General features: G+C 66.2%; 82 protein-coding genes. 34 read left to right on the top strand and 48 right to left on the bottom strand.

Annotated features, from left to right (window positions below; translation table 11 throughout):
• Window positions 1-98 precede the first annotated feature (98 nt).
• The 3 genes from ACQR2C_RS30140 to ACQR2C_RS30130 all read right to left on the bottom strand — a co-directional run bounded on the left by ACQR2C_RS30140 (window position 99) and on the right by ACQR2C_RS30130 (window position 3,062).
• Window positions 99-869, bottom strand: a complete 771-nt coding sequence (locus ACQR2C_RS30140) for a hypothetical protein (protein WP_434882743.1) — start codon at window positions 867-869, stop codon at window positions 99-101.
• Between the two features lie 68 nt (window positions 870-937).
• Window positions 938-1,732, bottom strand: a complete 795-nt coding sequence (locus ACQR2C_RS30135) for an enoyl-CoA hydratase (RefSeq protein WP_434882742.1) — start codon at window positions 1,730-1,732, stop codon at window positions 938-940.
• 145 nt (window positions 1,733-1,877) lie between these two features.
• Window positions 1,878-3,062, bottom strand: coding sequence for an ABC transporter substrate-binding protein (locus ACQR2C_RS30130; protein ID WP_316182943.1), 1,185 nt, complete (start codon window positions 3,060-3,062; stop codon window positions 1,878-1,880).
• A 307-nt stretch (window positions 3,063-3,369) separates the two neighbouring features.
• Here ACQR2C_RS30130 and ACQR2C_RS30125 point away from each other — a divergent pair, with 307 nt between their 5' ends.
• Both ACQR2C_RS30125 and ACQR2C_RS30120 read left to right on the top strand, forming a co-directional pair.
• A complete protein-coding gene (locus ACQR2C_RS30125) occupies window positions 3,370-4,062 on the top strand; it encodes a thermonuclease family protein (RefSeq protein ID WP_434882745.1) in 693 nt (230 codons plus the stop codon).
• Window positions 4,063-4,110: 48 nt separating this feature from the next.
• Window positions 4,111-5,577, top strand: coding sequence for a M48 family metalloprotease (locus ACQR2C_RS30120; protein ID WP_315800914.1), 1,467 nt, complete (start codon window positions 4,111-4,113; stop codon window positions 5,575-5,577).
• Window positions 5,578-5,670: 93 nt separating this feature from the next.
• Here the strand turns inward: ACQR2C_RS30120 and ACQR2C_RS30115 are convergent, their stop codons facing one another.
• Together ACQR2C_RS30115 and ACQR2C_RS30110 are read right to left on the bottom strand one after the other, a co-directional pair.
• Window positions 5,671-6,456, bottom strand: a complete 786-nt coding sequence (locus ACQR2C_RS30115) for an N-acyl homoserine lactonase family protein (RefSeq protein ID WP_434882744.1) — start codon at window positions 6,454-6,456, stop codon at window positions 5,671-5,673.
• Between the two features lie 34 nt (window positions 6,457-6,490).
• Window positions 6,491-7,246 (bottom strand): SDR family NAD(P)-dependent oxidoreductase, encoded by a 756-nt coding sequence (locus ACQR2C_RS30110; protein WP_434882741.1) that lies wholly within the window; start codon window positions 7,244-7,246, stop codon window positions 6,491-6,493.
• A 134-nt stretch (window positions 7,247-7,380) separates the two neighbouring features.
• On the opposite strand from ACQR2C_RS30110, the gene ACQR2C_RS30105 reads away from it, so the two are divergent.
• Window positions 7,381-8,271 (top strand): AraC family transcriptional regulator N-terminal domain-containing protein, encoded by an 891-nt coding sequence (locus ACQR2C_RS30105; protein WP_434882740.1) that lies wholly within the window; start codon window positions 7,381-7,383, stop codon window positions 8,269-8,271.
• Between the two features lie 130 nt (window positions 8,272-8,401).
• On the opposite strand, the gene ACQR2C_RS30100 is transcribed toward ACQR2C_RS30105, so the two are convergent.
• The 5 genes from ACQR2C_RS30100 to ACQR2C_RS30080 form a co-directional block, all read right to left on the bottom strand.
• On the bottom strand, window positions 8,402-9,232 hold the full coding sequence (locus ACQR2C_RS30100) for a CarD family transcriptional regulator (RefSeq protein ID WP_315800572.1): 831 nt from the start codon (window positions 9,230-9,232) through the stop codon (window positions 8,402-8,404).
• Between the two features lie 499 nt (window positions 9,233-9,731).
• Window positions 9,732-10,070: a ferredoxin FdxA gene (gene fdxA, locus ACQR2C_RS30095; protein WP_035660174.1), complete on the bottom strand. Its 339-nt coding sequence runs from the start codon at window positions 10,068-10,070 to the stop codon at window positions 9,732-9,734.
• Window positions 10,071-10,183: 113 nt separating this feature from the next.
• On the bottom strand, window positions 10,184-10,441 hold the full coding sequence (locus tag ACQR2C_RS30090; protein WP_315800916.1) for an RNA-binding S4 domain-containing protein: 258 nt from the start codon (window positions 10,439-10,441) through the stop codon (window positions 10,184-10,186).
• Between the two features lie 73 nt (window positions 10,442-10,514).
• The gene (locus ACQR2C_RS30085) at window positions 10,515-14,072 is read right to left on the bottom strand and encodes a helicase-related protein (protein WP_434873422.1); all 3,558 of its coding nucleotides are present in this window, start codon (window positions 14,070-14,072) and stop codon (window positions 10,515-10,517) included.
• Between the two features lie 538 nt (window positions 14,073-14,610).
• Window positions 14,611-15,387 carry a DUF3108 domain-containing protein gene (locus tag ACQR2C_RS30080; RefSeq protein WP_315800917.1) on the bottom strand — a complete coding sequence of 259 codons (777 nt, stop codon included), beginning with the start codon at window positions 15,385-15,387 and terminating at the stop codon, window positions 14,611-14,613.
• 608 nt (window positions 15,388-15,995) lie between these two features.
• Here ACQR2C_RS30080 and rpmB point away from each other — a divergent pair.
• Both rpmB and ACQR2C_RS30070 read left to right on the top strand, forming a co-directional pair.
• Window positions 15,996-16,304 carry a 50S ribosomal protein L28 gene (gene rpmB, locus ACQR2C_RS30075; protein WP_172114511.1) on the top strand — a complete coding sequence of 103 codons (309 nt, stop codon included), beginning with the start codon at window positions 15,996-15,998 and terminating at the stop codon, window positions 16,302-16,304.
• Between the two features lie 342 nt (window positions 16,305-16,646).
• On the top strand, window positions 16,647-17,909 hold the full coding sequence (locus ACQR2C_RS30070) for a T6SS phospholipase effector Tle1-like catalytic domain-containing protein (protein WP_315800574.1): 1,263 nt from the start codon (window positions 16,647-16,649) through the stop codon (window positions 17,907-17,909).
• A 60-nt stretch (window positions 17,910-17,969) separates the two neighbouring features.
• Here the strand turns inward: ACQR2C_RS30070 and ACQR2C_RS30065 are convergent, their stop codons facing one another.
• From ACQR2C_RS30065 to ACQR2C_RS30055, 3 genes are all read right to left on the bottom strand, one after another.
• Complete coding sequence (locus tag ACQR2C_RS30065) at window positions 17,970-18,218, bottom strand: hypothetical protein (protein ID WP_315800575.1); 249 nt, start codon at window positions 18,216-18,218, stop codon at window positions 17,970-17,972.
• 152 nt (window positions 18,219-18,370) lie between these two features.
• Window positions 18,371-18,607, bottom strand: coding sequence for a transcriptional regulator (locus ACQR2C_RS30060; protein ID WP_315800576.1), 237 nt, complete (start codon window positions 18,605-18,607; stop codon window positions 18,371-18,373).
• 136 nt (window positions 18,608-18,743) lie between these two features.
• Complete coding sequence (locus ACQR2C_RS30055) at window positions 18,744-18,950, bottom strand: cold-shock protein (protein ID WP_315715242.1); 207 nt, start codon at window positions 18,948-18,950, stop codon at window positions 18,744-18,746.
• Window positions 18,951-19,408: 458 nt separating this feature from the next.
• Here ACQR2C_RS30055 and rpsU point away from each other — a divergent pair, with 458 nt between their 5' ends.
• Window positions 19,409-19,732, top strand: a complete 324-nt coding sequence (gene rpsU, locus ACQR2C_RS30050; RefSeq protein ID WP_315800918.1) for a 30S ribosomal protein S21 — start codon at window positions 19,409-19,411, stop codon at window positions 19,730-19,732.
• A 47-nt stretch (window positions 19,733-19,779) separates the two neighbouring features.
• Here rpsU and ACQR2C_RS30045 read toward each other — a convergent pair whose 3' ends face one another.
• From ACQR2C_RS30045 to cobS, 11 genes are all read right to left on the bottom strand, one after another.
• Entirely contained in the window at window positions 19,780-19,968 is a 189-nt protein-coding gene (locus tag ACQR2C_RS30045) for a hypothetical protein (protein ID WP_434882739.1), read from the bottom strand.
• A gap of 266 nt (window positions 19,969-20,234) precedes the next feature.
• The gene (locus tag ACQR2C_RS30040) at window positions 20,235-21,845 is read right to left on the bottom strand and encodes an ABC transporter ATP-binding protein (protein WP_434882738.1); all 1,611 of its coding nucleotides are present in this window, start codon (window positions 21,843-21,845) and stop codon (window positions 20,235-20,237) included.
• A gap of 131 nt (window positions 21,846-21,976) precedes the next feature.
• Window positions 21,977-22,816, bottom strand: coding sequence for an ABC transporter permease (locus ACQR2C_RS30035; RefSeq protein WP_434882737.1), 840 nt, complete (start codon window positions 22,814-22,816; stop codon window positions 21,977-21,979).
• Complete coding sequence (locus ACQR2C_RS30030; RefSeq protein ID WP_315800580.1) at window positions 22,813-23,784, bottom strand: ABC transporter permease; 972 nt, start codon at window positions 23,782-23,784, stop codon at window positions 22,813-22,815. The genes ACQR2C_RS30035 and ACQR2C_RS30030 overlap by 4 nt, the downstream gene beginning before the upstream one ends.
• An 80-nt stretch (window positions 23,785-23,864) precedes the next feature.
• On the bottom strand, window positions 23,865-25,412 hold the full coding sequence (locus ACQR2C_RS30025; protein WP_315800581.1) for an ABC transporter substrate-binding protein: 1,548 nt from the start codon (window positions 25,410-25,412) through the stop codon (window positions 23,865-23,867).
• Window positions 25,413-25,723: 311 nt separating this feature from the next.
• Entirely contained in the window at window positions 25,724-26,149 is a 426-nt protein-coding gene (locus ACQR2C_RS30020; protein ID WP_315800582.1) for a hypothetical protein, read from the bottom strand.
• 196 nt (window positions 26,150-26,345) lie between these two features.
• Window positions 26,346-27,446, bottom strand: a complete 1,101-nt coding sequence (locus tag ACQR2C_RS30015; protein ID WP_316182913.1) for an LLM class flavin-dependent oxidoreductase — start codon at window positions 27,444-27,446, stop codon at window positions 26,346-26,348.
• Window positions 27,447-27,663: 217 nt separating this feature from the next.
• A complete protein-coding gene (locus tag ACQR2C_RS30010) occupies window positions 27,664-28,776 on the bottom strand; it encodes an NADH:flavin oxidoreductase/NADH oxidase (RefSeq protein WP_434882736.1) in 1,113 nt (370 codons plus the stop codon).
• Between the two features lie 103 nt (window positions 28,777-28,879).
• Window positions 28,880-29,956 (bottom strand): esterase-like activity of phytase family protein, encoded by a 1,077-nt coding sequence (locus ACQR2C_RS30005; protein WP_434882735.1) that lies wholly within the window; start codon window positions 29,954-29,956, stop codon window positions 28,880-28,882.
• A 64-nt stretch (window positions 29,957-30,020) separates the two neighbouring features.
• Window positions 30,021-31,922, bottom strand: coding sequence for a cobaltochelatase subunit CobT (gene cobT, locus ACQR2C_RS30000; RefSeq protein ID WP_315800586.1), 1,902 nt, complete (start codon window positions 31,920-31,922; stop codon window positions 30,021-30,023).
• A gap of 144 nt (window positions 31,923-32,066) precedes the next feature.
• Complete coding sequence (cobS, locus tag ACQR2C_RS29995) at window positions 32,067-33,065, bottom strand: cobaltochelatase subunit CobS (protein ID WP_315800587.1); 999 nt, start codon at window positions 33,063-33,065, stop codon at window positions 32,067-32,069.
• A 296-nt stretch (window positions 33,066-33,361) separates the two neighbouring features.
• Between cobS and ACQR2C_RS29990 the strand changes: the two genes are divergently transcribed.
• Window positions 33,362-34,018, top strand: a complete 657-nt coding sequence (locus ACQR2C_RS29990) for a DedA family protein (protein ID WP_315800588.1) — start codon at window positions 33,362-33,364, stop codon at window positions 34,016-34,018.
• 4 nt (window positions 34,019-34,022) lie between these two features.
• On the opposite strand, the gene ACQR2C_RS29985 is transcribed toward ACQR2C_RS29990, so the two are convergent.
• Complete coding sequence (locus ACQR2C_RS29985; RefSeq protein ID WP_434882734.1) at window positions 34,023-35,246, bottom strand: citrate/2-methylcitrate synthase; 1,224 nt, start codon at window positions 35,244-35,246, stop codon at window positions 34,023-34,025.
• A gap of 81 nt (window positions 35,247-35,327) precedes the next feature.
• On the opposite strand from ACQR2C_RS29985, the gene ACQR2C_RS29980 reads away from it, so the two are divergent.
• The gene (locus tag ACQR2C_RS29980; protein WP_434882733.1) at window positions 35,328-36,416 is read left to right on the top strand and encodes a citrate synthase/methylcitrate synthase; all 1,089 of its coding nucleotides are present in this window, start codon (window positions 35,328-35,330) and stop codon (window positions 36,414-36,416) included.
• Window positions 36,417-36,459: 43 nt separating this feature from the next.
• Here ACQR2C_RS29980 and ACQR2C_RS29975 read toward each other — a convergent pair whose 3' ends face one another.
• Entirely contained in the window at window positions 36,460-37,104 is a 645-nt protein-coding gene (locus ACQR2C_RS29975; RefSeq protein WP_315800591.1) for a J domain-containing protein, read from the bottom strand.
• 110 nt (window positions 37,105-37,214) lie between these two features.
• Between ACQR2C_RS29975 and ACQR2C_RS29970 the strand changes: the two genes are divergently transcribed.
• Window positions 37,215-37,484, top strand: a complete 270-nt coding sequence (locus ACQR2C_RS29970; protein ID WP_315800592.1) for a BolA family protein — start codon at window positions 37,215-37,217, stop codon at window positions 37,482-37,484.
• Window positions 37,485-37,552: 68 nt separating this feature from the next.
• Here ACQR2C_RS29970 and ACQR2C_RS29965 read toward each other — a convergent pair whose 3' ends face one another.
• The 3 genes from ACQR2C_RS29965 to ACQR2C_RS29955 all read right to left on the bottom strand — a co-directional run bounded on the left by ACQR2C_RS29965 (window position 37,553) and on the right by ACQR2C_RS29955 (window position 40,742).
• Window positions 37,553-38,857: an HlyC/CorC family transporter gene (locus tag ACQR2C_RS29965; RefSeq protein ID WP_315800593.1), complete on the bottom strand. Its 1,305-nt coding sequence runs from the start codon at window positions 38,855-38,857 to the stop codon at window positions 37,553-37,555.
• A gap of 74 nt (window positions 38,858-38,931) precedes the next feature.
• Entirely contained in the window at window positions 38,932-40,080 is a 1,149-nt protein-coding gene (gene aroB, locus ACQR2C_RS29960) for a 3-dehydroquinate synthase (protein WP_434882732.1), read from the bottom strand.
• A complete protein-coding gene (locus ACQR2C_RS29955) occupies window positions 40,077-40,742 on the bottom strand; it encodes a shikimate kinase (protein ID WP_315800595.1) in 666 nt (221 codons plus the stop codon). The genes aroB and ACQR2C_RS29955 overlap by 4 nt, the downstream gene beginning before the upstream one ends.
• Window positions 40,743-41,081: 339 nt before the next feature.
• On the opposite strand from ACQR2C_RS29955, the gene ACQR2C_RS29950 reads away from it, so the two are divergent.
• The 8 genes from ACQR2C_RS29950 (at window position 41,082) to ACQR2C_RS29915 (ending at window position 49,316) form a co-directional block, all read left to right on the top strand.
• The gene (locus ACQR2C_RS29950) at window positions 41,082-41,228 is read left to right on the top strand and encodes a histidine kinase (RefSeq protein WP_315800919.1); all 147 of its coding nucleotides are present in this window, start codon (window positions 41,082-41,084) and stop codon (window positions 41,226-41,228) included.
• Between the two features lie 171 nt (window positions 41,229-41,399).
• Window positions 41,400-42,356: a site-specific tyrosine recombinase XerD gene (gene xerD / locus ACQR2C_RS29945; protein WP_315800596.1), complete on the top strand. Its 957-nt coding sequence runs from the start codon at window positions 41,400-41,402 to the stop codon at window positions 42,354-42,356.
• A gap of 219 nt (window positions 42,357-42,575) precedes the next feature.
• Complete coding sequence (locus tag ACQR2C_RS29940; protein ID WP_315800597.1) at window positions 42,576-43,538, top strand: acetyl-CoA carboxylase carboxyltransferase subunit alpha; 963 nt, start codon at window positions 42,576-42,578, stop codon at window positions 43,536-43,538.
• A gap of 294 nt (window positions 43,539-43,832) precedes the next feature.
• Complete coding sequence (locus ACQR2C_RS29935; protein WP_316182907.1) at window positions 43,833-45,302, top strand: L,D-transpeptidase family protein; 1,470 nt, start codon at window positions 43,833-43,835, stop codon at window positions 45,300-45,302.
• Between the two features lie 819 nt (window positions 45,303-46,121).
• Window positions 46,122-46,586, top strand: coding sequence for an Rrf2 family transcriptional regulator (locus ACQR2C_RS29930; RefSeq protein WP_316182906.1), 465 nt, complete (start codon window positions 46,122-46,124; stop codon window positions 46,584-46,586).
• Window positions 46,576-47,283: a class I SAM-dependent methyltransferase gene (locus tag ACQR2C_RS29925; RefSeq protein WP_434882731.1), complete on the top strand. Its 708-nt coding sequence runs from the start codon at window positions 46,576-46,578 to the stop codon at window positions 47,281-47,283. The genes ACQR2C_RS29930 and ACQR2C_RS29925 overlap by 11 nt, the downstream gene beginning before the upstream one ends.
• On the top strand, window positions 47,261-47,803 hold the full coding sequence (locus ACQR2C_RS29920) for a hypothetical protein (RefSeq protein ID WP_434840287.1): 543 nt from the start codon (window positions 47,261-47,263) through the stop codon (window positions 47,801-47,803). Before ACQR2C_RS29925 ends, ACQR2C_RS29920 begins: the two co-directional genes overlap by 23 nt.
• A gap of 187 nt (window positions 47,804-47,990) precedes the next feature.
• Complete coding sequence (locus ACQR2C_RS29915) at window positions 47,991-49,316, top strand: hypothetical protein (RefSeq protein WP_434840286.1); 1,326 nt, start codon at window positions 47,991-47,993, stop codon at window positions 49,314-49,316.
• Between the two features lie 44 nt (window positions 49,317-49,360).
• On the opposite strand, the gene ACQR2C_RS29910 is transcribed toward ACQR2C_RS29915, so the two are convergent.
• Window positions 49,361-50,254 carry a hypothetical protein gene (locus ACQR2C_RS29910; protein ID WP_434882730.1) on the bottom strand — a complete coding sequence of 298 codons (894 nt, stop codon included), beginning with the start codon at window positions 50,252-50,254 and terminating at the stop codon, window positions 49,361-49,363.
• Window positions 50,255-50,492: 238 nt separating this feature from the next.
• Here ACQR2C_RS29910 and ACQR2C_RS29905 point away from each other — a divergent pair, with 238 nt between their 5' ends.
• Complete coding sequence (locus ACQR2C_RS29905; RefSeq protein WP_434882729.1) at window positions 50,493-52,892, top strand: membrane-bound PQQ-dependent dehydrogenase, glucose/quinate/shikimate family; 2,400 nt, start codon at window positions 50,493-50,495, stop codon at window positions 52,890-52,892.
• Between the two features lie 244 nt (window positions 52,893-53,136).
• Window positions 53,137-55,200, top strand: coding sequence for a putative bifunctional diguanylate cyclase/phosphodiesterase (locus ACQR2C_RS29900; protein WP_315800604.1), 2,064 nt, complete (start codon window positions 53,137-53,139; stop codon window positions 55,198-55,200).
• Window positions 55,201-55,213: 13 nt separating this feature from the next.
• Here ACQR2C_RS29900 and ACQR2C_RS29895 read toward each other — a convergent pair whose 3' ends face one another.
• On the bottom strand, window positions 55,214-56,395 hold the full coding sequence (locus tag ACQR2C_RS29895) for a substrate-binding domain-containing protein (protein WP_434882728.1): 1,182 nt from the start codon (window positions 56,393-56,395) through the stop codon (window positions 55,214-55,216).
• A gap of 185 nt (window positions 56,396-56,580) precedes the next feature.
• Between ACQR2C_RS29895 and ACQR2C_RS29890 the strand changes: the two genes are divergently transcribed.
• Both ACQR2C_RS29890 and ACQR2C_RS29885 read left to right on the top strand, forming a co-directional pair.
• Complete coding sequence (locus tag ACQR2C_RS29890) at window positions 56,581-57,024, top strand: MarR family winged helix-turn-helix transcriptional regulator (RefSeq protein WP_315735215.1); 444 nt, start codon at window positions 56,581-56,583, stop codon at window positions 57,022-57,024.
• 313 nt (window positions 57,025-57,337) lie between these two features.
• Window positions 57,338-59,245 carry an acyl-CoA synthetase gene (locus ACQR2C_RS29885; protein WP_434882727.1) on the top strand — a complete coding sequence of 636 codons (1,908 nt, stop codon included), beginning with the start codon at window positions 57,338-57,340 and terminating at the stop codon, window positions 59,243-59,245.
• A gap of 170 nt (window positions 59,246-59,415) precedes the next feature.
• Here ACQR2C_RS29885 and ACQR2C_RS29880 read toward each other — a convergent pair whose 3' ends face one another.
• Complete coding sequence (locus ACQR2C_RS29880) at window positions 59,416-60,447, bottom strand: glycerophosphodiester phosphodiesterase (RefSeq protein WP_434882726.1); 1,032 nt, start codon at window positions 60,445-60,447, stop codon at window positions 59,416-59,418.
• Window positions 60,448-60,666: 219 nt separating this feature from the next.
• On the opposite strand from ACQR2C_RS29880, the gene ACQR2C_RS29875 reads away from it, so the two are divergent.
• Both ACQR2C_RS29875 and ACQR2C_RS29870 read left to right on the top strand, forming a co-directional pair.
• Window positions 60,667-61,965, top strand: coding sequence for a flavin-dependent oxidoreductase (locus ACQR2C_RS29875; protein ID WP_434882725.1), 1,299 nt, complete (start codon window positions 60,667-60,669; stop codon window positions 61,963-61,965).
• A gap of 72 nt (window positions 61,966-62,037) precedes the next feature.
• Complete coding sequence (locus tag ACQR2C_RS29870) at window positions 62,038-63,159, top strand: glycoside hydrolase family 3 N-terminal domain-containing protein (RefSeq protein WP_434882724.1); 1,122 nt, start codon at window positions 62,038-62,040, stop codon at window positions 63,157-63,159.
• A gap of 277 nt (window positions 63,160-63,436) precedes the next feature.
• On the opposite strand, the gene secA is transcribed toward ACQR2C_RS29870, so the two are convergent.
• The gene (secA, locus tag ACQR2C_RS29865; RefSeq protein ID WP_434846549.1) at window positions 63,437-66,289 is read right to left on the bottom strand and encodes a preprotein translocase subunit SecA; all 2,853 of its coding nucleotides are present in this window, start codon (window positions 66,287-66,289) and stop codon (window positions 63,437-63,439) included.
• 392 nt (window positions 66,290-66,681) lie between these two features.
• On the opposite strand from secA, the gene ACQR2C_RS29860 reads away from it, so the two are divergent.
• Together ACQR2C_RS29860 and argJ are read left to right on the top strand one after the other, a co-directional pair.
• Window positions 66,682-67,599 carry a peptidylprolyl isomerase gene (locus tag ACQR2C_RS29860; protein ID WP_434882723.1) on the top strand — a complete coding sequence of 306 codons (918 nt, stop codon included), beginning with the start codon at window positions 66,682-66,684 and terminating at the stop codon, window positions 67,597-67,599.
• Between the two features lie 252 nt (window positions 67,600-67,851).
• The gene (argJ, locus tag ACQR2C_RS29855; RefSeq protein ID WP_434882722.1) at window positions 67,852-69,093 is read left to right on the top strand and encodes a bifunctional glutamate N-acetyltransferase/amino-acid acetyltransferase ArgJ; all 1,242 of its coding nucleotides are present in this window, start codon (window positions 67,852-67,854) and stop codon (window positions 69,091-69,093) included.
• 61 nt (window positions 69,094-69,154) lie between these two features.
• On the opposite strand, the gene ACQR2C_RS29850 is transcribed toward argJ, so the two are convergent.
• Complete coding sequence (locus ACQR2C_RS29850; protein WP_434882721.1) at window positions 69,155-70,483, bottom strand: TadE/TadG family type IV pilus assembly protein; 1,329 nt, start codon at window positions 70,481-70,483, stop codon at window positions 69,155-69,157.
• 180 nt (window positions 70,484-70,663) lie between these two features.
• Here ACQR2C_RS29850 and ACQR2C_RS29845 point away from each other — a divergent pair, with 180 nt between their 5' ends.
• Window positions 70,664-71,074 (top strand): (deoxy)nucleoside triphosphate pyrophosphohydrolase, encoded by a 411-nt coding sequence (locus tag ACQR2C_RS29845; RefSeq protein WP_315800615.1) that lies wholly within the window; start codon window positions 70,664-70,666, stop codon window positions 71,072-71,074.
• Window positions 71,075-71,191: 117 nt separating this feature from the next.
• Here ACQR2C_RS29845 and ACQR2C_RS29840 read toward each other — a convergent pair whose 3' ends face one another.
• Window positions 71,192-72,049 carry a methyltransferase domain-containing protein gene (locus tag ACQR2C_RS29840; RefSeq protein WP_316182891.1) on the bottom strand — a complete coding sequence of 286 codons (858 nt, stop codon included), beginning with the start codon at window positions 72,047-72,049 and terminating at the stop codon, window positions 71,192-71,194.
• Window positions 72,050-72,127: 78 nt separating this feature from the next.
• On the opposite strand from ACQR2C_RS29840, the gene ACQR2C_RS29835 reads away from it, so the two are divergent.
• From ACQR2C_RS29835 to ACQR2C_RS29815, 5 genes are all read left to right on the top strand, one after another.
• Window positions 72,128-72,931 carry a ComF family protein gene (locus tag ACQR2C_RS29835; RefSeq protein WP_434882720.1) on the top strand — a complete coding sequence of 268 codons (804 nt, stop codon included), beginning with the start codon at window positions 72,128-72,130 and terminating at the stop codon, window positions 72,929-72,931.
• A 29-nt stretch (window positions 72,932-72,960) separates the two neighbouring features.
• Window positions 72,961-73,236 (top strand): glutaredoxin 3, encoded by a 276-nt coding sequence (gene grxC, locus ACQR2C_RS29830; protein WP_315800618.1) that lies wholly within the window; start codon window positions 72,961-72,963, stop codon window positions 73,234-73,236.
• Entirely contained in the window at window positions 73,233-74,111 is an 879-nt protein-coding gene (locus ACQR2C_RS29825; protein WP_434882719.1) for a carbon-nitrogen hydrolase family protein, read from the top strand. The genes grxC and ACQR2C_RS29825 overlap by 4 nt, the downstream gene beginning before the upstream one ends.
• Window positions 74,108-74,596, top strand: a complete 489-nt coding sequence (locus ACQR2C_RS29820) for a DUF1178 family protein (RefSeq protein WP_316182887.1) — start codon at window positions 74,108-74,110, stop codon at window positions 74,594-74,596. The genes ACQR2C_RS29825 and ACQR2C_RS29820 overlap by 4 nt, the downstream gene beginning before the upstream one ends.
• A gap of 139 nt (window positions 74,597-74,735) precedes the next feature.
• Window positions 74,736-75,173 (top strand): EamA family transporter, encoded by a 438-nt coding sequence (locus ACQR2C_RS29815; RefSeq protein ID WP_316216851.1) that lies wholly within the window; start codon window positions 74,736-74,738, stop codon window positions 75,171-75,173.
• On the opposite strand, the gene ACQR2C_RS29810 is transcribed toward ACQR2C_RS29815, so the two are convergent.
• The 6 genes from ACQR2C_RS29810 to ACQR2C_RS29785 all read right to left on the bottom strand — a co-directional run bounded on the left by ACQR2C_RS29810 (window position 75,174) and on the right by ACQR2C_RS29785 (window position 81,603).
• Complete coding sequence (locus ACQR2C_RS29810; protein ID WP_315800622.1) at window positions 75,174-76,073, bottom strand: EamA family transporter; 900 nt, start codon at window positions 76,071-76,073, stop codon at window positions 75,174-75,176.
• A gap of 201 nt (window positions 76,074-76,274) precedes the next feature.
• A complete protein-coding gene (locus ACQR2C_RS29805; RefSeq protein ID WP_434882718.1) occupies window positions 76,275-76,994 on the bottom strand; it encodes a ribonuclease activity regulator RraA in 720 nt (239 codons plus the stop codon).
• Window positions 76,995-77,202: 208 nt separating this feature from the next.
• On the bottom strand, window positions 77,203-78,939 hold the full coding sequence (araD, locus tag ACQR2C_RS29800) for an L-arabinonate dehydratase (protein WP_434882717.1): 1,737 nt from the start codon (window positions 78,937-78,939) through the stop codon (window positions 77,203-77,205).
• The gene (locus ACQR2C_RS29795) at window positions 78,936-79,796 is read right to left on the bottom strand and encodes an ABC transporter permease (protein ID WP_315800625.1); all 861 of its coding nucleotides are present in this window, start codon (window positions 79,794-79,796) and stop codon (window positions 78,936-78,938) included. The genes araD and ACQR2C_RS29795 overlap by 4 nt, the downstream gene beginning before the upstream one ends.
• 11 nt (window positions 79,797-79,807) lie before the next feature.
• Complete coding sequence (locus ACQR2C_RS29790; protein WP_315800626.1) at window positions 79,808-80,572, bottom strand: ABC transporter ATP-binding protein; 765 nt, start codon at window positions 80,570-80,572, stop codon at window positions 79,808-79,810.
• Entirely contained in the window at window positions 80,572-81,603 is a 1,032-nt protein-coding gene (locus ACQR2C_RS29785; protein WP_434882716.1) for an ABC transporter substrate-binding protein, read from the bottom strand. Before ACQR2C_RS29785 ends, ACQR2C_RS29790 begins: the two co-directional genes overlap by 1 nt.
• Before the next feature lie 124 nt (window positions 81,604-81,727).
• Here ACQR2C_RS29785 and ACQR2C_RS29780 point away from each other — a divergent pair, with 124 nt between their 5' ends.
• From ACQR2C_RS29780 to ACQR2C_RS29770, 3 genes are all read left to right on the top strand, one after another.
• Window positions 81,728-82,438 carry a GntR family transcriptional regulator gene (locus tag ACQR2C_RS29780; protein ID WP_434882715.1) on the top strand — a complete coding sequence of 237 codons (711 nt, stop codon included), beginning with the start codon at window positions 81,728-81,730 and terminating at the stop codon, window positions 82,436-82,438.
• 321 nt (window positions 82,439-82,759) lie between these two features.
• Window positions 82,760-83,194 carry a response regulator gene (locus tag ACQR2C_RS29775; protein WP_434882714.1) on the top strand — a complete coding sequence of 145 codons (435 nt, stop codon included), beginning with the start codon at window positions 82,760-82,762 and terminating at the stop codon, window positions 83,192-83,194.
• Window positions 83,175-86,786: a PAS domain S-box protein gene (locus tag ACQR2C_RS29770; protein WP_434882713.1), complete on the top strand. Its 3,612-nt coding sequence runs from the start codon at window positions 83,175-83,177 to the stop codon at window positions 86,784-86,786. The genes ACQR2C_RS29775 and ACQR2C_RS29770 overlap by 20 nt, the downstream gene beginning before the upstream one ends.
• A gap of 99 nt (window positions 86,787-86,885) precedes the next feature.
• Here the strand turns inward: ACQR2C_RS29770 and ACQR2C_RS29765 are convergent, their stop codons facing one another.
• From ACQR2C_RS29765 to ACQR2C_RS29735, 7 genes are all read right to left on the bottom strand, one after another.
• The gene (locus ACQR2C_RS29765) at window positions 86,886-87,521 is read right to left on the bottom strand and encodes a response regulator transcription factor (RefSeq protein ID WP_315717165.1); all 636 of its coding nucleotides are present in this window, start codon (window positions 87,519-87,521) and stop codon (window positions 86,886-86,888) included.
• A 461-nt stretch (window positions 87,522-87,982) separates the two neighbouring features.
• A complete protein-coding gene (locus ACQR2C_RS29760; RefSeq protein ID WP_315800631.1) occupies window positions 87,983-88,492 on the bottom strand; it encodes a response regulator in 510 nt (169 codons plus the stop codon).
• A gap of 196 nt (window positions 88,493-88,688) precedes the next feature.
• Window positions 88,689-89,012 carry a PilZ domain-containing protein gene (locus ACQR2C_RS29755; RefSeq protein ID WP_315800632.1) on the bottom strand — a complete coding sequence of 108 codons (324 nt, stop codon included), beginning with the start codon at window positions 89,010-89,012 and terminating at the stop codon, window positions 88,689-88,691.
• 34 nt (window positions 89,013-89,046) lie between these two features.
• A complete protein-coding gene (locus ACQR2C_RS29750) occupies window positions 89,047-89,916 on the bottom strand; it encodes a CheR family methyltransferase (protein WP_315800633.1) in 870 nt (289 codons plus the stop codon).
• 29 nt (window positions 89,917-89,945) lie between these two features.
• Complete coding sequence (locus ACQR2C_RS29745) at window positions 89,946-90,335, bottom strand: response regulator (RefSeq protein WP_434882712.1); 390 nt, start codon at window positions 90,333-90,335, stop codon at window positions 89,946-89,948.
• A 30-nt stretch (window positions 90,336-90,365) separates the two neighbouring features.
• Window positions 90,366-90,839, bottom strand: coding sequence for a chemotaxis protein CheW (locus ACQR2C_RS29740; protein ID WP_315800634.1), 474 nt, complete (start codon window positions 90,837-90,839; stop codon window positions 90,366-90,368).
• Between the two features lie 26 nt (window positions 90,840-90,865).
• On the bottom strand, window positions 90,866-92,503 hold a 1,638-nt coding region (locus ACQR2C_RS29735), incomplete at its 5' end, for a hybrid sensor histidine kinase/response regulator (protein ID WP_434881228.1).

Here is a 92,503-nt window from a genome sequence, read left to right as displayed (position 1 = left end):
TTGGCGATGCTCAAGACCGCAGAAGAATCCACGCCATGCACCATGTCCAGTCTGTCTGAACCGGACAGCCGTGGGCTCGTCCCGGCCATGACGATCGACTAGTTGGCGACCGCCCCCTGCAACGCGAAGGCAACGCCGCCAATTGTGAAACAGCCGCCTGAAACTGCATAGCCACGGGCGCGCGCAGCGTCGGCCACACGCGCAGCATCGGCGACGCGGAACGTCAGGCCGCTCATGAGCTCGCGCTCGCCGGGTTCGACACGAATACCGGCGTTCGGCAATTTCAACTGCTGAACACCATCTCGGGCAGACGGCACCACATCGAGAATGCGCCCCCAATGCATGGCGAGCGCGGCCGGCTCGGGGCTCTGCAGCACCACCTCGGTCATCGCCGTCGTCACGTCGCTGCGGATCGCGCGCGTCCAATCCGGCCCAGCGGGCGGATAGGCGCCGAGCACATCGTCACTGCCCGCGGTGTGATTGAGCTCGATGAAGGCGGCGCGGCAGTCGCGGGGATGTAGTTGCACGCCGTGATAGGGCGGATGATCGATCACGTTGGCGGTGCGCACGCCCATCGCATTGGCTCGGGACGCGCGGCCATCGGGATCATCGCAGGCGAAGATCGCCATGTAGCCGCCGCGGCCGCCGGTCTTGTCGAGGAAGCGTCCGGCCGCGGTGTCCTCGCGGGTCGGCGCGATCACCTCGAGCAGGATCGGCCCGACCGGCAGCAGCGCATTCTCCAGCCCGTATTTGCCGACATGCGGGTCGCGATAGCAGATCTCCAGGCCCATGATCGCAGCGATGTCCGAGACGACGGGCTCGAGGCTGCGTGCGACGAGACAGATCTGGCGCAGGTGGAGGTAAGGCATGCAGTCCTCCTCGAGGCTTTACCTGTTCACACAGGCCAGCGGCTTCAGCAGCGTCATTGCGAGCGACGCTACCGCCCCTGGAACAGCGGCGCGCGCTTCTCGACGAAGGCTTTCGCCGCCTCCCTGTGGTCCTCGGTGTCGCTGCAGCGCGAGTGATGCATCGCCTCGGCGTCGAAGCAGGCCTCGAGCGTCATCGTCTCGGCATTGTTGATGTTGCGCTTGATGTAGCCGAGCGTCACGCTCGGCCCCTGCGCCAGCGACATCGCCAGCGCGCGCGTGGCGGCTTCGACCTCGGCGTCGGGCACGACCTTGGTGACCATGCCCAGGGCGAGCGCCTCCTGCGCCGTCAGGACCGGCGAGGTCAGATACAGTTCCCGCGCCTTGGCGCTGCCGAGCAGTTGCGTGAGGAAGTAGGTGCCGCCGAAATCGCCCGACAGCCCGACCTTGGCGAAGGCCGTCGTGATCTTGGCCGACTCGCCGGCCACCCGCAGATCGCAGGCCAGCGCGATCGACAGGCCGGCGCCGGCGGCGGCGCCGTCGATCTGCGCCACCACCGGTTTCTGCATCTGGTGCAGCAGCCGCGACACCTCCATGCGCTCGCGCAGGGTCGTCACCTTGGTCTCGAACGAGGGCGCGGTCTTGGCTTCGGCCATCGCCTTGACGTCGCCGCCGACGCAGAACGTGCCGCCGGCGCCCTTCAGCAGCACGGCGCGTACCTCCGGATCATCGGCGGCGCGATGCGCCGCCTCGACCAGGCCCTTGGTCATGTCGCTGTTCAGCGCGTTGCGCCGCTCCGGCCGGTTCATCGTGATCGTGAGCAGGCCGGCCTCGACGTGCTGCAGGACGGTGGTGTTGGTGGTCATGGTAGCCGCTCCGCTGTTGCTCGTGATGGTCTCGTCATTCCGGGGCGACGCGCGAGCGTCGAACCCGGAATCCAGAGCTGATTGTCTCACATCGAGATTCCGGGTTCGCGCTCACGCGCGCCCCGGAATGACGGCCGTTCGGCCGTTACTTCTTCACCAGCGGGCAGCGCGACGCCTCGAGCGGCTGGAATGCCTCGTTGCCCGACACGGTCGCGAGCAGCTTGTAGTCGTCGGACTTGGCCTTCGACTCCGACGGCTTCTTGACCTCGAACAGGTACATGTCGTGCACCATGCGGCCGTCCTCGCGGATGCGGCCTCCCTTGGCGAACATGTCGTTGATCGGCGTCGCCTTCATCAGCTTCATCACGGCGTCCGCGTCGGTCGTACCCGCAGCCTTCACCGCCTTCAGATAGTGCGTCACCGAGGAGTAGACGCCGGCCTGGGCCGAGGTCGGCACGCGCTTGGTACGCTCCATGAAGCGCTTGGTGAAGGCGCGGGTGTCGTCGTTGAGATCCCAGTAGAACGCTTCCGCGACCAGCAGCCCCTGCGCCGTCTCCAGTCCGACGCTGTCGATGTCGGAGACGAAGGCGAGCAGCGGCGACAGCTTCTGTCCGCCCTTGGTGAGGCCGAATTCGGCCGCCTGCTTGATCGCGTTGATGGTGTCGCCGCCGGCATTGGCGAGCCCGATCACCTTGGCCTTGGAGGCCTGCGCCTGCAGCAGGAAGGAGGAGAAGTCCGAGGTGTTGAGCGGATGACGCACGCTGCCGAGCACCTTGCCGCCCGACTTCACCACCACGGCGGTGGTGTCCTTTTCCAGATCCTGGCCGAACGCGTAGTCGGCGGTCAGGAAGAACCAGCTGTCGAGGCCGGACTTCACCGCCGCCAGGCCGGTGACGTTGGCCTGCGCGAAGGTGTCGAACACGTAGTGCACGGTGTAGGGGCCGCAGGCCTCGTTGGAGAGCCTGACAGAGCCTGGACCGTTGAAGATGATGATCTTGTTGCGCGCCTTGGCGATCTCGCCGGCGGCCAGCGCGGTGGCGGAGGCGGCGACATCCCAGATCATCTCGACGCCCTGGTTGTCGAGCATGTCGCGGGCGATGTTGGCGGCGAGATCGGCCTTGTTGAGATGGTCGGCGGCGATCACCTCGATCTTGCGCCCGAGCACCTCGCCGCCGAAATCCTCCACCGCCATCTTCGCCGCGGCCTCGCTGCCCGGACCGGTGATGTCGGCGTAGAGGCTCGACATGTCGAGAATGCCGCCGATCTTCAGCGGCGGCTTGCTCTGCGCATGCGCCACGCCTGCGGACAGTGTCAGCGCCGACGCCAGCATGAACAACGACGCCGCCGCGCCGCGGATGGTTCTGCTCATCGATATCCTCCCTGCCGGGCACGTCGCTACATGGCGACGGCCTCTTTGATAGTTCTCATCATGGCGCACGCATGCGCATGCGGCAAGCGCTCAGCACGCTCAGCAACGGCGTCGCCGGTCGCCGCTTTCCGCTCAGTGGAATGGAAATTTCGTGCGATGATGCAGCATGGCGAGAGTGCGCGGAATGCAGAGCGGACGAAGGCTGGTTGCGCTCGGTGCGAGCGTGGCGGTCATCGCGATGATGTCGGCAAGTCACGCCACACCGTGCATGCTCGCGGAGCTCGGCGAAGGCCACGTCAGCGAGATCATCGATGCACGCGGCTTCCGTCTCGATGACGGTCGCGAGGTCAGGCTCGCCGGCATCGAGGTGCCGCCGGAGGAGCAGCGCGCGACGTCGGTGGATGCGCTGGGCGCGCTGCTGCGCGGCCGCGACGTCGTGCTCCGCGGTGAGGACGATACCCCCGACCGCTACGGCCGGCAGCGCGCCTTCGTCTTCGTGGCCGGCGCGGACCAGCCGGTGCAGAGCGAGCTGCTGCGGCAGGGCGCCGTGCTGCGCGGGATCGACCTGCCCGACCGGGATTGCGCCCTCAGCCTGGGCGCGGCGGAAGCCGAGGCCCGCAGCGCCGGGCGCGGTCTCTGGAAGATTGCGACCGTCATAAAAAACACGGAAAGTCCAGACGATATTTTGTCTCGCGTAGGGCTATTTACGGTTGTCGAAGGGAAGGTGTTGTCCGTACGACAGACGGGGACAACAACTTATCTGAACTTCGCTCGTAACTGGACACGGGGCTTCGCGGTGACTATTCCAAAGCGTATGATGGCGGTATTGGAAGGTGCCGGCATCGACGTCAAATCACTTGCGAATCGGCAGGTTCGCGTGCGCGGTTGGATTGAAGCGCATGCGGGTCCGAGACTGGAACTGACGCAGACCGCCCAGATCGAGATTTTAAGCGGGAATTGACCGCTGAGGTACATGAGTAGCGACGTGAACCTGTCTGTTCGAAAGCGCATGACGGTGATGAACTGCGGTTCGCGGATCGCACCGGCGCTGCTGTGCCTGGGGCTGGCGCTGGCCGGTTGCAGCGACATGGGCAAGTTGCAGCAGGCGACGGCGCCGTTGCCGACGCCGCGGCCGAAGCCGGCGATGGTGCAGACGACGCCGGCGAGCGATCGCGAGCACGAGCGCATTCTTGCAACCTATGGCGGCGCCTATGAGGATCCTCAGCTCGAGGGCCTGATCTCCAAGATCGTCGACCGGCTGGTGGCTGTGTCCGATCGCCCCGACCAGGGCTACAAGGTCACGATCCTGAACTCCGGTGCGGTCAATGCTTTCGCGCTGCCGACCGGCCAGCTCTACGTGACGCGCGGGCTGATTGCGCTCGCCAACGACACCTCCGAATTGTCCTCGGTGCTCAGCCACGAGATGGCGCATGTGCTGGCGCGCCATGCTGCGATCCGCGAGGACCAGGCGCGGCAGGCCGCGGTCGTGACCCGCGTCGTCTCCGACATGGGCAACGATCCGGACCTGACGGCGCTGGCGCTCGCCAAGACCAAGCTGACGATGGCGAGCTTCTCGCGCACCCAGGAGTTCGAGGCCGACGGCATCGGCGTCGGCATCTCCGCCAAGGCCAAGTTCGATCCCTACGGCGCGGCGCGCTTCCTGACCTCGATGGAGCGCAACGCAGAGTTGAAGGCCGGCAAGGTCGCGATCGACCCGCGCGCGCAGGACTTCCTGTCGTCGCATCCGGCGACGCCGGAGCGGGTGCAGAACGCCGCCGCCATCGCCAAGCAATACGTCTCCCCCGAGGCCAGGGAGCATGACCGCGAGACCTACTTGGCTGCAGTCGACAACATCGTCTATGGCGAGGACCCGAGCGAGGGCTTCGTGCGCGGACGGCGCTTCTTGCATCCGAAGCTCGGCTTCACCTTCCAGGCGCCGGAGAACTTCACGCTCGACAACACCGCGCAGGCGGTGATCGGCGTCCGCGAGGGCGGCGCCCAGGCGATGCGCTTCGACGTGGTGCGCGTGCCGGCCCAGCAGACGCTCGGCGACTATCTGAATTCCGGCTGGATGGAGAACGTCGACAAGTCGGCGACCGAGGAGCTGACGATCAACGGCTTCCCGGCGGCCTCCACGACGGCGAGCGGCGATCCCTGGCAGTTCAAGGTCTATGCGCTGCGCGTCGGCAGCGACGTCTACCGCTTCATCTTCGCCTCGCGGCAGAAGACCACCGAGAGCGAGCGCAATGCGCGGGAGACGGTGAACTCGTTCCGCCGGCTCAGCCTGGAGGAGATCCAGTCGGCGCGGCCGCTGCGCATCAAGGTGATCACCGTGCAGCCCGGCGACACGGTCGAATCGCTGGCGCACCGCATGACCGGCGTCGACCGCCCGGTCGAGCGCTTCCGCGTGCTGAACGGCCTCGACGCCCGCGCCCAGGTCAAGGTCCGCGACCGCGTCAAGATCGTGGTGGAGTGAGCGCGATTTCCCCCTGAGCAAACCCTCAGGGCTGCCGCTCGCTCGAGCAGCTCGGCTGATCGGTCGAGGGGCGGACGGACGAGTGAACGCCCCCTAGTCGAAATACGCCGGCGCGTGCGCAAGCCCCGCCGACTGCGCCGTATCATGGTTGAGCCACAGCTGCGCGCGCTCTGCATCGACGATGGCGGCGATCCGCTCCATTGATGTCAGGGTCGCCTCGGCGCTTGCATTCATCGTCGGCACGCAGCGATGCGCCATGTTGTAGCGGTCATGCGCGGCGTCGCCCGATAGCAGGACCGCCCCGGAGCCGGCGAGCCGCACCAGCAGCGAGCAGTGGCCCGGCGTATGGCCAGGCGTTGAGATGACGCGCACCGAACCGTCACCGAACAGATCGACATCCCCGTCCATCAATTCGAGGCGGGCTTGCCGGAGGCAATCGTAGAGCAATGGCGCGTAGCCGAAGGTGCTGAAGTCCTTGCCGAACATCGCCGCGTGCTCCCGCCGCTGGATGTACCAGCGCGCATCGCGGAACAGCCTGGCATTGCCGATGTGATCGAAATGGGCATGGGACAGCAGCACCATCGCGACATCGGCCGGCGCGAGGCCGATTTCGGCTAGCTGAGCAGTGAGAGGCTTAGTGACCAGGCCTCTGATGCCGTGGGCGATGATCCGGCCTTCCGGCGCATCGGCCAGCCTCTGGTCGATCCCGGTGTCCCACAGGATCCATTCGCCCCGTCGCTGCAGCAGATAGGCATGGCAGCTCAGCGTCACCGGCTCGCCCTGCCATTTGCCCGGCGTGTAGACGGACCGATCCGGCGCGATCGCCTTGCCGGCATCGAGCACGTACAGACGATCGATCGTTCCCAACTGTCCAGTCATGGCGCTCACGGCAATTTCCTGCTTGCGGGCTCGATCAGATCGCCTGGCCGCCGGAGACTTCGATTCGCTGCGCATTGATCCAGCGGTTGTCCTCGGACAGCAGGCTCGCGATCATCGGGCCGATATCGTCGGGCACGCCGACGCGGCCGAGCGCAGTCATGCTGGCGAACACCCTCTTGATCTCGGGATTGTCGCGCACCGCACCGCCGCCGAAGTCGGTTTCGATCGCCCCTGGCGCCACGGTGTTCACCGCGATGCCGCGGCTGCCCAGCTCCTTCGCCAGATAGAGGGAGAGAACCTCCACTGCACCTTTCGCGGCCGCATAGGCCGCATAACCTGGAAACGAGACCCGCGTCAGGCCGGACGACAGATTGACGATGCGGCCGCCATCGGCGAGTAGCGGCAGCAGCGCCTGGGTCAGGAAATAGACGCCCTTGAAGTGAACATCGACCAGTCGGTCGAACTGCGCCTCCGTTGTGTCGGCGATCAACGCATGGTCGCCATGGCCGGCGTTGTTAACGAGGTGGTCGAACGTGTCGCGCTGCCAAGTCCGGCGCAGCGCTCCGCGCAGCGTCTGCGCAAACGGCGCAAAGGCGGCGACATCACCGGTGTCGAGCTGGAAGGCCAGCGCCTTGCGGCCCATCGCCTCGATCTCTTCGACGACGGCCGCCGCGTCCTCGGCCCGGTTCTGATAGGTGAGGATGAGGTCACTGCCGCGTTGGGCAATATGACGTGCCGCGCTACGGCCGAGCCCGCGGCTGGCGCCGGTCACGAGTGCGATCCTGGTCATGATTTTTCTCCGGTCGGGTTTGACTGGTCGGATATTGGACACCGACCACCGGCGGAGTTGCCGGAACCGCGCCGTTCCTTGCCTGATCCTCCAAATCGGGTGTGTGGAGAGTGAGAGCGGGCTAAGTTGCGGACATGACCAGCCTGCTCAATGCCGTCGGCCGCTATGCGGCTGTCCACGCCGATACAGCCGGGATTGCCAGGACCCCGATCCCCGGACTCACGACGGTGCGCGCGACCGCACCGAGCGAGCTCGTCTACGCCATCTCGCGGCCGCTGGTGTGCCAGGTTGTGCAGGGCAGCAAGCAGGTCACGATGGGGCTGCAGGGACTGACGTTTTCCGCAGGTGATTCGCTGATCATCACCGCCGACGTGCCGACCGTCAGCCAGATCACGCGCGCGAGCCGCGCGGCGCCCTATCTGTCGCTGGTGCTGGAGCTCGATTCGGCGCTGATCGCGGAGCTGATCCTGCAGATGGACGGCACGACGGCGACGGACGGTCTTGCCGTCCGGGTCGAGCCGACCGACGCGGAAGTGACGGACGCGGCGCTACGCCTGATGCGCTTGCTCGATCGTCCTGCCGGATTGCAGGTGCTGCAGGCTCAACTCTTGCGCGAGATGCATTATTGGCTGCTCGCCGGCCGGCACGGCGCGGCGATCCGCCGGCTCGGCGGCCCCGACAGCCACGCCCAGCGCATCGCCCGTGCGGTAGCCCTGTTGCGCGCCGAGTTCACCCACACCCTGCCGGTCGAGCGGCTCGCGGCTGTCGCGGGTATGAGCCTGTCCGCCTTCCACCAGCACTTCCGCAGACACACCTCCCTGTCGCCGCTGCAATTCCACAAGCAGCTTCGGCTGATCGAGGCGCGCCGGCTGATGTTGGCCGAAGGCATCAGCGCGAGCAGTGCAGCGTTCGCCGTGGGTTACGAAAGCGTGCCGCAGTTCACGCGCGAATATCGTCGCCTGTTCGGCCGTCCGCCGGTGCAAGACATCAAGGCGGCACAGGCCAAAGTCGAAGCTGTCGCGTGAGCTGCGTGCGGGTGCCGTGCCGGGGACTTGCCGGTCTCGACAGCGTCCCCTTTGAGCCAGGCAAACAAAAAGCCCGACCTTGCGGCCGGGCTTTCGTAAGCAACTAATTCGAAAACGCTTGAACGGTCGATCAGGCGGCCTCGTCGGCCACGGCGGTATCGTCGCCGTCGATGTCATCACCCTCGCCTTCCGCATCGCCCTCGGCGACCGCGTCGGCCTCGGTCTTGGCGCCGCGGCGCGGGCTCTTGGCGAGCTGCGTCTCGATCTCCTTGACGGCCTCGGTCTCGGTCGAGTGCTGCACGACCGCGATCTCGCGCGACAGCCGGTCGAGCGCCGCTTCATAGAGCTGGCGTTCGCTGTAGGACTGCTCCGGCTGCGACTCCGAGCGATACAGATCGCGCACGACCTCGGCGATGGCGACGATGTCGCCCGAATTGATCTTCGCTTCGTACTCCTGGGCGCGGCGCGACCACATCGTGCGCTTGACGCGGGCGCGGCCCTTCAGGGTCTCCAGCGCCTTCTTGACCAGCGCCGGGTCGGACAGCTTGCGCATGCCGACATTGGCGACCTTGGCGGTCGGCACGCGCAGCGTCATCTTGTCCTTGATGAAGTTGATGACGAACAGCTCGAGCTTCGCACCCGCGATCTCCTGCTCCTCGATGGCCAGGATCTGGCCGACGCCGTGAGCCGGATAGACGACGAATTCGTTGGTCTTGAAGCCCTGGCGCTGGGTCGGCAGCTTCTTCTCCTCGACGCGCGGCGCGGCCGCGACGGGAGCAGCCGGCTTGGCGGCGACGGCGGGCTTGGCAACAGGGGCAGCAGCCGCAGGAATGGCGGTCTTGGTGGCAGCCTTGGGCGCAGCGGCGGCCTTGGCGGGCGCAGCCTTGGCAACAGAGTCCTTTGCAAGAGTGGTCTTCGCGGCGGATGCTTTCGCGGCAGTCTTGGCAGTCTTTTCAGGCATTGCGCTTCTTTTGTTCTTGGTGGACTTGGCAGCCGAGGCCTTCGCGGCAGCCCGAATCTCCTTTACAGGAGCCCGGGCACGGCCCTTGGAAACGCTGCGGCTGGCCGCGGCGGCTTTTTTTGTACTCTTGGAAGCACTCTTTTTACGCGTTTTCTGTGACACAGCCTGCGCGCGGAACTGCCACGCCCCTGTTTGATGTTGCGGGAACCTAAAAGGGCGGCCAAAAAAAGGTACGCATGGCCGGGTTCGGCTCTGAGAATGTGCTATATATAGCACATTTACCGCAAAAATCAATGATTTAGAGGCCGCAGGGGCGGTATTGTGACGGGTCCACGAAGTTAGGGTTAAGTGAAGCGTGCCGGAATAGAACAACTCATGCGGCGGTTCCCGCTCGCCGCAATCTCGTTCTAGGCCATTGTTTCCGCGTGGCGATTCCAATCAGCCACGGCCAGCGGCAGAATTGCCGGCGCCGCTCTCGCGCCGGTGCAGAGGTGACCCGTCAGTCTCCGGCGCCCGGCTTCGATGAAAAATATTTCTCGAATTTTCCGTCCTCGCCGTCGTGCTCCTTGGCATCCGCCGGCGGGTCCTTCTTCTGCGTGATATTGGGCCAGGACTTGGCATATTCGGCGTTCACACCCAGCCATTTCTCCAGCCCCGGCTCGGTATCCGGCTTGATCGCGTCGGCCGGGCATTCCGGCTCACACACGCCGCAATCGATGCATTCGTCCGGATGGATCACCAGCATGTTGTCGCCCTCGTAGAAGCAGTCTACCGGGCAGACCTCAACGCAATCGGTGTATTTGCATTTGATACAGTTTTCGGTGACGACGTAAGTCATCCAGGGCTCCGGAACGGATCGACAAATCGGCTGGCTTGGACTAGCGCAGGACGTGGTGTGCCGCAAGTGAAGCGGGGCGAAGAACTGAATTGGAATTGCGCCGGCGCAACCAATCAACTTCGGCCGCGACCTTCGAGGTCGTCGTAGAGCCCGCGCACGGACGCGGCGTCGCCGCGACGCGCGGCAAAGCCGGTCACCTTGAGCACGCGCACGCTGCGATCGAGCGCGATGGTCAGCACATCACCGGTCTTCACCCCATGGCCCGGCGAGGTCTCGCGCACACCATTGACCCGGACATGCCCCGACGACACCAGCGCCGCGGCGCTGGTGCGCGCCTTCACCAGCCGCGCATGCCACAGCCATTTGTCGATGCGCTGGCGCTCTGACGGGGTGTCGGACGTCGGCGTTGTCCTTCCAACCAATCTTGCCAACCGATCTTGCCGCTCAGTCCTTGCGGTTGTTCCCCGCGAGCTGCTCCTTGAGCGCAGCAAGCTTGGCAAACGGCGAATTGGGATCGACCGGACGGTCGCGATCCCGGCCGCCGCCGCTGCTCGATGCGTAGGGCCGCAGCGCCGGGCCGCTGTCGCGCTTGTCGCGGCCGCCCTTGCCGAAGTCGCGGCCACCGCGCCCCTCGCGGTCGCCCCCGAACTTGCCGCCCTTGTTGCGATCCCGGTTCTGGTCGCGCCCCTTGGCATCATGATCGCGGCGCGGCCCGCGATCCTCGCGCGCCGGCGCCGATGCGCCCTCGGCTGGCGCCGCACCCGCCTCCGGCGGGCCCTTGCGGAAGTCCTTGCCGAACTCTTTCATCCGGTCGCGCCGGCCATGGCCGCGGTGATGGCGCTCGCGCGCCTCGCCGCCCTCGGCCGGAGCGGTCCCGGCCGATGCCTGACCGCCGCCGCCCCCCTGCCCGCGCTCATGCTGCGGACGGTTGGGCCGGCCGCGATGATGATGGTCGTGGCGCGGCCTGCGCTCCTCCGACCGCCCGCCCGGCCGCCAGACCTCGACCAGGACGGGCTCGGCAGCAGGCGAGGCCTCGGCGGGAGAAGCCTCGGTGGCGGTCGATCCAGCAGCAGTTTCCGCCGCGGCAGCTTCAGCCGAAGCGTCGCCGATGCTTGTTGCCTCGTTCGCAACGGCCTCCGCGGCTTCTGGCTGCGGCGCATCCGCAGCGACGGCGGTTTCCGCCTCGGCGACGACGCTTTCGGCAGCCGTCTCGGCCATGGAAGCGGCGTCCGCCACATCCGGCGTGACGAAATCGACGGTCGGCAGCGATGCCAGGGCCGATCCCGACGTGGTTTCCGGCTGCTCCTCACCGACCATCGCGGGCACGGCGACGGCCTGCTCGGTCACCGGAGCGACGGCGGCCTCCGCGACGGTGGGAACCTGCTCGTCGGCCGGCTCGCCGGCGACAACTGCGAGGTCCTCGCCCGGCACAGCCTGCGCATCTGCCGGAGCGGCTTCGGCAGCAGCAGCTTCCGCGATGGCAGCAGCCTCGACGGGCTTCTCAATCGGCTTGGGCGGCAGCGGCGGACGCTTCTCCATGCGATAGCCGAGCGCGCGCAGGATGGAGGCGAAGTCCTCGCCGGCCGAGCCGGTGAGCGAGGTCATCGCCTGCGTCACCACGAAGCCGCGGCCGTCGAAGGCGCCGGCCGGCTTCTCGCCCGGCGCATTGTCGCGCCAGGCCAGGGCGGGACGAATCAGGTCCGCCAGCCGCTCCAGGATGTCGACGCGCACGGCGCGCTCGCCGGCCTGCTTATAGCCGAGCACGCGATAGGCATCGCGCGGCAGCGCCTTGTCGACCGGGAACGAGGTACGGCCCGAGCTCGCCAGATGCTGGGCGCCGGTCAGCGCGGACATGTCGACATTGCCCTGCTTCTCGGCCCACAGCAGCGCGGCGAGCGCGCGCGCCGCCGGCTTGAGCAGTGCCGGGACGTAGATGTGATAGGCCCCGAAGCGCACGCCATATTTGCGCAAGGTGGCGCGCGACGGCTGGTCGAGATCCTTCATCTCGGCGGCGATCTTGGCGCGCTCGATGACGCCGAGCGCCTCCACGAGCTGGAACGCGATGCCGCGGCCGATGCCGGTGATGTCCTCGGCCTTGGACAGCTCGAACAGCGGGCCGAGCAGCTTCTCGATATGCGTCTTCAGCCACAGATCGAGCCGCGCCTGGACTTTGTCGCGCGCAGCACCCGTCAGCCGCTCGTCGGCGATGATGCGCAGGCGCGGATGCAGCGCGTCGTCGGCCGCGACCAGCTTGGCGACCGCGTCGCCGGTCCAGCGCATCGTGCCGTCGGCGGTGAGCACGATGTGCTCGTCGGGCGCGCCGGACAGCTTCTCGGCGCGCGCCTCGATCTCGCCGGCCAGCGCCTTCTGGGCAGCAGCCTGCAAGGCCTTGGCCTCCGAGCCGGCTTCGGCGGCGTCGGGCGCGAAGGTGAATCCATCCAGGCGGCCGATCGCGTGCCCTTCAACGATCACTTCGCCGGTCTTGCCGATTTCCGTATTCAAAACACTGTTCTCCCGCAGGCGCCGCATCAATACACTGGTACGACGATCAACGAAACGCTCCGTGAGCCGTTCATGAAGGGCGTCTGACAATTTATTTTCGAGTTCGCGGGTAATCCCCTGCCAATAATCAGGGTCGCGCAGCCAGTCGGGCCGGTTGGCCACGAAGGTCCAGGTGCGAATCTGTGCAATCCGCCCCGACAGCGTATCGATGTCGCCATCGACGCGGTCGGCCTGATCGACCTGGGCCGCGTACCAGGCGTCCGGAATACGCCCCTTCTGCATCAGGAAGCCGAACACGGTGGTCACCAGCTCCGCATGGGCAGCCGGCGACAGCCTGCGATAGTCGGGAATCTGGCAGGTTTCCCAGAGACGCTCGACCGCTTCAGCGCCATGCGCCATGTCGCGCACCTCGGCATCGCGCGCGGCATGATCGAGCACGCGCAGATCCTCCGCGGTCGGCGCGCGCGTCAGCGCGTCATGCCCCGGCGTAATCGCCAGGGAGACCTGGAGCGCGCTCAAGGACGCGAAATCAAGCCTGGAGTTGCGCCATTGCAGCACCTTCACGGTATCGAAGGTGTGGTTCTGGAGCGCATTGACCAGCTCGGGCTCGAACGGCGCACAACGTCCGGTGGTGCCGAACGTGCCGTTACGCGTCGCGCGTCCGGCACGGCCGGCGATCTGGGCAAACTCCGACGGCGTGAGCCGGCGGAACTGATAGCCGTCATATTTGCGGTCGGATGCGAAGGCGACGTGATCGACGTCGAGATTGAGCCCCATGCCGATCGCATCGGTGGCGACGAGATAGTCGACGTCGCCGTTCTGGAACATCGCCACCTGCGCGTTGCGCGTGCGCGGCGACAGCGATCCCAGCACCACGGCGGCGCCGCCATGCTGGCGGCGGATCAGCTCGGCGATGGCGTACACCTCGTCAGCCGAGAACGCCACGATGGCGGTCCGGCGCGGCTGCCGCGTGATCTTCCGGTCGCCGGCGAATTCGAGCTGCGACAATCGTGGCCGTGTCACCATCGACGCACCGGGCAACAGCCGCTCGATGATGGGGCGCATCGTCGCAGCCCCGAGCAGCAGCGTCTCGTCGCGCCCGCGGCGATTGAGGATGCGGTCGGTGAAGACATGGCCGCGCTCGAGATCGGACGCGATCTGGATCTCGTCGACGGCCAGGAACGACACGTCGAGATCCCTGGGCATCGCCTCGACCGTCGACACCCAATAGCGCGGGTTCTTCGGCTTGATCTTCTCCTCGCCGGTGATCAGCGCGACGGCCTCGCTGCCGACGCGATCGGCGATCTTGTTGTAGACCTCGCGCGCGAGCAGCCGCAGCGGCAGTCCGATGATGCCGGAGGAATGCGCGAGCATGCGCTCGATCGCCAGATGCGTCTTGCCGGTGTTGGTGGGGCCGAGCACGGCGGTGACGCCGCTTCCGGGAGCACGGTCGGACGTGCGCTCGAAAGGCGAGGCAGCCGAAGAGGACGAAAAAGCCATTCGTTAAATGTGGGTCTCGAAGCCGGCGTTGGAAGCGCGTCGTTCACGCGCGACGGATGCGGAATTGTCGTGTGTCTGGAGAGGCTGAGATGCTGACCCCTGTCTCACATTGTGACGCATATAGTGCCGCAGCTTAAGCTTCGGAACGCCTTGAGAACGAATCGCGAAGGAATCGCTGACTCTGTCGGCTTTCAGGCTTCGTTCACCGCAACATCTCGCGCTCTGCGATCAAGCCAGCACTAGATCAAGTTTTCGCGGGCTCCACAAGCAACGCTTTCGCGATGGAACTGGCGCGCATTTCAGGGCGTCCCGAGTCGAATCAGAATCAGGGAAGAGTCAAACGGATTCACGCGCAGCAGACAGCATCCATACGGGGACCGGCAAATCGGAGGTCAACGCGGAATCTCCATCGCATTCAAGCGAGAGCGGACGGCATGCCGCCAGACCTTCACGCCACGGCCGCTGTTGCGGCTCAGCCGCTGACGGGGCCGTGCCACAGCGACGAGATTCGGATGTGGAGGAGCAGCGATACGAGGCGCTACTGGGTCTTGGCGACGTGCGGCGCCGCCTGGGTGATGAACGACGTCGCCTCCAGCATCGCGGTCCCCAGCGGGGTCGGGATCACCATCTTGAACGGCACCAGCACGCGGGTGCCGGCGATCGGCACGAAGAAGATCTCCATGTTGCGGGCCTGAGCCAGATATTTGATGACCGGCCGGTCCGGGATGTAGCCCGCGACCGGCGTGAAGTAGATCGCGCAGACCAGCGCCGGACCGCGATAGCCCTTGTCAGCCTTGACGTTCTCCATGCGCTTGTAGTCGAGCTTGAGCTCGTAGCGCATGCGGCCGTCGAACACGGGCGCAGCGCCGCGGCAGGAGTCCGGCGACAGCAGTTCGCCATTGCCCGGCACCCGCACCAGAGAGGCCGTCATCGGATCGAGCACGCCGCGCTTGTGGGCATCCGTCACCGGAATGCGGTCGGGATCGACTGGAGGCGCCGGCTCGATGGCGAAGTCCTTCACGGTGCCGTTCTGCAGATTGATGCGGATCTGCTCCGATTTCTTTCCCGTGGAGGTCGAGGCCTGGTAGCTCTGGCCGACCAGGGCGCCGTTGACGACGCGTCCCTGCACCGAGCCCGTGCCTGATCCTTGCGAGAAGCTCTTGAGCAGGCCGGCGGTGCCGCCCTGAGCCGCAGCACCATACTGATCATCCCCGATCTCGACCGCCCAGGTGCCCTTGCCGACGGGGATGCCGGCCAGGGAAGCCTCGTATTGAGCGTCCAACCGAGCCTGCGCCTGGGCGCCTTGCGCCAGCAACAACAGGCAGAGCGCTGCCCCGGCCGCGGCCAGGCGGCCCGAGAGAAATGAGGGAACCGAGATGATGGTCACGTGACGAATGATCCTGCCGATCCGCCTGCCTGAGCGCCGGACCGATCCGACGCGCCGTCCTTGCTACTTAAGCCAAAAACGCCTTCAAACAACGCGAACCGTCCGACAATGGCGGTTTGTCCAGCGCTTTGCGCCTGAACAGCACTCAGAACCGTCGTCCGCAGCGCTGCCGGAACCGAGCCGCGAACCTCCGACCGCGCCAGCATGCCGCCATTCCGGACCGTTCGCGGGATATCCATCCATCACGTCCGAATGCGCCCTTTATATGGTCTAAACTGCCGGCTATACTATTGATTACACGCCTGCTTTTCTGCTGGTCGGCGATTTCGGCCCGACCAGGAGGAGGCATGGGTCGCGTCCTCCGGGTTCGCCGGCCCGGCTCCCTGTATTTGCTGCGGCCTTCAAAACCTTGACGAAAAGCCGCATCCCCCCTATAGGACCGCATCTCCCAGAGACGAGCTGGACGAGTTTTGGACCCCCGCGGCCCGCCGACATAGGCGGACGAAGGGTGCGGGGATGAGAGAGGATTTATTGCCATGTCGCGGCGCTGTGAACTGACGGCCAAGGGTCCCCAGGTTGGCCACAAGGTCAGCCACTCCAACATCAAGACCAAGCGGCGCTTCCTGCCGAACCTGTGCAACGTGACCTTCATCTCGGATGCACTCGGCCGCAACGTGCGCCTGCGCGTTTCGACCAACGCGCTCAAGAGCGTCGACCACAATGGCGGCCTCGACGCCTATCTGCTCAAGGCCAACGCCGCGACCCTGTCGCCGCGCGCGCTGGAGCTGAAGCGCGCCATCGAGAAGAAGGCGGCGGACGCTGCCCCGGTCGCGAAGGCGAGCTGAGAGAGCCAACCGAAATTCAAGATTGATGCAGAAGCCGGACGCGTCACGAGCGGGGCTTCGAGCTGAACGAGATGTCGAAACGGCCGGGTCGAGAGATCCGGCCGTTTTGCTTGCGGATGCCGTGACCAACTGACAACTCTGGACAAGGCAGCCGGCGCGGGGCGGCAGGACAAGTCGGGTGACCATCCGTTCGTACAACGGCGTCCAGCAGTCACTCCGCCATGTCGGCCGCGCCGCGCGCAACAGCGACCCAGACGAAGTGCCATAGGGAACCGACCTCCCCAACACCAGCCGGATGCTCTACACTCGTTGCGGTAGCATTATTGCGGACATTCCTTTGCCATGAAGAATATTGTCATCTGCTGCGACGGCACCGGCAACGAGATCAGCGAGAACATCTCGAACGTCCTCAAGCTCTATCGCTGCCTGCGCAAGACCGACAAGACGACACCGCATCAGGCCGTATTCTACGATCCCGGCGTCGGCACGCTGACCCAGCCCGACACCTGGCACCGCTTCAAGGCCAATTTCAACATGGTGCTGGGGCTCGCGACCGGCTACGGCCTCGACGACAACGTCATCAACGCCTACTCCTTCCTGGCCACGCATTACGAGGACGGCGACCGCATCTTTCTGTTCGGCTTCTCGCGGGGCGCCTACACCGTGCGCGTGCTGGCCGGGCTGATCCACAAGATCGGGCTGATCTCGCCGGGTCAGATCAATCTCGTCGGCCCGGGCGTGATCGCCTACAAGAAGTACTCCTCGGACAATCCGAAGGCCGGGCGCGGCATCACCAAGGAGCTCGAGAGCACCGAGGAGGACGGGCCGATCCCGGAGAGCCGCGACGACCACGCCGCGCAGTTCGCGCGGATCACCTCGGCGCGCTGGCCGACAATCCATTTCGTCGGCGTGTGGGACACGGTGGCGAGCGTGATCGTGCCGCGCACCGACCGGCTGTTCGCACTGCCGAGCCTCGAGGAGCTCGCCTTCACGATCGAGAACCCGAGCGTGAAGATCTTCCGCCAGGCTGCGGCGATCGACGAGCGCCGCTGCATGTTCCGGCTGAAGCCGTGGGGCATGCCGCAGACCTTCACGCCAAACCGCTTCAACAAGGCGCAGGCGCGACCGCAGGACGCCAAACAGGTGTGGTTCGCCGGCGTGCATTCCGACGTCGGCGGCGGCTATCCCGAGGTCCGGTCGGCGGCTTCGAAATATCCGCTGCTGTGGATGATCGACGAGGCGGTCGAGGCCGGGCTGACGGTCAATCCGCGCACGGTGAATCAGCTCGCCTGGGGCGTGCAGCGCAAGAACAGTCCGTTCTCCTATGTGGCGCCGAGCGTCCAGGGACCGCTGCACGATTCGATGACAGCGGCCTGGCGGGTGCTCGAATGGCTGCCGAAGAGCGCGACGTACAAGGAATGGCCGGAACGCAAGGCGCATTTCGGCTTCTACATTCCGAATGGCGAACCGCGCTTCATCCCCGACGGCGCCTTCGTTCATGAGAGCGTGCTGATGCGGATCGCGGAATCGAAGGACTATCGCCCCGTCAACCTGCCCGCGTCCTATGAGCGCATTCCGCTTCCGGTCAAACAGAAGGCGGAGTAGCAGCAACAGCGCGTTGCGCGTCGGGCAGGGCCTTCTGAGGCCCGCGTGTGGCGGATCGCCTCAGATCATGCGCAGATGGATGACGCCGTCGGTCACCTCGCCACGGGCAAACTGCTCGCGCGCCATCTGCTCGAACGCCGTGCGGTTCCGTTGCAGATAGGCGAACGCCTGGTTGCGCGTGCAGAAGCAGGTCTCGAGATGACAGACCTGCCGTGTGGCGCCGATTGCGAGCGCGAATGCGATCGTCTGGGCTCCACGCTGCGTCTCATCCTTGGCAATGCGAACGTCTGTAGCGGTCGGCTTGGCCACGTCAGCCTCCTCGGTACGAAGGTCGGGTCTGTACGCGGGACACGGTTGGGGCGTAGTAATCAGGCATGGATCGCCCGTCTGTTCGAGCACCGGCAACGAAGTTCCGATAATTCCACCGGGCACCCGACGCCGGAAGGCGAGATGAAGCAGCCCTAGCGAACGACCTTCTTGCGCCGCTTCGGCGCAGGCGCCGCATCAGACCCCGCTTGCGCAGCTTCCGCTTCCTTGGCGAGCCGCAACACGCGCAGCCGCTCCATGTTCTTGCGGACCGCCATCGCGCGCTGATCCCATTCGGCGCGCGCCTTCGCCCCGTCCTCGGCGGCGACGCGCTGGCGCTCCGACCGCGCGATGCTTTCGGGGGAGCGCTCTGACATCTTCTTGGTAGCCATCGACTGATCCTTCCGGAGATGCGGGTTACCGTCGAGACGCAGAAAGCCCGCTCAATACAGGATCGAGCGGGCAAACCAGCCATTTCAGTACATCCGTGAAATGGCCTAAGACGTCAGAGACGTCTGATCAGTACGGTCAGACCAGCGCGAGATTTTCTGCGCTGGTTTTACCGCGCATCTTGTCCGTCTTGACCTCAAAACTGACTTTCTGGCCCTCAGCCAGACCGGCGAGACCAGCGCGTTCAACCGCGCTGATGTGAACGAACACGTCGTTCCCGCCATCCTGCGGCTGAATGAAACCAAAGCCCTTCTGGCCATTGAACCACTTGACGGTACCCTGCATGTCTATCTCCAAATCATTCATCGCGCGACCATCACGCGATCTCATTCAACTGAGCGATGACTTTTGGAAATAGCCCACAGGCACATTCAGAAAGGCACAGCGGCTAATCGAACTACCTCAAGGTAGAGATTTTCTGGGGGATTACAAGGCCGCGCGGCGAATATAGTTTGCCGAGGGCCGGAACCGTTGAGTCGGCTCGCGCTGGCAATATCAGCAGATTGCCCTTATCTTCACAGCACCATCGGTAACGGCCTGGCCATCGATGGCTGAGAGACACTCGTGCTCCCGCCTTCCGACGAAGGGGATCACCGTGTCTCGCACGCATCGTGCCTCATCACATTGTGAGCAACACGTTTCATTGGTGCCGCTCAGCTGAGCGCGCCGCTCTCCCCGCCGCAGCGCCGATCGGCTTCGCCAACCGAATTTCATCGATAGAGATGAAGACAAGGAGGACACTTTTGCAGGTTCTTGTTCGTGACAACGACGTCGAGAAGGCGTTGCGCATCCTGAAGCGGAAGATGCAGCGCGAAGGCGTATTCCGCGAGATGAAGCGCCGTAGATCCTACGAGAAGCCATCGGAGCGCAAGACGCGCGAGAAATCCGATGCGATCAGGCGCCAACGCAAAGTCGCGCGCAAGCAGGCCATCCGCGAAGGCTTGCTGCCGGCGCCGGTCAAGAAGGTGCCTGCGGCGCGGCCGGGCGCGCTCCCCTCAACGACCTCGACGCGCACCGATCGTGAACGGCCGCAGGGCCAGCTCACCGCTACGCCTCCGCGCAGCTGAGCGAGCGACGGCATGCCCGCCGAAATCGACGGGACGAGGCTGGCGGTTCACGCCAGCTTCTTCGGCTGCTTGCCGGCGCTGTCAGCCGCTTCACGCGCCAAGCGCTCGGCCTTCAGTCGCTCGCGATTCTGATCGAACGCGGTCTGCGCCTTTTCATAATCGCTTTTCGTCGGCTCGGCCGGCTTGAAGGCTTTTTGAGCCTCGCGCACGGCGGCCGTTGGCTTGCGCTCCGACATGATGAGAGTCCTCGTTGGGATGGTGAACGCCGCTGCGACATCCTGTCGAGACTGACGCTTCATGGGCACGGTTCAATGACAGCCTCGGGTAGAGGGAGCACGAGCCCGCTGTCTTGGCGCGGACCAGCTAGGGCGACCACCCTGCGGCCTCATCGGGGTCCAATGCTATTATAATCCAAATACGCCGAAGATGTTGCAAGTAATTGAACCCGGCCCGGCACGATGCGATGCGCCATGGTTCCGACCGGCGGTCGGTTTACGCACAATCACGCCATTCCGTGCTTGCGGCCGGGAACGGCAGCGAGCAGCTCGCGAGTATAGGCGTGTTCGGGATTGGCGAACAGCGCGGCGGTCGGCTTCAGCTCGACGATCTCGCCCTTCTGCATGACGGCGATCCGATCGCAGATCTGCGCGGCCACCCGCAGGTCATGCGTGATGAACAGCATCGACAGACCAAGGCGCGCCTTCAAATCTTCCAGCAGCCGCAGCACCTGCGCCTGGACGGACACGTCGAGCGCCGACACCGCTTCGTCCGCGACGATGATCTCCGGATCGAGCGCGAGCGCGCGCGCGATGCCGATGCGCTGACGCTGGCCGCCGGAGAATTCGTGCGGATAGCGGCCGATGGCGCCGGCGTCGAGCCCGACCATGCCGAGCAGCTCCTGGGCGCGCTTCAGCGCGGCATCGAGCGGCGTGCCGCGCGCGACCATGCCGTCGGCGATGATGCGGCCGACCTTGCGGCGCGGGTTGAGCGAGGCGAACGGATCCTGGAAGATCATTTGGATGCGATGACGCTGCGCACGCAAGGCGCCGCCCTCCAGCGCCGTGAGATCGACGTCGCCGATCCGCACCGTGCCGCGATCCGCCTCGATCAGCCGCATCACGAGACGCGCGACGGACGACTTTCCCGAGCCGGACTCGCCGACGAGGCCGAGCGTCTCGCCCTGATGGATCGCGAAATTGACCGCATGCGCAGCGCGCGTCTCGCGCTTCGGGCGGAACCAGCCGGTCGGCGTCACATAGGTCTTGTCGAGGCCGATCACCTCCACCGCCCGGGGAGCAGCCTCGCGTGATTGACGCGGCGGCGGGTCGAACGACGGCACGGCCGCGAGCAGCGCCTTGGTGTAGTCGTGCTGCGGCTGGCCGAGCACGGCGGCGGCCGAGCCCTCCTCCACCACCTTGCCATGGCGCAGCACAACGACCTGGTCAGCGATGTCGGCGACGACGCCGAAATCATGGGTGATGAACATCACCGCCATGTTGTGGCTGGCCTGCAGGTTGCGGATCAGCTTGAGGATCTGCGCCTGGGTCGTCACGTCGAGCGCGGTGGTCGGCTCGTCGGCGACCAGCACCGCCGGTTCGAGCGCCAGCGCCATTGCGATCATCGCGCGCTGGCGTTGGCCGCCGGAGAGCTGATGCGGATAGGCGCGGATGATCCGCTCGGGATCGGGCAGCCCGACCTCGCGCACCAGCGCCAGCGCCTTGGCGCGGCGCTCGCGGGGGCTCAGCAGATCATGCGCCTCGAACACCTCCATCAGTTGGTCACCGATGCGCATCAAGGGATTGAGCGCGGTCATCGGCTCCTGGAACACCATGGCGATGCGGCGACCGCGCAGATCGCGCCAGCCGTCCTCATCGACGGCAAGCAGGTCGTGCCCTTCGAAGCGGATCTCGCCGCTCTCGACGTTCACCGTATCGGGCAGCAGCCCGAGCAGCGCGTGCGCGCACATCGACTTGCCCGAGCCGGATTCGCCGACCACGCAGACGATCCTGCCGGCGGTGAGATCGAACGAGACGCCGTCGACCGCGTGGGTGCGCTCGGCGCCTTTGGGCAAGGCGATGCGCAGGTTCCTGATGGCAACGACAGAGTCAACCATGGCTCACCGCCACAGCGTCGTAGGGTGGGCAAAGCGAAGCGTGCCCACCATCGGCAGATGAGGTAGAAAAATCGGTGGGCACGGCGCGGTGCGCCTTTGCCCACCCTGCGGACTCATGGTCGATCATGGCCTCACCTGCCCTCGCGCGACAGGCGCGGGTTGAGGGCATCGTTCAGGCCCTCGCCGATCAAATTGAGGCCGAGCACCGACAGCAGGATCGCGACGCCGGGAAACACCGTGATCCACCACGCCTGGCGAATGACGGTGCGGCCGTCGCCGACCATGTAGCCCCAGGAGATCAGGTTGGGATCGCCGAGCCCGAGGAACGACAGCGAGGATTCCAGCAGGATCGCGGTCGCGACCATCAGCGAGGCCAGCACGATGACAGGCGACAGCGCGTTGGGCAGGATCTCGCGCCAGATGATCCAGGCATTGCTCTGGCCGGTGACGACCGCAGCCTGGACATATTCGCGGGTGCGCAGGCTCAGCACCTCGCCGCGGACGAGACGCGCCACCGGTGGCCAGCTGACGAGGCCGATCGCGGCGACGATCGAATAGATCGAGGGCTGCAGGATCGCCACCAGCACGATCGCGAGCGCGAAGCTCGGGATGGTCTGGAAGAACTCGGTGAAGCGCATCAGCGCGTCGTCGACACGGCCGCCGAAATAGCCGGCGATGGCGCCGAGCGGCACGCCGACGATCAGCGCCACCAGCGTCGAGACCAGCCCGACCAGCAGCGAGACGCGAGCCCCGAAGATCAGGCCGGCCAGCACGTCGCGCCCGAGCGCGTCGGTACCGAGCGGGACCCTGGACAGCGTGAACGGCGGAACGAACGGCCGCTGTACCATGCGCCACGGCGAGTTCGGGAAGTAGAGCGGTCCGGCGACCGCGATCACGATCGCGAGCACGAGAATGATCAGCCCGATGACGCCGCTCGGGCTGCGCAGCATGGTGCGCCAGAACTGCCTCATGAGGCGTACTCGATGCGCGGATCGACCAGACGGTAGACGAGGTCGGTGACGAGGTTGAAGATCAGCACCATGGCCGAGGACACCACGAACACGCCGAGCAGGAGATTGTAGTCGCGCTGGATCAGCGCGTCGTACATCAGCCGGCCGATGCCCGGCCATGCGAACACCGTCTCCGTCAAGACCGCGCCGCCGACCAGCGTGCCGGCATGGACGCCAGCCAGGGTCACCACCGGCAGCAGCGCGTTGCGCAGCACGTGGCGGCGCAGGATGACGCCGTCGCGCAGCCCCTTGGCGCGCGCGGTCTTGACGAAATCGAGCCGCTTGACCTCGAGCATGGAAGCGCGGGTCATGCGGGTGTAGGTCGCCATGAAGAACAGCCCGAGCGTCGCAGCCGGCATGGCGAGATGCGCGGCGACGTCGAGCGCGTGGCGGACTCCCGTATAGCCGGCACCGATCGTCTCATAGCCGAAGCTCGGCAGCCAATCGACCCAGACCGAGAACAACAGGATCGCGATCAGCGCGATCCAGAACAGCGGCGTTGCGTAGAAGATCAGCGCGAGCACCGTGATCGCGGTGTCGAGGATGGTGCCGGCGAAGCGCGCGGCGAGCACACCGAACAGGATGCCGAGACCGAGCGAGATCGCGAACGCCGTCAGCGTCAGCAGCAGCGTCGCCGGCAGCCGCTCGGCGATCAGCCTGGCGACCGGCGCCTGCTGGCGGAACGAGAAGCCGAGATCGAGGCTGGCGATGCCCTTGACGTAGATCAGCAGCTGCTCCGGCAGCGGACGGTCGAGGCCGAACTTCTCGCGCAACTGCGCCACGAAGATCTGGTCGGAGGCGCCGGCCTCGCCGGCCATGACCACGGCCGGATCGCCCGGCGCCAGCCGGATCAGGAAGAAATTCAGCACGATGATGGCGAGAAGGACGATGATGCCTTTCACGACGCGCTGAGCGATGAAGGAGAGCATGAAAGGTCCGTGAAGGTCAGCTCGGGAGGACAGCGAAGCACCGGAGCGCGGGGATCATGGCCGCGCCCCGGAGTGCACCGCTATTTGTCGAGCCAAGCGTCGCGGAAGCCGTCGTTGACGCCGATGCCGGTGGTGATCAGGTTCTTCACCTTGCACTTGGTGATGGTCGGGAACTGGAGCTCGAGCAGCCAGGCCACGGGCACGTCCTCAGCCAAGATCTTCTGCACCTTGTCATAGGCTTCCTTGCGCTTGGCGTCGGTCGGCGCCGTCGCGCCCTCGGCGAACAGCTTGTCCACTTCCGGATTGGAATAGCCTTCGACATTGTTGAACAACTGGCCCTTGGCGATCGCCGAGGTGATGTAGTTGCGGGACACGCCGAGCGCGGGATCGCCGTACTGATAGAGATAGGTGAAGGCGATGTCGTAGTCCCACTCCATGATCTTCTGGTTGCCGCCGGGCACGTCGGTCGCGATCGTCTCGATGTTCATGCCGACATCCTGCAGGTTCTGCTTCACCGCCTCGCCCCAGCGCTGCCAGGTCTCGCCATAGGCGAGCGGCAGCATGCGGATCTTCTCGCCCTTGTAGCCGGCTTCCTTCAAGAGCGCCTTGGCCTTGGCCGGATCGTACGGATATTTCGGCACGTCATCGGAATAGAACTTGATGGTCGAGGCCGACGGACCGGTCGCCACCTTGCCGAGGCCGTTCCAGATCACGTCCTTGGCGAAGTCGCGGTCGATGGCATACATGATCGCCTGCCGCACCTTCTTGTTGGCCAGGATCGGATGCCGGTTGTTGAGCCACATCCAGGCCAGCGGCGAGAAGAACTCCCAGCCGGCACCGGTGACGCAGGCGCCCGGCAGCTTGGAGACGCGCGGCACGTCGAAATTCTCGATCGAGCCGCCCGGCAGCACATCGACCTTGCCGGTCTCGAAGGCCACCGCGCGCGCCGCGGCGTCGGGAATGATCTGCCAGTAGACCTCGTCGAGATAGGGCTTGCCCTTCTCATGGTAGTTCGGATTTTTCACCATCCGGATGAAGGAGCCCTTCTGCCATTCCTTGAACATGAAAGGGCCGGTGCCGATCGGCGCGTTGTTGTTCGGATTGGTCTTGTAGTCGGTGCCTTCATACAGGTGCTTCGGCACCATCGGCATCGAGCCGACCTCGAAAATACCGATGAAGGGACCGAACGGCTCCTTCAGCGTGAACACCACCGTGAGATCGTCCGGCGCCTCGACCTTCTCGACGATTGCGAGGTTGTTGCGGGCGCGCGCATGCGTCTGCTTCAGCATCTCGATCGAGAACAGCACGTCGGCCGACGTGAACGGCTTGCCGTCGTGCCAGGTCACGCCAGGCTTGAGCTTGAAGGTGTAGACCTTGGCATCCGGGCTGATCGTCCAACTTTCGGCGAGGCCGGGCAGCGGCTCGAGCTTGGGGCTGTAGCGCAGCAGGCCCTCAAAGATGTTGCCGGCGACCATCTGCGTCGGGCCGTTCTGGACCATCGCCAGCATCAGGCCCGGCGGCTCGGGCTGAATGACGGCATTGACCACGCCGCCGACCTTCGGCTCCTCCGCTTGCGCCGCGGACAGTCCGCAGCCAATGACCACACCCAGCAGCACCCGTTTCAACATGATGAACTTCCCAAATGTCCTTGCCGCCTGCAATGCATCAAGCGCGCCAACGCGCGCGGAATCGCCATGCGGCGTTTTGATGCTGCGCTTGCTCTGGGCGCATGGACGCCGGCTTTGTCGCGACCCCGCGCCGAAATGCAGCCTGATCATTTGCCGGATCACCGGCCGGCAAGTTGGCTCGCCGACGGTGCCGTCGCTGCTCAGTATCAGCTAGTTCCGCAGAGCAGAACTCAACGAGGAGCCTATGCGCCACCTGTTCGCCGCAAGATGAAACTCGCGACAGCGTCAGCCCAAAAATTGAACAGGGAAAATCAGCGCCGCAGACGCGCGATCGCGCCGGCAACGATCTGCATGATCACGCCGATGATCCAGCCGACCATGATCAGCGACGTCCAGACGATGTGCGGATCTTCGCGCAGGATGATGATGGCAACGGCGAAGAACGCCGTGAGGGTTGCGAGGAAGGTCCCGACGGCGCTCAGAAATTCGGCCGTGTCGATCTTCGTCTCCGTCGGCGAGTTCTCGTCATGAGGATGAAAAGGCAGTTGCGGCGTGTCGATGCCGAGATAGAAGCCCAGCGCCCCAGACAGCATCATCACGATCAGGAAGCCCTGCGTGGTCAGCAACGGAACGCTGGAGCCGACATGGGCCCCGACGAAGACGCCGCAGGCGGCGCCTGCCAGAGCCAGACCCGAGCGTTCGAGGATATGGGCAAACTTCCTGACGCGAAACCGCATGACCTGCCCCCAGATGTCAGACCCGCCACGCGCATGCAGCGGATTCGACGCCTGGATCCGTCCTAACGGCAAGACCGTCACCCAAACGTCAAATCTGAAGCTGCACTCGCGCGAAAATTTTAGCCACATTTCTTTTGACGCCAGCATTGCCCCCGAAAGGGAGGGGGAATGCTGGCGCCAAGATACTAGGACGTTACTAGGCGGCCTTGGTCAGGCCGGCATTGAGGTGGCTCAATCTCGGCATCACCTCCTGCTTCAACAGGCGCAGCGAGTTGTGCCAGGCTTCCGGCTTGTGCTTGTAGTCGAAGCCGAACACGCACAGCGTCCCGAAGCCGCCGACCTCGTGCCAGATCTTCTCGATCTTCTCGGTCACCGTGGCCGGCGAGCCGACGATCCAGTTGCGCTTGGCGCAATAGTCCACCGTCACGTCGGAATCCGGCACCTCGGGTGAGTGCTTCAGATAGTCCTTGAAGCCGAAATGGCCGAGCAGTGGCAGGAAATATTCGCCCATCATCCGCCCCATCATGTCGCCGGAGGACAAGCGCCAGGCTTCCTCGTCGGTCTCGGCGACGAACACCTCGCGCACCAGCCGCCAGTCATTGCGGCTGGGCTTTCGCCCGGACTTGGCCGCGCCAGCCTCGACCGAGTCCCAGTGCGACGACACATAGGCCGGGTTGAGGTTGAGGCTCATCGGGATGAAGCCGCGCTCGCCGGCGAGCTTGAGCGTGTCGGAGTTCTTCGACAGGCCGGCGACGCCGATCGGCGGATGCGGCGCCTGCACCGGCTTGATGTGCGGCTTGAGGAAGTCGAACATCACGTCGGGCTTGGTCACCGTCCAGTATTTGCCCTTGTGCGTGAACGGTGCCGGCTCGGTCCACAGACGCAGGATGATCTCCAGCGCCTCGCGCGTCATCTCGCGGTTCTGGCCGCTCATGCCGTCGACGTTGAACATCGCCCAGTCGCTCGGCAGACCGGATGCGGCAATGCCGAAATTGAGCCGGCCGTCGGACAGATGATCCAGCATCGCAACGCGGTTGGCGAGCTCGGCCGGGTGATGATAGGGCAGAAGGAAGCCGCCCGGCCCAAGCCGGATGTTCTTCGTTTCACGGAAGGCCTGCGCCAGAATGAGATCGGGTGCCGGGTGCGGCTCCCAGGGCGCGGTGTGATGCTCGCCGATCCAGGCTTCCTGATAGCCGAGTTCGTCGAGCCACCGCAGGACCTGCAGGTCCCATTCCTGCCCCTCCTTCAATCCGCACTCCGGCGGATGCGAGGGCATCGTGAAGTATCCGATTTCCATGGCGCTTTCCTCTCGCGTTTGTATTGCGGCGCATCTTTGTGATGCGCTCATCGTCACGCGAGACGAAACACGACCAGACGAGTCGGCATCGCCGCACGTGGTCTGCGAAGTCTAGCACTTCGTCCGACAGCGACAATCGTCAGCCGTGTCGCGGGCGGAATGATGACCGCAGAATTTTGCAACGCTGGTGCGCAACATTGCGGTCATCAATTGCACGTCAGCGTGCGCCGAACGTCGTCTTGCCGAACAACTCCTTCTGCGTCGACGGCTGCGAGCGCCAATATTGCGGAGGTGCGGCGACCTGTCCGCCGAGCTCCGCTGCCGCGTGCCAGCCCCAGCGCGGGTCATAGAGCATGCCGCGGGCCAGCGCGACCATGTCGGCCTTGCCCGAGGCCACGATCTCCTCGGCCTGCTGCGCCTGCGTGATGAGACCGACCGCCATGGTCGGAAGCCCCGTCGCCTGTTTCACGGCCGCGGCAAACGGCACCTGGTAGCCGGGTCCGAGGGCGATCTTCTGCAACGGCGACACGCCGCCCGAGGAGACGTCGATCCAGTCGGCGCCGCGGCGCTTCAGCTCTTGCGCAAATATGATGGTCTGCTCGAGATCCCAGCCGCCGTCGACCCAGTCGGTGGCCGAGACACGCATGCCGACCGGCTTGTCCGCAGGCAAGACGGCGCGCACCGCATCGTAAACTTCGAGCGGAAAGCGCATGCGGTTCTCCAGAGACCCGCCATAGCTGTCGGTGCGCTGGTTGGCGATCGGCGACAGAAACTGATGCAACAGATAGCCATGCGCGCCGTGGTGCTCGATCGCGTCGATGCCGAGGCGCGACGCCCGTTGCGCTGCAGAAACGAACGCATCGCGAATGCGGGCCAGGCCCGCGAGATCGAGCGCCTCCGGCGCGAGCTCGCCCTCCTTGTGCGGCAAGGCCGATGGCGCGACCGTCTGCCATCCGCCGTCCGCGAGCGGAATCTGCTGTCCGCCATCCCACGGCTTGTGGCTGGAGCCCTTGCGGCCGGCATGGGCGAGCTGCATCGCAACCGCGGTCTTCGAATGTTTGCGAACCGAGGCCAGGATCGGCTTCAACGCAGCTTCCGTCACATCGTCCCACAGCCCGAGACAGCCGGGCGTGATGCGCCCGATCGGCTCGACATGCGTCGCCTCGATACAGAACATCGCCGCGCCCGACAGCGCCAGCGTGTTGATGTGGGTGAAGTGCCAGTCATTGGCCGCGCCATTCTCGGCCGAGTACTGGCACATCGGCGACACCATGATGCGGTTGGCGAGTTCGAGACTGCGCAGCTTGATCGGAGTGAACAGGGCGCTCATGCTGAGTTCCAGGTTGTGACGGTTGACGCGATGATCCGATGGCCGCGAGTGTCGATCATGGGCGAGCCGCGGTCAACGCGAGCCGCCGCAGCGGTATCGCTGCTCACTCCGTCAGCGTGAACTGCAGCAGCAGCGTGCGCTGGATCATCGAGAAGTTGTCGTCGGACACCAGCGTCAGCACGGTCTCGCCGTCCGGCGTGACATGCGCATCGATGCCCTCGAGATTGTCGATCTCCTGGCCGAGATCGGCGGAGAAGATCGCCGGACCATCGACCAGCGCGCCCGGCGCGATCTGCGCTAGCGTCAGCCGGCGGATTCGAATGCCGACCCCGTTGAACAGCGAGAACTTGCGTTCGAGCACCAGAAGATCACCGGACGGCAGCAGCACGGCATCACTGACGTCGAACTCGTTGCTACGGACGATGCTAAACTGTCCCGCGGCCGGTCCGCCGATCAGGAAGGCCAGCAGATTGCCGTTCGCGTCCAGACCGCGCTCGGACAGCGCGATCAGGGTGCCGGCGAGCGGCAGGCCCTTCGGCACGACCACCAACGCCTCCAGTCCCTTGTTGTGGGGCAGCCGTCTGGCGGCCGGCGGCAGCGGCACGATCTCGCCGCGCGCGCCGGTTCCACCCTTGGCGAAGTCGTAGCGCAGGAGCTGGTTGACGCGTTCGAGGCCGACATAGACGATGTCTCCATCGCGCGCGAGCGACTCGGAATCATACCAACCGCGATCGGTGATGGGCCGTCCGTCCGGACCAAGCAGCGGCGCCGCTTCGACGTCGGCGAGCCCCGCGATCTCGCGACCGGAATAGGCAATGCGGCCGGTGAACCAGCCGCCCTTGTCGCTGACCGCGAGGAAGCGTTCACCCTTGGCATCGAGCCGGATGCCGGACAGGCCACCGAAGCCGGGAAAAGACGAGGTCAGCGCCACGCCGCTGCGATATTGCAGCATCCCGAAGCGCAGATGCGTCCGATCACGGAGGTCGAACGAGGGCAGCGGTCGCGCGTTGACCTCGATCTTGACCGCCGATGTGACGGAGTGCTCGTCGATGGTGACGCGTCCGCGGACCGGCGCCGGCGCAAGCTGCGCGCGAGCCGTCCTGGACCATGCGAATGCCGACACTCCGCCGATGGTCAGCGCGAGAAAGCGCCTGCGGTCGGCAATCGCCTGCAGCGACATCGTCAGCGGAGCCCCCTCCCCCACCTCCTCCAAGACGGAGGAGACGCAGCCGGCCGACGGCCGCTTACGAATGCAGCCTGCGCTTTGGTCCCGGCGCAGGCTGCGGTGCCGCGTGGGTCTCCGTGAACAATTCGGCGAGCTTCTCGGTGATGGCGCCACCGAGCTCCTCGGCATCGACGATGGTCACCGCGCGACGGTAGTAGCGCGTGACGTCGTGGCCGATGCCGATCGCGATCAGCTCGACCGGCGAGCGGGTCTCGATCTCCTCAATGATGTGGCGCAGATGCCGCTCGAGATAGTTGCCGGGATTGACCGACAGCGTGGAGTCATCGACCGGCGCGCCGTCCGAGATCATCATCAGGATCTTGCGCTGCTCGGCACGCCCGAGCAGGCGCTTGTGCGCCCAGTCGAGCGCCTCGCCGTCGATGTTCTCTTTCAACAACCCTTCGCGCATCATCAGACCGAGATTCTTGCGCGCCCGCCGCCACGGCGCATCAGCCGATTTGTAGATGATGTGGCGGAGATCGTTGAGGCGGCCGGGATTGGCCGGCTTGCCGGCGGCAAGCCACGCCTCGCGCGACTGCCCGCCCTTCCAGGCGCGCGTCGTGAAGCCGAGGATCTCGACCTTGACGCCGCAGCGCTCCAGCGTGCGGGCGAGAATGTCGGCGCAGGTCGCGGCCACCGTGATCGGCCGGCCACGCATCGAGCCGGAATTGTCGAGCAGCAGGGTCACCACGGTGTCACGGAAGGTCGCTTCCTTCTCACGCATGAACGACAGCGGTTGATAGGGGTCGATGACCACGCGCGACAGCCGCGCCGGATCGAGGATGCCTTCCTCGAGATCGAACTCCCAGGCGCGGTTCTGCTGCGCCATCAGCCGGCGCTGCAGCCGGTTGGCGAGCCGCGCCACGATGCCCTGCAGATGTGCGAGCTGCTTGTCGAGATAGGAGCGCAGCCGCTCCAGCTCGTCATGGTCGCACAGGTCTTCCGCGGCAATGACCTCGTCGAACTTCGGCGCGAAGGCGTGATATTCCGGCCCGCGCGGCTCGTTGGCGCCGCCGCGGTTCGGACGCGTCGCCTCGCCCGGCGTCTCGTCGTCGCCGAGCTCGCCGTCATCGAGCGTGTCGGACGCCGAAGCCTGGGCGGCCTCCATCGCGCTCTCCGACATCTCGTCCGACGTCGTCTGCGCCTGGTCTGCGCTCATCTCCTGCGCGGCGTCGGATTCGGGCGAGCCCTCGGCGCCGGACTGGTCGTTGTCGCCGTCGCGGCTGTCGTCGTTGTCCTCGTCCTCTTCGGAATCGGCGTTGCGCTCGTCGCCGAGATCCAGCGCCGACAAGAGATCGTGCACGAGGTCGCCGAACTTCGCCTGATCCTCGGTGAAGCGGCCGAGCTCATCGAGACGCTGGCCGATCCTGTCCTCCAGGAACGGACGCCAGAGATCGACCACCTTGCGCGCCGCGTTCGGCGGCGCCATGCCAGTGAGGCGCTCACGCACCATCATGGCCAACGCATCCGACAGCGGTGCGTCGGCACGGTCGGTGATCTCGTCATATTTGCCGCGATGGAAGTGATCATCGAGCATCGCCGTGAGATTCTTGGCGACGCCGGCCATGCGTTTTGCACCGATCGCCTCGACACGCGCCTGCTCGACCGCCTCGAACACGCCACGCGCCTGCGGATTGCCCGGGATCAGCTTGCGATGGATTTTCGGATCGTGGCAGGCGAGCTTCAGCGCGATCGAGTCGGCATGGCCGCGCACGACGGCGGCGTCGCGCTTGGTCATCTTGCGCGCCGGCTCCGGCAGCCGGGCCTTGCCCGGCGCAAGGCCGGGACGCTCGGCCGCGAAGGAGACTTCGAGCTCAGGCGCCCTGGCGATCGCGCGCAGGCACCCCGTGACCGACCTCTTGAAAGGTTCGGTCGGTGCTTCCTTGACGCCAGGACGGGGCTTGTTGCTCGGTGTGGTCATCTGGTTCCTGCGGCTATCGTCCCGGCGAACGCCAGGCCCGATAACCACCGGCGTTCGTTTGTTCGCACTCGCTCTCCCGCATCACCCCACGAGAGAGGCCGCGGCGTATGGGTCCCGGCCCGAGGCCGGGACCACGCCGTTGTGTCAGCTCAGCGCCACGTTGATGGAGGATTCCGGCAGCTCCGCATTGAAGCAGCGCTGATAGAATTCGGCGACCAGCGGACGCTCGAGCTCGTCGCACTTGTTGAGGAACGTCACACGGAAGGCGAAGCCGATGTCACCGAAGATCTCGGCGTTCTCGGCCCAGGTGATCACCGTGCGCGGGCTCATCACCGTCGACAGATCGCCATTGGCGAAGGCGTTGCGCGTGAGGTCGGCGAGCCGCACCATCTTGTTCACGATGTCGCGTCCCTGCGCGTTCTGATAGTGCTTGGCCTTGGCCAGCACGATCTCGACCTCCTCGTCATGGGCGAGGTAGTTGAGCGTGGTGACGATCGACCAGCGGTCCATCTGGCCCTGGTTGATCTGCTGGGTGCCGTGATAGAGGCCCGAGGTGTCGCCAAGGCCGATCGTATTGGCGGTCGCGAACAGGCGGAATGCCGGGTGCGGCTTGATCACCTTGTTCTGGTCGAGCAGCGTCAGGCGGCCCGACACCTCCAACACGCGCTGGATCACGAACATCACGTCCGGACGGCCGGCGTCGTATTCGTCGAACACCAGCGCGACGTTGTGCTGCAGTGCCCAGGGCAGGATGCCGTCACGGAACTCGGTCACCTGCTTGCCGTCCTTGACCACGATCGCGTCCTTGCCGACGAGGTCGATACGGCTGATGTGGCTGTCGAGATTGACCCGCACGCACGGCCAGTTGAGCCGCGCCGCGACCTGCTCGATATGGGTCGACTTGCCCGTTCCATGGTAGCCGGTCACCATCACGCGGCGGTTCTTGGCGAAGCCGGCCAGGATCGCCAGCGTGGTGGCGCGGTCGAAGCGGTAATCGGCATCGACCTCGGGAACGTGCGGGTCGGTCGCTGAAAAAGCCGGCACCTCAAGGTCGCTGTCGATCCCGAACACCTGCCGCACCGACACCTTCATGTCGGGCACACCGGTCATCTCCTGCGCATTGGTCGTAGCGGCGGTCGTCATTCATCCTCCGAGGTCCCGGGCATTCCCGAAACCAGATTTCATGTTTGGCTGCGGTTGAAGGGCTTCGACGCCAGCCTAGCAGAGAGCACGCGCGGGCAGAAGCCTAAGCCTTGATCAAAGTTCCGTCGTTATATCATCGAGATAGGCATGGGTGGCCGTTTTCGGAAGGCTGCCCTGCGAATCGTGCCACCTTTTCGCCCACCGGCTCTTCCCAGGAATCTCGACGTGGCACCCGGGGCCGGGGTTCCTACTTATCGGGAAGTCCCCGCCCCACCCTCTCCACCAACAGGAACCGCGTGGCCCATCTGCTCGACCCACTCATTGCCTTTGTCTCAGCGCATGCGGGACTGGCCTATCTCACCCTGTTTCTGGCCGCCTTGCTGGAGGCGATCCCGATCGTGGGCTCGGTGATTCCGGGCACGACCATCATCCTGGCGCTGAGCGCGCTGATTCCGGGCGGCGAGCTGACCCTGCAATGGGTGCTGGCGGCGGCCGTCCTGGGCGCGGTGCTCGGGGACGGCGGGGCGTTCTGGGTCGGCCATCGCCGGCAGCGCGAGATCCTGGCGAACTGGCCATTCTCGAACTATCCGCGCCTGGTGGCGCAGAGCGAGGCCTTCTTCCACCGGTTCGGCACCCTGGCGATCTTCTTCGCCCGCTTTGTCGCGCCGATCCGAGCCGTCGTGCCGATCACGGCCGGCGCGCTCGACATCCCTCCGCTGCGCTTCTACGCCGTGAACATCCCAGCCATCGCGCTGTGGGCCTGCGCCCACGTCCTGCCCGGCGTCTTCGCGGTGCAGCTGTTGCACCGTTATGGCGGGATTCCGCATCATAGCCATATCGCCAAGTCCACCTGGATCATCGCGGCTGTCGCGGGCACGATCGTGGTCTGGCTGGTCCTCAGATTGGTGCGGAAGCGGCGCGAGTCTGAGCTCGCCGCTGGCGTCACGGATTAGAACGCTACAGCGCATCCAACATGGCTCCGCGGCCGGGTGCGGGTCCGATATAGCGAGCACGTGGGCGGATCAGGCGGCCGTGCTGCAGCTGCTCGCAGGCATGGGCGAGCCAGCCGACGCAGCGTGCCATCGCGAACAGCGCCAGCTCGCTGCCGGCAGGCAGCCGCAGGCTATGCACCAGCACCGCCAGCGCATAGTCGATATTGACGAACTCGCCGGTCGCCTCGGCGATCCGCTCCGGCACCTCGCGGGTGAATTTGCGCGGCGCGCCGGCGCGCGTCAGCGCCTCCAGCAGCGAGATGGCGCGGGGGTCGCCGTGCTTGTAGACGCCGTGGCCGAAGCCGGCGAAGCGCTCGCCGAGCGCCACCCGCTCGCGGATCAGCGGCGCGACATCGCGATCAACGAGGGTCTTCACCAGTTGCGACGCCAGGACGCCGGCGCCGCCGTGCTGCGGTCCTTTGAGCGCCGCAAGACCCGCGATGACGGCATCGTAGAGACTGAGGCCCGTCGACGCCGCACAGCGGACGGTGAAGGTCGACGCGTTCAGCTCATGATCGGCCAGCAGCACCAGGGTGCGGCGGATCAGGTCCGGCGCATGTTCATGTCCGGGCGCCCAGCTCCGCGCGACCTGAACATGCAGCGGACCGGCTGAGGCGGGCTGGTTCAACATGGTTGCGACCACCAGCCGGACGATGCGCGCGCCGACCAGCGCCCGACCATCGGGAGCGCGGTTGAACGCCGCGGGATCGGCATGTGTCGCCAGCGCCAGCACCGCGATGGCCCGGTCGATCGGCGCCGCACGCCGCGCGGCATCGGCGATGAAACCCATCTCCTCCGACACGGCCGGAAGGTTGCCCGGCGCAAACGGATCGAGCGCGGTCACGTCCCACAGCAGGGTCGCAGCATGTTCCAGCGTGCCGCGCACGGCTAGGTCGACGCAATTGACGCCTCGATAGATCGGACCGGCTTCGGTGATTGTCGACACGGCGGAATCGAACACGGGGAGGTCCGCATCGAAGCTGCGGAAGGCGCGCGGCTCGGGGGCCGGTGCGCGCCGCTCCTTCAGGGCCCGGATGTCCTCGGCGCGATAGCGGTTGCCGCGCGAATTCGGCGACGGCTCGGAGCGGACCAGTCCGCGGCTGACATAGGCGTAGAGGGTGGCCGGCGAGATCGCCAGTTCAGCCGAAGCTTCGCGCGCAGATAGGTAAAGACCACTGTCTTTTTTCATATTGATCAGCTTAATCAAGATTGATCAAGTTGTCGACTGGGCGGATCTTGGCAGCGTGACCATTCTCGAAGGAGACCCGCCATGACCATCCAGCTCGGCAAGACCCCCATCGGCCTCGACGGAATCGCCGCCGCCGAGACCGTGCTCAGCCACGTCGACGGCCAGCAGGGGGAGCTCATCATCGCCGGAGCGCGTGTGGCCGACCTCGCCGCCGCCAGCGGCTTCGAGGGCGTGACTGCCCGACTATGGAGCGCGGCGACGAAGCGCAGCGTCGGCGAGACGGATGTCCGTGCCAGCCTCGGCCAGGCCCGCGAGCGGGCCTTCGCCCGGCTGCCCGGGCTGCTCGCCGCGACCGCCGGCCTGTCGATCATCGACGGCTTCCGCGCCGCCGTCGCGGCGCTGCGGTCCGAACCCGGGCTCGACGACGAAGCCACGATCGTCGGGGCCTGCCCGGTGATCGCCGGCGCACTGGTCCAGCGCGCGCAGGGAGCGCAGCCGATTGCGCCCGATCCTGACGCCGGCCACGCCGCAGACACCCTGCGCATGGTCCGCGGCGATACGCCTGCGGCTGGCGAGGTGGCGACGCTGGACACGTATCTCGTCACCGTCAGCGATCACGGCATGAACGCCTCGACCTTCGCCGCGCGCGTCGTCGCCTCGACCCAGGCCGACCTGTTCGCATCGGTGACCGCCGGCTATTGCGCGCTCACCGGCCCGCTGCATGGCGGGGCGCCGGAGCCGGTGCTGGAGATGCTCAACGCGATCGGCACGCGCGAGAACATCAAGCCGTGGGTCGACGCGGCGCTCGGCCGCGGCGAGCGGCTGATGGGGTTCGGACATCGGATCTATCGCGTGCGCGATCCGCGGGCCGACGTGCTCAAGGCCGCGATCGAGCGGCTGGCGGGCAGCGGCGCCGACCTGCCGTTTGCGAGCGAGGTGGAGGCTTACATCCGCCAGGCGCTGCGGCGGAAGAATCCGGAGCGGGCGCTCGACACCAATGTCGAGTTCTTCACCGCCATCCTGCTCGATGCGCTGAAGATTCCGCGCCAGGCGTTCACGCCGATCTTCGCGGTGGCGCGGGCCGCCGGCTGGACCGCCCATGCGCGGGAGCAGCAGCGGACGGGGCGGTTGATCCGGCCGAGCTCGGCCTATATCGGGCCGAAGCCCTGAGACCTTCGACGCAACGCGCGGCAGCCTCACGCGCTGCCGCGCGTCAGCCCTTCACCACCGTCTTCAGGTAGTTGTAGGCCTTGATGATCTCGATCAGGCGATCCTCGGTGGAGCGGTCGCCGCCATTGGCATCGGGATGGTGCTGCTTCACCAGCGCCTTGTACTTAACCTTGACATCTTCCAGCGTCGCGTCGGGACCGAGGCCCATCACCTGCAGCGCCTTGCGCTCGGCGTTGAACACCTTGCGCGTCTCAGCCTTGGGGGCCGACCGGGGATCCGGACGCCAGCTGCCGCGGCCGTTGATCTCGGCGAATACGCTGAACGGATCGGCGGCATCGCCGAGATCGCCCTCGGCGCTGCCGGTGCCGCGCTTGGCCGACGTGTTGGCACCCATCTTCCAGGTCGGGCGGTGTCCGGTCAGCGCATCCTTCTGATAGCGCGCGACCGCCTCGGCGTTCATCCCCGAGAAGAAATTATAGGACTGGTTGTACTCGCGCACGTGATCGAGACAGAAGTGCCAATACTCGCGCGCGTTCTCGCGTCCCTTGGGCGCGCGATGCGAGCCCTTGTTCTTGCAGTCCGGCCACTGACAGGGCTGGGCCTCCTCGCGCACCACCGGCTGCCGCGCAGCCGCCTTCTTGGGCTTGATGCGGATGGAGTCGAAGAATTTGTTTGAATCGATCGGCATGGCGGACTTTGACTACGCAACGCGAAAAGCTTCAAGTCTTGACATTGCGAATACCTCGGGCGGGGACCGCCGATTGACGAAAAATAATTTGATGCGTATTTCCAGAGACCATGCGGACCCGAGATGCTATCATCAAAAAGTTGCGCGAAGCTTTCACGCCTGAAAGCCTCGATGTTCAGGACGAATCACATCTGCATGAAGGCCATATGGGCCATCAGCCGAGCGGTGAGACCCATTTCCGCGTGTATATTGTGTCGCAGGCCTTCGCGGGCAAGAGCCGTGTCGATCGCCACCGCCTGATCAACGCCGCATTGGCAGCGGAACTTGCCGGCTCGGTGCACGCGCTCGCGCTGCATGCGAAGGCGCCGGGCGAGGCTTGATCCCATCGCTTTATTTGAGCATGATCTCTTCGGAAAACCGGCTTCCACTTTTCCGGATCATGCTCTAGCTAGAACGCCGTGCCTGCACGGCGCGGCCGCGTCTCCTCGGTTTCGCCGCGCGGCACCGGTACGATGCGCAGCGCAGTGATGCGATTGCGCTCCCGGCGCAGCACGCGAAACCGGAAGCCGTGGAACGTGAAGCTCTGGCCGCGCTCGGGGATCGAACGCGCCTCGTGAATGACGAGACCGGCAACTGTCGTTGCTTCCTCATCGGGCAGCGTCCAGTCCATCGCGCGATTGAGATCGCGGATCGGCACTGAGCCATCGACGACGACGGATCCGTCCGGCTGCACGCGCACACCCGCGACCTGCACATCCTGCTCGTCGGAGATGTCGCCGACGATCTCCTCCAGAATATCCTCCAGCGTGACGATGCCTTCGACCTCGCCATACTCGTCGACCACGAGCGCGAAATGCGTCTTGCGCCGGCGGAACGCCTTCAGCTGTTCCGACACGGACCGCATCTCGGGTACGAACCACGGCGGCAGCGCCAGTGAAGCAACGTCGATGTGCGACACGTCGCCCTCGGCGGCGCGGATCGCACGCAGCAGGTCCTTCGCATGCAGCACGCCGATGATGTTCTCCGGCGTGCCGCGCCACAGCGGGATGCGTGTGTATTCGGTGGCGAGCACCTCGCGCACCAGTTCTTCCTGCGGCAGGTCCGCATTCACCATCACCATCTCGGTGCGGTGGACCATGACGTCGGACACCTGCAATTCGCGCAGATCGAGCAGGCCGCCGAGCATGTCGCGATCCTGCTTCTCGACCTTGCCTTCATGATGCAACAGATCGACGGCGCCGCGCAGGCGTTCGGTCGGCGACAGGATCGGCTGATTGGCCCCGACCTTGAAGCCGATCAGCCGCATCAGCCCGCGCACGATCGCTTCGATCACGGCAAGCACCGGACCGAGCACGATCACCGCCGCCCGCATCGGCCTGGCGACCGCGAGCGAGACGCGATCCGGCGCGTTGATCGCGATCGTCTTCGGCAGCACCTCGGCAAAGATCACGACCAGCGCGGTCATCACGCCGGTCGCGTAGAGCACGCCGACCTCACCGAACCAGGCGGTGAAAATACCGGTCGCCAGCGCGGAGGCGCCGATATTGGCGATGTTGTTGCCGAGCAGCAGCGCGCCGATCAGCCGTTCGCGCGTGTCGAACAGGCTCGACACCACGTCGGCATCGCGATTGCCCTGCTTCGACAGCCGCAGCATTGAGGCGCGAGAGGCGCCGGTCAGCGCGGTCTCGCTCAGCGCAAAGAAGGCGGAGGCGGCGAGGAGGAGAATGACGACGGAGAGTGTGAACCAGTCCATGACGCCGATGTCGCTCTGGAGGGAGGCAGCCGATGATCCGTTGGCACTGCTCAATACGGCGTAAAAGCCCCGGATCAGCTTCTGCTGCGCAATTTGGCCTGGAGAAAGTCGCGGACGCGCACTGGATCGACGTCGTTCGCGATGACGGCGCGGCCGATGGCTTCCATCAGGATGAAGGTGAGCTTGCCGCGCTTGACCTTCTTGTCCTGCGCCATCAAGGCCAACAGCCGGTCGGCGTCGCCGATCCCCTCCTGGGCGAAGCCGGCGATGTCCTGCAGATGGGTCGGCAGACCGGCCGCGGCAAGGTGACGCTCGATGCGCACGACGTCGTCCGGCGGCAGCATCCCGAGCTCGGCCGAGAACTGCGCCGCCAGCACCATGCCGACGGCGACGCCCTCGCCGTGGAACAGGCGATCAGAGAACCCGGTGACGGCCTCCAGCGCATGGCCGAAGGTATGCCCGAGATTGAGCAGCGCGCGGTCGCCAGTCTCGCGCTCGTCGCGGGCCACGATCGCCGCCTTGGCGCGGCACGAGGTCGCGACCGCGTGCTCGCGCGCGGCGCCGCCTCTGACGATGTCGGCGTGATTGGCCTCGAGCCAGGCGAAGAAGCTGGCATCGCCGAGCAGGCCATATTTGGCGACCTCGGCATAGCCGGCGCGGAACTGGCGCGGCGACAGGGTATCGAGCACGGCGGTGTCGGCGATCACCAGCACCGGCTGATGGAAGGCGCCGAGCAGGTTCTTGCCTTGCGGCGAATTGATGCCGGTCTTGCCGCCGACGGAGCTGTCGACCTGCGCCAGCAGCGAGGTCGGCACCTGCACGAAATCGACGCCGCGGCGCAGGATGGCGGCCGCGAAGCCGGCGAGATCGCCGACCACGCCGCCACCGAGCGCGACGACCAGATCGTTGCGTTCGATCCTGGCAGCGATCAGCGCCTCGCTGACCTTCTCCAGGCCGGCATAGGTCTTGGAGCCCTCGCCCTCATCGACCACGATCGTGGACGCCGGGATGCCCGCCTCCGCCAGGATCGCCTCGGTCGGCTTCAGCCAATGCGCGGCCACGGTACGGTCGGTGACGATGGCCGTGCGCACGCCCGGCCGCAGCGCCGCGATGCGCTGGCCGAGCGAAGCCAGCACGCCGCGGCCGATGACGATGTCATAGGCGCGCTCGCCGAGCGCGACGTCGACGATGATCGGATCGGAATGCTTCAGAGGTGCTGTCATCGGAGCGCGCCCATCGCGTGCGGAGGATCGGGTTGAACTGGATCGGGTTGCGGTCCGGCCGGCCCCGCCTCGGTCTCCGGTGGCGAGAAGAACGCCTGCAGCGCCTCAATGCAGTCCTCGACAACGCGATCATGCGGCACATCGCGCGAGCAGATCGTGAGATCGGCAAGCTGGTAGACCGGCTCGCGCTCGACGAGCAGGCGAGCGACCGTGCCTTCGGGATCGGCGGTCTGCAGCAGCGGCCGGTCGGCCCGCCGCCGGACGCGGCGCATGATCACGTCGGCATCGGCCTTCAGCCAAACAGAGACCGCCTTCTCATGGATGCGCCGCCGCGTCTCCTCGCGCATGAAGGCGCCGCCACCGGTTGCCAGCACACCGGGCCCGTTTTCGAGCAGCCGGGCGATCACCCGGGCCTCGCCGTTGCGGAAATAGTCCTCGCCGCGCGATTCGAAGATTTCGGGTATGGTCATGCCGGCCGCGGTCTCGATCTCGGTGTCCGCATCGACGAAGGGCAGCCGCAACCGCGCCGCGAGCCGCCGGCCCACGGTCGACTTGCCGACACCCATCATGCCGACCAGCACGATCAGCCGCTTGCCGAGGCCTGCGAGAATAGCGGTCTCCGGAGCGGCTGGGCTTGCAGCGGGTTGGGACGTGTCGGTCATATGAAGGCTTCTAACCCAGCCCCTGCTGCTTTCAAAGGCATCCTGTTCCGCGACACGCAACCGGTTCTCCCCGCGGACGTCGTTCCGGGGCGCGCGCAGCGCGAGCCCGGAACCCATACCCACAGGATGCTGTGTGAGGCAGGCTGGCTGTTGGCATCTCGCCGACGAGATCGTCCTGCGGTGATGGATTCCGGGCTCGCCGCGCTGCGCGCGCCGCCCCGGAATGAGGGAGCAAGCAGAACCGACCTCCGGACGAACGGTGGAGAGCGCCGGACTTGCCAGCCGGGTGCGAACATGTTGGATGAAACTATTCCTTCCCTGGTGGCCCGCGCGACCCCGATGCCCAGCCTGTTCCGCTTCCTGACCGTGATCGCCGTCATCGTCGGCGTGGTCTATGGCGCGATCTACGCGCTGGCGAATTTCGTCAGTCCCAAATCGCGGGAGATGACGGTGACGATCCCGCCGGACAAGTTCCAGAAGAAATGATCCGGCACGCGAGCGCGAACTCAAAAGCCACACGGCATTGATTAAGCATTTTGCGCTTCTCTGAGGTGGCCGGGCGCCGCGATATCGGCCAGATTTGCAGTCACCGCTCGATGTGCCCCGGCGAATACCTCGTAGTGATTCGATCGCCTCGGACGCAGCGGATTTCACGATATGAAGGTCAAGGCCTCCGACGCCAGGCTGATGAGCCTGTTCCTCGACATGATGGCCGCCGAGCAGGGCGCCGGTCAGAACACGCTGGACGCCTATCGCCGCGACCTCACCGATCTCTCCGAATTTCTCGGCGGCAAGGCCAACAGCTTCGCCACGGCCGACACCCAGGCGTTGCGCGACTATCTCGCCGACCTCGATACCAGGGGCTTCAAGTCCTCCAGCGTGGCGCGGCGGCTGTCGGCGATGCGGCACCTGTTCCGCTTCCTGCTGAGCGAGCGCATCCGCAGCGACGATCCCGCCGCCATCCTGTCCGGCCCGAAGCGCGGCCGTTCCTTGCCCAAGGTGCTGTCGATCGGCGATGTCGACCGGATGCTGACCAGGGCCAAGGAGCTCTCCGAGGTCGGCGAGGCCTCGCCGGCGCAGCGGCTGCGCGCGCTGCGGCTGTATTGCCTGCTCGAGGTGCTGTACGCGACCGGCCTGCGCGTCTCCGAGCTGGTGGCGCTGCCGCGCACCGCGGCCCGCAACGACGCCCGCATGATCGTGGTGCGCGGCAAGGGCAACAAGGAGCGGCTGGTGCCGCTGAACCAGGCCTCGCGCCAGGCGATGGCCGACTATCTCGCCGCCCTGGATGCGCTGAAGCCTGAGAAGAAGGCCAGTGCGACATTCGGCAAATGGCTGTTTCCCTCGTTCGGCGAGAGCGGCCACCTCACCCGCCAGCACTTCGCCCGCGACCTCAAGGAACTCGCGGTGGCCAGCGGCCTGCCCGCCCGGCTGGTGTCGCCGCACGTGCTGCGCCACGCCTTCGCCAGCCATCTGCTGCACAACGGTGCCGACCTGCGCATCGTGCAGACCCTGCTCGGCCACACCGACATCTCGACCACCCAGATCTACACCCACGTGGTCGAGGAGCGGCTCAAGAGCCTGGTCCGCGACCTGCACCCGCTGGCCGAGACCTGACCTCGCTTCACACCTTCCCGAAACCAAATCCGCCGGCGTGACGCCCGGCCGGCTTGACTTCGCGCCCGTCTGCCCCGAAAGAGCGCCATCCTGCCCGCGATCCCGGCGCGATGCCTGGAGGCTGGGCACCGATCGTACCCTAAGCTCCTGAAGTCGTTCGGCTTCAGGTCCGAAGGCCGAACCGATTTCGTCTCCCAGCGCTCTTCCTTCAGCTCTTCCATGCCGGATCCCATGCGCAGCTACCTCGATTTCGAAAAGCCTGTTGCCGAGCTCGATTCCAAGGTCGACGAACTCCGGGCGATGGCCGCCTCCGGCACCGATATCGGCGAGGAGGTCAGCCGGATCGAGGAGAAGGCCGGCCAGGCGCTGGCCGAGCTCTACGCCACGCTCACGCCGTGGCAGAAGACCATGGTGGCCCGCCATCCGCAGCGGCCGCACTTCACCGACTTCGTGGGCGGCCTGATCACCGAGTTCACCCCGCTCGCCGGCGACCGCAAGTTCGGCGAGGACGCCGCTCTGCTCGGCGGCTTCGGCCGCTTTCGCGGCGAGCCGATCTGCGTGATGGGCCAGGAAAAGGGCGCCACTACCGAGTCCCGGCTCAAACACAATTTCGGCATGGCCCGTCCCGAAGGCTACCGCAAGGCGGTCCGGCTGATGGAGATGGCCGAGCGCTTCGGCATCCCCGTGCTGTCGCTGGTCGATTCCGCCGGCGCCTATCCCGGCATCGGCGCCGAGGAGCGCGGCCAGGCCGAAGCGATCGCGCGCTCGACCGACGCCTGCCTGGCGCTCGGCGTCCCCAACATCGCGATCATCACCGGCGAAGGCATGTCGGGCGGCGCGATCGCGCTGACCACCGCCAACCGGGTGCTGATGCTGGAGCACGCGATCTACAGCGTGATCTCGCCGGAAGCCGCCTCCTCGATCCTCTGGCGCGACGGCACCAAGGCGCAGGAAGCCGCCAACAGCATGAAGATCACCGCCCAGGACATGCTCCGCTTCGGCGTGGTCGACACCATTCTCAAGGAGCCGGTCGGCGGCGCTCACCGCGATCCCGCGGCAATGATCGCGGCGACCGGCGAGGCGATCGCCCAGGCGCTCGACGAGCTGAAGGGCCTCGACGCCGACGCCATCCGCAAGCAGCGCCGGCAGAAGTTCATCGAGATCGGCCGCAAGCTCGGTTGACCGGGCTGGCACTGAGCCCGCGGCGCTCGCGGTTTTGTGAGTCTTTCCAGCCGTTTGGCCGCATTTCGGCCCCGCCGGCGGGGTCTGCTGTTTAGAAGTTGTTGACCAAGGCGGCCGGGGCCAGGTGGGATCGCCGGAGCGCGGGTTGCGAGGCCTGGGGTCAAAGGCTACAATTTTAATCAATGGTTTGACGGCATGACGCAGGGTCGACCCGTGATTTATCCAGCTTTCGGGCCGATCGGGTGAGATGAGACTGGGGTGTTGCGGCATGCCGGGTTTGCGGGGAGCTTTGCTTTGATCAACCGCGCTTTCGTCCGGGTTCTCCTGACCTCGGCGGCGTTGGCCGCCGGTGCGCTGCTGACCGGTTGCAACAGCGATCAGGTCGGACTCGCCACCAACGCCAAGGCCAACCAGCCGGTACCGCCGAAGCTCGTCGCGACGATGGGCGAGAAGGATATGGATCTGCAGTCGCCGATCCTGGTCCGCGTCTTCAAGCAGGAGGCCGAGCTCGAGGTCTGGAAGCAGGACCGCTCGGGCAAGTTCGCGCTGCTCAAGACCTATCCGATCTGCCGCTGGTCGGGCGATCTTGGACCCAAAGTGCGCGAGGGCGACCGCCAGGCGCCGGAGGGCTTCTACTCGATCAATCCGAGCCAGATGAACCCGCAATCGGCCTACTATCTGTCGTTCAACACCGGCTATCCGAACGCGTTCGACAAGGCGCTCGGCCGCACCGGCTCGCAGCTGATGGTGCATGGCGACTGCTCCTCGCGCGGCTGCTTCGCGATGACCGACGAGCAGATCGCCGAGATCTATGCGCTCGGGCGCGAGTCGTTCTTCGGCGGCCAGCGCGCCTTCCAGTTCCAGGCCTATCCGTTCCGGATGACGCCGGTGAACATGGCGAGGCACCGCAACAATCCGAACATGCCGTTCTGGCGCATGATCAAGGAAGGCTACGACGCCTTCGAGGTCACGCGGCAGGAGCCGAAGGTCGACTTCTGCGAGAAGAAATACGTCTTCAACGCCCAGAAGCCGCCGGGCGCGACGCATGATCCGGTGTTCGACGCCTCTGCCAAGTGCCCGGCCTATGTCGTGCCCGACGAGATCACCGCCGCCGTGCGCGACAAGCAGCAGGCCGACGAGGCGGAATATGCCAAGCTCGTCGCCAAGGGCACGCCGGTCGCCAAGCTCAACACCGGCATCGACGGCGGCATGAATCCGATCTTCGCCAGCCGCGTGCCCGGAGCCTCCACCGGCCTGTCCGACGCCGGCGAGGCGCCGGGCCTGTCGCTCGCCAACTTCCAGGCCGCGCCAGGCACGATCCCCGGTCACGTCAACCCGCCGCGCGCGCCCGGCGCCGACGAGGTCGCGATGCCGGCCAGTGCCGCGGAGGCGCCGGTGAGCGCGCCGTCGACCCGCGTGGCGGCCGTCAGCGCGCCCGAGAAGCCGAGCTTCATGTCGAGCCTCGCCCGCAAGGTCGGGATCGGCGGCAATGCGGCGGCTGAGAGCACGGCGACAGCCAAGCCCGCGCCGAGCAAGACCGCAGAGGCGAAGCCCGCCGAGACCAAGCCAGCGCCGAAGCCGGTCGCGGCCAAGCCCGCCGAGACCCGGCAGGCTGCCGCGCGGCCGCCGTTCAAGCCCGCGACCAGCGAGGCGCCGGCCACCACCGCCTCGGCTCCCGCCCAGACCCAGACCGCGCTGGTCTCCGGCGCCGTCCCGGTGCTGCAGTCGAACTCGTTCGACAGCCGGTTTTCGGGATTCAAGTAGGTGGGACGTCGGCGCCGCCGGCTCGGAAGAGCCGATCCGAACGCATGACGCCACCCTCCCCTGGAGGGGAAGCACCGCGTTCGTGGTGCCGTCGTGGTCAACGATCTCAAACTGCATCTGGGGATGCGCGTCTCTGTTCTCGCGGCGCATTCGGCGTCCGAGCGATGCATCGATCTCACCCTCTTCAAGACCGAGGGTGCAGGGAAGGCCGGACCTCGACTGAGGCCCGTGGCCCGCCTGCGAAAAAAATGCAGGCGGCAGGAACCACAGGTCCAGCCGGACGATCCGGCCCTCCCTGCGCGACGGTTTGAACGGCTGCTTCGCGATCTCCCTGGGGACCGGGCTGTCTTGCCCCCATCACCGGCGGGATGCACGAGGCATCATCAGCCGGCTTGACCTCAGCGTCGGGAGGCCAGGACCACGCGACTTGACCGTACGGACCGGTGTTGTTCGTCGGCGCGATCAAGTCACGCTGCAAACCGGCCCGCCCATCACATCCCGCACTCCACGCTTCGTGACGACCGCGCAGCGCCCCTCGTCGATGAGGCGGGATGGAATGAATAGATCACGAATTTCCGAAATTGCGAAGCGGAATATTTTTGCTCACGGGACTGGACAGCCCAAATCAGCCTGAACGCGCAGGCGAAATCCGGTTTTCCGCGCCAGAGACTTTGCGGCGGATCGGGGGAATGAACGCGCCCGCATTCGCGACGAGCAGCAGGACCGAGTCGCCCGACGGGCAGACACGACAGCATCGCCCAAGGCCGCACGAAGGCAGGCCGGTTGACGTTCCGGACATCATGTCATATTAAAAGTTACATGAGACCCAACAGCCAGTTGTCCGGCATCCTCCATGTCCTGCTCCACATGGCGGAGCACGACGGTCCGGTCACCTCCGAGGCGCTCGCAGCGATGATGCAGACCAACCCGGTCGTGATCCGCAGAATCATGGCGGGGCTCCGGGACAGCGGCTATGTGCGCTCCGAGAAAGGCCATGGCGGCGGCTGGACGCTCGCCTGCGATCTGGCGGCCGTCACCCTGCGCGACGTCTACGATTCGCTCGGACGTCCGTCGCTGTTCGCGATCGGCCATCGGAGCGACAATCCCAACTGTCTCGTCGAGCAGGCGGTCAATGCCGCGCTCGACACCTCCATCCGGGCCGCCGAGACGTTGCTGCTGTCCCGTCTCGGTGCCATCACGCTGGCGGCGCTGAGCGCTGATTTCCACGACCGCCTCGAACGACGCAAGCGACCTCGCAAGGGAGACATTTGTCATGCCGGCTGACATTGCCGACGGCGCTCAGCAGTTCATCCGCGCGTTTTCCGATCCCGAATTCGTAGCGCGCTACACCGATGGTCCACGGCGCTTCGTGCCCGGTCTCGACGGGCTGCACCGCATGACGGCGGTTCTGCTGGCCGAGCGGGCGCCCGACCATGCGCGGGTGCTCGTGCTGGGCGCGGGCGGCGGGCTCGAGCTCGATGCGTTGGCCGAAGCGCACCCATCGTGGACCTTCGTCGGGGTCGATCCGGCGCCGCAGATGCTGCGACTCGCCGAACGCAGGCTCGGCGCGCGGATGAGCCGAGTCGAACTGATCGAGGGCATCATCGACGCCGCGCCGGCCGGCCCGTTCGACGCGGCGACTTGCCTGCTGACGCTGCATTTTCTGGCAGCGCCGGAGCGTTTGCAGACAGTACGCGCCGTGCACGACCGGCTCCGCCCTGGCGCGCCGTTCGTGGTCGCCCATAGCTGCCTGCCGAAGGAGCTGACTGAGCGGGCCCTGTGGCTGGACCGTTACGCGGCCTACGCCGTTGCGTCGGGCACCGACCCCGAGCAGGCGAGGACGATGCGCGCGACCATCGATGCCAGCGTCAACATGCTGAGCCCGGAGGACGATGAAGCGATCCTGCGTGACGGCGGCTTTCGCGATGCCCGTCGCTTCTTTGCTGCGCTGACTTGGCATGGCTGGATCGGCCACGCCTGACTCCATGCGCTCCCCCTGCGCTTCCAAACATTGCGGCGACTGCACGCTGTGCTGCAAGGTCATGGAGATCGAGCAACTCGGAAAGCCGGCGCATAGCTGGTGCCCGCATTGCCAGCCGCGACACGGCTGCACGATCTATCGCGAGCGCCCGACAGAGTGTGGCGCGTTCAACTGCCTCTGGCTCCTGAACGATCTGCTCGACGATCGGTGGAAGCCTAACAAGGCGAAGCTCGTGCTGACCACGTCGGAAGACGGCATCGAAGTGCGCTGCGATCCCGTTTTTCCAAACGCGTGGCGTCGCCCTCCCTATCAGGCGCAGATCCGCGAATGGGCCGATTCGGGTGAAGCGAACGATGTCACCGTTATCGTGATCATCGGTCGGCGGATGATCCTGATCACCCCGGCGCAGGACTTCGACCTCGGCGAGGTCGGGCCGGACGAACGAATCGTACGTGATCTCGAGGGCGGGCGCGTGGTCGACGCGCGTGTCGTGAAGATCAACCCGATAGAAAAGCCTTGATCCACGGCCTTTGAAACCCCCTGTCTGCGAGACGATGCTACGCATCCTCGATGCGCCCCCTTGGTCCGCAGGCGACACAATGGGCCCCTCACAGTCTGCGTGATGTCGCGCACGGAGCGCGCGGACGCGATCTGCGACAAACGGCGCGTCACCCGAGGCGAGGTGACGCAACCGAGAGGAGCAGGTCATGAGCTTTTGGGATGATATCGGAGATGCCGTCAGTTCCGCCGTCGACGACGTGAAGGACGTCGCGAAGGATGTGGCGGGTGCGGTCGGCGGCGCGGCGGGCGCCGTGGTCAACACGGTCGAGCACGTCGCCGGCGATGCGGCGCATGCCGTGGGCAGCGTGGTGCACGGCATCGGCGCGCTCGGCGGCGAAGCCATCCATACCGTGGGCGGCGTGCTCGGCGCGATCGGGCATGGTGCCGAGGCGATCGGCGGCGGCCTGCTTCACACCGTCGGCGACGTCGCGTCGACCGTGGTCCATGTCGGCGGTGACGTGCTCCACACCGGCATCAACGTGGCGGGTGATCTGGCGTCCGGAGTGAGCGATCTCGCGCACGGCAATATCGATGGCCTCGTCAACGACGTGAAGCATATCGGCGGCCACATCGTCGACGGCGGGCTGAACGTCGCGGGTGACGTCGCCCATGGCGCACTCAATGTCGCCGGCGACCTGGCGCACACCGCGGTCGGCCTCGGCGAGGCCGGGCTGGAGGCGGCCGGCGCAGTCGGCCACGGCGCGCTCGGCATGGCCGGCACCATCGTCGGAACGGCCGGCGAGGTCGGCATGGACGCGCTGGACGCCGCCGGCGCGGTGGTGAAGGGCGGCTTCGACGCCGGCGTGGCGGTGGCCGACGGCGCCATCGGCGTGGTCACCGACACGGCGTCGGCGGCCGGCCACCTGATCGGCGGACCGATCGGCGAGGCGATCTCCGGCATCGCCCACGGCGCCGATGCGGTCGGCACCGGCATCGTCGATGGCGTCGGCCATTTCGTCGGCGAGGGCCTCAACGGTCTGGCGCAGACCGCGGGCGATTTGAGCCACTCGCTGGGGCAGCAGCTCGACGCGATCGGCCACGATCTGGGCTCGCTGGTCAACGACCTCAGCCATGGCGATCTCGGCGCCGCGATCGGCGATATCTTCAAGCTGGCGCAGGACGGCTTGCGCGGTGACGGCATCGCGGTCGCCCATGGCGGGTCCGAGGGCGGCAGCCATGGCGGGTTCTGGGACTCGATCGCCTCGGCGATCCAGCACGCGGGCGACAACGCCCAGGGCGGCCAGGGCTCGGGGTTGGGCTCCGGATTCGGCTCCGGTCCGCTGCACGGCGAAGGCTCGTCGCACAACCCGATCATCGTCGACAATTTCGGCGACCATGGCCACGCCGGCAACACCGGCATCGTGCCGCCGAATTTCGACCACGCGCCGGTGGCCGTGCACGACGCGCCGCACGCCGACTACAGCCACATCGTCCAGATGGACGATTCGCATCACTTCGCGATGCATGGCTGAGGCAAGCAGGACATCCCGCCGTGACTTCACGGCGGGGTGTCGCGTCAGGACCGATCGGCGCTCTGCTGGACGATGGCCGGTGGCGCGCCGGTCGCCTGCGCGCGATCCCGCGGCAGGTGATCATTCATCGCCGAGAGCGCGCACAGCGCCAGCGACCCCCAGACGGCAGCGCTGAAATACAGCGACATCCAGGCGATCTCTTCCCTCCAGTGCTCGAACTCGTGGGTGACGGTCCAGCGCGTGGCGGAGTCGCGCAGGCCGGCGAGCGGATGCAGCAGCGGCGTGCCGGCGGCGCGCTCGATGCGCCAGCGCTTCACATACATCGGGACATCGATCACGACGAGGAAGGCGAGATAGCAGGCGATGCCGACGAGGCCCGCGATCAGCAGGCCGCGCACCAGGCCGTCGAACTCCGGCAGCAGCCGGCCGAGCCCGATGCCGACGAGCAGGAAGGCCACCGCCCACAGCGAGTTCTCGATCGCGTTGTAGAGGAAATTCCGGGTGACGACAGCGTACCAGGAACAGATCTCGGCGATGACGATCAGCGGCACGATGATACGGGCCATGTTCACCGCGGTCTCGGCATCGGCGATGGCGCCGAGCTGCGCGAGGATGATGGCCCACTGTGCCGCGAAGGCGATCTCGGCGATGGTCGCCACGGTGCGGCCGACGAACACGCTCGACAGCCAACTGTCGACCAGGCAGATGCGCTGCACGTCGGCGCGCGGCAGCACCGAGCGGAAGGCGCAGCCGAACACATAGGCCGCCGACAGCGCCAGCATCGAACCGGTCTGGGACGCCTGCCCCGCCGAACTGCTGCCGCCGTTGAGCTGGCGGTACAGGATGAACCAGAACACGATGTTGGCGAGGCTGACGAGCGTCAGCATCGCCCACCACAGGGCGACCGGGTTCGACAGGGCTCGCGACTGCGCACGCATCCGGGCACTCCAATTTTCATGTGAACGACATGGGATCGTATTAATTTCGTCATGGAGCGGCAACCCGTTCCGGCCACGGAAGGCGCGCAAAAGGCCGTGTGCCGGGAGGGAGGTCGGCGACCGCGCGGCGGCCCCATCCCGTGCCCTGCACGGCCAGGAACTTCCGCCCTTCCTCGCCGTTCATGACGCGGCTGCGGCGTCGCGCCGCGGCCTGTCATCATCAGCCTGGAGCCGCGCAATGGCCGCAGCCCGCCATCTGCAGCGCGCGCCGCTGCTCACCTTCACCGCGATCGTTGTCGGCCTGATGGGCCTCGCGCTGCTCGCCGGCGGGGCGTGGCTCGCCGCGATCGGCGGCTCACCGTATTACCTGGTCGCAGGCCTCGCGCTGCTGGTCGTCGCGGTGCTGCTGTGGCGGCGGCATGCGGCGGCGCTGTGGATCTACGCGGTGCTGCTGCTGGGCACGATGATCTGGGCGATCTGGGAGGTCGGGCTGGATTTCTGGTCGCTGGCGCCGCGCGGCGACGTGCTGGTGCCGCTCGGCGTCTGGCTGCTGCTGCCATTCATCACGGCGCATCTGGTGGGCGACATGCGCGCGGCGCGCTGGGGGCTCGTGGCCGTGCTTGCGGTGGCCGTGGTCGTGCTCGGCGCCTCCCTGCGCGGCGATCGTTTCGGCGCCGATGGCGCGCTGCCGCAGGCCGCGGCGGCGACGGCCGGCACCGATACCGCGCCAGCCGAGGCGCAGGCGGACTGGACCGCCTATGGCGCGACCAATTTCGGCACGCGCTTCTCGAGCCTGAAGCAGATCACACCCGACAATGTGAAGACTCTCAAGCTCGCCTGGGAATTCCGCACCGGCGACCGCAAAGGGCCCGACGATCCCGACGAGTTCACCAACGAGGTCACGCCGCTGAAGATCGGCGATCTGCTCTACACCTGCTCGCCGCATCAGATCGTGTTCGCGCTCGATGCCGCCACCGGCAAGCAGCGCTGGAAGTTTGATCCACAGATCGAACATCACAAGAATTTCCAGCACATGACCTGCCGCGGCGTGGCCTATCACGAGACCAAGCCGGGCGCGGTCGACGTGTCAGGCGCGGCGGCCCCGACGGAATGCGCCAGGCGCATCTTCCTGCCGACCAATGACGGAAGGCTGTTTGCGCTCGACGCCGACAGCGGCAAGCCATGCGAGGGCTTTGGCGAGCACGGCCAGATCGATCTCAAGGCCGGCAACGAGATCACCACGCTCGGCTTCTACGAAGGCACCTCGCCGCCGGTCGTCACCGACAAGGTCGTGATCATGGCCGGCGCCGTGATCGACAACTACTCCAACAAGGTGCCGTCGGGCGCGATCCGCGGCTTCGACGTCTACACGGGCAAGCTGCTGTGGGCGTTCGATCCCGGCAATCCCGATCCCAACGAGATGCCGTCGGCCACGCATCACTTCACGCCGGGCTCGCCGAACGGCTGGAGCGTCGGGGCGGCCGACGAGGCGCTCGGCCTGGTCTACATCCCGCTCGGCTCGAGCTCGCCGGACATCTGGGGCGGCAACCGCTCGGCCGACAACGAGCGCTATGATTCGGCGCTGGTGGCGCTCGACATCGCCACGGGAAAATTGCGCTGGTCGTTCCAGAATGTGCATCATGATCTGTGGGACATGGACATGCCGTCACAGCCGAGCCTGGTCGACATGCCCGGCAAGGACGGCGTGGTGCCGGCGATCTACGTGCCGGCCAAGACCGGCAACATCTTCGTGCTCGATCGCCGCGACGGGCATCTGCTGGTCCCCGCGCCGGAGAAGCCGGTGCCGCAGGGCGCTGCGCCCGGCGACCGGCTGTCGCCGACACAACCCTTCTCCGAACTGAGCTTCCGGCCGCGAAAGGAGCTCTCGGGCGCGCAGATGTGGGGCGCGACGATGTTCGATCAGTTGGCGTGCCGCATCATGTTCAAGCGGCTGCGCTACGAAGGGCCGTTCACGCCCCCCTCCGAGCAGGGCACGCTGGTCTATCCCGGCGATTTCGGCATGTTCGAGTGGGGCGGCATCGCCATCGATCCCGTTCGGAAGATCGCGATCGCCAATCCGCAGTCGATCCCGTTCGTGTCGCGGCTGGTGCCGCGCGGCAAGGACAATCCGGCCGAACCCAACGCCGCGCATCCGCCGGGCACCGAGCTCGGCGTGCAGCCGATGTACGGCACGCCCTACGGCGTCTCGCTTGGCATCTTCCTGTCGCCGCTCGGCATCCCCTGCATGGCGCCGCCCTGGGGCAGTCTCGCCGCCATCGACCTCAAGACCAACGCGATCGTCTGGCAGCACCGCGTCGGTACCATCCGCGACCAGGCGCCGCTGCCGCTGCCGTTCAAGCTGGGCGTACCGATGCTCGGCGGCCCGATGGTCACTGCGGGCGGCGTCGCCTTCCTGACCGGCACCATGGACGACTACATCCGCGCCTTCGACGTCAAGGACGGCCGCCTGCTGTGGCAGGACAGGCTGCCGGCCGGCGGCCAGTCGACGCCGATGACCTACGAGGCCGGCGGCAAGCAGTATGTCGTCACCGTCGATGGCGGCCACGGCTCGTTCGGCACCAAGCTCGGCGACTATGTGCGGGCCTACGCGCTGCCCGGCAACGTCGCCAGCAAATAGTCCCGCGTGTTCCAGCTCCGCAAAGAGTCGCGCATGGCGTTGGCAGTTTCGTCACGATGTCCCAGGTTCCATGGCGAAACCCAGCGCCGGCGGCCGGCGGCTTAATCATCGGCTGTCCGACCTCGTGCATGACTCGGCGCGGGCAGAGGTGCTGCCCGCGTTGACGCTTCGCTAACCGCGATTCCGCGCGCGCCAAAACCCGTCCCGCCGCGGAGCGTAGCTGGCTGCGTGAGGTAAATTGCCGATGTTGACGATTCTGTCCTGCCTGCCCGCCGATCATGATCTGCGCTACGTCGCCGCCGCGCTGCTGGTCTGCGTGCTCGGCTCCCTGCTGTCGATGCGGCTGCTGGCGCGCGTCCGCCGCAACACCGGCCTGCGACGCTTCCATCTGCTGTTCCTGGCCGGGCTGGTCGCCGGCGGCACGGTCTGGACGACGCATTTTGCCGCCATCCTCGGCTATGACGCATCCGGCAACCGTTCGTTCGAGGCGGGACTCACGTTCGCTTCGCTCGGCCTCGCCGTGGTGTTTTCCTGGCTGGGCTTCTTCATCACCACGCGAACGCAGCGCGGCCCGCTGATCGAGGCCGGCGGCGCCGTGTTCGGGCTGGGCATCGCCGCGATGCATTACACCGGCATGGGCGCGCTCAATCTCGACGGCATCCGAACCTGGCACGCGCCGGCGATCTGGCTCTCGGTCGCGCTGGCGACGGGCTTCGGCGCCGTCGCCGCCAACCGCATCGCCCGTCCCGTCACGCGGTTCTGCAAATATGGCAGCTCGCTGGCGATGGTGCTCGCGATCCTGAGCCTGCATTTCACCGGCATGGCTGCGCTGACCTTGGCGCCGATGGCCGGCATCGACGCGCCCGTGCAATCGCTGTCCGACAGCGTGATGCTGATCAGCATCGTCACCGGCATCGGCCTGATCATGGCGATGGCCGCCTCGGCCTATATGATCGATCTGCAGGCGGCGCAGGAGGCTGTCGAAGGCTATCGGCAGCTCGCGTTGCAGGATCCGCTGACCGGCTTGCCCAACCGCAACGGCCTCGGCCATCGGCTGGCGCCGCTGCTGACCGACGGCGACGAGACGGCGCACCTGGTGGTGCTCGCGATCGACCTCGACCGCTTCAAGGACATCAACGACGCGCACGGCCATGCCGCGGGCGATGCCGTGCTGACGATGATCGCTCAGCGTATTGCATCGACGCTGCAGCCCGGCGAGTTCCTGGCGCGGATCGGCGGCGACGAGTTCGTCGCGGTCAAGAGCGAGATCTTCGCGCGCACCGAGGCGGCGAAGTTCGCCGAGCGGATGCGCACGCTGGTGCTGGCGCCTGTCGAGTGGGAGGAACGCAGCCTCTCGGTCGGCTGCAGCATCGGCATCGCGCTGCATCCCGACCACGGCCTCACCGCCGACGAGCTGCTCACCCGCGCCGACCTCGCGATGTACCGCGCCAAGAGTCTCGGCCAGGGCAAGATCTGCACCTATGAGCCGTCGATGGACGAGGCCAGCCGGCGCCGCGCCGAGCTCGCCATCGACCTCAAGCGCGCGCTGGTGCGCAACGAGTTCGAGCTGCACTACCAGGTGCAGAACGACACGCAGAGCGGCGGCATCATCGGCTTCGAGGCGCTGCTGCGCTGGAATCACCCGGTGAAGGGCCGCGTGCCGCCGAACGATTTCATTCCGATGGCCGAACAAACCGGGCTGATCGTCGACATCGGCGACTGGGTGCTGCGCACCGCCTGCGCCACCGCCGCGAGCTGGAGCCAGCCGTTCAAGGTCGCCGTCAACGTCGCGCCGATGCAGCTCAACCACGACCTGCCGAAGCGCGTCGCCGAGGTGCTGCGCGAGACCGGATTGGCGCCGGAGCGGCTGGAGATCGAGCTGACAGAAACGGGCATCATCGCCGACCGCCAGCACGCGCTACAGGTAATGCAGGCGCTGAAGGCCATCGGCGTCACGGTGGCGATGGACGATTTCGGCACCGGCTACTCGTCGCTGTCGACCTTGCAGGTGTTTCCGTTCGACAAGATCAAGGTCGACAAGAGCTTCATCCAGTCGGTCGAGACCAGCGTGCACGCCGCGGCGATCGTCAAGGCGACCCTGCTGCTCGGGCGCAGCCTCAACATCCCCGTGCTGGCCGAGGGCGTCGAGACCGAGCAGCACCTCGCCTTCCTGCGCGAGGAGGGCTGCAGCAGCGTGCAGGGCTTCCTGTTCGGCAAGCCGATGCCGCAGGAGGCGATCAGCCGGATGATCCGCGACGTGCCGACAGCGCCGGCGCGCGCGCCTGCCAAGAGCGCTGCGGCTGCCTGAGCAGGCGGACGTCTCAGAAAGTTCGGATGATCTTGAAATCGAGCCCGTCGGCCGCGGCGAGATGCATCGCCATGCCGGCGCGGCCCTGCCGGATCGTCACCTCGCCGCGCGCGCCGGAATAGACGATGTTGCGGCCGGCGGCAGCGAGCGGTCGCAGGGACAGCGAGCCGGCGCGCTCGGCGGCGGCCTTCAGGAAGCGCAGGCCCTCGTAGTTCGACTGGCCGACCGATCCGACCGGCGGCGCTTGGGCGCCAAACATGGCGGTGTAGCGGCTCATGAACGCGTCATTGGCCTTGGAGCCGATGCAGCTGAAATAGCCGGAAGAGGTATACAGATTCTCGGTGTTGTCGGCGCCGATGCCGAGCAGCACCGTTTCGTCCACCGCGCCGGCGAGACGCAGCGTGGTCGCGGCGAGGCCCGACTCGCCGAAGGCGCGGTTGAAGGTGATGCTGTCGGTGCCGATCAGCGAGACCAGCACGACATCCGGCCGGGCGGCGCGGATGCGCGCCAGATGCGCCTGGTGATCATCCTCGCCCACCGGCACGAACTCCTCGCCGACCACCTGGCCGCCGGCCTCGGTGATGTAGGTCTTGGTCTGAAGATGCGACTGCCACGGCCAGACATAGTCGCTGCCGATCAGGTACCAGCGCCGGGCGCGCTTGTTCTCCGCCAGCCAGTGGATGGCAGGGCGCGTCTGGCTGTGCGGCGTCTCGCCGATCGCCATCACGCCGGGCGTGCGCTCGCCGCCTTCATAGACCGGCGTATACACATAGGGGATGCGGCCGCGGGTGAGCCGGCGCAGCGCCAGCCTGACCGCGCTGATATGCGAGCCCGTCACGACGTCGATATCGTCGAATTCGAGGGCATCCCTGGCGCGCTCGGCCACCTCGGCCACCGGGCCGCCGGAATCGTAGAACGACAATTCGATCTCGCGGCCGAGGATGCCGCCGCGGCGATTGATCTCGGACACCGCCAGCAGCGCGCTGTTGGTCGCGGCCGGCCCCCAGATGCCGGGCGAGCCGGAGAAGGTGAGGAAGTTGCCGATGCGCAGCCGGCTCCGGGAGCCGCGCCGCTGGAGATGGTCGGGATCGAAGGGGGCGAGTGCAGGAAGGCCGGCCCGCCGGGGCGGGCTCCTGAACAGCAGGGATGGCGGCAGACCGAGACGCCCGGCCGTGACGGATCCTGTCGAGAGCACACCCACTCCTTGGCCGCAACCGTGTCTGGCCCATTGTGGGCCGGCGGTCATACGCCGTCAAAATCAGCACGCGTTCGGCAAATATCCTATTCGAAAATGTTGAATGTTCAAGAATTGGGATGCATATAGATCGGGCAGCAACTGCCGGACATTCATTCAAGCCGGGACCGCAAGCGAAGTTCATCGTGGCCAAACCGCCCCATCCCAACACCCCCCTCACCGAACATCTCGCCTATCTGCTCGCGCAGGCCAACCGGGAGATCAACCGGCAGCTGGAATCGCGCCTCAGCACGGAAGGCGTGCCCGTCGAGCAGTGGCGCATCCTCAAGGTGCTCTCGGACGGCGAGGGACACTCGATGGGCGACCTCGCCGACGCGGTGCTGCTGAACCACCCGACCCTGACCAAGATGATCGACCGCATGGTGTCGGACTCGCTGGTCTACCGTCGCCAGGACGCCCACGACCGCCGCAAGGTGCTGATGTTCATCAGCGACCATGGCAAGGCGCTGTGCAAGCGGCTGAACTCGCTGGCGGCCAGCCAGGAAGCGCACATCCTGGAGAACTATGGCGACAAGGCCACCGGCGAGCTGAAGCGGCTGCTCGAGAATTTGATCGACGCGGCGAGCTGAGGAGGCGCTGCTTGAACGATCGATTCGCGGTGCGCGTTAGTGCGCCGCCTCCCCTTGTGGGAGAGGGCGCTGTATCGCACAGCGCATGGCGGGGCTCGATCCGGGTGAGCGACAGCGCGCTTCTCCCCAACTAACGCTGCAGCGCAGCGTTGCTGCGACAATTCTCCCGGAGTCCCCAATCATACCGGGATAGACGCAAGACGAATCCTCGCTCATCCTGTCCTCTCGCGATCGCGACAAACGGGCCACAGAGCCCGCGCGCGATCACCGGCCGCATCGGCCGGACGAGGACACGACACCGGGAGGACAGGCCATGGGCATTCATCTGCTCGATCGCGCCATCGGCAGCGACTATCCGACATTCGCCAGCACCGCTGACATCCGCGCCTTCGAGCAGACGCCGTATGATGAACGCATCGCCGCGCGGAGCACCTATGAGGCGCTGAAATGCGGCGCGTCTGCCAATCCGGACGCGCCGGCGATCCAGTTTCTGCAGAATGCCGATCCCGCCGATACGCCGGTCGTGATCTCCTATCGCGACTTCGTCGCCAGGGTGACGCAGGCCGCGAACATGTTTCATGCGCTCGGCGTCGGCCCCGACGACGTCGTCAGCTTCATGCTGCCTCTGGTGCCGGACGCGTTCGTCACGCTGTTCGGCGCCGAGGCGGCCGGCATCGCCAACCCGGTCAATCCGCTGCTCGAGCCGCACCAGATCGCCGAGATTCTCGATGCCGCCAAGACCAAGGTGCTGGTGGCGCTCGGTCCCCTGCCCGGCACCGACATCTGGCAGAAGGTGGAGAAGGTGCGCGGCGGCCTCAAGCACCTCAAGGCGATCGTGCAGGTGCATGGCGGCGGCGGTGATCCTGCCAACGGCATTCATGCCTTCAACGATTTGATCGGGCCGCAGCCGAGCGATCATCTGGTCAGCGGCCGGCGGATCAAGGCGAGCGACACCGCCGCCTATTTCCACACCGGCGGCACCACCGGCACGCCGAAGCTGGTGCGCCACAGCCATGGCAATCAGGTCTATCAGGCCTGGGGCGTCAACCTGATCCTGAAGGCCAAGCCCGGCGGCACCCTGCTGTTCGGCATGCCGCTGTTTCATGTCGGGGGATCGCTGACCCAGGCGCTGCAGACGCTGTCGGCGGGCGGCTGCCTCGTCGTGCTCTCCGGCGCCGGCTGGCGCAATCCGAACGCGGTGCGCAACATCTGGGGCCTGGTCGAGCGCTTCAAGCCGGAGACGCTGTCGAGCGTGCCGACCGTGCTGGCGGCGACGCTCGCGGTGCCGCAGGGCGATGCCGACATCTCCAGCCTGCGCTACGCCGCAGGCGGCGGCTCGGCGATTCCGGTCGCGGTCGGACAGGCGATCATGGACAAGCTCAAGCTGCCGGTGATCGAAGTCTACGGCATGACCGAGACCGCGAGCGTGCACACCATGGCCTATCCGGACCAGCCGATCCGGCTCGGCTCGGTCGGCCTGCCCCTGCCTTACGCCAAGGTGCGGATCGTCAAGCTCGACGCCGATGGCCGTTACGAGCGCGATTGCGCACCGGATGAGATCGGAGTCGTCATCATGGCCGGGCCCGGCGTGTTCTCCGGCTATCTCGACGACGTCCACAACAAGGGCGCCTTCGTCCAGGGACATTGGGTGAACTCCGGCGATCTCGGCCGGCTCGATGCCGACGGCTTCCTGTGGATCACCGGCCGCGCCAAGGATCTCGTGATCCGCGGCGGCCACAACATCGATCCGGCGCCGATCGAGGAGATCCTGTTCCAGCATCCCGCCGTCGGCTTCGCCGCGGTGGTCGGCCAGCCCGACGCCTACGCGGGTGAACTGCCGATCGGCTATGTCCAGCTCAAGCCGGGCGCGAGCGTGCAGCCGGGCGAGCTGGAGGACTGGGTGCGCGCCCGCACGCCCGAGCGTGCCGCGGTGCCGGTGCAGATCATCCCGATCGATCCGATGCCGGTCACGGGTGTGGGCAAGGTGTTCAAGCCGCAACTGCGCTGGGACGCCGCGACGCGGGTGTTCACAGGCGTACTGAAGCAGCTCACGGATCGCGGCGTCGATTGCAGCGTCAAGGTCGGCCCACATGGCAGCCACGGCAGCATCGCGATGGTGACCTTGCGCAACGTGCCGGCGGAGAGCCGCGAGGCGATCGCGAACGAGGTGCACACGCTGCTGGCGCCGTTCGTGATCCGGCATGAGGTGGTGATGGGTTGAGCTGAGCGGCTCAATCTCGCCGACCGCCCGCAGTCGCGACGAATCCGGAATGACGAGATGGTCTTCGCGTTCTCAGCTCACGATTCCGGATTCGAGTCCTCCCGGCAAAGCGCTCCGCGATTGCCAAGAGGACTTGCCGCGGAATGCCCCTGCAAGGTCGTTGGCCACGATCACTTGGCTGGCGGCTTCGGTTCGGAGGAGTGCAGATGCAGCATACCACGCAGCTTCACCAGACCTTTTTGCATGGCGACGGAACGCAACAGATCCGGACGATCTGAAATGATGCCGTCGACACCGCCATCGATGAGCCGCGCCATGTCCTCGGGCTTGTTAACGGTCCACACCACGACGCTCAGCCCAAGCGCATGCGCTTCGCCGATCAGCTCCGGCGTGATGTCGGCGAAGTAGGGCGACCACACCTTGCCACCCGCCGCGTGAATCGTCCGCGGCAGCGAGCCGCCGTGATCGGCGGGGTCAAAGCCTGCGGTCCAGCGCGTCGCCTGGGTCAGCGACACGTTCGGCGCCTTGCCGTGCTGTATCGTCAGATACACGGTTGGAATGGCGGGCGCGCGCTGCTGCACCAGCTGCAGGGTGCGCCAGTCGAACGACTGGATCATGACCCGGCCCGAGAACTGCTCTGTATCGATCAGATCGAGCAGCAAAGTCACGAACCGCTGCGGGTCCGGCGCCTCCGCAGGAAAAGCAGGATCGAGCTTGGTCTCGATGTTGAGACGCACATGCTCGTTGCCTGCGCGCCGCACGAGGTCGATGACCTCCTTCAACGTCGGAATTCGCCGTACCGAAGGATTCGTGCCGGACGGGGCCTGCTGCTCCGGAAACTGCTTGGCGTAGTCGCTGCCGGGACGGATCTGACTGACATCGTAGGACTGCACATCGGCCAACGGCAACTCGATCAAGAGCGGTCCGGGCGGCGCAACGTAGTTGCCGGCCGCGTCACGCGCGAGGTCGGGATGGAGCCGCCGCTCGTGCGACACCACGAGGACGCCGTCGCGGGTGACGCCGACGTCGAGCTCGAGCGTATCGACACGCCAGAGCAGTGATGCTGCAAAGGCCTGCAGCGTGTTCTCCGGAAAAAGGCCGCGCCCGCCGCGGTGAGCCTCGATATCGAAGGCCAGCGCCGGGCTCGCGACGCCGGCCAGCAGGAGAGCCGCCCAAAGGCAGAAAAAAAATGAGTGTCGCATGGCACCAGCCTACCACGGCGGCGCGGATTGCCCATTCCCCTTGTCTCCGCCGGCCTTCTGAACTAGGCCTTTTCCCTTCAGACCGGCAGACAATGCCGGCCGTGGATCGAGGGGAGGCGATCCGCGCGCGCTGCAGTGCCGCGCCCGCGTCCCCTTGGCCGTTCTTCGAACCTTGTTTCCCGAGTTCACGCGCGACGGACCATGCCCAGGACCATGCCCATGACCGACCTCCCTGTCATCATCGCCGGCGGCGGCATCGGCGGCCTGGCGACGGCGCTGACCCTGCAGCAGATCGGCGTGCCCTGCATCGTCCATGAAAGCGTGCGCGAGATGCGGCCGCTCGGCGTCGGCATCAATTTGCAGCCCAATGCGGTGCGCGAGCTCTACGACCTCGGCATCGGCGCTGCCGATCTCGACCAGGTCGGCGTCCCCGCGAAGGAATGGGCGCTGGTCGGGCTGAACGGCAACGACATCTATTCCGAGCCGCGCGGCCTGCCCGCCGGCTACGACTGGCCGCAATATGCCGTGCATCGCGGCAAGCTGCACATGCTGCTGTACAGCCGGCTGGTGGAGCGTGCCGGGCGCGACGCCGTGCGGCTCGGCAGCCGCGTCACTGGATATGACAAGAATGCCGATGGGTCGGTGATGGCCCGCGTCGAGCATGCCGACGGCTCGCGCTCCGAGCGGCGCGGGCGGCTCCTGATCGGCGCCGACGGCATCCACTCGGCGATCCGGGCGCAGATGCACCCCACGCAGCCACCGATCCATTGGGGCGGCGCGGTGATGTGGCGCGGCGTCACCCGGGCGAAGCCGATGCGCACCGGTTCGTCCTTCGTCGGGCTGGGCACCCACCGCCATCGCGTCGTGGTCTATCCGATCTCGCATCCTGACCCGAAGACGGGGCTGGCGCTGATCAACTGGATCGCGGAAGTGACGATGGACAACACCGAGGGCTGGAAGCAGACCGGCTGGTTCCGCCAGGTGCCGGTGCAGGAGTTTGCGCATCACTTTGCCGGCTGGACCTACGACTGGCTCGACGTGCCCGCGCTGATCGCCGGCGCCGACGGCGCCTACGAGAACCCGATGATCGACCGCGATCCGGTCTCGACCTGGGTCGACGGCCCCGTGGCGCTGATGGGCGACGCCGCGCATGCGATGTATCCGACCGGCTCCAACGGCGCCAGCCAGGCGATCGTGGACGCGCGCGTGCTCGGCGCCTGCCTGCTGGTGCATGGCGTGACGCCCGCCGCGCTCGCGGCCTATGACGAGAAACTGTGCGCCCCGATCTCGCAGGTCATCCTGCGCAACCGCGGCGCCGGACCGTTCGGCCTGCTCAATCTGGTGGACGAGCGTTGTGGCGGGACGTTCACCGATATCGATGACGTGATCCCGCCGGCCGAACGCGACGCGTTCATGGCCGGCTACAAGAAGGCGGCCGGCTTTGCGATCGAGCAGCTGAACGCGGCGCCGCGGACGATTGCGGAAGGGGCAAAGGTCGGCGGTCTGGCGACGATCTGAGGCCTGCGGTCAGCGACGTGATCTGAACCGGTGAACCTGAGTCGCCGAAACAGCCGCCAAGCGGGGATCGCCATGCTCCGACGATTTGGTCGACGGTCCCTGGCGGCCGCATTCCTGACGCTGACGGGTCAGACCGGCCTTGCTGCCGACTGCAGCAAGAGACCGGCAACCGCGCAACTGGTCGGCCCGATGATCATGGCCGGTTTCTTCGGGACCAAGACATCGGATCCGGGATTTCAGCAAGTCCTGTCCGATCTCGAGGAGGGGCTGATCGGCGGCGTCGTCATCCTCGGCCGCAACGTCGGAACATCGGACGATCTCACCGCGATGATCGACCGGATCCGATCATGCAAATGCGCGTCTCCTCCGTTCATCGCCATCGACGATGAAGGAGGTTCGGTCGAGCGGCTCGGATCGAATGTCGGCCTTGCGGAAACACCGTCGGCCGCAGAGGTCGCTCGCGGCTCCATCACGGCGGCGCGAAGCGCTTACACCGCGCTCGCCGAGAAGCTCGCGACGCTGCACATCAACATAAATCTCGCGCCGGTGGTGGACCTCAACACCAACCCGTCGAACCCGGTCATCGGGCAGCGGCAACGCAGCTATGGGGCCGACTCCGACGCCGTCGTGCGCTATGCGGCGGCGTTCATCCAGGCGCACCGAAAAAAAGGCATCCTGACGGTGCTCAAGCATTTTCCCGGGCATGGATCATCGACCGCCGACAGCCATGCCGGCATTGCCGACGTCACAACCACCTGGTCACCGGCAGAGTTGAAGCCGTACCGGCGGCTGATGAGGCGAGGGCTCGCCGGGGCGATCATGGTCGGACATCTGGCCAATTCCCGGCGATGGGGCGGCGTTGCCACCCAGAGCGACGGACATGCGATCGATCGCCTGCTGCGCCGCGACCTCGGCTACGACGGTGTGGTGATGACGGACGATCTCGCCATGAAAGCCATCCTCGATGCCAAGCCGCCGGCCGCCGCCGCCATCGACGCGGTCAAGGCGGGCGCGGATATCATCATGTTCACCAAATTGAGCGACGCGGATCAGACCTCCGACGTCGGCCGCGAGATCAATCGCGCGCTGACCGCCGCCGTCTGCTCCGGCGAGCTCAAGGCCGGCAACCTGCAACGCTCCGCCGCGCGCATCCGAAAGTGGACGTCGGGCTGGACGCAGCACGGCCGCTCGTAAGCACAGCATCACGCGCGCGTCGCCGTGCGCTGATCTCAGCCCCATGCTGCCAGCAGGTGTGAGGCGGCATGCTGGAGCGAGCAGTGTGCGCAAGCACGCCGGCCTGCGGTTATGGATCCCGGCGTTCGCCGGGATGACGGCGGTGGGTTCGGCACACAGCTCGATGAACAGCGTCATTGCGAGCGCTGCGAGGCTATCCAGAGTCGCGGGCGGGACTCTGGATTGCTTCGCTTCGCTCGCAACGACAATGGAGAGACCGCCGCGCGCAGACCCGCGCCTACGCGTACTTCCCGTGGCAGTGCTTGTACTTCTTGCCGGAGCCGCAGGGGCAGTCCTCGTTGCGGCCGATCTTGCCCCAGGTGGCGGGATCGTTCGGGTTGCGCGCTTCGGCCGGGACCGGAGCTGCACCTGACGACGGCACGAGCGACACGTTGGCGAAGGCCATCTCGTCCTCGCCGGTGTTGGGATCAGCGTGGTGCGCCTGCATCGGCGGCAGCACCTGCTGCTGCTCCTCCGGCGGCACGATCTCGACCCGCATCAGCTGCGCGGTGACGGCCTCGCGCAGATGCGCGATCATGGCCTCGAACAGCGTGAAGGCTTCCGACTTGTACTCCTGCAACGGATCGCGCTGGCCGTAGCCGCGCAGGCCGATGACCTGGCGCAGATGATCGAGCATCACCAGGTGCTCGCGCCAGAGATGGTCCAGCGTCTGCAGCAGGATCGTCTTCTCGACGTAGCGCATCACGTCGGGGCCCCATTGCGCGACCTTGGCGGCCATGCGCTCATCGGCGTGGGTCTCGATGCGCTTGAGCAGCTCCTCGTCGGCGATGCCCTCTTCCTTCGCCCATTCATCGACCGGCAGGTCGAGGTCGAGCACGCGCTTCAGCTCCTCCCTCAGGCCGGCGACGTCCCACTGCTCGGCATAGGCATGCTCGGGCACGTGCTTGCTGACGAGATCGTCGATGAAGGCATGGCGCATGTCGGTGATCGTTTCGACGACGCTCTCGTCCTGCATCAGCTCGACGCGCTGGTCGAAGATCACCTTGCGCTGGTCGTTCTGGACGTTGTCGAACTTCAGGAGGTTCTTGCGGATGTCGAAGTTGCGCGCCTCGACCTTCTGCTGCGCCTTCTCCAGCGCCTTGTTGATCCAGGGATGGATGATGGCCTCGCCTTCCTTCAGGCCGAGGCGGGTCAGCATGCTGTCGAGCCGGTCGGACCCGAAGATCCGCATCAGATCGTCTTCCAGCGACAGGAAGAACTTGGAGCGGCCGGGGTCGCCCTGACGGCCTGAGCGGCCGCGCAACTGGTTGTCGATGCGGCGGGATTCGTGCCGCTCGGAACCGATGATGTAGAGGCCGCCCGGCTTGGTCACGGTCTTGGCGGGCTTGGAGCCCTTGGCCGGCTCGATCTCGACCGTCTCCTCGGCCTTCAGCACGATCTCGCGGAAGCGGGCGATATCGGCCTTGATCTGCTCGATCTTGGCGGCCTTCTCGGCCTCATCAGTGATGCCACCGGTCTCCTGCTGGATGCGCATCTCCAAGGAGCCACCCAGCTTGATGTCGGTGCCGCGGCCGGCCATGTTGGTCGCGATCGTGATCGCGCCGGGCACGCCGGCTTCCGCCACGATATAGGCTTCCTGCTCGTGAAAGCGCGCATTCAGCACCGCGAACAGTTTTGCGGGCTTGCCGGCACGGGCCGCCGCATAGAGCTTGTCGAGCGCGCGCTCGCTGCCGAAATCGATCTGCTTGTAGCCGTGCTGCTTCAGGTAGGCGGCCAGCACCTCGGACTTCTCGATCGAGGCGGTGCCGACCAGCACCGGCTGCAGGCGCGAATTCGCGCGCTCGATCTCGGCGAGGATCGCGGCGTATTTCTCCTGCTGGGTGCGATAGACCTCGTCATCCTCGTCGAGACGCGCGACCGGCAGGTTGGTCGGGATCTCCAGCACCTCGAGCTTGTAGATGTCGAACAGCTCGTCGGCCTCGGTGGCGGCCGTGCCGGTCATGCCGGCGAGCTTGGCGTACATGCGGAAGTAGTTCTGGAAGGTGATCGAGGCCAGCGTCTGGTTCTCGGGCTGAACCGGCTGATGCTCCTTGGCTTCCAGCGCCTGGTGCAGGCCTTCCGAATAGCGCCGGCCCGGCATCATGCGGCCGGTGAATTCGTCGATGATCACGACCTCGCCGTCGCGGACGATGTAGTCCTTGTCGCGGGTGAACAGCGTGTGTGCGCGCAGCGCCTGGTTGATGTGATGGACGACGGAGACGTTCTCGACGTCGTAGAGCGAGTCGCCCTTGAGCTGGCCGGCGTCACGCAGCAGGGTCTCGATCTTCTCCATGCCGGCTTCGGTGAGCGTCACCGTGCGCTGCTTCTCGTCGACCTCGTAGTCGGTCTTGTCGAGCTTCGGCACGAAGGTGTCGATGGTGTTGTAGAACTCCGAGCGATCGTCGAGCGGGCCGGAGATGATCAGCGGCGTGCGCGCCTCGTCGATCAGGATCGAGTCCACCTCGTCGACGATCGCGAAATAGTGCCCGCGCTGGACCATGTCCTCCAGCCGGTACTTCATGTTGTCGCGCAGGTAGTCGAAGCCGTATTCGTTGTTGGTGCCGTAGGTGATGTCGCAGGCATAGGCCGCCTTGCGCTCGGCATCGTCGAGGCCGTGCACGATCACGCCGGTGGTCAGGCCGAGGAAGCCGTAGATCTGGCTCATCCAGCCGGCGTCGCGGCGGGCGAGGTAGTCGTTCACCGTCACGACGTGGACGCCCTTGCCGGCCAGCGCATTGAGGTAGACCGCGAGGGTCGCCACCAGCGTCTTGCCTTCGCCGGTCTTCATCTCGGCGATGTCGCCCTCGTGCAGCACCATGCCGCCGATCAGCTGGACGTCGAAATGGCGCTGGCCGAGGGTGCGCTTGGAGGCCTCGCGGACGGTGGCGAAGGCCGGGACCAGGATATCGTCGAGGGTCTTGCCGTCGGCGAGCTGCGTCTTGAACTCCTCGGTGCGCGCCTTGAGCTGCTCGTCGGTCAGCTTGGCGAGCTCCGGCTCCAGCGCGTTGATGGCGTTGACACGGGACTGGTAGCCCTTGACGCGACGGTCGTTGGCGGAGCCGAATAGCTTACGGGCGAGCGCGCCGATCATTGCTGAAATCCTGCCTCTATGGGGTCTGCGTAGCAGCCGTAACTCGTGGTTTGGGTTTGCTGTTCCCGACGTGATGCACCGCAGCACCCGCGCCAGCCTCGACCTTCGGCGCCGGGCGGCGTCCGCCAGATGAGTGGGAGACAGGCAAACCAGGGTTCAACGGCCAAAAACGCAGCAAAATAAGCGCTATCGCCCTTGAAGCGACCGGGGAGAGATATGGCTGGGGGGGAACGTTGTCAACGGCGCCCGACGGCGGGCCGTCGCCGCCAACATGTCGCCGATTTCACGAAATTGACAGACTTTTCGCGTTGCCAAGGCCCGGCGATTGGGCGAGTGTCCCGGCCGCCCTGAGGCCTCCCCCTCGAGCCCCCTCTTCTCAACAAGGATTTTCCATGACCACGTCGTTCCCGGTTACGAAAACCGGCCTGCGCCTCGGCCTTGCCACCGCTCTCGCCGGAAGTCTCGCGTTGTCCCTGCTTGCCGCGCCCGCACGCGCCGCCGACGATGCCAACCCGGTGCTGGCCAAGGTGAACGGCGCCGAGATCCGCAAGAGCGACGTGACGCTCGCCGAGGAGGAGCTCGGACAGAGCCTCGCGCAGATGGATCCGGCGACCAAGGACGAGAACGTGCTGTCGTTCCTGATCGACATGAAGCTGGTCGCCAAGGCGGCCGAGGACAAGAAGGTCGCCGACACCGAGGAGTTCAAGAAGCGCCTCGCCTTCACCCGCAACCGGCTGCTGATGGACAGCCTGCTCGCCACCGAGGGCAAGGCCGCGACCACCCCGGACGCGATGAAGAAGGTCTATGAGGAGGCCGCCAAGCAGATCGGCGGTGAACAGGAGGTCCACGCCCGCCACATTCTGGTGGAGACCGAGGACGAGGCCAAGGCCGTCAAGGCCGAGCTCGCCAAGGGCGCCGATTTCGCCGAGCTCGCCAAGAAGAAGTCCAAGGATCCCGGCGCCTCGGACGGCGGCGACCTCGGCTTCTTCACCAAGGAGCAGATGGTGCCGGAATTCGCCAACGTCGCCTTCTCGCTGGAGCCGGGCAAGATCTCCGATCCGGTGAAGACCCAGTTCGGCTGGCACGTCATCAAGGTCGAGGAAAAGCGCAGCCGCAAGCCGCCGGAGTTCGACCAGGTCAAGGGCCAGATCGAGACCTACGTCACCCGCAAGGCCCAGGCCGACTACGTCGGCAAGCTGCGTGAGGCCGCCAAGATCGAGCGCCTGGACAAGCCGGCCGCGACCGACGCGGCCAAGCCGGCGGATGCCAAGCCCGCCGATGCAAAGCCGGCCGATCCGGCGAAGAAGTAAGCGGCATCGCCACTTGGCTTGAGACGCGACATACTCACGTCATGAACAGCGTCGTCCCCGCGAACGCGGGGACCCATACCGCGTGATGCCTGAAACGGGCATGCGGCCGATACCGCGGATCACGACTAAATCCTGTGGTTATGGATCCCCGCGTTCGCGGGGATGACACCGTGGGAGTTGCAAGCCTCTCCCGTATCATTGGCTGAGATGATACAGAGCGCTTCCCGCTCATCCCTGCCGGAAGCCTCTCCGATGTCCTCAGCCGTCTCCCCGCTCGCCCCCACCGATGTCCCCGACATGCCGGCGCTCGCCGGCGTCAAGCTCGCGACTGCGGCGGCCGGCATCCGCTACAAGAACCGCACCGACGTGCTGCTGGTGCTGCTCGATCCCGGCACCACGGTGGCCGGCGTGTTCACGCTGTCGAAATGCCCGTCGGCGCCGGTCGAATGGTGCCGGGCCAAGCTGAAGGGCGGCAAGGCGCGCGCGCTGGTGGTGAACTCCGGCAACGCCAACGCCTTCACCGGCAAGACCGGCAAGCAGTCGACGGCGCTGACGGCGGCCATCGCCGCCAAGGCGGTCGGCTGCAAGCAGGACGAGATCTTCCTGGCCTCGACCGGCGTGATCGGCGAGCCGCTGGATGCGACCAAATTCGACGGCGTGCTCGAAGGCCTCGCCGGCACCGCGGCGCCCGAGGACTGGATGGGCGCGGCGCGCGCCATCATGACCACCGACACCTTCCCGAAGGTGGCCACCGCCACCGTCAAGCTCGGCAAGGCCAGGGTGACGATCAACGGCATGGCCAAGGGCGCCGGCATGATCGCGCCGGACATGGCGACGATGCTGTCGTTCATCTTCACCGATGCGCCGATCACGGCGCCGGCGCTGCAGGCGCTGCTCAAGGCCGGCGTCGAGGACACCTTCAACGCGGTGACGATCGACGGCGACACCTCGACCTCCGACACGCTGCTCGCCTTTGCCACCGGCGCCGCCGCGGCGAAGGGCGCACCGAAGATCAGCCGCGCCAGCGACCCGCGCGCGAAAGCGTTCGTCAAGGCATTCAACGCCGTGCTGGCCGACCTCGCCGAGCAGGTCGCCCGCGACGGCGAAGGCGCGCGCAAGCTGGTCGAGATCATCGTCGAGGGTGCCAAGAGCAAGCCGTCGGCGCGCAAGATCGCGATGTCGATCGCCAACTCGCCGCTGGTCAAGACCGCGATCGCCGGCGAGGACGCCAATTGGGGCCGCGTCGTGATGGCGGTCGGCAAGGCCGGCGAGCCGGCCGACCGCGACAAGCTCTCGATCTCGTTCAACGGCATCCGCGTCGCCTCGAAGGGCGCGCGCGATCCGTCCTATGACGAGGCGGAAGTCTCCGAGGCGATGAAGGCGCAGAAGGTGCAGATCAAGGTTGCGCTCGGTCTCGGCAAGGGCCGCGACCGTGTGCTGACCTGCGACCTGACCAAGGAGTATGTCGCGATCAACGGCGACTACCGGTCCTGACTCCGCAACCGACCGCAATGGAGAAGCGCGCCGGGCCGGCGCGCTTCCGGGACAAAGCCGATCAGCTCGCGATCCGTGCGTCGGCGACCGCCTTCTGGAACAGCGCCTTCATCGCCTCCGCGATGCCCTGCGTCGGCGACACCTCGAAATAGAATCCGTCCGAGGCGCAGGCCTGCATCTTCTGCGCGATCTCGCTGTTCGGCGACGGACCGAACGGCCCCTTGTTGAAGGGATCGATCCAGCTCATGTACCAGCTGTTGGTCGGCAGCTGCAGATAGGTGGTGTAGAGCACGGCGATCTTGATGCCGCGGTTCTTGAGCGTGGTGCAGAGCGCCGGATTGATCGGCGACTGGCAGCGATTGCCGCTGGCCTTGGGCTTCAGGCAGGACGCGTTGCTTTCGTCCGCGACGCCGTCGGAGACGAAGAATAGGTATTTCAGCGGCGAGCCGGTGGTGCCGTCGCCGGGCGTGGCGATCTCGTTGTTGATGGCCGGGAATACCGAGGTGAACGGCGTGTCCTTGTCGGCCGTGTAGGCGTCATTGTTGCCGTAGACGCCCATCAGGTCGATGTTGCCCGCGGCGCTCTTGGCGCTGGACAGGCTCGACGACAGCGAGAACAGCGCCCGCAATCCGATCGTCTTCGACGCCGCGCCGAAGTCGTAGATCGCCATGCGGAACTGGTTCGTATAGGTCTGCGTCTGCTGCGCCGTATCCATCAGCTGCTGGGTGGCGCTGCGCAGCACGTCGATCCGCGTGGTGACGTTGAGCGTCTTGGCGAGGTTGTAGTAGTTGTTGGCGTCGTTGTAGTCGTGGCAGGCGAAGGCACATTTGTCGGAGGTCGCATTGACCATCTTGGTCACGTCCGCCGGCGTCGCCGCCACGCCCATCGACGGCGAATTGTCGAGCAGCAGGTAGAAATCGATGTATCGCGGCATCGAGGCCTTGGCCGTCGACGAGCCCTGCAGCGTCATGGTCTTGAAGCCGACGATGTTCATGAACATCATCGGCACGGTGGCCGAGAACGACACGGTGGCGGTCAGCACCGAGCCGGCCTTCTTCACCTCCGGCGTCAGGCTGGTCAGCGTATAGCCCGACGTGCCGGACATGTTGCCGTTGAAGATCTTCGCCGCGTCGTCGTTGCCGGCGGCAATCACGCCGTCCGAGGTCATCGTGCCCGCGGCGATGAAGGCCGGCGCGGTGCGGGACACTGCGCCGACCGAGGCGGCGTCGACCGCCGCCTGCAGCTTGGCGCGCATCTGGTTGGCGCGGCTGTAGTCGACGCCGCAGCCGACCGCGGTGATCAGCGGAACGCAGACGATCGCGAACGTCACTGCGACGTTGCCGCTGACGTCGCGGCGCAGGCGGCCGAGCAGGCTAGATAGAATTCGCATGAATGATGCCTAACAAACCATGAGGAGGCCACGGCGTTCACCCGTGAAAATACGCGGCCGGCCATTAAGGTTGGCTTATTTCAACCGTGGAAACGGGGCGCGAAACGGCCTAGGTTAAAATTCCCTCAACAGCGTGCCTGGTTCTCGGACCGGCGCATCCCTCTCGCAACCGATCGGATCATGCCCGACCTGAAACTCACGCTCGTCGTCGCCTGCGCGCTCGTCGACGCCGACAATCGTGTGCTGCTGGCGCAGCGGCCGCCCGGCAAGACGCTCGCGGGACTCTGGGAGTTTCCCGGCGGCAAGCTCGAGCCGGGTGAGCGCCCCGAAGCGAGCCTGATCCGCGAGCTCGACGAGGAGCTCGGCATCACCGTGCGCGAGGCCTGCCTCGCACCGCTCACCTTTGCCAGCCACGCCTATGAGACGTTCCATCTGTTGATGCCGCTCTACATCTGCCGGCGCTGGGAAGGCCTGGTGACCGCGCGCGAGGGCCAGCAACTGGCCTGGGTGCGGCCGAACAAGCTGCGCGACTATCCGATGCCGCCCGCGGACATTCCGCTGCTGCCGCATCTGATTGATTTATTGATGTAGCTGGGACGGCGCCCAACCTCACTCGTCATGCGCGGACTTGATCCGCGCATCCATCCTCTTCCGAAGACTCTCGAAGAGGATGGATCGCCGGGTCAAGCCCGGCGATGACGAGTCTGCTTACTCGCGATCACCGGCTCCCTGGCTCCGCTTCACCGCGGCCTCCAGGCTCGCTGTCGCCGAGCCCGGCTTCAGCGGCTTCTGCTGGCTTTCGTGCGGCGCCCAGCCGGAGATCCAGATGATGTCGAAAGTGGCGCGGATGCGGCCGTCGGGATCGGCGAAGCGCTCGGCATAGATTTCGGCCATTCGCAGCAAGGTCGCACGACGCAGCGGCGTGCGGCGGCGCTCGACCAGGCTGTTGGTCGCGCCCATGCGGCGGAGATCCTGCATCAGGCCGAACGCACTGGCATAGCGCACCACGACCCGGTCGACGTCGGTGACCGGCAGCGCGAAGCCGGCACGCTGCAACAGACCGCCGACATCGCGCAGATCGGCGAACGGGACGACACGCGGCGACACACCGCCCTCGCATTCGGCCTCGGCGGCCGCGAAGGATTGCCGGAGTTCGGTCAGCGTATCGCCGCCGATCATCGCCGCAAGCAGCAGACCATCTGGGCGCAAGGCCCGGCGAACCTGCACCAGCAGGCCGGGCAGGTCATTGACGAATTGGAACGCCAGCGCCGACAGCGCCAGATCGAGCGATTGCGGCGCCAGCGGCAGCGTCTCATCCGCCGTGGCGGGCGCCGCCAGATGGGCCAGTTGCGCAACACCGCCTGTGAGATGTGGCGCCAAACCGGCGCCGGGCGTCCAGATATCGGCGGCCGCATCGAACGACCGGTTCACCGCGGCGAGGCGGTCCGCGATGTCCTCGGCGACGCGCTCCAGCAGGAACGTCTCGGGCGCGCCCGCAGCCCGCCGCTGCCGCTGCGCAAGCAGGGGACGGTCGAACAGAATGGGAGCTGTCGCGGGCTGGGTCATCGGGGCTGGTTACGCCGATCCTGGTGGCCGGGCAATGCACCGCTTGAGCGGCGCGGGTTGCGACGCTAGCCTCAACACATGGGCGTGACGTTTGCTCCAATCAGCGTCGGACGACTTCGTGCAGCCGTAGGCGCGCTGCATGGCGGGCTCGCGCATGTCGCGAAGCTCGCACTCGACGTCGCGCTCCCCACACTGTGCATCGCCTGTCGCGAGCCGGTCGACGGCGAGGGCGTCTGTGCCGCCTGCTGGGGCAAGCTGTCGTTCATCGAGCGGCCTTATTGCCCCAAGCTCGGCATCCCCTTCGTCTACGATCCCGGTCCTGAGCTGTTGTCGATGGAGGCGATCGCGGCGCCGCCGGCCTATGCCCGCGCCCGCGCGGCGGTGCGCTATGACGAGGTCGCCCGCACCCTGGTGCATCAGCTGAAATATCAGGATCGCACCGATCTGGCGCCGATCATGGGACGCTGGATGGCCCGCGCCGGCCGTGAGCTGCTGGCCGAAGCCGACCTCGTGGTCCCCGTGCCCCTGCATTGGCGGCGCGGCTTTTCCCGCCGCTATAACCAGTCCGGCGCCCTTGCCCGGGTGGTCGCCCGCTGTAGCCGCGTCCGAATGAGCGGCGATACGCTTCGCCGTGTCCGCGCCACCGAGCAGCAGGTCGGCTTGTCGCGCGCCCAGCGCGCCAGCAATGTGCAGGGCGCATTCCAGGTATCTTCAGACCGCCTGCATGAGGTGCAGGGGCGCCGCATCGTGATCGTCGACGACGTGCTGACCACCGGCGCGACGGTGGATGCCTGCGCCCGCGCTCTGCTGCGCGCCAAGGCGGCCGAGGTCAGCGTGCTGGTCTTCGCCCGGGTTGTCGATGCCCCCCGCGCCCCCATATAATCTGTCGTTCCGAACCAGCTGAGCGCGACATGACCGCTGCGATCGAAATCTATACCCGTCCGGGGTGCGGCTACTGCACGGCCGCCAAATCGCTCCTGACCCGCAAGAACGTTGCCTTTACCGAACACGACGCGGGCAAGGATCCGACGGTTCGGCAGAAGATGTATGATCGTGTCGGCCCGGGCTCGACCTTTCCGCAGATATTCATCGGCCACACCCATGTCGGCGGCTGCGACGATCTCTATGCGCTCGATCGCGAGGGCAGGCTCGACGCCATGCTGGCGGGAGACAAGGCGACATCATGAGCAACGACCGCAGCTTTACCGCCGCCATGGTGCAGATGCGCACCTCGCTCCTGCCCGAGCCGAGCCTCGAGCAGGGCACCAGGCTGATCCGGGAAGCGGTGGCGCAGGGCGCGGAGTACGTCCAGACGCCGGAAGTGAGCAACATGATGCAGCTCAACCGGACGGCGCTGTTCGAGCAGCTCAAGAGCGAGGCGGACGATCCCTCTCTCAAGGCCTATCAGGCGCTCGCCAAGGAGCTGGGCATCCATCTGCACATCGGATCGCTGGCGCTGCGCTTCTCGGCAGACAAGGCCGTGAACCGCTCGTTCCTGATCGGGCCCGACGGCAACGTGCTGGCGAGCTACGACAAGATCCACATGTTCGACATCGACCTGCCGGGCGGCGAGAGCTATCGCGAGTCCGCCAATTATCAGCCGGGCGAGACGGCCGTGATCTCGGATCTGCCCTGGGGCCGTCTGGGGCTGACGATCTGCTACGACGTGCGCTTCCCGGCGCTGTATCGCGCGCTGGCCGAGAGCGGCGCCTCGTTCATCAGCGTGCCCTCAGCGTTCACCCGCAAGACCGGCGAGGCGCACTGGCACACGCTGCTGCGCGCCCGGGCCATCGAGACCGGCTGCTTCGTGTTCGCCGCCGCCCAATGCGGCGTGCACGAGAACAAGCGCGAGACCTTCGGGCATTCGCTGATCATCGATCCCTGGGGCGATATCCTCGCGGAGGGCGGCGTCGAGCCCGGCGTCATCATGGCGCGGATCGATCCCGCGCGGGTCGAGAGCGTGCGCCAGACCATTCCTTCGCTGCAGCACGGCCGCCGGTTCGGCATCGCCGACCCCAACGCGGGTCCGGACTATCTGCACCTGGTGCGGGGCTCGGCATGATTCGCTACGCGCTGCGCTGCGAGCGTGACCACACGTTCGAAAGCTGGTTCCAGAGTTCCTCGGCCTACGATTCGCAGGTGAAGCGCAAGCTGGTGGAATGCCCGGCCTGCGGCTCGACCAAGATCGAGAAGGCGATCATGGCGCCGCGCATCGTCAGCAAGAAGGGCCGCGACGCGGCGCCCGTGCCTGCCGCGCCTGCTCCGGTACCGACGCCCGCCCAGGAGGTCATTCCGCCCGGATCGACGTCGCTGATGATGGCGCAGGAGCGCGAGCTGCGCGCCAAGCTCAAGGAGCTGCGCGACCACATCGTCAAGAACGCCGACGATGTCGGCGAGCGTTTCCCGACGGAGGCGCGCAAGATGCATTACGGCGAGACCGAGCACCGGCCGATCTATGGCGAGGCTTCGCTCGACGAGGCCCGCGAACTGATCGAGGAAGGTATCGAGGTCGCGCCGATCCCGGTGCTGCCCGACGACCGGAATTGACCGGCGGGGCTCGTCACTCGGCGGCAGCCGGCAGTGATGCGCGCACGATCTCGGCAATCTTTCCGGCATTGCGAGCGCCGCGAAGCAATGACGGTTGAAATGTCTCGACCTCAACTGCGACCTTCCTCCGAGAGATGAGATGTTCCCCCTCTCCTCCTCCTGGCAGCTCTGGGCCCTCCTCTCGGCTCTGTTCGCGGCCCTCACCGCCATCTTCGCCAAGGTTGGCGTCGAGGGTCTCAACTCCGATCTCGCCACGCTGATCCGCACCGCGATCGTGCTGGTGACGCTGGCGCTGATCCTGTTCGCGACCGGCCAGCTGACGAGCCCCGGCCCGATCTCGATGAAGAGCTGGCTCTTCCTGACGCTGTCGGCGCTCGGCACCGGCGCCTCGTGGCTGTGCTATTTCCGCGCCCTGAAGCTCGGGCCGGCGACGCTGGTCGCGCCGATCGACAAGCTCAGCGTCGTGCTGGTCGCCTTGTTCGGGGCCGTGTTTCTCGGCGAGCGACCGAGTCCCCAGGGCTGGATCGGCATCGCGCTGATCGCGGCCGGTGCCGTGCTGATCGCGCTCAAGGGTTGACTACACCGCGATCAGCAGCGCCACCCCGGCGACGATCAGCGCGATGCCGCCGATCTCGCGCAGCGAAACCGGCTGCTTGAACGAGTAGTACGACACGCCTTGCGCGAACAGCACCTCGATCAGCGCCAGCGTGCGGACATTGGCGGCCGCGGTCAGCGCAAACGCCAGGAACCAGAATTGCGACGCGAAGGCGCCGACGAAGCCGGCCATCATCGACGGCCGCCACAGCGACAGGATCCCGCGCAGGATGCCGGGGGCGCGCGCCAGCAGATAGACGGTGAGGAGCGCCGTCTGCACGAACAGGCCCCAGACCAGCGTGTAGGACGCCGCCGTGACGAAGGAGACGCCGTCGACGGTGATGATGGCACCGCGGAAGCCGACGGCCGACAAGGCGAACGCGGCGGCTGCGACCAGTCCGGTCACCGTCGGCTTCAACTCTGCGAAGCCCTTCTCGCCACCGGGACGCAGCGCGGTGATAACGACGCCGATGGTGGCGATCAGGATGGCGACCAGCTTCGGCAGCGAGAGCGGATCACCGAGGAAGATGAAGCCGAAGATCGCGGTCTGGATCGCCTCGGTCTTCAGATAGGCGGTGGTGACGACGAACGAGCGATCGGTCATCGCCAGCAGCATCAGCCCGGTGGCGATGATCTGGCTGAGCGCGCCGAGCAGCAGCCACGGCCAGAACACAGCAGGCGGCCATGGCAGATGGTCGCCGGTGGCCAGCAGCACCACGGTCAGGAACACCAGCGAGAACGGAAAGCCGAACAGGAAGCGGATATTGGTCGCACCCCAGGTGCCGAGCTTCGCCGTCAGCGACCGCTGCATCGCGTTGCGCGCGACCTGGCCGGCGGCGGCGACCAGGGTGAAGGGAATCCAGAGGGAGGCGATGGAGAGCATGGGGCACGGAGCGGCTATGAGGGCCGGCCACCGTGACCAGCGCGGAGCGCCCGGTCAACAGCGCACGTGGCGATTCAGCCGCATGTCAGGCTTGCAGCTCTCGCTGGATGGGCGGGCATTTTCGGCGCTTTGTGGTACGCTCGCGCCACAACAACGGTGTCGTCCCTGCGTTCGCAGGGACGACACCGGAATTTGGAGCGGCTACCTGTTGTTCTTCGCGCGCCATGCCGCGAAGTCGGCGGGCGTCTGCGGGTCGGTTGCCGGATAGAGGCCGAGGATCGAGCGGCCCTTGGCAACTTGCTCGGCAACGAAATCCTCGAACGCGGTCATCTCGAACGTCTCGTCCGCGATCTCGTCGGCGAGATGGGCTGGGATGACGATGACGCCGTCGGAATCGCCGAGGATGACGTCGCCGGGAAACACCGGGGCGTCGCCACAGGCGATCGGGCCATTGATCTCGATGGCATGATGCAAGGTGAGATTGGTCGGCGCGCTCGGGCGCTGGTGGAAGGCCGGGATGCCGAGTCTGGCGATGTCGGCGGCATCACGGAAGCCGCCGTCGGTGACGACGCCGGCGACGCCGCGCTGCTGCAGCCGGCTGACCAGGATCGCGCCGGCCGAAGCAGCGCGCGCGTCCTTGCGGCTGTCCATCACCAGCACGGCGCCGGGCGGACAATCCTCGACGGCCTTGCGCTGCGGATGGCCGCGGTCGCGAAACACCTCGATCGTGTTGAGATCCTCGCGCGCCGGGATGTAGCGCAGCGTGAAGGCCTCGCCGACCATGGTCGGCTGCGCCGGGCTGAGCGGATGGACGTTCTGGATGCACTGGATGCGCAGGCCGCGCTTGAACAGCGCGGTGGCGACGGTCGCGGTCGAGACGGTCTTGAGCTTGTTGCGGGTGGCGGTGCTGAGTCTGGTCATGTCTTGGTCTTGCTCGCTGCGCTCCCTCCCCCTTACGGGGAGGGGTTGGGGGTGGGGGTCCACATCAATGGTGTCGCTTGGGGCTACCCCCTCCCCAGCCCTCCCCCACAAGGGGGGAGGGAGCGCACCTTTGCTGCGGTGATGGCTCGAATCCCAATCTCGAAGTTCCAGACTCAGGCTTCGCCTGCCTAGGAACGACAATCGCTAACTAATAAATCGCCGGCTCGCCCACCGGCGCGCCGAAGCCGGTTTCCAGGAAGTCGAAGTCGCAGCCATCATTGGCCTGCCTGATGTGGCGGGCGAACATCCAGCCATAGCCGCGCTCGAAGCGCGGCGTGGGCGGCTGCCATTCGGCGCGGCGGCGGGCCAGCTCGTCCTCGGGAACGTCGAGATTGATGGTGCGGGCGGCGACGTCGAGCGTGATGAGATCGCCGTTGCGCACCAGCGCCAGGGGACCTCCGATATAGGACTCTGGCGATACGTGCAGGATGCAAGCGCCGTAGCTGGTGCCGCTCATGCGCGCGTCCGACAAGCGCACCATGTCGCGGACGCCCTGCTTCACCAGCTTGGTCGGGATCGGCAGCATGCCCCATTCCGGCATGCCCGGGCCGCCCTGCGGCCCGGCATTGCGCAGGATCAGCACATGATCAGCGGTAACATCGAGATCGGGATCGTCGATCGCCTTCTTCATCGACGGATAGTCGTCGAACACCAGCGCCGGGCCGGAATGCTTGAGGAAGCGTGGCTCGCAAGCCGAAGGCTTGATGACGCAGCCGTCCGGCGCAAGATTGCCCTTGAGCACGGCGAGTGCGCCCTCGCGGTAGATCGGGTTGGACTGCGGACGGATGACGTCGTCGTTGTAGACGCCGGCATCCGCGATGTTGTCACCGAGCGTACGGCCGTTGACGGTGAGGCAGTCGAGATGGAGATGCTCCCTCATCCGGCTCATCAGACCCGGAAGCCCGCCGGCGTAGTAGAAGTCTTCCATCAGATAGGTGTCGCCGCTCGGCCGGACGTTGGCGAGCACCGGCACCTTGCGGCTCGCACCCTCGAAATCATCGAGGCCGATGTCCGCGCCGGCGCGGCGCGCCTGGGCGATCACGTGGATGATCGCGTTCGTCGAGCACCCCATCGCCATCGCGACAGCGATCGCGTTCTCGAACGCTGCGTGGCTCTGGATCTTCGCAGGCGTCAGATCCTCCCACACCATCTCGACGATGCGGCGGCCGCATTCCGAACTCATGCGGATGTGCTCGGCATCGGCAGCAGGGATGGACGAGGCGCCGGGCAGGGTCATGCCGATCGCTTCCGCGATCGCAGTCATGGTCGACGCCGTGCCCATGGTCATGCAGGTGCCGTGGCTGCGGGCGATACCCGCCTCCATCGCATTCCAGTCGGCGTCCGACAGCTTGCCGGCGCGGCGCTCGTCCCAGTACTTCCAGGCGTCGGAGCCGGAGCCGAGCGTCTTGCCTTTCCAATTGCCGCGCAGCATCGGACCGGCCGGCAGATAGATCGCCGGCAGGTTCATGCTGGTGGCGCCGAGCAGCAGCGCCGGCGTGGTCTTGTCGCAGCCGCCCATCAGCACGACACCATCGACGGGATGGCTGCGCAAGAGCTCCTCGACATCCATCGCCAGCATGTTGCGATAGAGCATCGTGGTCGGCTTCAACAGCGACTCCGACAGCGACAGCGCCGGCAGCTCGATCGGGAAGCCGCCGGCCATCAGCACGCCGCGCTTGACGTCGTCGACGCGGCTCTTGAAGTGCATGTGGCAGGGCTGCGCGTCGGACCAGGTGTTGACGATGGCGATGACCGGACGGCCCTTCCACTCCTCCTGGGCATAGCCCATCTGCATCACGCGCGAGCGGTGGCCGAAGGAGCGGAGATCGTCGGGCGCGAACCAGCGCGCGCTGCGCAGCTGATCGGGTTGCTTGCGGTCGGTCATGATTGGGTGCCCCAGGTCAGGACGGTCTTGCGCTCGATGGTCCGGAAGATCAGGTTCTCGACCACGAGACCGATCAGGATCACGGTCAGGAGGCCGGCGAACACCGCCGGGATTTCGAGCAGGTTGCGGTTCTCGAAGATGAACCAGCCGAGGCCGCCCTGGCCAGAGGAGACACCGAAGACCAGCTCCGCGGCAATCAGGGTGCGCCAGGCAAAGGCCCAGCCGATCTTCAGGCCGGTGAGGATAGCGCCGAACGCCGCCGGGATCAGGATGCGGATCACGTAGGAGAAGCCGGTGAGGCCATAGTTGCGGCCGACCATGCGCAGCGTGTTCGACACGCTCTTGAAGCCCGAATGGGTGTTGAGCGCGACCGGCCACAGCACCGAATGGATCAGCACGAACACGAGACTGCCGCTGCCGAGCCCGAACCAGATCAGGGCCAGCGGCAACAGCGCGATCGCCGGCAAGGGATTGAACATCGCCGTGATCGTCTCGAGGAAATCGGTGCCGATGCGGGTCGAGATCGCGAGCACAGTCAGGATCGCCGCGAGAACGATGCCGGCGGCATAGCCCATGAACAGCACCTTCAGCGAGGTCCAGACGCGCATCGGAATGGTGCCGTCGCGGACCTTCTCCCACAGCGCCGCGATGGTGTCGGAGAAGGTCGGGAACAGCAGGGGATTGTCGAGATAGCTGCCATAGGCCTGCCAGATCGCGGCGAGCAGGACAATGATCAGGGTCTTGCGCACGAAGCCGTCGTTCCACAGCAGTTCGAGCACGCCGAGCTTGCGCGCGACATCTGCAGGCGCAGCGCTCGCGGCCGACGTATCACGCAGGATGATCTTGGCTTCAGCCATGGGCACCGTCCTCAATGCGTCGTTGCGGGTTCGGAGAACAAGAGATCATGGATCTGCTTCTCCAGGCGCGCCGCGCTGCCGTCCTCGGCCGAGACCTTGTCGACATCGATGACCTCGGCCTTGACCCGGCCGGGATGCGGCGACAGCAGCAGGATGCGGTTGCCGATCTTGATCGCCTCCGCGATCGAATGCGTCACGAACAGCACCGTGAACTTGGTCTCATTCCAGAGCTGCAGCAGCTCGTCCTGGCAGGTCCGCCGCGTCAGCGCATCGAGCGCCGCGAACGGCTCGTCCATCAGCAGGATGTCCGGCTCCATCGCCATGCCCCTGGCAATTGCGACGCGCTGCTTCATGCCGCCCGACAGCGTGTGCGGATAGGCATCGACGACGCGCGTCAGCCCGACCTTTTCGATGTAGGCGCGGGCGCGGCTCTCGGCCTCCTTGCGCGGCATGCGTCGCGCCGTCAGCAGTGGAAACATGACGTTGGCGAGCACGGTCTTCCAGGGCAGCAGCTGGTCGAACTCCTGGAAGATCATCATGCGGTCGGCGCCGGGCCCGGTGATCTCGCGGCCGTTGATGCGCATCCGGCCTTCGCTCGGCTTGATGTAGCCGCCGACCGCCTTCAGCAAGGTCGACTTGCCGCATCCCGACGGCCCCAGCAGCACGAAGCGGTCGGAGCGGTCGACGGAGAAGCCGACCCGCTCCGTCGCGGTGATCACCGCGCTGGAGGTCTTGTAGCGGAGGGTGACGCCATCGACGTCGAGCAGCGCGGACATCAGTTGCCCTTCAGATCATGCGCGACCGGCAGATAATAGTCGGTCCAGGCCTTGGGCTGGGTCTTGATGGTGCCGATCTTGGCGAGATGGGCGGCGAACTTCATCGTGCCCTGCGGCTCCAGATTCCATTCCATCATGCCGGGCTCCTTGAGCCAGGCGAGCAGGTCCTCGACCGAGGTCTTGTCGCCGGTGATCTCCTTGTAGATCTCGACCGCGGTCCGGGTGTCGCTGCGGATCAGGTCCTGCGCCTCCTTGGTGGCGTCGCGCACCGCCTGGATGATCTTCGGATTGGCGTCGGCGAACTTCGTCGTGGTGAAGAACTGCGCCTGGCTGAGCGGCCCGCCCATCACGTCGGGCGAATTCAGCACGACATGCGCGCCGGGCACGTTCTTCAATTCGAGAAACGTGTAGGGCGGGATCGAGAAATGATTGTGCACCTCGTGCTGCGGATTCGATAGCGCCGTATAGGCGTCGGGGTGACCGAGCTGCACGGTGTTGGCGTCGAGTTTGTTCCACTGATCGGCGCCGAACGCCTCGGCGGCCGCGATCTGCAGCACGATGGCTTGGGTCGAGACCTTCACGGTCGGCACCGCGATCTTGTCGCTGGGGCCAAAATCCTTGATCGACTTGATGTTGGGATCGCGGCTGATCAGGGTCATCGGCTGCGCCGAGGTCGCGACGATGCCCTTCACGCCACCGCGGGTGCGATCCCACAGCAGCAGCAGATTGCCGGTGCCGGTGTTGAGGATGTCGACGCTGCCCGACAGCAGCGCATCGGTCTGCGCGCCGCCGCCGGAGAAGGTCAGCCATTTGGTGGTGACGCCGGGCACGCCGAGCGCGGCCGCATGCTTCTCGATCAGCTTCTGCTTCTCGATGATGTGGCTCGGCATGTAGAAGATGCCGGGCTGGCGCGACAGCGAGATTTCGGTCTTCTGCTGGGCCTGCGCGGCGTCATTCCAGGCCGGCGCGACCAGCAGCGCGGCCAGCAGGCCGGCGGCTCGTGCGGCCGAGCGCGCGAACTTCTCGAACATGGGACATCCCTCCTCGCGTGCCGACTCCTTCTTGACGGCCGGCGCAGAGATGCACTAATGCATTAGTGCATCTCTGACAAGGGCTGTTCTCCCCCTGCGACATTCGAGCCGGACGTCCGACCCCATGGCATTGCCTGCGACGCCTGCTGCGGTTCTCCCGCCCGAACGGCTCGATCCGAGCCGGCGCGCGGCACCGCAGGTCTTCGAGCGGTTGCGCGACCAGATCATCGCCCTGGCGCTGCCACCGGGAGCACCATTGTCGCGGCCGGCGCTGCAGGCCGAGTTCGGCCTCAGCTCGACGCCGATCCGCGACGCGCTGATGCGCCTCGCCGAGGAAGGCCTCGTCGACGTGTTCCCGCAGCACGCGACCCTGGTCAGCCGCATCGATGTTGGTCGGGCGCAGCAGGCGCAGTTCCTGCGCCAGGCGCTGGAGCTCGAGATCGTGCGCCTGCTCGCGCTGCGGCCTGCGACGGCCCCGATCGACGAGCTGAACGCGCTGATCGCCCAGCAGCGGCGCTTCGCCAGGGACGGCGACTTCGCGTCATTCACGGTGGTCGACAACGCATTCCACGAGCGGCTCTACACCGCCGCGGACAAGCACGAGCTGTGGACCCTGGTGCGGAGCCGCAGCGGTCACATCGACCGGCTGCGCCGGCTGCATCTGCCGTCCCCCGGCAAGGCGCAGACGATCCTGCGCCACCACAAGCAGATCGTCGACGCGATCGCCGCGGGCCGCCCGGACGACGCGCAGATGCATCTGCGCGAGCACCTGACCGGCACGCTGAGCGACCTCGCGACCATTCGGGGCCGCTGGCCGGACTATCTCAGCGGCTAGTGGCACGCCCATACGAGCAAAACAGGAGCCCTGCCAAATCGTCCATCACCCAGATTAATCGAATGTGAAGCGTTCCAGCCTTACAACCACGGCGCGAATGCCTCAAATGCAGGCAAGAACGCCGTTCGAGCACACGCCTCGCTCCCGCAACGCAAGGCGCCCGGATTGTTTCCCGATTGGCGCGTCCGGAACAGCGGTGTCTGCCCGCGTCCCATCCTGCATGTGACTTGTCCGGCGAAACGCTTGCGGCGCGCCGCGAATTGGGCAAAACCTTACAATTGACCGTTGGTCTTGCTGCCAGCCAATCGGGAGATGCGGAGCGTGGCGAAGATTCTGGTCGTGGACGACGATCCGCTCATGCAGCTGACAATTCAGCGCGTGCTCGAACGGGCCGGTCACGTCGTCGGCATCGCCGGCGACGGCCAGAAGGCGCTCGTCCGCTTCAAGAGCGAGAGCTTTGACCTGGTGATCCTGGACATCTTCATGCCGGGCATGGACGGGCTGGAGGCGATGCGCATGATCCTCAGGCACACGCCGGGTGTTCCGATCATCATGACCTCGGGACGTTCCCACACCCCGGCCTCGATGTCTGAGCCCGACTATCTTACCATGGCCACCAAGCTCGGAGCGGTTTCCGCGTTGCCCAAGCCGTTCAAACCGTCAGCCCTCCTGACGATGGTTTCCGAATGCCTGGCATCGGCAGGCGATCGGGCTACTCGACCCCGGCCAGGCCAAGATGCTGTTCCGAAATCCTGACAGCCGAACCGAAGGGCTGCTGCTCAGCAGCGCGCAGCGCGCGAGCGAGGCTTCGCGGTTCGGCGGGCGCCTCACGCTGACGACGCGGCTGGCGATCGCGATGATCCTGCTGGTCGCGATCGCGGTGTTCGCCGTCGGCTGGCTCGGCTATCGCAGCCTCGAGCGGGCGCTGTTGCCGCGCGCGCTCGATCGAATCGAGTCGCATTCGCGCCTGATGGCGACCGAGCTCGAAAACTATGTCGGCAGCGCCCGCAACGACATCAACGGCTATCGCGCCTCGCCGAATCTGGCAACGTTGATACGCACACTGAAGACGGGGGCTCCCGATCCCCGCGAAGGGCTGCCGGCGCAGTCGTGGCGCGAGCGGGTCGCAACGCGCTACTTCGCCGAGCTGCAGGCCAAGCAGACCTACGCGATGATCCGCCTGGTCGGGATCGAGAACGATTATCGCGAGCTGATCCGGGTCGACCGGCTCGGGCCGGGCAACACGGTGCGGATCGTTCCGGAGAACGAGCTGATCACGCGCGGCGAGCGCAACTACATCAAGGAGACGCTGAGCCTGCCGCCCGGCGGCATCCGGCTGTCGCCGATCATTCTCGACGGCAACACGACGGACCCCAAGACAGGCGTGCCGATGCTGTGCGTCGGCACGCCGGTGTTCGGGGCGGACGGCAAGCCGTTCGCGATCCTGATGGTCGATCTCGACATGCGCCCGGTGTTCGCGCATCTGCGCACGGCGGCCCGCCCGGGCGCACAGCTCTATGTCGTGAACGCCCGCGGCGACTATCTCTTCCATCCCGAATCAGACCGGGAATTCGCCTCGAAACGCGGCCGATCGACGCGATGGCAGGACGATTTTCCGACGCTCGCAGGCGCAACCGGCAGCGCCGAGGGTTTCGCGCAGATCCTGCACGACGAGGCCGATCGTCCCGGCGGCGTCGCCTTCGCGCCGGCGCTGCTCGCGGGACAAGAATGGGTGGCGGTGATCGAGACGATCCCGAACACCGCCTTCATGGCGCCCGCCCTCGCCATCCGCAAGACGGCGATCGAGGTCGGCCTGATCGCGATGCTGTGCGCGGCCGCGCTCGCCTTCGTGGTCGCGCGCTCGCTGACGCGGCCGATCAACCAGCTCACCCAGGCCGTCGAGGGCGTGGGGCGCGGCGAGGCGGTGAATATCCCGCTCGAGGCGGTCGGCGAGACCGGCGTGCTGGCGCGCGCCTTCGCCCGCGTGCTGGACGAGGTTCGCACCAAGACCGCCGAGCTCGAGCGCGAGGTCCAGGAGCATTACCTGACCGAAGCGGCGCGCGACCATTTCGCCGCCCGCGAACGGCTCTACAGTGCCGCGGTGGAATCGTCGAACGACGCGATCGTGACGCTGTCGCTGGACGGCACCATCACCGCCTGGAATCCGGCAGCCGAGGCCATGCTGGGCTACTCCGCCGAGGAGGCCGTGGGCCGCCTTGCCGATTTCCTCGTGCCGCCCGAGCGCATGCCCGAGGCCCGGGACTTCCTCGTGCGCGTGGCGCGCGGCGAGCGGATCCAGCATTTCGAGACGGTGCGGATCCGCAAGGACGGTGAGCTGGTCCAGGTCTCGCTCAGCGTCTCGCCGATCAAATCACCGACGGGCCAGATCATCGGCGCCTCCAAGATCGCACGCGACGTCACCGAGAGCCGCCGGACCGAGCTGGCGCTGCGCCAGCAGACCGAGGAGCGGCGGCGCATCTTCGAGACGTCGCAGGACCTGATCCTCATCACCGACCGCAATGGCATCCTGATTCAGGTCTCACCGAGCGTGGAGACGATTCTCGGCTATGCGCCAGCCGAGATGATCGGCCGCAGCGGCGCGGATTTCATCCACTCGGACGATCTGCTCAAAGCACGCGAGGAGCTGCGCGCCTCGCGCCTCGGCCTTCGGGCGCGCACCTCCGACTGCCGCTACGTCCACAAGGACGGCCGCGTGGTGACGCTGTCCTGGACCTCGAACTGGTCGGAGCCGGTGCAGCGCCACTTCTTCATCGGCCGCGACATGACCGAGAGCCGGCTGGCGCAGGAGACGCTGCGGGAAAGCGAACAGCTCGCCCGCAACATCATCGAGACCGCGCTCGATGCCTTCGTCCAGGTCGACGACAACGGCGCCATTCTCAACTGGAACTCCCAGGCCGAGAAGATCTTCGGCTGGTCGCGCGCCGAGATCATCGGCAAGGACGTCTTCGACGTCATCACGGTCGGGGATGTCGGCGAGGAGCTGCGCGCCGCGCTCGGCCGTATCCTGATGACCGGACAAGCGAGCGCACTCGGGGGCGGCCGCCGACGCGAGGTCATGGTGAAGCGGCGCGACGGCCGCGAGTTCAAGGCCGAGCTCAGCGTGACCGCGCTGAGGACCCGCAACGGTGTCGTGCTGAACGGCTTCTTCCGCGACCTCACCGACAAGATCGCGACCGAGGAGCGGATCCGCCAGTCCGAGAAGATGGAGGCGATCGGCCAGCTCACCGGCGGCATCGCACACGACTTCAACAACATCCTCACCGTGATCACCGGCACGATCGAGATTCTCGCCGCGGCCGTGGCCAAGGAGCCGCAGCTCGCCGCGATCACCAGGATGATCGACGAGGCCGCCGCGCGCGGGGCCGATCTCACCCAGCATCTGCTCGCCTTTGCGCGCCGGCAGCCGCTGCAGCCGCGCGAGGTCGACGTCAACACGCTGATGATCGACACGGCCAAGCTGCTGCGGCCGACGCTCGGAGAGCAGATCGAGATCGAGTCCGTCTTCCAGGACGAGACCTGCGTGGCGCATGTCGATCCGAACCAGCTCGCCACGGCGGTCATCAACCTCGCGCTCAATGCCCGCGACGCGATGCTGAATGGCGGCAAGCTCATCCTGGAGACCGGCTGGGCCGACCTCGACGAGAACTACGCAAGTCTTTACGACGACGTGCGGCCCGGTCGCTACGCGATGATCGCGGTGAGCGACAGTGGCAGCGGCATTCCCGCCGCCATCATCGACAAGGTGTTCAATCCGTTCTTCACTTCGAAGGGGCCGGGCAAGGGGACGGGGCTCGGATTGTCGATGGTGTACGGCTTCGTGAAGCAATCGGCCGGCCACATCAGGATCTACAGCGAAGAGGGCCACGGCACCACGATCCGGATGTACCTGCCGCCGGGCAGCGAAGAAGCGATCACGCAGCCATCGGGCGCCGCGCCGGCGATCCAGGGCGGCCAGGAGACAATCCTGGTGGTGGAGGACGACCGGCTGGTGCGCGGCTACGTTCTCGCCCAGCTCCATGCGCTGGGCTACGCGACGCTGGAGGCGGCCAATGCCGCCGAAGCGCTGGCTATCACCAATGCCGGAGAGCCGTTCGATCTACTCTTCACCGACATCATCATGCCGGGGACGATGAACGGCCGCCAGCTCGCATCCGAGATCCAGCGGCTTCGTCCCACGCAGCGGGTCCTGTTCACCTCCGGCTATACCGAGAATGCCGTGGTGCATCACGGCCGGCTCGACGAAGGAATTCTTCTGTTGCCGAAACCGTACCGCAAATCCGAGCTGGCCAGGATGATCCGCAAGGCGCTCGCCGCGACCGAGGCTTGAAAAGCGAGGCTTGACCAATGCGGCCTGACCGACGCGGCCTGCGCCTGCGATTGCCGCTTCTCCAGAGCGCGGCCACGTGCGGGCGGCCCGGCCATCGGCTCAATTGGCGCGCGACGCCGTCATCACGATGCGGATCAGATCGGCCGCGTTGCGCGCGCCGAGCTTCTTCATGATGTTGGCGCGGTGATCCTCGATCGTGCGCGGGCTGATGCCCAGCGTGCGCCCCGCCTCCTTGTTCGAGGCCCCCGCCGTGAACTGTTCCAGGACCTCGCGCTCGCGCCGCGTCAGCGGCTCGCGGCCGGGGAAATGCAGCGAGCCGATCTTCGGCGAGGCATTCTCCTTCTGCCGCCGCGCGAACGCGCCAATCGCCTCGTTCAGACGGGCCACGATCTCACTGCCGCGGAACGGCTTCTCGATGAAGTCGAGCGCCCCGTTCTTGATCGCATTCACGGCCATCGGGATGTCGCCCTGGCCTGAGATCATGAAGATCGGAGCCGGATAGTCCTCGCCGTGCAATTCCCTAAGAATGTCGAGACCGGACTTTCCGGGGATGTGCACATCGAGCAGGATGCAGGCCGGTGTCCTGCTCCGCGCCACCGCCAGGAGCGCGGCGCCGTCCGCAAAACAGATCACTTCATACCCACCTGCCGACAAGACCATCGAGAGGGTGTCGCGCACGGCTGGGTCGTCATCGACGACAAAAATCTCACCGCGGGAAGTTGTTTGTTCGGCCATGGGCGATTGCTCTTGCAAAGGAGAAGAAACAATGAAAGCGCGTCTTATGATACCATACTCGTCGGGTGCTTTGGGCACCCGTATTTGTACGGTTTATGATCCTAACCCACAAGTAGTAGCTGCAGATCGGTGATCGCCTTCACGAGACCACGATCTGGACACGATCTCAAGGCAGTCGTCTCGAGCAGCATGCTGCCTTGCAAAACACATCAACGCCGACAGCATCATGATCGACATCAAACTCTGATCGCATCAGCGTTGCCGACGTGCACCACGCCGAACAGACATGCTCGGCGCCAGACGCGTGCACGGCTCTCTGTCCACGAAAATCTGCACGGCATTTGACACAAGACGTACAGGCGTCAGCCGGCCTTGCCCTCGTTTTGATCAGAGATCGGCGGGATTTGGACGTTGCACAGGATTGTGCACTCCGGACGGCGGCTTGCGCCGATGCGGCTCTCTCAGGACCGATGCTTCGCGGCAACACTTTCGGCTGCGACGCCGCCCCAGGTGTGAACCACGGGCAGGCCGAGCGCAGTCTTGCCGAGATTGGCCAGGCAAATGCGCAGCGCCGCCAGATCGACTGGCTTCGGCAGGCTCTGCAGGTCGATTCCGAGCGAGCGCGCGAACAGCCGGGCCTCAATTCGCTTGGCCGCGTCCATGCCGCTGATCACGATCACGGAACCGGCGAAGCGGGTATCTGCGATGACCTTGAGGACCTCGGTCCCGTCGCCATCCTCGAGCATGAGATCGAGCGTCACGCAGTCAAAGCGCTTGTTGCGCACCTCGCGGATCGCATCGCTGCACGTGGCCGCGACCGTCACGGCGTGGCCGGCCTGCTTGGCCGCCAGCGCGATCAGCGTCCGCTGCGCGGCGTCGTCGTCGACGACCAAGAGCTGCAGCGCGCGCCGCTCGCCATCATCGGCGCGCTCCGACCGGCTGGATGCAAGTTCCGAACTCATGACCGGCATTGGCCGTCCCTGGAAATTTGACCGACGTCATTGTCTTACACGTCCGAGCCTGCGGCGACGTAAAGCGGCTCTCCGAAAAACCGCCACCCGTCTTAGGACTTGCGCAGGACCCGGGCTGGCGCGTCTCTTCGTCGCTCCGCGCGCGGAAGCTTCCCAAGCCGCGGGCGAGCAATGCGCCGTGCCGCCGGAAGGCGAACTAGTTGACGGTCGCTTCCTGGCCGGCGGAGGCGTTGCCGCGTTTCTTCTTGTTCTTTCCCTTGATGAACTGGATGTCCATCTCGGAGCCGTTGACCCGGACCAGCTCGCAGCGGCGGTAGGCGAGCCCCGTCGAGGACAGCAGCAGAAAGAACTCCTTCAGGTTCAATCCCTGGATCGATCCTTCGACCGTCAGCACTGCGTCGTTGTCCGAGATGGCGTTGAGCTGGCAGTCCCTGCGCCAGGTCCCGTCGATGCCCATGATGCAGACATCGTAGCCGCGGCTGAAGGTGACGCGCTCCGTACCTTTGTTGTCGTCAGACATCTTCGCGTCCTGCTCTATTGGGCTGCCGAAACATCTAGTTGCCCGCGGCCGCGATCCTGGGCATTCCCGGAGCCGGCGCCTTCGCCGCGGAAACGATCCCGCTCGGGCGATACAGGCCACGCCGGTCCGTAAGGGGCTTGAACACGTCGGTGAGGCCGACGACGGTCTCCGCGGCGCCGAGAACGAGGAAGCCGTCCGGCTCCATCAACTTGGCGAGCCGGCCGAAAATGTTGATCTTGGTGTCCTGGTCGAAATAGATCAGCACGTTGCGGCAGAACACGACGTCGAACGTGCCGAGCTGGGAGAAGTCGTGCAGCAGATTGAGCTGGCGATGCTGGACCATGCCGCGCACGTCGGAATTGATCTGCCAGAGTTCGCCCGCCTGCTTGAAATATTTGACCAGAAGCTGGATCGGCAGCCCGCGCTGCACCTCGAACTGGCTGTAGAGACCCGCCTTGGACTTCTCGAGCACCTCCTGGGAGAGATCGGTGGCGATGATCTCGATGCGCCATCCACTGAGCGCAGATCCCATCTCCTTGAGCGACATCGCCAGCGAATACGGCTCCTGGCCGGTCGAGCAAGCGGCGCACCAGATCCGGATCGACTTGCGGTTGGCGCGCGCCTTGAGGAGCTCCGGCATGATCACGTCGCGAAAATGATCGAACGGGACCTTGTCGCGGAAGAAGAACGTCTCGTTGGTCGTCATCGCTTCGACGACCTGGCTGATCAAGGCGCTCGACCCGTCCTTCAGCTTCTGGACGAGATCGCTGATGCTGGCCAGGCCGGCCTTGCGCGCGAGCGGAAGCAGGCGGCTCTCGATCAGATATTGCTTGTCGGCAGACAGATCGAGACCCGATTTGTCTCGAAGCAGTTTGCGCAGGAACTCATAATCGGGCTGGTTCACGGGCGGCCTCTTCTGGGCAGACGAAGGGATCAGGCGGATTCGGCTGACAGCGCCTGGATGAGACCGACTTCCTGGAATTTGGCGGCGACGATTTCCTTGTCGAACGGCTTCATGATGTATTCGTTGGCGCCGGCGTTGAGCGCGCGCGAGATGTGATCGATGTCATTCTCGGTGGTGCAGAACACCACCTTCGGGCCTTCGCCGCCCGGCAGCCGGCGCAGGCGCCCGAGGAAATCATAACCGTCCATGACAGGCATGTTCCAGTCGAGCAGAATGGAGTCCGGCAGGCTCTTGGTGCAGATCTCGAGCGCCCGCTCGCCGTCTTCCGCCTCGACGACGGAGAAGCCCAGCTCCTCCAGGATCCGGCGTGCGATCTTGCGCACGACGCTGGAGTCATCCACGACCAGACAGCTCTTCATTGTTGTCTCCCCTATGGGACGGTTGACGGGCTAGGCGGCGATTGCGGCCTTCGGCAGGAGCTCGAGCACGCGATCGACGTCGAGAATGACCATCAGCTGGCCGTCGAGGCGGTGCACGCCGCCGGCGAATTTCGCCATGCGCGGGTCGAGGTTGACGGGGTTCTCCTCCCGGCCCTCCTCGGGCAGCCGCAGCACCTCGCCGATCTGGTCGATCAGGAGACCATAGGACTCGCCGCGCAGATCGACGCCGACCGCCATCGGCGGCTTGCCGTCCTCGGCGCGGGCAAGGCCGAGCCGCGCCCGCATGTCGACGACGGTCACGATGCGGCCGCGCAGGTTCAGGACGCCTGCGATCTCCGCCGATGACAGCGGCACCCGCGTCACCCGCTCCGGCATGAACACGTCCTGGACCCGGGAGATCGGCAGGCCGAACAGCTGGCCGCCGATCATCGCGGTGACGTATTCGACGGCGGCGCCCTCGGTGGTTTCGATCTTGCTGCTCATCGCACGCTACTCCTGTCCGCTTGCTGTCACGCGGCCCGCCGGTTGGCTTCGGCGCGGGCCCGTTCCTCGATCTGTTCCTTCAGCGCCGCGATCAGGCCGGGCCGGTCGAACTTGGCGATGTAGTCGTAGAGCCCGGCCTGGCGGCCGCGCTCGATCGCCGCCGGCGACACCAGCGACGACACCGCGATGACCGGCATCTGGTTCAGGTTCTGGTCGGCGCGGATCGCCTCGGTGAACTCGAAGCCGTTCATCTCCGGCATCTCGATGTCGGTGACGACGATGTCGAAGCTGTGCCCGGAGCGCAGCGTGGCCAGGCCCTCGAGCGCCGAGGCCGCGGTGCGCACCTTGTAGCCGGCCGACTTCAACACCGGCGCCAGCATGTTGCGGAAGAACGGGGAGTCGTCGACCAGCAGCACCGACTGCGTCTGCGACTCGGTGGCCATCTCCTTGCGGATGAACCAGTCGGCGAACGCCATCGGCAGGAAGTGGCCGACGTCGATCACCTCGGTCGCCTGGCCCTTGATCACCGCCGAGCCGAGGATGCCGTCCTTGGCGCCGGAGACCTGGATGTTGAGCCGCTCCTCGACGATGTCGATGATCTCGTCGACCACGAGGCCCATCGCGCGGGTCTCGTCGGCGAACACCAGGATCGGCTGCGAGCCCGACGTCTGCACCGACACGCCTTCCATCTGCACCAAGGGCATCAGCTGGTCGCGGTACTGCACCATGTAGCGGCCGTTGGAGATCTCGATCTTGTCGGCCGCGATCTCCTCGAGCCGCGTGACCAGCGCCAGCGGCACCGCCTTGGGCTGCGCCGTGCCGGCGCGGAACACCAGGAGCGAGGTGAGCTGCTCGCCGCCGATGGCGTGATGCGCGGCGTGCTCGTCGGACACCGCCTGCGAGGCCGAGCCGGCGGCGCCCAGCGCCTTCGCAATGCCGTTCGGATCGATGATCATGATCACGGCGCCGTCGCCCAGGATCGTGTTGCCCGAGAACATGTCGATGTGACGCAGCTTGGTCGACATCGGCTTGACCACGATTTCCTCGGTGTGGAACACGCAGTCCACCACGATGCCGAAGGTCTGGTTGCCGACCTGCGTCACCACGATGAAGCCGTTCTCCGGATCGGTCGACGAGCCGTCGTCGATCTTCAGGAGCTTCTTCAGATGCATCAGCGGCAAGAGCTTGTTGCGCAGGCGCAGGACCGCGGTGTCCTTGATGCGCTCGATGCGGTGCTCGGAGTTGGCGCGCGCGCGCACCAGCTCGACGACCGACAGCTGCGGGATCGCGAAGCGGTCGCCGCCGGCTTCGACGATCAGCGCCGAGACGATCGCGAGCGTCAGCGGGATCTTGATGGTGACCGAGGTGCCCTCGCCGACCACCGACTTGATGTCGATGGTGCCGCCGATCTGGTCGATGTTGGTGCGCACCACGTCCATGCCGACGCCGCGGCCCGAGACCGAGGTGACGGCGGCCGCGGTCGAGAAGCCCGGCTCGAAGATGAACTTGTGGATCTGCGCTTCGGTCATCTTCTCGAGCTCGGCCTCGGTGACGAGGCCGTTCGCCAGGGCCTTGGCCTTGATGCGCTCGGTGTTGAGGCCGCGGCCGTTGTCGGCGATGCAGATGATGATATGGCCGCCTTCATGATAGGCGGAGAGCCGGAT

Origin of the sequence: Bradyrhizobium sp. HKCCYLRH3061, from assembly GCF_051168015.1 — a bacterium.
In the GTDB taxonomy this organism is placed as follows: Bacteria; Pseudomonadota; Alphaproteobacteria; order Rhizobiales; family Xanthobacteraceae; genus Bradyrhizobium.
The sequence above is the reverse complement of the archived record's forward strand: the minus strand, read 5'-3'. Positions and strand labels throughout refer to the sequence as shown.

Bases quoted from the DNA above. Each gene is read 5' to 3' on its own strand.
- ACQR2C_RS29770 (WP_434882713.1), top strand. From the start codon at position 83,175: ATGCTGTTCCGAAATCCTGACAGCCGAACCGAAGGGCTGCTGCTCAGC.
- ACQR2C_RS29765 (WP_315717165.1), bottom strand. From the start codon at position 87,521: ATGGCCGAACAAACAACTTCCCGCGGTGAGATTTTTGTCGTCGATGAC.
- xerD (WP_315800596.1), top strand. From the start codon at position 41,400: ATGAAGGTCAAGGCCTCCGACGCCAGGCTGATGAGCCTGTTCCTCGAC.
- ACQR2C_RS29930 (WP_316182906.1), top strand. From the start codon at position 46,122: ATGAGACCCAACAGCCAGTTGTCCGGCATCCTCCATGTCCTGCTCCAC.
- ACQR2C_RS30015 (WP_316182913.1), bottom strand. From the start codon at position 27,446: ATGGAAATCGGATACTTCACGATGCCCTCGCATCCGCCGGAGTGCGGA.
- ACQR2C_RS30070 (WP_315800574.1), top strand. From the start codon at position 16,647: ATGAAGAATATTGTCATCTGCTGCGACGGCACCGGCAACGAGATCAGC.
- ACQR2C_RS30105 (WP_434882740.1), top strand. From the start codon at position 7,381: ATGACCAGCCTGCTCAATGCCGTCGGCCGCTATGCGGCTGTCCACGCC.
- ACQR2C_RS29940 (WP_315800597.1), top strand. From the start codon at position 42,576: ATGCCGGATCCCATGCGCAGCTACCTCGATTTCGAAAAGCCTGTTGCC.
- ACQR2C_RS30060 (WP_315800576.1), bottom strand. From the start codon at position 18,607: ATGGCTACCAAGAAGATGTCAGAGCGCTCCCCCGAAAGCATCGCGCGG.
- ACQR2C_RS29825 (WP_434882719.1), top strand. From the start codon at position 73,233: ATGAGCAACGACCGCAGCTTTACCGCCGCCATGGTGCAGATGCGCACC.
- aroB (WP_434882732.1), bottom strand. From the start codon at position 40,080: ATGACAGCACCTCTGAAGCATTCCGATCCGATCATCGTCGACGTCGCG.
- ACQR2C_RS29745 (WP_434882712.1), bottom strand. From the start codon at position 90,335: ATGAAGAGCTGTCTGGTCGTGGATGACTCCAGCGTCGTGCGCAAGATC.
- cobS (WP_315800587.1), bottom strand. From the start codon at position 33,065: ATGACGACCGCCGCTACGACCAATGCGCAGGAGATGACCGGTGTGCCC.
- ACQR2C_RS30005 (WP_434882735.1), bottom strand. From the start codon at position 29,956: ATGTCGCTGCAGGCGATTGCCGACCGCAGGCGCTTTCTCGCGCTGACC.
- secA (WP_434846549.1), bottom strand. From the start codon at position 66,289: ATGATCGGCGCGCTCGCCCGTAAGCTATTCGGCTCCGCCAACGACCGT.
- ACQR2C_RS29925 (WP_434882731.1), top strand. From the start codon at position 46,576: ATGCCGGCTGACATTGCCGACGGCGCTCAGCAGTTCATCCGCGCGTTT.
- ACQR2C_RS30135 (WP_434882742.1), bottom strand. From the start codon at position 1,732: ATGACCACCAACACCACCGTCCTGCAGCACGTCGAGGCCGGCCTGCTC.
- ACQR2C_RS29795 (WP_315800625.1), bottom strand. From the start codon at position 79,796: ATGGCTGAAGCCAAGATCATCCTGCGTGATACGTCGGCCGCGAGCGCT.
- ACQR2C_RS29815 (WP_316216851.1), top strand. From the start codon at position 74,736: ATGTTCCCCCTCTCCTCCTCCTGGCAGCTCTGGGCCCTCCTCTCGGCT.
- fdxA (WP_035660174.1), bottom strand. From the start codon at position 10,070: ATGACTTACGTCGTCACCGAAAACTGTATCAAATGCAAATACACCGAT.
- ACQR2C_RS30010 (WP_434882736.1), bottom strand. From the start codon at position 28,776: ATGAGCGCCCTGTTCACTCCGATCAAGCTGCGCAGTCTCGAACTCGCC.
- ACQR2C_RS29840 (WP_316182891.1), bottom strand. From the start codon at position 72,049: ATGACCCAGCCCGCGACAGCTCCCATTCTGTTCGACCGTCCCCTGCTT.
- ACQR2C_RS29955 (WP_315800595.1), bottom strand. From the start codon at position 40,742: ATGACCGACACGTCCCAACCCGCTGCAAGCCCAGCCGCTCCGGAGACC.
- ACQR2C_RS30020 (WP_315800582.1), bottom strand. From the start codon at position 26,149: ATGCGGTTTCGCGTCAGGAAGTTTGCCCATATCCTCGAACGCTCGGGT.
- araD (WP_434882717.1), bottom strand. From the start codon at position 78,939: ATGACCGACCGCAAGCAACCCGATCAGCTGCGCAGCGCGCGCTGGTTC.
- ACQR2C_RS29860 (WP_434882723.1), top strand. From the start codon at position 66,682: ATGACCACGTCGTTCCCGGTTACGAAAACCGGCCTGCGCCTCGGCCTT.
- ACQR2C_RS29970 (WP_315800592.1), top strand. From the start codon at position 37,215: ATGCGGACCCGAGATGCTATCATCAAAAAGTTGCGCGAAGCTTTCACG.
- ACQR2C_RS30140 (WP_434882743.1), bottom strand. From the start codon at position 869: ATGCCTTACCTCCACCTGCGCCAGATCTGTCTCGTCGCACGCAGCCTC.
- ACQR2C_RS29755 (WP_315800632.1), bottom strand. From the start codon at position 89,012: ATGTCTGACGACAACAAAGGTACGGAGCGCGTCACCTTCAGCCGCGGC.
- ACQR2C_RS29820 (WP_316182887.1), top strand. From the start codon at position 74,108: ATGATTCGCTACGCGCTGCGCTGCGAGCGTGACCACACGTTCGAAAGC.
- ACQR2C_RS29870 (WP_434882724.1), top strand. From the start codon at position 62,038: ATGCTCCGACGATTTGGTCGACGGTCCCTGGCGGCCGCATTCCTGACG.
- ACQR2C_RS30030 (WP_315800580.1), bottom strand. From the start codon at position 23,784: ATGCTCTCCTTCATCGCTCAGCGCGTCGTGAAAGGCATCATCGTCCTT.
- ACQR2C_RS29805 (WP_434882718.1), bottom strand. From the start codon at position 76,994: ATGACCAGACTCAGCACCGCCACCCGCAACAAGCTCAAGACCGTCTCG.
- ACQR2C_RS29965 (WP_315800593.1), bottom strand. From the start codon at position 38,857: ATGGACTGGTTCACACTCTCCGTCGTCATTCTCCTCCTCGCCGCCTCC.
- ACQR2C_RS30055 (WP_315715242.1), bottom strand. From the start codon at position 18,950: ATGCAGGGTACCGTCAAGTGGTTCAATGGCCAGAAGGGCTTTGGTTTC.
- ACQR2C_RS29845 (WP_315800615.1), top strand. From the start codon at position 70,664: ATGCCCGACCTGAAACTCACGCTCGTCGTCGCCTGCGCGCTCGTCGAC.
- ACQR2C_RS29760 (WP_315800631.1), bottom strand. From the start codon at position 88,492: ATGCCGGTCATGAGTTCGGAACTTGCATCCAGCCGGTCGGAGCGCGCC.
- ACQR2C_RS29785 (WP_434882716.1), bottom strand. From the start codon at position 81,603: ATGTTCGAGAAGTTCGCGCGCTCGGCCGCACGAGCCGCCGGCCTGCTG.
- ACQR2C_RS29975 (WP_315800591.1), bottom strand. From the start codon at position 37,104: ATGCCGATCGATTCAAACAAATTCTTCGACTCCATCCGCATCAAGCCC.
- ACQR2C_RS29875 (WP_434882725.1), top strand. From the start codon at position 60,667: ATGACCGACCTCCCTGTCATCATCGCCGGCGGCGGCATCGGCGGCCTG.
- ACQR2C_RS30125 (WP_434882745.1), top strand. From the start codon at position 3,370: ATGCTCGCGGAGCTCGGCGAAGGCCACGTCAGCGAGATCATCGATGCA.
- ACQR2C_RS29980 (WP_434882733.1), top strand. From the start codon at position 35,328: ATGACCATCCAGCTCGGCAAGACCCCCATCGGCCTCGACGGAATCGCC.
- ACQR2C_RS29920 (WP_434840287.1), top strand. From the start codon at position 47,261: ATGGCTGGATCGGCCACGCCTGACTCCATGCGCTCCCCCTGCGCTTCC.
- ACQR2C_RS30025 (WP_315800581.1), bottom strand. From the start codon at position 25,412: ATGTTGAAACGGGTGCTGCTGGGTGTGGTCATTGGCTGCGGACTGTCC.
- ACQR2C_RS29790 (WP_315800626.1), bottom strand. From the start codon at position 80,572: ATGTCCGCGCTGCTCGACGTCGATGGCGTCACCCTCCGCTACAAGACC.
- ACQR2C_RS29810 (WP_315800622.1), bottom strand. From the start codon at position 76,073: ATGCTCTCCATCGCCTCCCTCTGGATTCCCTTCACCCTGGTCGCCGCC.
- ACQR2C_RS29910 (WP_434882730.1), bottom strand. From the start codon at position 50,254: ATGCGTGCGCAGTCGCGAGCCCTGTCGAACCCGGTCGCCCTGTGGTGG.
- ACQR2C_RS30110 (WP_434882741.1), bottom strand. From the start codon at position 7,246: ATGACCAGGATCGCACTCGTGACCGGCGCCAGCCGCGGGCTCGGCCGT.
- ACQR2C_RS29950 (WP_315800919.1), top strand. From the start codon at position 41,082: ATGCCCAGCCTGTTCCGCTTCCTGACCGTGATCGCCGTCATCGTCGGC.
- ACQR2C_RS29985 (WP_434882734.1), bottom strand. From the start codon at position 35,246: ATGAAAAAAGACAGTGGTCTTTACCTATCTGCGCGCGAAGCTTCGGCT.
- ACQR2C_RS29900 (WP_315800604.1), top strand. From the start codon at position 53,137: ATGTTGACGATTCTGTCCTGCCTGCCCGCCGATCATGATCTGCGCTAC.
- ACQR2C_RS30085 (WP_434873422.1), bottom strand. From the start codon at position 14,072: ATGGCTTTTTCGTCCTCTTCGGCTGCCTCGCCTTTCGAGCGCACGTCC.
- ACQR2C_RS30130 (WP_316182943.1), bottom strand. From the start codon at position 3,062: ATGCTGGCGTCGGCGCTGACACTGTCCGCAGGCGTGGCGCATGCGCAG.
- ACQR2C_RS30035 (WP_434882737.1), bottom strand. From the start codon at position 22,816: ATGAGGCAGTTCTGGCGCACCATGCTGCGCAGCCCGAGCGGCGTCATC.
- cobT (WP_315800586.1), bottom strand. From the start codon at position 31,922: ATGACCACACCGAGCAACAAGCCCCGTCCTGGCGTCAAGGAAGCACCG.
- ACQR2C_RS30040 (WP_434882738.1), bottom strand. From the start codon at position 21,845: ATGGTTGACTCTGTCGTTGCCATCAGGAACCTGCGCATCGCCTTGCCC.
- ACQR2C_RS29850 (WP_434882721.1), bottom strand. From the start codon at position 70,483: ATGCGAATTCTATCTAGCCTGCTCGGCCGCCTGCGCCGCGACGTCAGC.
- ACQR2C_RS29905 (WP_434882729.1), top strand. From the start codon at position 50,493: ATGGCCGCAGCCCGCCATCTGCAGCGCGCGCCGCTGCTCACCTTCACC.
- ACQR2C_RS30045 (WP_434882739.1), bottom strand. From the start codon at position 19,968: ATGTCGGAGCGCAAGCCAACGGCCGCCGTGCGCGAGGCTCAAAAAGCC.
- grxC (WP_315800618.1), top strand. From the start codon at position 72,961: ATGACCGCTGCGATCGAAATCTATACCCGTCCGGGGTGCGGCTACTGC.
- ACQR2C_RS29780 (WP_434882715.1), top strand. From the start codon at position 81,728: ATGGCATTGCCTGCGACGCCTGCTGCGGTTCTCCCGCCCGAACGGCTC.
- ACQR2C_RS29835 (WP_434882720.1), top strand. From the start codon at position 72,128: ATGGGCGTGACGTTTGCTCCAATCAGCGTCGGACGACTTCGTGCAGCC.
- ACQR2C_RS29880 (WP_434882726.1), bottom strand. From the start codon at position 60,447: ATGCGACACTCATTTTTTTTCTGCCTTTGGGCGGCTCTCCTGCTGGCC.
- argJ (WP_434882722.1), top strand. From the start codon at position 67,852: ATGTCCTCAGCCGTCTCCCCGCTCGCCCCCACCGATGTCCCCGACATG.
- rpmB (WP_172114511.1), top strand. From the start codon at position 15,996: ATGTCGCGGCGCTGTGAACTGACGGCCAAGGGTCCCCAGGTTGGCCAC.
- ACQR2C_RS30120 (WP_315800914.1), top strand. From the start codon at position 4,111: ATGACGGTGATGAACTGCGGTTCGCGGATCGCACCGGCGCTGCTGTGC.
- ACQR2C_RS29885 (WP_434882727.1), top strand. From the start codon at position 57,338: ATGGGCATTCATCTGCTCGATCGCGCCATCGGCAGCGACTATCCGACA.
- ACQR2C_RS30100 (WP_315800572.1), bottom strand. From the start codon at position 9,232: ATGCCTGAAAAGACTGCCAAGACTGCCGCGAAAGCATCCGCCGCGAAG.
- ACQR2C_RS29740 (WP_315800634.1), bottom strand. From the start codon at position 90,839: ATGAGCAGCAAGATCGAAACCACCGAGGGCGCCGCCGTCGAATACGTC.
- ACQR2C_RS29915 (WP_434840286.1), top strand. From the start codon at position 47,991: ATGAGCTTTTGGGATGATATCGGAGATGCCGTCAGTTCCGCCGTCGAC.
- ACQR2C_RS30115 (WP_434882744.1), bottom strand. From the start codon at position 6,456: ATGACTGGACAGTTGGGAACGATCGATCGTCTGTACGTGCTCGATGCC.